This window comes from Micromonospora parva, from assembly GCF_000718515.1.
Lineage (GTDB): Bacteria > Actinomycetota > Actinomycetes > Mycobacteriales > Micromonosporaceae > Micromonospora > Micromonospora parva.
Window position 1 is genome coordinate 1 of record NZ_JNZS01000012.1, and the last position, 113,969, is coordinate 113,969.

General features: G+C 70.4%; 104 protein-coding genes, 1 tRNA gene and 1 pseudogene (1 of these 106 running past the window's edge). 58 read left to right on the plus strand and 48 right to left on the minus strand.

Annotated features, from left to right (window positions below):
• A partial coding sequence (locus IF22_RS34465; RefSeq protein WP_209444573.1) for a cellulose binding domain-containing protein occupies positions 1–349 on the plus strand: 349 nt, incomplete at its 5' end.
• A gap of 54 nt (positions 350–403) precedes the next feature.
• On the opposite strand, the gene IF22_RS0118265 is transcribed toward IF22_RS34465, so the two are convergent.
• The 7 genes from IF22_RS0118265 to IF22_RS0118295 form a co-directional block, all read right to left on the minus strand.
• Entirely contained in the window at positions 404–724 is a 321-nt protein-coding gene (locus tag IF22_RS0118265) for a DMT family transporter (RefSeq protein ID WP_030333555.1), read from the minus strand.
• Positions 725–1,237: 513 nt separating this feature from the next.
• On the minus strand, positions 1,238–2,524 hold the full coding sequence (locus IF22_RS0118270; protein WP_030333557.1) for an RNA polymerase sigma factor: 1,287 nt from the start codon (positions 2,522–2,524) through the stop codon (positions 1,238–1,240).
• A 3-nt stretch (positions 2,525–2,527) separates the two neighbouring features.
• Positions 2,528–2,929 carry a YciI family protein gene (locus IF22_RS0118275; protein ID WP_030333559.1) on the minus strand — a complete coding sequence of 134 codons (402 nt, stop codon included), beginning with the start codon at positions 2,927–2,929 and terminating at the stop codon, positions 2,528–2,530.
• Positions 2,930–3,036: 107 nt separating this feature from the next.
• The gene (locus tag IF22_RS0118280) at positions 3,037–5,172 is read right to left on the minus strand and encodes an alpha-galactosidase (RefSeq protein ID WP_030333561.1); all 2,136 of its coding nucleotides are present in this window, start codon (positions 5,170–5,172) and stop codon (positions 3,037–3,039) included.
• A complete protein-coding gene (locus IF22_RS0118285; RefSeq protein ID WP_030333563.1) occupies positions 5,169–6,083 on the minus strand; it encodes a carbohydrate ABC transporter permease in 915 nt (304 codons plus the stop codon). Before IF22_RS0118285 ends, IF22_RS0118280 begins: the two co-directional genes overlap by 4 nt.
• Complete coding sequence (locus IF22_RS0118290; protein WP_030333565.1) at positions 6,080–7,036, minus strand: carbohydrate ABC transporter permease; 957 nt, start codon at positions 7,034–7,036, stop codon at positions 6,080–6,082. The genes IF22_RS0118285 and IF22_RS0118290 overlap by 4 nt, the downstream gene beginning before the upstream one ends.
• A gap of 21 nt (positions 7,037–7,057) precedes the next feature.
• Positions 7,058–8,386 carry an ABC transporter substrate-binding protein gene (locus IF22_RS0118295; RefSeq protein WP_030333567.1) on the minus strand — a complete coding sequence of 443 codons (1,329 nt, stop codon included), beginning with the start codon at positions 8,384–8,386 and terminating at the stop codon, positions 7,058–7,060.
• A 283-nt stretch (positions 8,387–8,669) separates the two neighbouring features.
• Here IF22_RS0118295 and IF22_RS0118300 point away from each other — a divergent pair, with 283 nt between their 5' ends.
• Together IF22_RS0118300 and IF22_RS0118305 are read left to right on the plus strand one after the other, a co-directional pair.
• Entirely contained in the window at positions 8,670–10,661 is a 1,992-nt protein-coding gene (locus tag IF22_RS0118300) for a beta-galactosidase (protein WP_030333569.1), read from the plus strand.
• Positions 10,662–10,698: 37 nt separating this feature from the next.
• Positions 10,699–11,475: a DeoR/GlpR family DNA-binding transcription regulator gene (locus IF22_RS0118305; protein ID WP_030333571.1), complete on the plus strand. Its 777-nt coding sequence runs from the start codon at positions 10,699–10,701 to the stop codon at positions 11,473–11,475.
• Between the two features lie 143 nt (positions 11,476–11,618).
• Here IF22_RS0118305 and IF22_RS35940 read toward each other — a convergent pair.
• Together IF22_RS35940 and IF22_RS0118310 are read right to left on the minus strand one after the other, a co-directional pair.
• Positions 11,619–11,840: pseudogene (locus IF22_RS35940) on the minus strand (hypothetical protein); the annotation flags it as partial.
• An 86-nt stretch (positions 11,841–11,926) separates the two neighbouring features.
• The gene (locus IF22_RS0118310; protein ID WP_030333573.1) at positions 11,927–12,199 is read right to left on the minus strand and encodes a DivIVA domain-containing protein; all 273 of its coding nucleotides are present in this window, start codon (positions 12,197–12,199) and stop codon (positions 11,927–11,929) included.
• A 336-nt stretch (positions 12,200–12,535) separates the two neighbouring features.
• Here IF22_RS0118310 and IF22_RS0118315 point away from each other — a divergent pair, with 336 nt between their 5' ends.
• From IF22_RS0118315 to IF22_RS0118325, 3 genes are all read left to right on the plus strand, one after another.
• Complete coding sequence (locus IF22_RS0118315) at positions 12,536–13,405, plus strand: helix-turn-helix domain-containing protein (protein ID WP_030333575.1); 870 nt, start codon at positions 12,536–12,538, stop codon at positions 13,403–13,405.
• Positions 13,402–13,614, plus strand: a complete 213-nt coding sequence (locus IF22_RS0118320; protein ID WP_030333577.1) for a DUF397 domain-containing protein — start codon at positions 13,402–13,404, stop codon at positions 13,612–13,614. Before IF22_RS0118315 ends, IF22_RS0118320 begins: the two co-directional genes overlap by 4 nt.
• 210 nt (positions 13,615–13,824) lie before the next feature.
• Positions 13,825–14,772: a sporulation protein gene (locus IF22_RS0118325; RefSeq protein ID WP_030333579.1), complete on the plus strand. Its 948-nt coding sequence runs from the start codon at positions 13,825–13,827 to the stop codon at positions 14,770–14,772.
• 68 nt (positions 14,773–14,840) lie between these two features.
• Here IF22_RS0118325 and IF22_RS0118330 read toward each other — a convergent pair whose 3' ends face one another.
• Together IF22_RS0118330 and IF22_RS35945 are read right to left on the minus strand one after the other, a co-directional pair.
• Positions 14,841–15,212: a hypothetical protein gene (locus IF22_RS0118330; RefSeq protein ID WP_030333580.1), complete on the minus strand. Its 372-nt coding sequence runs from the start codon at positions 15,210–15,212 to the stop codon at positions 14,841–14,843.
• A 179-nt stretch (positions 15,213–15,391) separates the two neighbouring features.
• Positions 15,392–17,434, minus strand: coding sequence for a glycerophosphodiester phosphodiesterase family protein (locus tag IF22_RS35945; protein WP_081883890.1), 2,043 nt, complete (start codon positions 17,432–17,434; stop codon positions 15,392–15,394).
• Positions 17,435–17,625: 191 nt separating this feature from the next.
• Between IF22_RS35945 and IF22_RS0118345 the strand changes: the two genes are divergently transcribed.
• Complete coding sequence (locus IF22_RS0118345) at positions 17,626–18,045, plus strand: hypothetical protein (RefSeq protein ID WP_030333582.1); 420 nt, start codon at positions 17,626–17,628, stop codon at positions 18,043–18,045.
• An 86-nt stretch (positions 18,046–18,131) separates the two neighbouring features.
• On the opposite strand, the gene IF22_RS0118350 is transcribed toward IF22_RS0118345, so the two are convergent.
• Positions 18,132–20,438 (minus strand): HelD family protein, encoded by a 2,307-nt coding sequence (locus IF22_RS0118350; protein WP_030333583.1) that lies wholly within the window; start codon positions 20,436–20,438, stop codon positions 18,132–18,134.
• A gap of 147 nt (positions 20,439–20,585) precedes the next feature.
• Here IF22_RS0118350 and IF22_RS0118355 point away from each other — a divergent pair, with 147 nt between their 5' ends.
• Entirely contained in the window at positions 20,586–21,212 is a 627-nt protein-coding gene (locus tag IF22_RS0118355; protein WP_030333585.1) for an SGNH/GDSL hydrolase family protein, read from the plus strand.
• Between the two features lie 66 nt (positions 21,213–21,278).
• Here the strand turns inward: IF22_RS0118355 and IF22_RS0118360 are convergent, their stop codons facing one another.
• On the minus strand, positions 21,279–22,406 hold the full coding sequence (locus IF22_RS0118360) for a LolA family protein (protein ID WP_030333587.1): 1,128 nt from the start codon (positions 22,404–22,406) through the stop codon (positions 21,279–21,281).
• Positions 22,407–22,501: 95 nt separating this feature from the next.
• Here IF22_RS0118360 and IF22_RS0118365 point away from each other — a divergent pair, with 95 nt between their 5' ends.
• Complete coding sequence (locus IF22_RS0118365; protein ID WP_030333589.1) at positions 22,502–23,158, plus strand: response regulator transcription factor; 657 nt, start codon at positions 22,502–22,504, stop codon at positions 23,156–23,158.
• Positions 23,159–23,232: 74 nt separating this feature from the next.
• Complete coding sequence (locus IF22_RS0118370; RefSeq protein WP_030333591.1) at positions 23,233–24,603, plus strand: sensor histidine kinase; 1,371 nt, start codon at positions 23,233–23,235, stop codon at positions 24,601–24,603.
• 303 nt (positions 24,604–24,906) lie between these two features.
• On the opposite strand, the gene IF22_RS0118375 is transcribed toward IF22_RS0118370, so the two are convergent.
• Together IF22_RS0118375 and IF22_RS0118380 are read right to left on the minus strand one after the other, a co-directional pair.
• Positions 24,907–26,490, minus strand: coding sequence for a tetratricopeptide repeat protein (locus IF22_RS0118375; RefSeq protein ID WP_030333594.1), 1,584 nt, complete (start codon positions 26,488–26,490; stop codon positions 24,907–24,909).
• A 57-nt stretch (positions 26,491–26,547) separates the two neighbouring features.
• Positions 26,548–27,009 (minus strand): MarR family winged helix-turn-helix transcriptional regulator, encoded by a 462-nt coding sequence (locus IF22_RS0118380; RefSeq protein ID WP_030333595.1) that lies wholly within the window; start codon positions 27,007–27,009, stop codon positions 26,548–26,550.
• A 49-nt stretch (positions 27,010–27,058) separates the two neighbouring features.
• On the opposite strand from IF22_RS0118380, the gene IF22_RS0118385 reads away from it, so the two are divergent.
• Together IF22_RS0118385 and IF22_RS0118390 are read left to right on the plus strand one after the other, a co-directional pair.
• Entirely contained in the window at positions 27,059–27,580 is a 522-nt protein-coding gene (locus tag IF22_RS0118385; protein WP_030333597.1) for a VOC family protein, read from the plus strand.
• Positions 27,581–27,604: 24 nt separating this feature from the next.
• Complete coding sequence (locus tag IF22_RS0118390) at positions 27,605–28,492, plus strand: hypothetical protein (RefSeq protein ID WP_030333599.1); 888 nt, start codon at positions 27,605–27,607, stop codon at positions 28,490–28,492.
• 188 nt (positions 28,493–28,680) lie between these two features.
• On the opposite strand, the gene IF22_RS0118395 is transcribed toward IF22_RS0118390, so the two are convergent.
• Positions 28,681–28,860 carry a DUF4236 domain-containing protein gene (locus IF22_RS0118395; RefSeq protein ID WP_030333600.1) on the minus strand — a complete coding sequence of 60 codons (180 nt, stop codon included), beginning with the start codon at positions 28,858–28,860 and terminating at the stop codon, positions 28,681–28,683.
• 247 nt (positions 28,861–29,107) lie between these two features.
• Between IF22_RS0118395 and IF22_RS36470 the strand changes: the two genes are divergently transcribed.
• From IF22_RS36470 to IF22_RS0118425, 7 genes are all read left to right on the plus strand, one after another.
• Positions 29,108–29,185: a putative leader peptide gene (locus IF22_RS36470; RefSeq protein ID WP_357592331.1), complete on the plus strand. Its 78-nt coding sequence runs from the start codon at positions 29,108–29,110 to the stop codon at positions 29,183–29,185.
• Between the two features lie 135 nt (positions 29,186–29,320).
• The gene (locus tag IF22_RS0118400; protein ID WP_030333603.1) at positions 29,321–30,352 is read left to right on the plus strand and encodes an ABC transporter substrate-binding protein; all 1,032 of its coding nucleotides are present in this window, start codon (positions 29,321–29,323) and stop codon (positions 30,350–30,352) included.
• On the plus strand, positions 30,349–31,278 hold the full coding sequence (locus IF22_RS0118405; protein WP_036411787.1) for an ABC transporter ATP-binding protein: 930 nt from the start codon (positions 30,349–30,351) through the stop codon (positions 31,276–31,278). The genes IF22_RS0118400 and IF22_RS0118405 overlap by 4 nt, the downstream gene beginning before the upstream one ends.
• The gene (locus tag IF22_RS0118410) at positions 31,271–32,143 is read left to right on the plus strand and encodes an ABC transporter permease (RefSeq protein ID WP_030333607.1); all 873 of its coding nucleotides are present in this window, start codon (positions 31,271–31,273) and stop codon (positions 32,141–32,143) included. The genes IF22_RS0118405 and IF22_RS0118410 overlap by 8 nt, the downstream gene beginning before the upstream one ends.
• A gap of 11 nt (positions 32,144–32,154) precedes the next feature.
• Positions 32,155–33,489 carry an LLM class flavin-dependent oxidoreductase gene (locus IF22_RS0118415; RefSeq protein WP_030333609.1) on the plus strand — a complete coding sequence of 445 codons (1,335 nt, stop codon included), beginning with the start codon at positions 32,155–32,157 and terminating at the stop codon, positions 33,487–33,489.
• Complete coding sequence (locus tag IF22_RS0118420) at positions 33,486–34,049, plus strand: flavin reductase family protein (protein WP_030333611.1); 564 nt, start codon at positions 33,486–33,488, stop codon at positions 34,047–34,049. The genes IF22_RS0118415 and IF22_RS0118420 overlap by 4 nt, the downstream gene beginning before the upstream one ends.
• Positions 34,046–34,663, plus strand: a complete 618-nt coding sequence (locus tag IF22_RS0118425; protein ID WP_030333612.1) for a malonic semialdehyde reductase — start codon at positions 34,046–34,048, stop codon at positions 34,661–34,663. Before IF22_RS0118420 ends, IF22_RS0118425 begins: the two co-directional genes overlap by 4 nt.
• Positions 34,664–34,727: 64 nt before the next feature.
• On the opposite strand, the gene IF22_RS33805 is transcribed toward IF22_RS0118425, so the two are convergent.
• Complete coding sequence (locus tag IF22_RS33805; protein WP_156057629.1) at positions 34,728–36,482, minus strand: exo-alpha-sialidase; 1,755 nt, start codon at positions 36,480–36,482, stop codon at positions 34,728–34,730.
• Positions 36,483–36,803: 321 nt separating this feature from the next.
• On the opposite strand from IF22_RS33805, the gene IF22_RS0118435 reads away from it, so the two are divergent.
• The 3 genes from IF22_RS0118435 (at position 36,804) to IF22_RS0118445 (ending at position 42,907) form a co-directional block, all read left to right on the plus strand.
• On the plus strand, positions 36,804–39,143 hold the full coding sequence (locus IF22_RS0118435) for a beta-galactosidase (RefSeq protein ID WP_167337310.1): 2,340 nt from the start codon (positions 36,804–36,806) through the stop codon (positions 39,141–39,143).
• An 84-nt stretch (positions 39,144–39,227) separates the two neighbouring features.
• Positions 39,228–40,007 (plus strand): DeoR/GlpR family DNA-binding transcription regulator, encoded by a 780-nt coding sequence (locus IF22_RS0118440; RefSeq protein WP_030333617.1) that lies wholly within the window; start codon positions 39,228–39,230, stop codon positions 40,005–40,007.
• Positions 40,008–40,138: 131 nt separating this feature from the next.
• Positions 40,139–42,907: a TIM-barrel domain-containing protein gene (locus IF22_RS0118445; protein ID WP_036411789.1), complete on the plus strand. Its 2,769-nt coding sequence runs from the start codon at positions 40,139–40,141 to the stop codon at positions 42,905–42,907.
• Positions 42,908–42,976: 69 nt separating this feature from the next.
• Here the strand turns inward: IF22_RS0118445 and IF22_RS0118450 are convergent, their stop codons facing one another.
• From IF22_RS0118450 to IF22_RS0118460, 3 genes are read right to left on the minus strand one after another with little or no spacing between them, the layout of a single operon-like run.
• Positions 42,977–45,172: an RICIN domain-containing protein gene (locus IF22_RS0118450; protein ID WP_156057632.1), complete on the minus strand. Its 2,196-nt coding sequence runs from the start codon at positions 45,170–45,172 to the stop codon at positions 42,977–42,979.
• On the minus strand, positions 45,154–47,505 hold the full coding sequence (locus IF22_RS33810) for a family 20 glycosylhydrolase (RefSeq protein ID WP_167337311.1): 2,352 nt from the start codon (positions 47,503–47,505) through the stop codon (positions 45,154–45,156). Before IF22_RS33810 ends, IF22_RS0118450 begins: the two co-directional genes overlap by 19 nt.
• A 20-nt stretch (positions 47,506–47,525) precedes the next feature.
• Positions 47,526–48,599 (minus strand): right-handed parallel beta-helix repeat-containing protein, encoded by a 1,074-nt coding sequence (locus IF22_RS0118460; protein WP_030333625.1) that lies wholly within the window; start codon positions 48,597–48,599, stop codon positions 47,526–47,528.
• Positions 48,600–48,975: 376 nt separating this feature from the next.
• Between IF22_RS0118460 and IF22_RS0118465 the strand changes: the two genes are divergently transcribed.
• Genes IF22_RS0118465 through IF22_RS0118475 form a run of 3 tightly spaced genes read left to right on the plus strand, consistent with a single transcriptional unit; the run spans position 48,976 to position 51,727 of the window.
• The gene (locus IF22_RS0118465; RefSeq protein WP_156057635.1) at positions 48,976–50,004 is read left to right on the plus strand and encodes a 1-phosphofructokinase family hexose kinase; all 1,029 of its coding nucleotides are present in this window, start codon (positions 48,976–48,978) and stop codon (positions 50,002–50,004) included.
• Positions 49,980–50,876 (plus strand): SIS domain-containing protein, encoded by an 897-nt coding sequence (locus IF22_RS0118470; protein ID WP_030333630.1) that lies wholly within the window; start codon positions 49,980–49,982, stop codon positions 50,874–50,876. The genes IF22_RS0118465 and IF22_RS0118470 overlap by 25 nt, the downstream gene beginning before the upstream one ends.
• A gap of 8 nt (positions 50,877–50,884) precedes the next feature.
• Positions 50,885–51,727 (plus strand): class II fructose-bisphosphate aldolase, encoded by an 843-nt coding sequence (locus tag IF22_RS0118475; protein ID WP_030333632.1) that lies wholly within the window; start codon positions 50,885–50,887, stop codon positions 51,725–51,727.
• Positions 51,728–51,745: 18 nt separating this feature from the next.
• On the opposite strand, the gene IF22_RS0118480 is transcribed toward IF22_RS0118475, so the two are convergent.
• Complete coding sequence (locus IF22_RS0118480) at positions 51,746–52,933, minus strand: ROK family transcriptional regulator (protein ID WP_030333985.1); 1,188 nt, start codon at positions 52,931–52,933, stop codon at positions 51,746–51,748.
• Positions 52,934–53,027: 94 nt separating this feature from the next.
• Complete coding sequence (locus tag IF22_RS33815) at positions 53,028–55,454, minus strand: family 20 glycosylhydrolase (protein WP_030333633.1); 2,427 nt, start codon at positions 55,452–55,454, stop codon at positions 53,028–53,030.
• A gap of 325 nt (positions 55,455–55,779) precedes the next feature.
• On the opposite strand from IF22_RS33815, the gene IF22_RS0118495 reads away from it, so the two are divergent.
• Genes IF22_RS0118495 through IF22_RS33820 form a run of 6 tightly spaced genes read left to right on the plus strand, consistent with a single transcriptional unit; the run spans position 55,780 to position 60,497 of the window.
• Positions 55,780–56,595 carry an ABC transporter permease gene (locus IF22_RS0118495; protein WP_209444574.1) on the plus strand — a complete coding sequence of 272 codons (816 nt, stop codon included), beginning with the start codon at positions 55,780–55,782 and terminating at the stop codon, positions 56,593–56,595.
• Positions 56,592–57,374 carry an ABC transporter ATP-binding protein gene (locus IF22_RS0118500; RefSeq protein WP_030333637.1) on the plus strand — a complete coding sequence of 261 codons (783 nt, stop codon included), beginning with the start codon at positions 56,592–56,594 and terminating at the stop codon, positions 57,372–57,374. The genes IF22_RS0118495 and IF22_RS0118500 overlap by 4 nt, the downstream gene beginning before the upstream one ends.
• On the plus strand, positions 57,371–58,372 hold the full coding sequence (locus tag IF22_RS0118505) for an aliphatic sulfonate ABC transporter substrate-binding protein (protein ID WP_030333639.1): 1,002 nt from the start codon (positions 57,371–57,373) through the stop codon (positions 58,370–58,372). Before IF22_RS0118500 ends, IF22_RS0118505 begins: the two co-directional genes overlap by 4 nt.
• A gap of 22 nt (positions 58,373–58,394) precedes the next feature.
• Entirely contained in the window at positions 58,395–59,807 is a 1,413-nt protein-coding gene (locus IF22_RS0118510; protein ID WP_209444575.1) for a sulfatase family protein, read from the plus strand.
• Positions 59,804–60,172 (plus strand): YidH family protein, encoded by a 369-nt coding sequence (locus IF22_RS0118515; RefSeq protein WP_030333644.1) that lies wholly within the window; start codon positions 59,804–59,806, stop codon positions 60,170–60,172. The genes IF22_RS0118510 and IF22_RS0118515 overlap by 4 nt, the downstream gene beginning before the upstream one ends.
• 1 nt (position 60,173) lies before the next feature.
• Complete coding sequence (locus IF22_RS33820) at positions 60,174–60,497, plus strand: DUF202 domain-containing protein (RefSeq protein ID WP_051708608.1); 324 nt, start codon at positions 60,174–60,176, stop codon at positions 60,495–60,497.
• Between the two features lie 58 nt (positions 60,498–60,555).
• Here IF22_RS33820 and IF22_RS0118525 read toward each other — a convergent pair whose 3' ends face one another.
• From IF22_RS0118525 to IF22_RS0118540, 4 genes are all read right to left on the minus strand, one after another.
• Positions 60,556–63,246, minus strand: a complete 2,691-nt coding sequence (locus IF22_RS0118525) for a discoidin domain-containing protein (RefSeq protein ID WP_030333648.1) — start codon at positions 63,244–63,246, stop codon at positions 60,556–60,558.
• 18 nt (positions 63,247–63,264) lie between these two features.
• The gene (locus tag IF22_RS0118530; protein WP_030333650.1) at positions 63,265–65,544 is read right to left on the minus strand and encodes a family 20 glycosylhydrolase; all 2,280 of its coding nucleotides are present in this window, start codon (positions 65,542–65,544) and stop codon (positions 63,265–63,267) included.
• Positions 65,545–65,575: 31 nt separating this feature from the next.
• The gene (locus tag IF22_RS33825) at positions 65,576–68,362 is read right to left on the minus strand and encodes an alpha-L-fucosidase (protein WP_051708609.1); all 2,787 of its coding nucleotides are present in this window, start codon (positions 68,360–68,362) and stop codon (positions 65,576–65,578) included.
• A 65-nt stretch (positions 68,363–68,427) separates the two neighbouring features.
• Positions 68,428–71,220 carry a glycosyl hydrolase family 95 catalytic domain-containing protein gene (locus tag IF22_RS0118540; RefSeq protein ID WP_030333652.1) on the minus strand — a complete coding sequence of 931 codons (2,793 nt, stop codon included), beginning with the start codon at positions 71,218–71,220 and terminating at the stop codon, positions 68,428–68,430.
• 392 nt (positions 71,221–71,612) lie between these two features.
• On the opposite strand from IF22_RS0118540, the gene IF22_RS0118545 reads away from it, so the two are divergent.
• Entirely contained in the window at positions 71,613–72,284 is a 672-nt protein-coding gene (locus IF22_RS0118545; protein ID WP_030333654.1) for a FadR/GntR family transcriptional regulator, read from the plus strand.
• A 134-nt stretch (positions 72,285–72,418) separates the two neighbouring features.
• Here IF22_RS0118545 and IF22_RS0118550 read toward each other — a convergent pair whose 3' ends face one another.
• A complete protein-coding gene (locus IF22_RS0118550; RefSeq protein ID WP_030333656.1) occupies positions 72,419–73,150 on the minus strand; it encodes a FadR/GntR family transcriptional regulator in 732 nt (243 codons plus the stop codon).
• 138 nt (positions 73,151–73,288) lie between these two features.
• On the opposite strand from IF22_RS0118550, the gene IF22_RS0118555 reads away from it, so the two are divergent.
• The 8 genes from IF22_RS0118555 (at position 73,289) to IF22_RS0118590 (ending at position 82,559) form a co-directional block, all read left to right on the plus strand.
• The gene (locus tag IF22_RS0118555; RefSeq protein ID WP_030333658.1) at positions 73,289–74,914 is read left to right on the plus strand and encodes an ABC transporter substrate-binding protein; all 1,626 of its coding nucleotides are present in this window, start codon (positions 73,289–73,291) and stop codon (positions 74,912–74,914) included.
• Between the two features lie 105 nt (positions 74,915–75,019).
• Positions 75,020–75,976, plus strand: coding sequence for an ABC transporter permease (locus IF22_RS0118560; RefSeq protein WP_030333660.1), 957 nt, complete (start codon positions 75,020–75,022; stop codon positions 75,974–75,976).
• Positions 75,976–77,934 carry a dipeptide/oligopeptide/nickel ABC transporter permease/ATP-binding protein gene (locus IF22_RS0118565; RefSeq protein WP_030333662.1) on the plus strand — a complete coding sequence of 653 codons (1,959 nt, stop codon included), beginning with the start codon at positions 75,976–75,978 and terminating at the stop codon, positions 77,932–77,934. Before IF22_RS0118560 ends, IF22_RS0118565 begins: the two co-directional genes overlap by 1 nt.
• The gene (locus IF22_RS0118570) at positions 77,931–78,998 is read left to right on the plus strand and encodes an oligopeptide/dipeptide ABC transporter ATP-binding protein (RefSeq protein WP_030333665.1); all 1,068 of its coding nucleotides are present in this window, start codon (positions 77,931–77,933) and stop codon (positions 78,996–78,998) included. Before IF22_RS0118565 ends, IF22_RS0118570 begins: the two co-directional genes overlap by 4 nt.
• Positions 78,995–79,933, plus strand: a complete 939-nt coding sequence (locus IF22_RS0118575; RefSeq protein WP_030333667.1) for a dihydrodipicolinate synthase family protein — start codon at positions 78,995–78,997, stop codon at positions 79,931–79,933. The genes IF22_RS0118570 and IF22_RS0118575 overlap by 4 nt, the downstream gene beginning before the upstream one ends.
• A 2-nt stretch (positions 79,934–79,935) precedes the next feature.
• Positions 79,936–80,871, plus strand: coding sequence for an ROK family protein (locus tag IF22_RS0118580; protein WP_030333669.1), 936 nt, complete (start codon positions 79,936–79,938; stop codon positions 80,869–80,871).
• Positions 80,868–81,566, plus strand: coding sequence for an N-acetylmannosamine-6-phosphate 2-epimerase (locus tag IF22_RS0118585; RefSeq protein WP_030333671.1), 699 nt, complete (start codon positions 80,868–80,870; stop codon positions 81,564–81,566). Before IF22_RS0118580 ends, IF22_RS0118585 begins: the two co-directional genes overlap by 4 nt.
• A gap of 27 nt (positions 81,567–81,593) precedes the next feature.
• Entirely contained in the window at positions 81,594–82,559 is a 966-nt protein-coding gene (locus tag IF22_RS0118590) for an acetylxylan esterase (RefSeq protein WP_030333673.1), read from the plus strand.
• 21 nt (positions 82,560–82,580) lie between these two features.
• Here IF22_RS0118590 and IF22_RS0118595 read toward each other — a convergent pair whose 3' ends face one another.
• Positions 82,581–83,036: an RrF2 family transcriptional regulator gene (locus tag IF22_RS0118595; RefSeq protein ID WP_030333674.1), complete on the minus strand. Its 456-nt coding sequence runs from the start codon at positions 83,034–83,036 to the stop codon at positions 82,581–82,583.
• Between the two features lie 7 nt (positions 83,037–83,043).
• The gene (locus IF22_RS0118600) at positions 83,044–84,036 is read right to left on the minus strand and encodes a helix-turn-helix transcriptional regulator (protein WP_030333676.1); all 993 of its coding nucleotides are present in this window, start codon (positions 84,034–84,036) and stop codon (positions 83,044–83,046) included.
• Positions 84,037–84,239: 203 nt separating this feature from the next.
• Between IF22_RS0118600 and IF22_RS0118605 the strand changes: the two genes are divergently transcribed.
• The gene (locus tag IF22_RS0118605; protein ID WP_030333678.1) at positions 84,240–85,016 is read left to right on the plus strand and encodes a glucose 1-dehydrogenase; all 777 of its coding nucleotides are present in this window, start codon (positions 84,240–84,242) and stop codon (positions 85,014–85,016) included.
• 115 nt (positions 85,017–85,131) lie between these two features.
• On the opposite strand, the gene IF22_RS0118610 is transcribed toward IF22_RS0118605, so the two are convergent.
• On the minus strand, positions 85,132–85,563 hold the full coding sequence (locus tag IF22_RS0118610) for an SsgA family sporulation/cell division regulator (protein ID WP_007457244.1): 432 nt from the start codon (positions 85,561–85,563) through the stop codon (positions 85,132–85,134).
• 294 nt (positions 85,564–85,857) lie between these two features.
• On the opposite strand from IF22_RS0118610, the gene IF22_RS0118615 reads away from it, so the two are divergent.
• The 3 genes from IF22_RS0118615 (at position 85,858) to IF22_RS0118625 (ending at position 87,045) form a co-directional block, all read left to right on the plus strand.
• Positions 85,858–86,481 (plus strand): PGPGW domain-containing protein, encoded by a 624-nt coding sequence (locus IF22_RS0118615; protein ID WP_400447582.1) that lies wholly within the window; start codon positions 85,858–85,860, stop codon positions 86,479–86,481.
• A 50-nt stretch (positions 86,482–86,531) separates the two neighbouring features.
• A tRNA-Val gene (locus IF22_RS0118620) sits at positions 86,532–86,603 on the plus strand.
• A gap of 106 nt (positions 86,604–86,709) precedes the next feature.
• On the plus strand, positions 86,710–87,045 hold the full coding sequence (locus IF22_RS0118625; RefSeq protein WP_030333683.1) for a hypothetical protein: 336 nt from the start codon (positions 86,710–86,712) through the stop codon (positions 87,043–87,045).
• Between the two features lie 397 nt (positions 87,046–87,442).
• On the opposite strand, the gene IF22_RS0118630 is transcribed toward IF22_RS0118625, so the two are convergent.
• Positions 87,443–87,898, minus strand: a complete 456-nt coding sequence (locus IF22_RS0118630; protein ID WP_156057638.1) for a hypothetical protein — start codon at positions 87,896–87,898, stop codon at positions 87,443–87,445.
• A 590-nt stretch (positions 87,899–88,488) separates the two neighbouring features.
• Between IF22_RS0118630 and IF22_RS33160 the strand changes: the two genes are divergently transcribed.
• The gene (locus tag IF22_RS33160; protein WP_051708610.1) at positions 88,489–88,806 is read left to right on the plus strand and encodes a hypothetical protein; all 318 of its coding nucleotides are present in this window, start codon (positions 88,489–88,491) and stop codon (positions 88,804–88,806) included.
• Positions 88,807–88,889: 83 nt separating this feature from the next.
• Positions 88,890–89,498, plus strand: coding sequence for an NUDIX hydrolase (locus IF22_RS0118640; protein ID WP_051708611.1), 609 nt, complete (start codon positions 88,890–88,892; stop codon positions 89,496–89,498).
• Positions 89,499–89,501: 3 nt separating this feature from the next.
• Here IF22_RS0118640 and IF22_RS0118645 read toward each other — a convergent pair whose 3' ends face one another.
• Positions 89,502–90,911: an NsdA family TPR-like regulatory protein gene (locus IF22_RS0118645; protein WP_030333690.1), complete on the minus strand. Its 1,410-nt coding sequence runs from the start codon at positions 90,909–90,911 to the stop codon at positions 89,502–89,504.
• A 148-nt stretch (positions 90,912–91,059) separates the two neighbouring features.
• Between IF22_RS0118645 and IF22_RS0118650 the strand changes: the two genes are divergently transcribed.
• The gene (locus tag IF22_RS0118650) at positions 91,060–91,398 is read left to right on the plus strand and encodes a hypothetical protein (RefSeq protein WP_030333692.1); all 339 of its coding nucleotides are present in this window, start codon (positions 91,060–91,062) and stop codon (positions 91,396–91,398) included.
• Positions 91,399–91,401: 3 nt separating this feature from the next.
• A complete protein-coding gene (locus IF22_RS0118655) occupies positions 91,402–91,674 on the plus strand; it encodes a hypothetical protein (RefSeq protein ID WP_030333694.1) in 273 nt (90 codons plus the stop codon).
• A gap of 334 nt (positions 91,675–92,008) precedes the next feature.
• On the opposite strand, the gene IF22_RS36475 is transcribed toward IF22_RS0118655, so the two are convergent.
• The 7 genes from IF22_RS36475 to IF22_RS34490 all read right to left on the minus strand — a co-directional run bounded on the left by IF22_RS36475 (position 92,009) and on the right by IF22_RS34490 (position 96,826).
• Positions 92,009–93,322, minus strand: coding sequence for a prenyltransferase/squalene oxidase repeat-containing protein (locus IF22_RS36475; protein WP_156057641.1), 1,314 nt, complete (start codon positions 93,320–93,322; stop codon positions 92,009–92,011).
• A 530-nt stretch (positions 93,323–93,852) separates the two neighbouring features.
• Positions 93,853–94,002, minus strand: a complete 150-nt coding sequence (locus IF22_RS35050; RefSeq protein ID WP_156057643.1) for a hypothetical protein — start codon at positions 94,000–94,002, stop codon at positions 93,853–93,855.
• A 320-nt stretch (positions 94,003–94,322) separates the two neighbouring features.
• Positions 94,323–94,580, minus strand: a complete 258-nt coding sequence (locus IF22_RS0118665; protein ID WP_030333696.1) for a hypothetical protein — start codon at positions 94,578–94,580, stop codon at positions 94,323–94,325.
• Positions 94,581–94,602: 22 nt separating this feature from the next.
• A complete protein-coding gene (locus IF22_RS0118670) occupies positions 94,603–95,217 on the minus strand; it encodes an EndoU domain-containing protein (RefSeq protein ID WP_030333697.1) in 615 nt (204 codons plus the stop codon).
• A gap of 22 nt (positions 95,218–95,239) precedes the next feature.
• Entirely contained in the window at positions 95,240–95,965 is a 726-nt protein-coding gene (locus tag IF22_RS0118675) for a WXG100 family type VII secretion target (protein ID WP_030333699.1), read from the minus strand.
• 19 nt (positions 95,966–95,984) lie between these two features.
• The gene (locus tag IF22_RS0118680) at positions 95,985–96,299 is read right to left on the minus strand and encodes a hypothetical protein (RefSeq protein ID WP_030333701.1); all 315 of its coding nucleotides are present in this window, start codon (positions 96,297–96,299) and stop codon (positions 95,985–95,987) included.
• On the minus strand, positions 96,299–96,826 hold the full coding sequence (locus tag IF22_RS34490) for a YbaB/EbfC family nucleoid-associated protein (protein ID WP_081883898.1): 528 nt from the start codon (positions 96,824–96,826) through the stop codon (positions 96,299–96,301). The genes IF22_RS0118680 and IF22_RS34490 overlap by 1 nt, the downstream gene beginning before the upstream one ends.
• Positions 96,827–96,908: 82 nt before the next feature.
• Here IF22_RS34490 and IF22_RS0118690 point away from each other — a divergent pair, with 82 nt between their 5' ends.
• Positions 96,909–97,358 carry a hypothetical protein gene (locus IF22_RS0118690; RefSeq protein ID WP_156057646.1) on the plus strand — a complete coding sequence of 150 codons (450 nt, stop codon included), beginning with the start codon at positions 96,909–96,911 and terminating at the stop codon, positions 97,356–97,358.
• Positions 97,359–97,437: 79 nt separating this feature from the next.
• On the opposite strand, the gene IF22_RS35055 is transcribed toward IF22_RS0118690, so the two are convergent.
• Positions 97,438–98,724, minus strand: coding sequence for a helix-turn-helix domain-containing protein (locus tag IF22_RS35055; protein WP_156057649.1), 1,287 nt, complete (start codon positions 98,722–98,724; stop codon positions 97,438–97,440).
• 332 nt (positions 98,725–99,056) lie between these two features.
• On the opposite strand from IF22_RS35055, the gene IF22_RS0118700 reads away from it, so the two are divergent.
• A complete protein-coding gene (locus tag IF22_RS0118700; RefSeq protein ID WP_030333708.1) occupies positions 99,057–100,256 on the plus strand; it encodes a low temperature requirement protein A in 1,200 nt (399 codons plus the stop codon).
• A gap of 66 nt (positions 100,257–100,322) precedes the next feature.
• Here IF22_RS0118700 and IF22_RS0118705 read toward each other — a convergent pair whose 3' ends face one another.
• From IF22_RS0118705 to IF22_RS0118715, 3 genes are all read right to left on the minus strand, one after another.
• Positions 100,323–100,622, minus strand: a complete 300-nt coding sequence (locus IF22_RS0118705; RefSeq protein WP_030333710.1) for a putative quinol monooxygenase — start codon at positions 100,620–100,622, stop codon at positions 100,323–100,325.
• A 178-nt stretch (positions 100,623–100,800) separates the two neighbouring features.
• A complete protein-coding gene (locus IF22_RS0118710) occupies positions 100,801–101,520 on the minus strand; it encodes a VOC family protein (RefSeq protein WP_030333712.1) in 720 nt (239 codons plus the stop codon).
• Between the two features lie 119 nt (positions 101,521–101,639).
• Positions 101,640–102,845: a DUF418 domain-containing protein gene (locus IF22_RS0118715; protein WP_156057652.1), complete on the minus strand. Its 1,206-nt coding sequence runs from the start codon at positions 102,843–102,845 to the stop codon at positions 101,640–101,642.
• Between the two features lie 161 nt (positions 102,846–103,006).
• On the opposite strand from IF22_RS0118715, the gene IF22_RS33170 reads away from it, so the two are divergent.
• From IF22_RS33170 to IF22_RS34500, 5 genes are all read left to right on the plus strand, one after another.
• Entirely contained in the window at positions 103,007–103,543 is a 537-nt protein-coding gene (locus IF22_RS33170) for a GNAT family N-acetyltransferase (protein WP_030333716.1), read from the plus strand.
• Positions 103,544–103,722: 179 nt separating this feature from the next.
• The gene (locus tag IF22_RS35060; protein WP_156057655.1) at positions 103,723–104,655 is read left to right on the plus strand and encodes a hypothetical protein; all 933 of its coding nucleotides are present in this window, start codon (positions 103,723–103,725) and stop codon (positions 104,653–104,655) included.
• The gene (locus IF22_RS0118730; protein ID WP_156057658.1) at positions 104,628–104,936 is read left to right on the plus strand and encodes a hypothetical protein; all 309 of its coding nucleotides are present in this window, start codon (positions 104,628–104,630) and stop codon (positions 104,934–104,936) included. Before IF22_RS35060 ends, IF22_RS0118730 begins: the two co-directional genes overlap by 28 nt.
• A gap of 272 nt (positions 104,937–105,208) precedes the next feature.
• Positions 105,209–105,334, plus strand: coding sequence for an alcohol dehydrogenase catalytic domain-containing protein (locus tag IF22_RS36315; protein ID WP_342446908.1), 126 nt, complete (start codon positions 105,209–105,211; stop codon positions 105,332–105,334).
• On the plus strand, positions 105,316–105,450 hold the full coding sequence (locus tag IF22_RS34500; RefSeq protein WP_081883901.1) for a zinc-binding dehydrogenase: 135 nt from the start codon (positions 105,316–105,318) through the stop codon (positions 105,448–105,450). Before IF22_RS36315 ends, IF22_RS34500 begins: the two co-directional genes overlap by 19 nt.
• A gap of 13 nt (positions 105,451–105,463) precedes the next feature.
• Here the strand turns inward: IF22_RS34500 and IF22_RS0118740 are convergent, their stop codons facing one another.
• The 5 genes from IF22_RS0118740 to IF22_RS0118760 all read right to left on the minus strand — a co-directional run bounded on the left by IF22_RS0118740 (position 105,464) and on the right by IF22_RS0118760 (position 111,453).
• A complete protein-coding gene (locus IF22_RS0118740) occupies positions 105,464–106,075 on the minus strand; it encodes a GNAT family N-acetyltransferase (protein WP_030333723.1) in 612 nt (203 codons plus the stop codon).
• Between the two features lie 172 nt (positions 106,076–106,247).
• Positions 106,248–108,716: an ABC transporter permease gene (locus IF22_RS0118745; protein ID WP_030333724.1), complete on the minus strand. Its 2,469-nt coding sequence runs from the start codon at positions 108,714–108,716 to the stop codon at positions 106,248–106,250.
• Positions 108,713–109,474, minus strand: a complete 762-nt coding sequence (locus tag IF22_RS0118750) for an ABC transporter ATP-binding protein (RefSeq protein ID WP_030333726.1) — start codon at positions 109,472–109,474, stop codon at positions 108,713–108,715. The genes IF22_RS0118745 and IF22_RS0118750 overlap by 4 nt, the downstream gene beginning before the upstream one ends.
• Before the next feature lie 111 nt (positions 109,475–109,585).
• Positions 109,586–110,242, minus strand: coding sequence for a response regulator transcription factor (locus IF22_RS0118755; RefSeq protein ID WP_030333728.1), 657 nt, complete (start codon positions 110,240–110,242; stop codon positions 109,586–109,588).
• Positions 110,230–111,453 carry a sensor histidine kinase gene (locus tag IF22_RS0118760; protein WP_030333730.1) on the minus strand — a complete coding sequence of 408 codons (1,224 nt, stop codon included), beginning with the start codon at positions 111,451–111,453 and terminating at the stop codon, positions 110,230–110,232. The genes IF22_RS0118755 and IF22_RS0118760 overlap by 13 nt, the downstream gene beginning before the upstream one ends.
• Positions 111,454–111,621: 168 nt before the next feature.
• On the opposite strand from IF22_RS0118760, the gene IF22_RS0118765 reads away from it, so the two are divergent.
• The 3 genes from IF22_RS0118765 to IF22_RS0118775 form a co-directional block, all read left to right on the plus strand.
• Positions 111,622–111,852, plus strand: a complete 231-nt coding sequence (locus IF22_RS0118765; RefSeq protein WP_030333731.1) for a hypothetical protein — start codon at positions 111,622–111,624, stop codon at positions 111,850–111,852.
• A 447-nt stretch (positions 111,853–112,299) separates the two neighbouring features.
• Entirely contained in the window at positions 112,300–113,274 is a 975-nt protein-coding gene (locus tag IF22_RS33830) for an SdrD B-like domain-containing protein (RefSeq protein ID WP_030333732.1), read from the plus strand.
• Between the two features lie 434 nt (positions 113,275–113,708).
• A protein-coding gene (locus IF22_RS0118775) for an AfsR/SARP family transcriptional regulator (RefSeq protein ID WP_167337313.1) crosses the window boundary here: on the plus strand, positions 113,709–113,969 show its beginning. Its footprint extends 2,604 nt past the window's final position; only the first 261 of its 2,865 coding nucleotides appear in the window; the start codon lies at positions 113,709–113,711; its stop codon lies off the right edge, out of view.

The following is a 113,969-nucleotide window of genomic DNA, read 5'->3' on the forward strand; positions in this document are numbered from 1 at the left end:
CACCACGCCCCCGCCGACCACGCCCCCGCCCACCACGCCGCCGCCGGCCGGTGGGTGCACGGCGACGTACACGGTGACCAACCAGTGGCAGGGCGGCTTCCAGGCTGAGGTACGGGTGACCGCCGGCGCGAGGGCGATCACCGGCTGGACCGCCGGGTGGACCTTCGCGAACGGCCAGAGCGTCACCCAGTCCTGGAACGTGGCCCTCACCAGCAGCGGCACCACCGTGACCGCCCGCAATGCCGAGTACAACGGGCGGCTGACCGCCGGGGCCAGTGCCAGCTTCGGCTTCCTCGGTAGTTGGACCGGCACCAACAGCGCGCCGACGCTGAGCTGCACGGCGAGCTGATCGTCGGACCGGTGGTCGGGTCCGCGTCGGTCCCGACCACCGGAACCTGTCCGGTCAGTGCTCCCCGGCCAGGTTCACGATGACCACTCCGGCGATGATCAGCGCGATGCCGGTGAGCTTGGCGAGCCCCACCGACTCACCCAGGAACACCGCCCCGATCGCCACGATGGCCGCGGTGCCCAGACCCGACCAGAGGGCGTACGCCACGCCCACCGGGATTTCCTTGACGGCCTGGGCGAGCAGGACGAAGGCCACCGCGTAACCGCCGAGGCAGGCCACCGTCGGCCACACGCGGGTGAACCCGGCGGTGCTCTTGATCAGGCTGGTCGCCAGCACCTCGGCGAGGATCGCGATCCCCAGCAGCACGTACGCCATGCGTCCCTTGGTCCTCCGTGGTCGACGAACCCATCGCTGCCCAGGCTAGTGCCGGCGACGTCCACGTCCGGCCGCCCCGTCGGCGTGACGCCCGCCCGTCCTGTCGGCGTGAAGTCCGGCCGCGCTTCGGCGCGACGACCGGCCGCGCTTCGGCGCGACGACCGGCCGCGCTTCGGCGCGACAACCGGCCGCCCCGTCGGGGCGACGTCCGCGCGGCCCCCACATCTGCCACAGCACCCCTTTGGAGCTGATGCCGCAAACGAATCGGATGCGCTGGGCGCCCGACGCCGTCCCGATGGATGAATCGTTTACGGCATCAGCTCCAAAGGCTGCCGCACCCCGCACCCGCTCCGCACCCGCTCCGCACCCGCTCCGCACCCGCTCCGCACCCGCTCCGCACCCGCTCCGCACCCGTGCTCGTTCTCGCTCGTGCTCGTGCTCGTGCTCGTGCTCGTGCCCGTGCCGTGCTCGTTCGACGAGCGTTCGGCGGGCCGGCCCGCTGAGGCCGATCGGCTACACCTCGACCTCGACAGCAGTCGGCGGGCCGTCCTCGGACTCGGCGGCCAGTCGGGCCGCCCGCATGGTCAGGTAGAGCTGTTCGGGGCGGCTGCTCGTACGGGCGGCGGCGGTCCGGTAGTCGGCGATCGCCCGGGCCCGGTCACCGGCCATCTCGTGCAGGTGGGCGCGGGCGGCGGCCAGCCGGTGGTGTCCGGCCAACTGCGGGTCGTGGGTCAGCGCGTCGAGGGCGGCCAGGCCGGCGGCGGGACCGTGCACCATGGCCGTCGCCACGGCCCGGTTGAGCGCCACCACGGGGCTGCCGGCGAGGCGTTCCAGCACCTCGTAGAGCGCCAGGATCTGCGGCCAGTCGGTCTGCTCCGTGCTTGGCGCCTCGTCGTGCACGGCGGCGATGGCGGCCTGCACCTGGTACGGGCCGACCGGCCCACGTGGCAGGGCCCGGGTGACCAGTGTGATGCCCTCGGCGATCGCCGCGGCGTCCCAGCGGCTGCGGTCCTGATCGGCCAGTGAGATCAGCTCACCCGAGGGGCCGGTCCGTGCCGGCCCGCGAGCCTCGGTGAGCAGCATCAACGCCAGCAGCCCGGCCGATTCGCTGTCGTTGGGCAGCAGCGTGTGCAGTGCGCGGGTCAGCCGGATCGCCTCCGCCGCGAGGTCGATCCGGCGCAGGTGCGGGCCGCTGGTGCTGGTGTGCCCCTCGGTGAAGATCAGGTAGAGCACCTGCCGGACGGTGACCAACCGGTCCGCCCGTTCCGCCGGCTCGGGCATCCGGAACGGCAGCCCGGATGCCCGGATGCGCTGCTTGGCCCGGCTGATCCGCTGCGCCATCGTCGCCTCGGGCACCAGGAACGCGCGGGCGATCTCGGCGGTGCTCAACCCACCGACAGCGCGCAGGGTCAGCGCCACCGCCGACGTCGGCGCGAGCGCCGGGTGGCAGCAGAGGAAGAGCAGGACCAACGTGTCGTCCCGCTCGGCGGCCAACTCCTCGTCCGGTGCCGGCGCGTACTGCCGGTCGTCCGGGGCCTGCCGGGCGACCAGGTCCTCCCGGCGGCGTCGGGCCTGCTCACCGCGGACCAGCTCGATCATCCGGCGGTAACCGACCTGGATCAGCCAGCCACGGGGGTTCACCGGTAGGCCCTCGGACGGCCACTGGGTGGCGGCGGCCAGCAGCGCCTCCTGCACCGCGTCCTCGGCGGTGGCGAAGTCACCGAAGCGGCGGCTGAGCACGCCGAGGACCTGCGGCGCCAACTCGCGCAGCAGGTCCTCGACGCGGGGCTCGGTGTTCAGCCCTCACAGCTCCGCTGGCGGAGCGGACATCACCGGGTGCACCTCGATCGGCATGTTCAGCGGCCGACCGCCGGGGCCGGGTGCGGTGGAGATGTACGCGGCCACCTCCACGGCCCGCTGCGGGCTCTCGCAGTCGACGATCCAGAAGCCGGCCAGGAACTCCTTCGTCTCGGCGAACGGCCCCTCGGTGACGACCGGCGTCCCGCCCTGACCAGCCCGGACGATCCGGGCCTGCTGCGGGCCACCGAGGCCCTGGCCGTCGACCCACTCCCCGGCGGCGGTGAGCTTGTCGTTGACCTCGCCCATGAAGGCGATGTGCGCCCGCACCTCGTCCTGGGTCCAGGTGTCGATGCTCGGGAAGTCGGCCCCGGCGGCGCTGAACTGCATCAGCAGCATGTACTTCATGGTTGGCTCCTCACGCCCGCGCACCCTCGTCGGTGCTCTCACCCTGAGGTAGAAGCAGGCTCTGCCGTTCTCGACACCCCGGCCACAACTTTTTCCAGAGAATCCTGTCAGCCAACCGCGTCGACCTCCAGCACCAGGCTCTGCTCCGGGTGCAGGGCGGGCAGCTGCACACCCACCCGGGTCAGCGCCGCCCCGCTGAGGGTCACACCCTCCGCCAACCACCCGGGCGCGGACAGGTCGAAGGTCGCCGGGGCTGGTACGTCCGACACCTGCCGCACCCGGTACCGCCGGCCGGGGTCGAGGCCGGGTAGCCGTACCGCGCCGGGAACCTGCGCCACCGAGGTGGTCAGCCGGGCCACCGCGTACACCGCTCGGGTCTGCTCGTGATCGACCACGCCGTGCGCCCAGACGGCCGGGTCCTGGTGGTCGACCCGGACCAACCGGCCAGAGTGCAGCAGCGGGCGCAGCCGCTTGTGCAGTGCCACCCAGGCGGCCAGCTCGGCCTGCTCGGCGATGCTGATCGACGCGATGTCCCACTCGATGCCGTGGTGGCCGAAGAGCGCGGTCGCCGCCCGGAAGCCCAGGTCGTGGACGCGGCGGGTGGTGTGCGAGCGTTCCGGGCCGATGTGGGTGCCGATCAGCTCCGGTGGCAGCAGCAACCCCGTCCAGCGCTGGATGCTGAGCCGCTCCAGGGCGTCGTTGCAGTCGCTGGCCCAGACCCGGTCGGTGCGCGCGAGGATGGCCAGGTCCACCCGGGCCCCACCGGACGAGCAGCTTTCGATCTCCACGCCCGGGTGGCGACCACGCAACTCGTCGAGGAGCCGGTAGACCGCCAGGGTCTGCCCGTGCACCCCGGGGCGGCCGTGGTGCCCGGCCTCGGTGAGGTCCCGGTTCTGGTCCCACTTGAGGTACCGGATGCCGGGGTGGTCGGTGAGCAGCGCGTCGAGGCGTTCCCGCACGTAGTCGTACGCCTCGGGGCGGCCCAGGTCGAGCACCTGCTGGTGACGCCAGGCCGGCGGCAGCCGCCCCGGCACGGCGAGCAACCAGTCGGGGTGCGCGCGGAACAGGTCCGAGTCGGGGTTGACCATCTCCGGCTCGACCCAGAGGCCGAACTGGAGACCCTGGCCGGTGACGTGGTCGATCAGCGGTTGCAGGCCGTCCGGCCAGACACCCTCGTCGACGTACCAGTCGCCGAGCCCGGCGGTGTCGTCGCGCCGGCCGCGGAACCAGCCGTCGTCGAGCACGAACCGCTCCACGCCGATCTGCGCGGCCCGGTCGGCGAGTGCCCGCAGGCGGTCCAGGTCGTGGTCGAAGTAGACCGCCTCCCAGACGTTGAGGGTCACCGGGCGGGGGGAACGCGGGTGCCCGGGGCGGGCCCGCAGGTGGGTGTGCAGCACGTCGCTGAGCCCGTCCAGCCCGGCGTCGGACCAGACCGCGTAGAGCAGGGGAGTCTCGTACGACTCGCCGGGGCCGAGCCGGATCTCCCCGGCGGTCAGCAGCTCACCGCCACCGAGCGTCGACTCGCCGGTGGGCCGACGCTCGGCGAACGTGACGTGGTCGCCGCTCCATGCGGTGTGCACCGCCCAGACCTCGCCGTGGCCGAAGTCGAAGCCGCTGGTGCCGGCCACCAGCAGCAGTGTGGCGTCATGCCCGGTACGACCACGCCGGCTCTCGCGAACCCAGGCGCCGTGTTGCCACGGGTGCCGCTGCGGGGACCGTTCCCGGCACCACCGGCCGGTCAGGTCGAGCAGTTCGGTGGCGACCGCCGGCACCGGCAGCACCGGTGTCAGCTCCCGCAGTTCGTACCCGCTGTCGCCGTCGTTGCGCAGCCGGTGCCGGACGGTCAGCAGGCCGTACGGGTCGAGCGTGATCTCGATGGTCACGGTCAGCCCGGCGGCCGGGTCCGAGGCCCGCACTGTCACCCGCGCCGCGCCGGGCCCGCGGTCGCGCACGTCCAACCCGTCGAGGCGGAAGGAGGTGGACCAGTCCCGTCCGTCGCGGTGCCCGGCCAGCCCCGGGCGGCCACTCCAACCCGCGCTGGCCTCCGGCAGCACTGACAGCACCGTCGGTTCGTCGAAGCTGCTCGGCACCACCGGCGGTGCTGTCGCGTCGGTGAGCTGGCGCAGGCCGTCGTCGTCGAGGTCGCCGACGTCGCCGCCCCAGTGCACGACCCGGGGCAGTCCCGGGCCGCGCGCGTCGAGCACCAGGCTGGTCCGCGCGCGGCGCAGGTGCAGGATCGTCATCCTTTGGAGGCTCCCAAGGTCAGGCCCCGGACGAAGTGCCGCTGGAGCATAAAGAAGATCACCAGGGTGGGGATCGCGACGAGCACGCTGCCCGCCGAGACCAGGTTGTTGTCGGTGAAGAACTCGCCGCGCAGGTTGTTCAGTGAGCTGGTCACCGGGAACTTGTCGCCGGTGCGCATGAGGACGGTGGCCCAGAAGAACTCGTTGTAGATCCAGGTCACCTCCAGCGTCGCCAGCGCGGCCAGGGCCGGCCGACACAGCGGCATGGTGACCTGCCAGTACTGCCGCCAGATGCTCGCCCCATCGACCATCGCCGCCTCGTACAGGTCACGGGGCAGCGCCTTCATGTAGTTGCTGAGCACGAAGACGCAGAAGCCGCACTGGAAGGCCACGTTGATCAGGATGAGGCCCCAGTAGCTGTCGTAGAGCAGCTCGGAGTCGCTCATGAACTCCGGCAGCGGCACCTCGGTGAACAGCCGGAACAGTGGGATGAGCAGCGCCTGCTGGGGCAGCAGGTTGGCCGCGGTGAAGACCCCCAGCAGGACGAGGTTGAGCTTCCAACTGAACCGGGCGATGACGAACGCCACGCAGGAGGCGAGGAAGAGGGTCAGCAGCACCGCCGGCACGGTGATGAACACCGAGTTGAGGAAGTGCTGCCCGAACTCCGCCGTCCGCCAGGCGGTGACGTAGTTGTCGAAGGTCCAGCCGCCGAACGAGACGTAGCCGTTGCGTGCGGTGTAGTCGTACGAGCGCAGCGAGGTCAGCACCGCCCAGGCGATCGGGAAGAGCCAGGCCAACGAGACGACGATGAGGAAGCCGTGCAGCAGCATCCGCATCGGGGTCAGCGCGCGGCGGCGCGTCGGCGCGTCGGGCTCACCCTCGGTACGCCGGGTGACGGTCGCGGTGCTCATTCCCGGTTCTCCCTCATCACGGTCGCCAGGTAGATGGTGATGAAGACCAGCGAGACGACCAGCATGATCGTCGCCAGGGCCGAGCCGAAACCGATCCGGCTCGCCTCACCCACCACGTTCTGGGTGACCAGCGCGGAGATCAGCTCCAGTCCGTTGCGGCCCTTGTTGACCACCCAGACCAGGTCGAACGCGCGCAGCGACTCGATCACGGTCACCACCAGCACGATGATGTTGATCGGCCGCAGCACCGGGAACACGACCCGGAAGAACGTCCGGCTCTCCGAGGCGCCGTCGACGGCTGCGGCCTCCCGCAGCGACGGATCGACACCCTTCAGGCCGGCCAGGTAGAGCAGCATGATGTACCCGACGTGCCGCCACCCGGAGGCGACCATGACCGCCCAGATGTTGACGTTCGAGTCGCCGTACCAGTCGATGCTGCTACCGAAGGCGGCGTTGATCAGGCCCTGGTCCCGGGAGTAGAGCAGCTGCCAGACGAAGCCGATGAGCGCCAGTGAGAGCACCACCGGCAGGTAGAGCGCGGTCTGGTAGAAGCGGCTGCCGCGCAGTTCCTTGTCCAACAGCACGGCCAGGAACATGCCGAACGGGGTGGCGACCACGAACAGCGTCGCCAGCCAGAGCAGGTTGTTCTGGATCGCCGGCACGAACGGCGGGTAGATGTTCACCACGTCGCTGTAGTTTCGCGCGCCGACGAACTCGATCTCGTTGAGCGGGCCGATGCCGTCCCAGTTGGTGCCGGAGAGCAGCACGGTGGCCGCCGCCGGCAGCCAGACGAACCCGGTGACGAGCAGCAGCGGGACGAGCACCATCAGCGTGATGACCACGCGGTCGGTGCGGGACAGGAGCCGTAGCCGCCGGCGACGGCCACCCGTGGAGGTGGTCGTGGCCGGCGGCGGCACGGCGCGATCCGCTTGGATCAGGGGCAGGTCGGACACGATGTCCTTCCCCTTCCGCCGTCAGTCAGTGAAGATCGACTTTTTCTGGTTCTCGATGGACGAGGTGAGCCCGTCGATGTCCTTGGGGTTCTTGATGAACTGCTGGATCGCCGGGATCATCACCGTGGAGGCGAAGTCCGGCCGGGTGTCCCGGTCGAGGAACTGGGCGATCTCGGTGGCCGACCCGACCAGTTCGGCGGCCTTCTTCTGCAACGCCGTGTAGCCGCCGACGTCCGCGCCACTGTTGGCGACCAGGACGGCGGGGTCGTTCTTGAGGTTGATGTCCGCGGCGGCCTTGCCACCGAAGTACTCCAGCAGCTTGCGCGCGTTGTCCTCGTTCTTGGGCTTGCGGGCCATCATGTAGCCGTCGATCGGGGCGTCCAGCGCCTTGGCGCCGATGGCCGGGTCGATCTCGGGGAAGGTGAAGAAGTCGAGGTCGTCCTGCTCGTCGTTGCTGAACTGCTGACCGACGAAGAGGCCGAGCAGGTACATGCCGCTCTTCTTCTGCTGCAACGACTGCGCGGCCTCCTGCCAGGTGCGGCCGAGGCTGTCGGGCTGGTGCAGGGGGAGCAGGCCGGCCCAGGTGTCGAAGACCTTCTTGACCTTGTCGGAGGTCCAGGCCTCCTTGCCGGCCATCAGGTCGATGTGGAACTGGTAACCGTTGATGCGCAGGTTGAGGATGTCGAAGGTGCCCATCGCCGGCCAGCCGTCCTTGTCGGCGAAGGCGATGGGGATGAGGCCGTCCCGCTTCATCTGCGCGCCGAGCGCGGTGAACTGGTCCAGCGTGGTGGGCACCTGGTAGCCGTGCTGCTGCCACACGGACTTGCGGTAGAACACCGCCCACGGGTAATACGTCGCCGGTACGAAGTACTGTTTGCCGTCGTCGCCGGTCGATGCCTTCTTGAAGGCGTCGGAGAAGCCGGAAAGCTTGCCCCACACGTCGCTGATGTCGCTGGCCAGGCCCTTCTGGGCGAAGAAGCGCATCCGGTAGCCGGCGAACCAGGTGAAGACGTCGTCCGGTTTGCCCTGCAGGTAATTGTTGATGTTTTCCTGGAACGTGTTGTGGTCGACGGTGTTCACCGCGACCTGCACCCCGGACGAGGTCTTGAAGCCGTCGGTGACCTTGACGAGGACCTCTTTCGGCTTCGGATCCGACTGGTTCGAGCCGAGCGACACGTCAGTGCTGGACCCGCCGGAGCCGGAGTCGTCGCCGCAGCCGGCGAGCAGTCCGGTGCCGAGCAGCGCGCCCGTGCCGGCCGCCGCGGCCAGCAACGACCGCCGGTTGATGCCGGCGACTGAGGGCGGTACGAGCCGAGCCAGGTACTCGGCTTGGGTTTGGGGACGGGACATCTGTGCCTCCTGCGGATGAAGAGGTGCTACGCCCAAGGGTCATCAGGGTGGTGAAGGCAGGTCCGGCGTCGTGATCACACATTGAGATCCACCGAGAATCCACATTGGCGAACACGAACGGCCATTGGGGCCTCAAGCTACCCTGCGGTCGTGTGCTGTCAAGAGGGCTGTTCGCCTCTGATAACCCAGTCGTGACACGGCCGTTACCTGGTAAACGTTGGAAAGAATCTCGATGTTGGAACCTGTTGACTTCCGTGGACCGGCGGGTGCACCCTCAGCTGTCATGCGGCGATGGCAGGGTGACAGCATCTATTTCGGTGGCGACTACAACCCCGAGCAGTGGCCCGAGGAAACGTGGTCGGAGGACATCGACCTGATGCGCCGGGCCGGGGTCAACCTGGTCTCCGTCGGCATCTTCTCCTGGGCCCTGCTGGAGCCCAGCGCGGGGCGCTTCGAGTTCGGCTGGCTGGACCGGGTGCTGGACCTGCTGCACGACGGCGGCATTCAGGTCGACCTGGCCACCGCCACGGCCAGCCCACCGCCGTGGTTGGCGCGCGCGCACCCGGAGACGCTGCCCCGCCGGGCCGACGGCGCGATCCTCTGGCCCGGTGGACGACAGGCGTACTGCCCCAGCTCCCCGGTGTTCCGTGAGCGCTCCCTGGAGCTGGTGCGCGCTGTCGCCGGCCGGTACGCCGAGCATCCCGCGGTGGTGATGTGGCACGTCTCCAACGAACTGGGCTGCCACAACGTGCACTGCTACTGCGACGTCAGCGCCGAGGCGTTCCGCGGCTGGCTGCGCGAACGCTACGGCGACCTGGACCGGCTCAACGACGCCTGGGGCACCGCGTTCTGGAGCCAGCGCTACGGCGACTGGGCCGAGATCAACCCACCGCGCACCGCGCCGACCTTCGCCAACCCCACCCAGCAGTTGGACTTCCTGCGGTTCTCGTCCGACGAGCAGCGCGCCCAACTCCGCGCCGAGCGCGAGGTGCTGCGGACGTTGGTCCGGCAGCCGATCACCACCAACTTCATGATCGGCCTGGGCGACAGGCACATGGACTACCACTCCTGGGCGTCCGACGTGGACCTCGTCTCCAACGATCACTACCTGACCGCCGCCGACCCGCAGGCGCACCTCGGGCTGGCGTTCGCCGCCGACCACACCCGGGGTGTTGCCGGCGGCGACCCGTGGTTGTTGATGGAGCACTCCACCAGCGCTGTCAACTGGCAGCCGCGCAACGTCGCCAAGCTGCCCGGGCAGCTGCGCCGCAACAGCCTCGCGCACGTCGCCCGCGGCGCCGACGGGGTGCTCTTCTTCCAGTGGCGCGCCTCCCGGGCCGGCGCGGAGAAGTTCCACTCCGCGCTGGTGCCGCACGCCGGGCCGGACACGAAGGTGTTCCGCGAGGTCTGCCGGCTCGGCGCGGACCTCAAGGCCCTCGCGGAGGTACGCGGCAGTCGGGTGGACGCGGACGTGGCGATCCTGTTCGACTGGGAGGCGTGGTGGGGCGTCGAGTTGGACTCGCACCCCAGCGTCGACGTCACCTACACCGACCGGCTGAACGCCCTGTACGGCTCGCTCTGGCGTGCCGGCGTGACCGCCGACGTCGTCCACCCGTCGGCCGACCTCAGTGGCTACCGGCTGGTCCTGGTGCCGACCCTCTACCTGGTCAGCGACGCCGACGCCGACGCGCTGCACCGGTACGTCGAGGCCGGCGGCACCGCCGCGGTCACCTACTTCAGCGGCATCGTGGACGCCAACGACCACATCCGGCTGGGCGGCTACCCGGGCGCGTTCCGCGAACTGCTCGGCATCCGGACCGAGGAGTTCTTCCCGCTGCGTGAGGGCGAGCGGGTCCGACTCGACGACGGCAGCGCCGCCGACGTGTGGACCGAGTGGCTGCACGCCGAGGGCGCGGAGGTGCTCGCCTCGTACACCGATGGGCCGTTGCCCGGCGTGCCGGCGCTGACCCGGCACCAGGTGGGCGACGGCGCCGCCTGGTACGTCGGCACCCGGCTGGACGAGCCGGCCACGGACCGCCTGGTGGCCCGGCTGCTCACCGAGGCCGGCGTCCGCCCGGCGGTGTCGGCGCCGCCCGGGGTGGAGGTGGTCCGCCGCCGCGACGGCGACCGGAGCTGGCTCTTCGCGATCAACCACACCGACACGGAGGTACACCTGCCGGCGCACGGCGTCGAGCTGCTCAGTGGCACACCGTGTGCCGGTGAGCTGACGGTGCCGGCCGGTGAGGTGGCTGTCATCCGTGAGGATCGGCAGTGATCCGTACGACCGGCACGGCGCGAAGGAGGTTCCCCACATGCTCGCCCAGCAGCGGCAGACCGCCATCCTCGATCTGATCCGCCAACGTGGCGGGGTGCGGGTGAGTCAGCTGGTCAGCCGGTTCGGTGTGTCCGACATGACGATCCGTCGTGACCTGGAGGTGTTGGCCGAGCGCGGCCTGGTCGACAAGGTGCACGGCGGGGCGACCCTGGCCGGGCCGGGCTCCGCCGAGGAACCCGGCTTCGCCGCGAAGTCGATCCGCCAGCAGGCGGAGAAGCGGGCCATCGCCGAGCGGGCCGCGACAATGGTGGAGCCGGGGATGGCCATCGCGCTCTCCGCCGGCACCACCACCGCCGCGCTGGCCACGCTCCTGTCCGACGTACGCGGGCTGACCGTGGTGACCAACTCGATCCCGGTGGCCGACGCGCTGTACCAGAACCCGCGCGCCGACCAGACCGTCGTGTTGACCGGCGGCATCCGTACCCCGTCGGACGCGTTGACCGGGCCGGTGGCCGAGGCGGCGATCAGCGCGCTCAACGTCGACCTGCTGTTCCTCGGGGTGCACGGCCTGAGCCCACGCACCGGCTTCACCACGCCCAACCTGCTGGAGGCCGGGGTCAACCGGTGCCTCATCGGCGCGGCCCGCCGGCTCGTGGTGCTCGCCGACCACACCAAGTGGGAGACGATCGGCATCGCCACCATCGCTCCCCTGGAAGCCGCCGACGTGCTGATCACCGACGTCGGGCTGCCCGCCGAGGCCCGCACCACGATCGGCGAACAGGTCGGCGAGCTGGTCATCGTCAACGCGGCCTGAAGCCCTCGCGCCGCGCTCTCGCCCCACGCCGTCGATCTTGCGCTTTCGGACGTCGATATGCCTGTATTGCCCTTTAAGTCGCCACAGAAAACGCAAGATCGCGGAAAGCGGGGTGGGGCCCGAGCGCCTCGCTGGCTGTCGTTGGGCAGGCAGGCTCCAGCGTGGTCGGCCTGCCGCGCGCAGCGGCGGCGATCGGGCATGAGCCGGTCGCAGAAGACCCAATGTCGTACGTGCTGCGCGTCCTCGGCCGACACCGTGATGCCGCCGACGTCGACCTGCGGCGTGGAGGCCAGCGACCGGGCGATGGTCCGCGCCAGGTCCGCTGCCTCGGCCAGGTCGGTGACCGCCACCGGCAGGTGGATCACATGCCGAGGCTCCTCCGTGTACGCCTCGAGAGCGAACCGCGGCAACGGCGTGAAGAGCCCGCTGTACTGATGCTCCCATCCCGGGCTCACGGCTGACGCCGCTCGGACCAGGTGCTCTGCCAGTCGCGCAGCGCTCGCTTCACCCGGGCGTTCTCCTCGCTGAGTCGAGCCACATCATGGTGCAGCGTCGCCAGGTCGAGCGCGACGCGGTGCAGGAACCGTCGTACCTCTGCGGGGTCCACGCCTCGTCGGCCGAAACCGACGACGGTGAACTGCCGGTCGCGGACCTGGCTCGGGTGCAGCCGAGCCAGCCGAGCGCCGCCGTGGGGCGTGCCGTCGTAGAGCGTCCCTCGGGTCATTCGTCACCTCGCGCGTCGTCGACCGATGGGCGGGTCAGGGTCGCGAAGGCGCCCTGGGCCGTGGTAGTTATTCGTTCAAGTCGGTTCGGAGCCGGGATTCGCACATCCCGACGCTCTAGTTGAGACCCGACGAGAGCCGGTATGCGCCTGCCACTCGCGAAGCCGTCTCTCGTCACCTTCTCGGCTGTTGGCACAGCCGCGGTTGCCGTGTTTGCACCGGGCGTCCCCGGGGGCCGGCGATCACCCTCACCCGAAGGCCACGTTTCCAGTGGCGCCGGAATTGGTGCAACGACACCAACAAAATTCGTCTTGAGGGTCCGCGAGGAGAGGTGCACCATGCCCGCCAGGCGTGAATCGTTCGTGCAGACGCTGCGTGCTCAGTGGCTCGGTCAGCAGATGCGGCAGCTGAGGGAGCAGCGCGGCATCACGCTCAAGCAGGCCGCGGAGTTCCTGGAGCGCGACTTTTCGTCCATTGCCCGCTGGGAGCGCGCCGAGTGGCCGTTCCGGCGTGGAGTCGTCGTGTCGCTGCTCGACCTCTACGGCGAGCACGACGGGCGCGAGCGGAATCGCTTCATCCAGCTTGCCGAGGATGCGTGGCGAACGGATCGATGGGACGACGACTATGACGAGCTGGTCGATGCCTCATTCATCGATTTCCCGTGGCTGGAGAGTAGGGCCGAGCGCATCTACTCGTGGGATGCCTTTCTCGTGCCGGGCCTCATGCAGACGCCGGCTTACGCGGAGGCAGTGATCCGCAACGCGGAAGGGGAAGGCGCGACAGAATTCTCGGTCGGCAAGTGGCTACAGCTCCGGATCGACCGTCAACGTGTGCTGACGCGAGACCCGGCTGTCCGGGTGGCGGCGATCATCGATGAAGCCGTACTGCGCCGCCCCGTCGGTGGCACTGCCGTGATGCGCGGCCAACTCCACCACCTGGGCGACCTGATTGGAAAACCGAACATTGACATTCGCGTGCTGCCATCACGGGTGGGGCTGCACGCCGGTCTCGATGGCTCGTTCGTACTCTTCGGGATGCCCAAGCCATACCCGGAGGTCGCCTATGCCGAGACGCTGGGCGGGCGCCGCTTCATGGAATCTCCCACGTCGAAGCGCTACGCGCTTGCGTACGATCGGCTTCGTGGTGTCGCGTTGGGTCGGCGCGAGGCGGCCGAGCTGATCGCGGAGATCAAGGAGGGACTGCCATGAGTGAAGCCTTACCCGCGGTGGCCTGGCACGTCAGCAGCCGGAGCAACAGCAACGGTGGTAGCTGCGTCGAGGCGGGGACGGTTCTGGACGGTTCCGGTCGAGTGGCGGTGCGGGACAGCAAGGATCGCGCGGCGGCGACCCTCGTCTACCCGGCGGGCGGGTGGATGGCGTTCGTCGACGGGGTGAAGGACGGCGATTTCGCGCCCTGATGCGTGATCGAGGTCGACCGCCTGAATCGTTTGCGGCATCAGCTCCACAGGCTCGCCACCAGTCAATTGGCTCGGCCTGCTCCCGAAACGCCACGCCGGCGGAGCGTCGCGCGGCGCTTCACAGCCATCTCACAGGGGTGCTGGATAGGGTGCCGGTCGAGTCAACGTCCGACTCCAGCGTGGAGCGGTCGGCGTCGCACAGGAGTTCCGATGGTCTTCAAGAAGATGTTGAGCGCGTTCGGTGTGGGCGGTCCCAGCGTGGACACCGTGCTGACCAACCCCAACACCCGGCCCGGCCTGACCCTCGACGGGCAGGTGAACCTCGTCGGTGGCGACGCTGAGGCAGCCATCGAGCAGGTGGTGATCGGCCTGGTCACCCGGGTCGAGGTCGAAGGACACGACACCGAGTACGCGGGCACGATGGAGTTCCACCGCATGGCGGTCAGCGGGTCGTTCGTCCTCGCCCCGAAGCAGCAACTCTCGCTCCCGTTCCAGATGCCGGTGCCGTGGGAGACCCCGATCACCGACGTGTACGGGCAGCGCCTGCGCGGCATGACGATGGGTCTGCGCACCGAGCTGGCCATCGCCCGTGCTGTCGACAAGGGCGACCTGGACCACGTGGCGGTGCACCCGCTGCCGGTGCACGAGCGGATCCTGGAGGCGTTCCAGCGCCTCGGTTTCCGGTTCAAGAGCGCCGACCTGGAGCGCGGTCACATCCGGGGCGTGCAGCAGACCCTGCCGTTCTACCAGGAGATCGAGTTCTTCGCCTCCCCGCAGTACGCGAGCACGATCAACGAGGTCGAGCTGACCTTCGTGACCAGCCAGCGCGGTGTGGAGGTCATCCTGGAGTGCGACAAGCGCGGCGGGTTCCTCAGCGCCGGGCACGACGCGTTCGGCCGCTACCAGGTGTCGCACACCGACGTCGACCGGGTGGACTGGGCGCAGGTCGTCGACGGTTGGCTGCGCGAGACCACGTCCCGCTACGGCAGCCTGCGCTCGCAGTACGGCCCGAGTCACGGGCACGGTCACAGCCGCGGGCACGGCATGGGCGGCATGGTCGCCGGTGCGGCGCTCGGTGTCGCCGGCGGCATGATCGCCGGCGAGATGATCGAGGACGCGTTCGAGGGGGACTTCGGCGACTTCGGTGGCGACGAGTAGCCGTTCGACACGCGACGACGGTGGCCTCCGGGAGATCCTCCCGGAGGCCACCGTGCACTGTGAACCGGTCAGTGCCGGGCCTTGCGCTCCTCGCTGCTGCGCCAGTTGCTGCCGGCCTTGGCCAGACCACGGCTACCGAGGTAGCCCAGCGTCAGCAGGGTGATCAGGAACCAGGCATTGTCGGCCCGGAAGATGTCCACTCCCGCGGAGTTCTGACCGACGACCTGCGACGCGCCCAGTACGGCGGCCACCGCGATCAGGTAGATCCAGAACTCGGTGGTCTTGAACGCCTGCTTGGTCTCCGTACCAGGTGCCTGCATGTCGTTCCGACGCCCGTCGTGCATGACCGGCATCTGCTGCGTCTCTCGCATCGCAGCGGGATTCTGCGGGTCGTTCATGGGCCGGTTCATCGGCCGGGTGGAAGCAGCCTGCGTGCTCATCTGGTCCTCCTCAGGATGCGATGAGTCGTACCTGCATTCCCTCGCCCCGCTACCGCGTGTCGGCCACGGCACGGTTCGCTTTCGTGGCGGGGACAACCCCCGACTACCCGAGGCCCCGGAGCAGGTAACACCGATCGCCGGCCGGAAAAATCCGGCCGGCGATCGGGTGGTTCGGCGGGTCAGCGCAGGCCGTTGCGAATGGCCACGCGTACCAGAAGGTCCGGGTCGTCGGTGATGATGCCGTCGACGCCGAGGTCGATGACCCGCTGCATCACCGTCGCGTCATCGACGGTGTACGGGATCACCTTCAGGCCGTCGCGCGTCTGCAGCGTACGAACGTCCGGTCCGTGGAAGTATGCCGGGTTCTCCCGCAGGTACCAGTCGGCGGACGCGACGGTGCCCTGCTTCGGGTCGTGCACCTGCCAGTTGGCGGACACCGTGCCAGCGCCGGCGGCCCGGGTCAGCTTGCCGAGGTCCTGGTACTTCCACCAGTCCAGCCCACCGGTCCACGGGCTCTTCACCGCCGGGTTGCCGTAGACCGCCTGCAGCGAGCACTCGTCGGCGAGGGTCGTGCACTCGGCCGGGCCGTACTGCCAGACCAGGGCGACGGTGCCGATCCGCCGGTCGAGCTGCCGTGCGTAGGTGATGGTGCGCCAGTCGAACGACTGGATGGTGGCCCGCTTGGTGAAGCCGGCCCGCTGGATCGCGTCGACGAGCTTGCGGGTGAAGCTGCGGTACGGCTCGGTGTCGTTCACCACCGGGCTGATCTTCGTTTCGATGTTCATGCCGATGTCGGTGCGGCCACTGGCCTTCACCAGGGCGAAGACCTCGTCCAGGGTCGGGATCCGGGCACCGGGCGCGGGCACCTGGGCGGGCAGCTCGGGCAGCGTCTTCGTGCCGCAGTCGACGGTCTTGAGCTGCGCCAGGGTCAGCTCGTGCACCGGCTTGCCCACGTACGGGAACATCCGGTCACCGGGGCGCACCGGCTTGGTGTCGACGCAGTGCGACCCGTTGACGGTGCGATCGTGCAGCACCACGAGCTTGCCGTCGGCGGTCACGCCGGTGTCCAGCTCCAGCGTGGAGATGGCCCGGTTGGAGAGCGCGTTCGAGAACGCCGGCAGGGTGTTCTCCGGCCGGGTGGCCCGACCGCCCCGGTGCGCCTGGATGTCGAACGGCGCGGCGTACGCCTTCGGCAGCCGGTAACCGCGCTGCGCCAGCACGCCGCGCAGCCGGTCCGGGTAGTCGGTGATGATGCCGTCCACGCCGTCGTCGATCAGCTTGGTCATGGTCGGCACGTCGTCGACCGTCCACGGGATCACCTTGATCCCGTACCGGTGCGCCCGGTCGACCATCTCCTTCGTGACGTACGGCTGGTAGCCCGGGTCGGTGACGGTGCCGTTCTGCGGCATGCCGTGCACCGGCGAGAAGGCACTGGCGCCGAAGCTGCGGATCGCCGTGATCGGGTCGCCACCGAAGTCGTCGATGTCCAGCCCACCCAGCCAGGGCGAGGCACCCGGCTGGCCGGTCTGCAGGAAGTCGTAGTTGGTCAGGGCCACCAGCGGCAGCTTCGGCTCGACCTGACGCATGCGCATCAGCGCACCCCAGTCGAAGCTCTGGATGGTCACCTGCTTGAGCAGCCCGGCGGCGCGGACCTCGGCAGCGGTGACCCGGACGAACTGCTCGCGGGGGGCGGTCTCGGTCGGCGCGCCCGCCTCGACCTTGGTTTCGACGTTGAGCTTCACGTCCTTCGCGCGGTACCGGTTGACCAGCGCGAAGACCTCACGCAGCAGCGGCATCCGGGCACCCGGGACGGCGAGCTGGCCGGGCTTGTCCGACAGCGTCTTCGAGCCGCAGTCGAGCGAGCGTACCTGGGCCACGGTGAGCGTGTTGATGTACTTCCCGACGTACGGAAACTCCGGGTCGCCGGGCGTCACCGGGCTGGTGTCCACGCACTTGGCGCCACTGATCTTCCGGTCGTGGGTGACGACGGCCTGGCCGTCCTCCGTGATCTGCACGTCCAGTTCGAGGGTGCTCACCCCGAGTTGGAGGGCGTTGCCGAAGGAGGCGAGGGTGTTCTCCACCCGCAGCCCGAGGCCGCCCCGGTGGGCCTGCACGTCGAATGTCCGGTCCGGTCGCGGCTTCGCCTGGGCGGGCACCGCGAGCCCGGTCGTCACCGTCGCGGCCACCAGGGCCGCGACGGCGGTACGGCGTACTGTGCGCACGCTGTCATCCCCTCCTGCCGGCGGGCACCTCCCACCGGTCGCGGGACAGCATGGACATCTCGGGCTGCGGGCAGGCGGCCAGCGGGCGGCGCGACGGTGAACCGCCGTGGACGACCTCCCGGTCACACCGGGTTTGGTCGGCCGGCCCTCGGGCACGCAGTCAGTTCCACAGCTTCTGCGAGGTGATGGACGTGCGTGAGGACGACATGCGGCAGGACGCCGCCCGCGAGGCCGAGGACCGGATCGCCGGCGGCGTGTACGGCAAGGGCGCCCTCGACGAGGTGACGGTGCCCCGCACCGATGTGGAGAGTCAGATCCAACGCGATGACCCGTTCGACCCCGCGAAGGAACGGATCGACCCACAGGTGCTGCGCGACGGTGGCCCGGTCGGCGGGCAGGGCGCGGTGACCACCACCGGTGGCACCGCCGGGCCGGCGAGCGTACGCCGGGTGGCGCGACAGCCGGAACGACACCCGGGCACTGTCGCCCCGACGACGACCGGCGACGCCACCACCGGCGGCCTCAGCACGCCGAGCGGCGGTGGCACCAGCGACCAGTCCACGTCCGCAACGGGCCCGGCAAAGTCCATCAGGGACAAATCCAACGACTAACCCCACCCACCCGCCCCCTTGGCGGCGTGATCATGAGGTTGACGTGGCTGACAGAGATCACAGTCCACGTCAACCTCATGATCGACTCAGAGAGTGGGGGTGGGGGTTGGGCGGAGGACTCCTAGGCGTTGGGTGGCGCGGGTCAGGGCCACGTACAGGTCGCTGCGTCCGCGCGGTGACTCGGCCACCATCCGGTCCGGGTCGACCACCAGCACCGAGTCGAACTCCAACCCCTTGGCCTGTGCGACGGTCAGCACCACCACCCGGCTCTCCAGCTCCGGATGCTCGCCGACGGCGGCCTCCGGCAGGGCCGCGGTGACCGCCGCGCCCAACTCGCCCACCCGGCCGGCCGGCACCAGCACCCCGAGCCGACCCTCGGTCAGCCCGGCGGCCTCCCGGGTCACCTCGGCCACCAACTCCGCAGCCAACCGCCCGTCGGGCACCGCCCGGTCCCACGGGGGTACGCCGCTCTCCCGCACCGAGCGCGGTGGCCGCAGCGCCGGGTCGATCTCGGCCAGTACGTCGGCGGCCACCGCCATGATCTCGGTGGGGGTGCGGTAGCTGACCGTCAACTCGGTGAGCCGCCACCGCTGCTCGACGTACGGGGCGAGAGCGTCCGCCCAGGACGGTGTGCCGCTGAGCGCGCCGGTCTGGGCGACGTCCCCGACGATCGTCATCGACCGGCTCGGGCAGCGGCGCATCAGCAGTCGCCAGGCCATCGGCGACAACTCCTGCGCCTCGTCCACGATCACGTGGCCGAACGCCCAGGTGCGGTCGGCGGCGGCCCGTTGCGCGGTGGTCAGCCGGTCGGTCTCCTCCTGCCGTTCCAGCAGCCGGTCCGCGTCGATCAGGTCGGTGACGCCGAGGATCTCACCGCCCTCGGCCTCGTCCTCGACGTCGATCGAGCGGGAACCCCTGGCGATCTCGAGCACGCCCTCGGCGTACTCCCGTTCCATCATCCGGATGCGGTCCCGCCGGGCGGCGGCGGCACGTTCGTCCTCGCCGAGCAGTTCGGCCGCCTCGTCGAGCAGCGGAACGTCGGCGGGGGTCCAGCCACCGCGCTCGCGCCGCAGCAGCGCCCGTTCGTCAGCGGTGAGCATCGGCGCGGCGGCGGCGATCCGATCCGGGTCGGCGTACAGGTCGGCGAGCAGCCGCTGCGGTGTGAGCACCGGCCACAGCTGGTCGAGGGCGGCCCGGATCTCCGGTTCCTCGCGCAGTTCCCGCCGGATCTCGGCCCGGTCCGCCTCGTCGAGGAGGTTGTCCCCGCCGAGCGGGTCGGCGCCGATCCGTTCGGCCACCTGCTCGGCGAGCGCGTGCACGATCTCCACGTCGAACAGCGCGCGGGCCAGGTTGTGCGGTCGGTCGGTGCGGCGGACCCGGTCGCGGGCGGCGCGCACGATCTCCGGGTCGAGGGTCAGCGTCTCCCGCTCGACCTCGATCTCCAGTGGCTCGTCCGGCACCCACTGCCGGTCCCGCACGGCCAGCGCCAACACCTCGGCCAGCACCGCCCGGCCCTTGAGCGCCGCGGTCTCGGCCGGCTCGGACCGTTGGGCGCTCACCCCGGGAAAGAGATCACCCTGGGTACGCAGCAACACACCGGTCTCGGCCAGCGTCGGCAGCACCTGGGAGATGTACCGCAGGAAGGTCGCGTTCGGGCCGACCAGCAGCACGCCCCGGCTGGAGAGTTCGCGGCGGTGCGTGTAGAGCAGGTACGCCGCCCGGTGCAACGCGACAGCGGTCTTGCCGGTGCCGGGGCCACCCTGGACCACCATGACGCCCGGGAGTTCCGCGCGGATGATCTCGTCCTGTTCGGCCTGGATGGTCTCGACGATGTCGCGCATCCGGCCGGTGCGGCCGGCGTTGAGCGCGGCGAGCAGCGACGCCTCACCGGTCAACTCCTCGTGGGCGCCGGGGGAGGCGCTGTCGATGTCGAGCACCTCGTCGTTGAGCCCGGTCACCTTGCGCTGGCGGGTACGCAGGTGCCGGCGACGGCGTACGCCCTGCGGGTTGGCGGCGGTGGCGAGGTAGAACGGTCGAGCGGCGGGGGCGCGCCAGTCCATCAGCAGCGGGTCGTAGTCACCGGTGGTGTCGAAGATGCCGATCCGGCCGATGTAGCGGCGGGAGTCGTCGTCGCCGTCGAGACGGCCGAAGCAGAGCCCGTTCTCCACGGCGGAGAACTGTTCGACCTGATCGGCGTACATCGCTACCGAGCTGTCGCGCTGCGAGCGGTCCTGGAGGGTTCCGCCGGTGTTGTGCAGCTCGGCGGTGAGTCGGTGGGCGGCCTGCTCACGCAGCTCGTCCAGCCGGTGGTAGAGCATCGAGACGTACTCCTGCTCGCGACCGATCTCGTCGTCGAGCGGCAATTCGCCGGAACCGCCGGAGTGCCTTGACAAGCCGTCTCCCTAAAGATTAGAATCCTTTGCAGGAACGGCTTTTAGCCGTTCTTTTTTGTGCCCTTCGAACTGTTGAAGATAGCGCGTTCCGCCGGTTCTCACCAAGCCGGGCGGTCCGGCGCGCCGGTGATCGCGAGGTGGCGGCGGATGATCCTGCGGACCGGCCAACGGGTGGTCTTCATCGGGGACAGCATCACCGATTGTGGTCGACGCGACACCGCCGCGCCGTACGGCAACGGATACGTGAGCCTGGTGCGCGCCCTGGTCGACGCCCGGCACCCCGAGCTGGAGGTGGAGTGGGTCAACCGGGGTGTGAGCGGCGACACCGTGCGCGACCTGGCCGCCCGCTGGGACGCCGACGCCATCGCCGAGCGCCCCGACTGGCTCGCGGTGCTGATCGGGATCAACGACATCTGGCGGCGCTACGGTGACCGCCGGGATGAGGCCGTTGACATCGACGAGTATGAGCGCACCCTGCGTGACCTGCTGCGTCGGGCGGTCACCGGCACCGGCTGCCGACTGATCCTCGGCGACCCGTTCCTCATCGAGGCGGACCGCACCGATCCGCAACGCGCCGACACCGACCGGTACGCGGCGGTCGTGGCCGCGCTCGCCGCCGAGTTCGACGCGGTGCACGTGCCCAACCAGGCGGCGTTCGACCGGGTGCTGGCGGTGAGTCCCGCGACGCGCTGGGCCGACGACCGGGTCCACCCGTACCTGCCCGGCCACGCGGTCCTCGCCGACGCTTACCTCAGCGCCCTCGGCGTCTGCTGACCCGCCCGCGCGCACGGTGAAGCGCCGGGCCGACCGTCAGGTCGACCCGGCGCGAACACGCGGAGATCAGCCGCGGGCGGCCTGGTAGAGCCGCTCCGGCGTCACCGCTCCGGCGAGTACCCGGCCGTCGTCGGTGAGCAGCACGGTGAACAGTCTGGTGCTGAAGAGTCGACCGCTGCCCCAGTCACCACTGACGGCGGGCAGCCCGCCGAGCAGCTTCGACACGTCCACGTCGGGTGCGGCGCCGGCCGGGGGAGTGGCGGGTTTCCCAGCGGCGGGCCCGCCGTCGAGCGCACCGTCCAGGCGGGCGACCAGCACGGTGGTCCAGCCGTCGCCGACCGCACGGACCTGCGGGTCCGCCGCTGGCTTCACGTGACCGGGCTTGCCCGCCGGCCGTTCGGCCTTCTCCTCGGTGACCGTCACCCCGGGCGGCGGGTTGAAGGTGAACTGGTCGGCGTCAGGGCGGCGGTAGTCGACCTGGGTGAAGGCCACCTCGAACGCCGGTTGGTCACTGCCCTTCGCGAGCACCTCGAAGCGCAGCGGCACGTGCTGCTTGGCGTCGATGGCGATCCGCAGCTGGTGCACCAGCGAGTCCTGGTCACGCGGCTGGAGCACCAGCTCGTACGAGTCCCGGCCGGCAACGGTGGCCGAGCGGCCGACGCTGACCTCGGTGCTCGGGTCGATCGCGCCCAACGCCAGGTCGGCGGCCTGCTGCGGGGTGGCCGGCAGGCTCGCTGCCGGTTCCGGAGCGGGCTTGAACGCCCCGGCCTTGTCGCCCAACGCGCGGTGCGTGGCGGTGTTGGTGCGGCTCTGCCAGGTCCACAGATCCCGGCCGTTGCGGATCACGTCCTGCTCGCCGAGGGTGTCCAGCAGCGCGACCCGCTGCTTGTCCGGCCCGGAGTACCAGACCCGCAGGGTGTGTGTGCCGGTCAGCATGGTGGTCAGCTCGTTGCCGGGGAGCAGCCCGACCAGTGGTGGCAGGCCGAGGTCGGCGCGCTGCACGACGGTCCCGGACAACCCCTCCAACCGGGATGTCTGCAGGTCGACGAGGAGCTGGGCGGCGGTGCGGGGCGGCAGACTCGGCTCGGCCTCGGCGGCGAACGTGCCGATCGCCGCGCCACCGCCGATGACGGCGACGGCCGCGGTGGCCGGGACCAGCCAGCGCAGGACGGGACGGCTTCTCAGGACGGACATGGTGGCACCTCCTGCGCCCATCCTGCCCCCTCACTGCTGTGAACGCGCTGAGGACACCGAACGGGGTTGATTGACCCGGGTGGCACCCTTGAGTGGTGCGCGTGCTGGTGGTGGAGGACGAGGCCCGGTTGGCGGCTGCCCTGCAACGCGGCCTGCAGGCCGAGGGGTTCGCGGTGGATGTGGCGGGGACCGGCCCGGCCGGCCTGGACGCGGCCCGGCACGGCGGGTACGACGCGATGATCCTCGACGTGATGCTGCCCGGCCTCTCCGGGTACGAGCTGGTCCGGCGGCTGCGTGCGGAGGAGCACTGGTTGCCGGTGCTGATGCTCTCCGCCAAGGACGGCGAGTACGACCAGGCCGACGGCCTCGACTGCGGCGCCGACGACTATCTGACCAAGCCCTTCTCGTACGTGGTGCTGCTGGCCCGGCTGCGGGCGTTGCTGCGTCGGGGCGCACCGGAGCGTCCGACCGTGCTGGCGGTCGGCGACCTGCGGCTGGACCCGGCCCGGCGGCGGGTGACCCGGGCGGACGCCGAGGTGACGCTGACCGCGCGGGAGTTCGCGCTGCTGGACTACCTGATGCGCCGGCCGGGTCAGGTGATCTCCAAGATCGAGTTGTTGGACCACGTCTGGGACGCGAGCCTGGAGACCGCGCCGAACGCCGTCGAGGTGTACGTCGGCTATCTGCGCCGCAAGCTCGGCCGGGACCGGCTGGAGACGGTCCGGGGTGCCGGCTACCGGTTGGCCACGTGACGTCGGACGGCCCGGCACCCACCGGTCGGGCCCGGCCCGGCTGGATGCCGATCCTCGGGCTGCGGGGGCGGCTCATGGCGATCGGCGTGTTCGGCCTCACCATCGGGTTGGCGGTGGGCGGGGTGGTGCTGCTCGGCGCGCTCGGCTTCGTGCTCCAGCGCACCGTCGACACCGAGGCATTCCGCACCGCCGATGCCGTTGCCCTGCTCGCCGCCGAGGACGCGCTGCCCGACCCACTGCCGGTGGCCGGCGGGCAGGTCCGTGTGCAGGTCGTCGACGCGCAGGGGCGGATCAGGGCGGCCTCGATCGACGCCGACCGGCTGGTGCCGATGGTCCGCCCGGAGCGACTGGACCGGACGGGTCGGCAGCGGCTGGAGGTGCCGGCCGAGCGGGTCGGGCTGGTCGGCCCGGTCCGCGTGGTCGCCGTACCAGCCGGCACCGCGGCCGACCCGCTCACCGTGCTGGTCGCCCGCTCGATGGCCGACGTGCGGCACAGCATCCACGTGGTCCGGACCATCCTGCTGGTGGCGTTTCCGCTGCTGGTGGCCGTGCTGGCCGGGGTGGCGTGGCGGGTGGTGGGCGCGACCCTGCGGCCGGTCGAGCAGTTGCGTCGAGGCGCCGAGGAGATCACCGGGAGGGCCGGTGCGGGCCGGCTGCCGGTGCCGGCGTCGGCCGACGAGATCCACCGCCTGGCGGTCACCCTCAACGGCATGCTGGACCGGTTGGAATCCGCCCGCGTCCGGCAGCGGGCCTTCGTCTCCGACGCCGCACACGAGCTGCGCAGCCCGTTGACCAACATCCGGACGGAACTGGAGGTGGCCCAGCGCCTCGCCGACCGGACGGACTGGACGGCGGTGACCGCCAATCTGCTCGCCGACACCGACCGGCTGAGCCGCCTGGTCGACGATCTCCTGCTGCTGGCCCGCCTGGACGAGACGCCGCCGACGCGGGGGACCGGCCCGGTGGAGCTGGGCGCGTTGCTGACGGACGTCGCCGCCCGCTACCCGTCGCCGCCGGTGCGGGTGACGCCGCCGGCGGGCCCGCTCTGGACGATCGGCGCGGTCGAGGAGTTGCGTCGGGTGCTGGCCAACCTGGTGGACAACGCGGTACGCCACGCGTCCGGCAGTGTCGTGCTCGCCGCCGAGGCAACGTCGACGGAGGGCTCCGCGGTCCGGCCTGGCGTCGGGGCGTACCACCTGGTGACGGTGACCGACGACGGCCTGGGGATCGCGTTGGCGGACCGGGAGCGGGTCTTCGACCGGTTCACCCGGCTGGATGACGGACGGGCCCGCGACGACGGGGGCGCCGGCCTGGGGCTGGCCATCGTCCGGGAGCTGGTGCGACGCGCGGGCGGCAGCATCATCCTGACCGACGCGCCGGAGCAGCGAGGCCTGCGGGTGTGCCTGCTCCTGCCAGCGCTGCCAGCCGAGGACGGTCAAAAGTAGACGGTCCGTGACGGCGGCCTCCCCCAACCGCCCACTGATGCCCCTTTGCTCTGCACCCGCGGACGCGACAGCCACGCAACGTGATGGTCGCCGACGCGTGTTGTAGCGGCGGTCGCGACGTTTCAGCTGCTCGTCCGAGATGGTGCGTATAGGTAAGCAGAGCAAAGCCTGGGCCGGAGTTGTGGGCGGGGCGTCGGGTGTGACGGGGTGTCACGGCGGGTTCGTCAACGGGTAGCTCACGCTGAGTGAGGTCTGCGGGGCGTAGCCGGCGGTGCAGTGGCGGGCAGGGTAGTGGCTTGCGGGTCAGCGGCGGCGGGTGCAGACCTGCTTGGACCGGGCCACGGTGTCGGTGGACCAGGCGACAGCGACAGTGAAGCAGAAGTCGTTGGTGCGGTTGAGCGCGTAGATGACGAAGCTGGTCGTGCCCGCCGGCAAGGTGGCGAAGATGTTGTGGGCCTGGCCGGTGCGACCGCCCGCGATGACCACCGGGCCCTCACTGCCGGCCGGGTACGTCCAGTTCAGCGCGATGCTGTCCCGGTTGTCGCGCAGGGTCACCGCGGTGGGTGGGGTGCCGGGCGACGCCGCGGCGGCAGCCGACGTGGGTGCCGAGCCGCCCGGGGCGGGCGCGGTGCTGGCCGGCGCGCCCGCGGTGGGGGAGGCGCTGGCCGGCGGCGGGGTCGGCTCGTCGTCGCCGTCGACCCGGGCCACCCCGGCGATCACCGCTGCCGCACCGAGGAGCACCACGACCACGCCGGCCACCAGCACCGGCACCAGCCGGTTGCGCTGCTCCGGCGGCGCCCGGTGCACGGGCACCGGCAGCAGCCGCGACGGCGTGTACGGCTCCACCTGTGTCGAGGCGTCGGACGACGGGTACGCCTCGGTGGGGGCGGCGGGACGGTGCAGCCGGTACACCCCGGGCTGCTCCTGCGCGCCGCCGGCCAGCCCGACCACCGACGGGGGCACCGGAGGGTCGGCGGGGTGGGGCGGGGGGCCGTCCACCGGTTCGGTCGGCCACCTGCCGCCCGTCGACCCGACCGCCTCGTCGGAGGGCAGCCGGGGGTTCGGAACCGCCCCGGCGTGGTGGGGTGCGGCTGCCGACGGGTGGTGGCCCCAGTCGGTCGGCCCGTCGTCGTGCGGTGCAACGCGGGCGGCCGGTACGACGGGCGTGTCGCGGGCCGTGGGTGGGTTGTCGGCGCAGACGTGATCGGGATTCGCCGCCGCCCGGGCCAGCGCCGCCACCTGGGTGGCCAGCGGGTCGTCGGCGGGCAGGTGCTGCCGGCACAACTCACGGGCGAGCGCCAGGTTGTCGTGCGCCTCGGCGAACTGCCCACAGTCGCGCTGCATCGCCCCGAGCCGCGCCAGCATCTTGATGCCGCTGGGGTGCCCGTCGCCGTACACCTCGCGGTGCAGCTCCCAGGCGTCCTGGAGGCGGTCGCGGGCCACCGTGCACTGGCCTCGCGCGTACTCCACGGTGGCCAGGTCGGCGTGCGCGGCGAGCACCCGCAGCGACTCCGGGCCGTCCTGCGCGGTCAGCTCGATGATGACTTCCTGGTAGAGCCGCGCCGCCCGGGAGTGGCTGCCGACCCGGTGCAGCACCGCGGCCAGGGTGGCCGCCGCGGCCACCGTGCGTGGGTCGGCGCGACCGTGCAGGCGGGTGGTGGCCGCGTACGCGAAGGCGGCCCACCCCCGGGCCGAGTGTGGCTCACCGAGGGCGATCAGCACCCGGGCCTGGAGGCTGGCCGCCTCGGCCAGCTCGGGGGTGGCGTTGGCCGGGCGGGGGTCGGCGTCGGTGAGCGCGTCGGAGAGCAGCTGCTGTGCGCCGGCAAGATCGCCGGAGGACACGAGGTGGTGCGCCTGATCAGTCAGTTCACCGAAGCCGGAAGACACGCCCCATCGTGCTCATCCGACGACGGTAAGTACAAGACCCGCGCCGGTGTCGATTGGTCAGGATCCGGTCAGGTGCTCGGCCAGGGTCTCGCTGATCCGGCGCAGCTGGTCGACCTGGGCGGGGCTCAACGCGTCGAACAGGTGTCGGCGTACCCCTTCGACGTGGCCGGGCGCGGCGGCCGCGAGGGTGGCGAAACCCTCGTCGGTGAGCAGCGCGATCTGCCCGCGTCGGTCGGTGGGGCAGTCCTCGCGGCGCACCCAGCCGGCGGCCTCCAGCCGGGCCACGGCGTGCGAGAGCCGGCTGCGCGAGGACCCCGCGGCCTGGGCCAGCTGGCTCATCCGCAGTTGGCGACCGGGGGCCTCGGAGAGCTGGACCAGGATCTCGTAGTACGCGTGCGGCATGCCCGCGTCGCGTTGCAGCTCGCGGTCGAGAGTGTCCATCAGCACCCGGGAAGCGGTCAGGTACGCGCGCCAGGTGCGTTGCTCGTCGGGGTCCAGCCAGCGGGTCATGACCGCCATCATACCCCCGATGGTTGAATGCTCAACTAAATCGCGCTAGCCTCGGGTCATGGGTATTCATCGGCTCAACCACGCGGTCCTCTACGTCAGTGACCTCGCCCGCAGCGTCGCGTTCTACAGCGACGTGCTGGGCTTCCGCCCGGTGGCGATGACCCCGGACGGCTTCCGGGGCGCCACCTTCCTCCAGGCCCCCGACTCCACCAACGACCACGACCTCGGCCTCTTCGAGATCGGCGCGGGCGCCGGGCGGTCGACCGCTGGTCGGTCCACCGTCGGCCTCTACCACCTCGCCTGGGAGGTGGACACGCTCGACGAGCTGGCCGCCACCGCCGAGCGGCTCGTCGCGGCCGGCGCGCTGGTCGGCACCTCCGACCACGGCACGACCAAGAGCCTCTACGGCAGGGACCCCGACGGTCTGGAGTTCGAGGTGGTCTGGCTGATCCCGGCCAACCTGCTCGACGACACCGCGCTGGCCGCCCGCAAGCAGATCGGTCGGCTCGACCTGGACGCCGAGCGGCAGCGCTACGGCGGGCAGACCCGGGGCGGGGTGGGGATCTCCGTCCCGGCCTGACCGCCCATACGGTAGAACGGACCGATGCCGACCGACCGGACCACTGATTTCCTCCGCGAGCTGCTGGTCCGCCAGTTGACGACCTGGCTGGCCGCGGCCCTGCACCGCTCCCGGCGGGCCACCGTCGCCCTCGCGGGCGTCGACGCGGGCAGCGCGGAGGCGGCACTGCGCCTGGTCGCCGCACACGGCGACCAGGTGCGCGGCCGGCAGGTGACGGTGCTGGTGCTGGCCGACGCCGCCGACGCCGACCTGCCGGCCCGGCTCGGCCCCATCGAGGCGGAGCTGCCCGCCGAGGTCACCGTGCACCTGCTGCCCGGCGACGCGTACCGGCTGCCGGTCGCCGTGAAGGCCGCCGGGGCTGCCGGCGCGCCACTGTTCTCCTTCGTGGACCTGGCCGGCGCGGTGACGCCGAAGGTGCTCGCCGCCGCGACGAACGGCCGGACCGGAGAGCTACTGCTGCACACCACCGACAGTGCCCGAGACGTGCTCGTCTCCGCAGGGTTTCCCCTGGTCGCCGAGGTGGCACCGGTGCTGCCCGGCGGCGAGGCCGCCGGTGTGATCGCGTTCGGCAGCCGCTCCGACCGGAGTCTGGAGGCGATCCGCGACGCGCTCTGGGCGGTCGGCGCGGACCACGGCGTGCGCTACCGCGACCCCCTCGACCCGACCGGCACCACTGTCGACGTGCTCGGCGATCCGGATCTCGAACCGCTGGCTCAGCAGTTGCTGGCCGAGCTGCGCGCGGGCGGGCCACGGCCGGTCACCGAGCTGCGCCGGCACACCCTCACCGCGACCCTCTATCGGGCCGCCGACGCCAACCAGGCGCTCGCCGACCTGCTCGACGCCGGTGACGTGCGCCGCGACCGCGAGTCCGGCCGCCTGGCCGGCGACGAGATCATCAGCCTGACCCGCTGATCCCCAGATCCCCACCCCCACGCGATCTTGCACTTTTTGTCTCGGCATAACGGGTATTCCACGCGAAACGCCAACAGAAACTGCAAGATCGGCGGGGGAGGAGGGCGGGGGCGGGGCGGGCTTGGGGGTTGTGGACGCCGAGCGGGGTGCCGGTGAATCACCGGCACCCCGCTCGACTCCCGGGAGGTTTACGACCGGGACTTGTCCTGCTTCCAGGACAGCGGACCCGGCAGGTCGACGCGGTGCGCACGCGCCTTGGAGTTCCAGGACCAGCGACCGATCTTGATGCTCCACGAGGAGAAGCCGTTCTCGGTGAAGTTCAGGATGATCGGACCGTACTTCTTGCGCTTGCGAAACATGAGGCCCATCGGAGGTCTCCCCTCGTCACCGTTCCCTGCCGTGTCGAGATCGAACATGCCCGAACCGACAACTTTTGAAACCCTCTCGGTGTCCGTCCTGGACGGTGCCCGTCCGACACCGGTATCCCTATCAAACAGATAGGTGTTGCGGAACGGTAAACGCTGCCAGAATGGCTCCGTAACATCGGCGGCGATAGAAGTCTCATCTTCTGGAAGGCCGTTGACCGCTCGATCCGACGCCCGGCAGCATGGGGTCATGTCGCAGCGGGATGAGCTTCTCCTCACCGCTCGTGTGCACATCGACCTGGTCCGGCACGCGAGCGCGCTCTGTTGAGCTGACCGGTTCAGCCGGCTCGGCTCCAGCGCCGCACTCCCACCGCCCGCCCGCTCAACGCGGAGCAGCGTGCGTGCCCGTACGCCCCCATCCGGGCGTCCCCACTCCCATCGTGGACAGATCAGGAGACTCCTCATGTCCCCACCCCGTCATGCCGTTCGGCGTACCCTCGCCACCGCTGCCGCGCTGGTCGTGCTCGCCGCCACCGCCGGATGCGGCGGTGCCGCCACCGCCAGCGGCGACCAGGTCAGCGAGCTGCGCTACCAGGGCTCCGTCGGCCAGGTCACCCTCCCCGAACTCGCCGCCGACCTCGGCTATCTCGGCGACGTCACGCTCACCTGGATCGGCAACGTCACCGGCGGTCCGCAGGACATCCAGGCCACCGCCACCGGGCAGAGCGACTTCGGCGGCGCGTTCAACGGCGCCATCGTCAAGCTCGCCGCCGCCAACGCCCCGATCACCGCGGTGGTCAGCTACTACGGTTCGGACGCACAGACCTTCCAGGGCTACTACGTGCTCGACGGCAGCCCGATCCGCGGGCCCCGCGACCTGATCGGCAAGAAGGTCGGCATGAACACCCTCGGCGCGCACGCCGAGGCCGTGCTCAAGACCTGGCTCGCTCGCGGCGGTCTCACCCCCGCCGAGATCAGGCAGGTCGAGCTGGTCGCGCTGCCACCGGTCAACACCGAGCAGTCGCTGCGACAGCAACAGATCGACGTCGCGGTGCTCGGTGGGGTGATCCGGGACAAGGCGGTCGCCAGTGGCGGCATCCGCACCATCGTCACCGACTACGAACTGCTCGGCGCGTTCAGCGGCGGCACCTACGTCTTCCGCGACGACTTCATCAAGCGCAACCCGGAGACCGTCAGGGCGTTCGTCACCGGGGTCGGCAAGGCCATCGAGTGGGCGCGCACCCAACCCCGGGAGACCGTTGTCGCCCGGATGCGGGACATCATCGGCAAGCGGGGTCGCAACGAGGACCCGTCGCTGGTCGCGTACTGGAAGAGCAGCGGCGTCGCCGGCCGGGGCGGGGTGATCGACGAGCAGGAGTTCGGCACCTGGATCGACTGGCTCGCCGCCGAGGGCGAGCTCAGGGGCGACCGTCCGAAGCCCGCCGACCTCTACACCAACCGGTTCAACCCCTTCGTGGACGGTGGCAGCGCGTGAACACCGACAAGATCCTCTTTGACCGGGTGAGCAAGACCTTCGGCGTCCGCGGCGGCCGGCGTGGCGCGGCCGGCGCGGTCACCGCACTCGACGAGGTCACCCTCGGGGTACGCCCCGGCGAGTTCCTGGTCGTCGTCGGCCCCAGCGGCTGCGGCAAGTCCACCCTGCTCGACCTGCTCGGCGGGCTCACCGAACCCACTGGTGGGCGGGTGCTCGTCGACGGCCGGCCGGTCACCGGCCCCGGCCTGGACCGGGGCATCGTCTTCCAGCAGTACGCGCTGCTGCCCTGGCGCACCGCCGCCGGCAACGTCGCGTTCGGTCTCGAAGCCAAGGGGGTGCCCCGGGGCGAACGGGCCGCCCTGATCGAGCATCACCTCGACCTGGTGGGCCTGCGCGGGTTCGCCGACCGCTACCCGCACGAGCTGTCCGGCGGGATGAAGCAGCGGGTGGCCATCGCCCGCAGCCTCGCGTACGACCCGGACGTGCTGCTGATGGACGAGCCGTTCGCCGCCCTGGACGCGCAGACCCGCGACTCGTTGCAGGACGAGCTGGTGCGGATCTGGGCCCGCACCGGCAAGACCGTCGTGTTCATCACCCACGGCATCGACGAGGCCGTCTACCTGGGACAGCGGGTGGCGGTGCTGACGTCCCGGCCCGGTCGGCTCAAACAGGTCATCGACATCGACCTCGGCGACCGGGACGCGGCCGAGGACGTCCGCTCCACCGACGCGTTCCGCCACCACCGGCACCAGATCTGGACCCTGCTGCGCGACGAGGTGCGCGCCGCCCAGGCCGCCGAAGGCGCCACCGGCAGCCGCACCGCCCACCCCGGAGCAGGTGGTGGTCGTACTTCCGTCGTCGCCGGAGCCGACGCGCGGCGCGCGGCGCCGGCGGCGGCCCACACCGAGGAGGCCCGCGTTGGTTGACATCGCCGAACGTCCCACCCGGCTGGCGGCCCCGACGACCGCGCCCGACGCGGTGGCCGCCCCCGGATCCGGTGCCCGCGGCCCCGCCGGCCGGCTGCTCGGCCTCGGCGGCAGGGTGCTGCACCGCGGTGTCGCGATCGTCGCGCTGGCCGCGATCTGGGAGAGCGCGCCGCGGCTCGGGCTGGTGGACCGGGTCTTCCTGCCCCCGCTGTCGGAGGTGCTGGTGGCCTGGTGGGAGTTGCTGCGCAGCGGGCAGCTCGCCGAGCACGTGGGCGCGAGCCTGACCCGGTCGCTGGCCGGGCTCGGCCTGGCGGTGCTCACCGCCATCCCGCTCGGGTTGCTGATCGGCTGGTACCGGCCGCTCGCCGAGCTGCTCAGCCCGCTGCTGGAGGTGTTCCGCAACACCGCGGCGCTGGCCCTGCTGCCGGTGTTCGTGCTCATCCTCGGCCTGGGGGAGACCTCCAAGATCGCCCTGGTGCTGTACGCGTGCTCCTGGCCGATCCTGCTCAACACCATCGCCGGGGTGAAGGGCGTCGACCCGCTGCTGATCCGGTCGGCCCGCTCGATGGGGCTCAACCACCTGCGGCTGTTCCAGAAGGTGATCCTGCCGGCCGCGGTGCCGACCATCTTCACCGGCGTCCGACTGGCCGGGGCGTACTCGATCCTGGTGCTGGTCGCGGCCGAGATGGTCGGCGCGAAGGCGGGGCTCGGCTACCTCATCAACTACGCGCAGTACAACTTCGCGATCGCCGACATGTACTCGGGGATCATCACGATCTCCGCCATCGGTCTGGTCGTCAACCAACTCCTCGTCGCCCTCGAACGTCGCTTCTCCACCTGGCGCGTCGACGTCACTGCCGGATAGGACGGACACCAATGACCCGCACCCTGCACCTCAACGCGTTCCTGATGGGCGTCGGCCACCACGAGGCGGCCTGGCGGCACCCCCGCACCGACCCGCGTCGGGTCACCGACGTGCGGCACTTCCAGGAGCTGGCCCGGATCGCCGAACGCGGCACCCTCGACTCGCTCTTCCTCGCCGACGGTCTCTCGGTCGGGCCGAACCCCCGCCACAACATCCAGGCCGTCTTCGAGCCGCTGACCCTGCTCGCGTCGCTCGCCGCGGTGACCGAACACATCGGCCTCATCGCCACGGTCTCCACCACCTACAACGAGCCGTTCCACACCGCCCGCAAGTTCGCCTCGCTGGATCACCTCAGCGGCGGCCGGGCCGGCTGGAACATCGTCACCTCCGCCCAGGAGCGGGAGGCGGTCAACTTCAACCGGGACAGCCACCCCGCGCACGCCGACCGGTACCGGCGGGCCGCCGAGTTCGTCGACGTGGCGATCAAGCTCTGGGACAGCTGGGAGGACGACGCGCTGGTCTTCGACACCACGGCCGGGGTGTTCGCCGACACCGACCGGGTGCACGAGGTGGCGCACCGGGGGCCGGAGTTCCAGGTCCGTGGCCCGCTCAACATCCCCCGCCCGCCGCAGGGCCGGCCGCTGCTGGTGCAGGCCGGGTCGTCGCCGGACGGCATCGCCTTCGCCGCCCGCTACGCCGAGGCGGTCTTCACCGCCCAGCAGACCCTCGCCGACGGGCAGGGTTTCTACGCCGAGCTGCGCCGGCAGGTCACCGCCGCCGGCCGGGACCCGGACCTGGTGAAGATCCTGCCCGGCATCGCGCCGGTGATCGGCGGCACCGAGGCCGAGGCGCGGGCGCTCGCCGCCGAGCTGGAGGAGCTGATCGTCCCCGAGTACGCCCTCGCGCAGCTCTCCGGGATGCTCGGCATCGACCTGACCGGCCTGCCGCTGGACGGGCCGCTGCCGGAGCTGCCGGACTCCGGCACCGTGCAGGCCCACCAGAGCCGCTACCAACTCGTCACCGACCTGGCCCGCCGGGAGAAGCTCACCGTCCGGCAGCTGATCGGCCGGCTCGGTGGCGGTCGGGGTCACCGGGTCGTCGCCGGCACACCGGAGCAGATCGCCGACCAGATCGAGCTGTGGTTCACCCGGGGCGCCGCCGACGGGTTCAACATCATGCCGCCGCACCTGCCCGGCGGGCTCGCCGACTTCGTCGACCACGTGGTGCCGGTGCTGCGCTCCCGAGGGCTGTTCCGCACCGAGTACACCGGTCGGACGCTGCGCGAGCACTACGGGCTGCCCCGACCGGCCAGCGCGTACGCCGCGTCCGCCCTGGTGTCGGCGTGACCACCGTGGAGCGACCCTCGGCGGGCACCGTCGAGCTGCGACCGGTCAACGGGGACCTGTTCCGCGCGCTGCTGCGCCGGCAGGCCACCAGCGTCACGGTGGTCACCGCCGTCGCCCGCGGCACCGAGCCGGCCTGCCTGGGTGGGATCGGCGCGCCGATCCGGGCGGGGTTCACCGCCACCTCGTTCACGTCGGTGTCGCTGGACCCGCCGCTCGTCTCGTTCTGCCTCGGGACGGCGTCGTCGAGTTGGCCGGTGGTGGCCCGCGCCGAGCACGTCGCCGTGCACCTGCTCGCGGCCGGGCAGCGGGAGGCCGCCACGGTCTTCGCCACCAGCGGCATCGACCGGTTCGCCGCGTACCCGCACTGGACGTCGGGACCGTTCGGGGTTCCGCTGCTCGGCGGCGTGCTGGCCCGGCTGCTCTGCCGGGTGGTGCACCGGGTTCCGGCCGGCGACCACTCGCTGGTGATCGCCGAGCCGCTGGCGCTCGGCGACGGCGGCGACGGCGCGCCGCTGGTGCACCACCGGGGTGGCTACACCACCGCCGGTTCGCCGACGTGACGGCACCGACCGCACCGGACCTGCTCGCGCTGGACCGGGCCGCCCAGGACCTGCTGTTCCGGGCGGCCCGCACGGCGAACACGTTCACCGACGAGCCGGTCACCGACGCCCAGGTCGCGGCGATCCACGACCTGATCCGGTACGGGCCGACCGCGTACAACGGCCAGCCGCTGCGGGTGCTGCTGCTGCGCTCGCCGGATTCCCGGGCCCGGCTGCTGCCGCACCTGTCCAGTGGCAACCGGGTCGCGACGGCCCGCGCCCCGCTGACCGCGATCCTCGCCGCCGACGTGGAGTTCCACCGGCGGCTGCCCGAGCTGTACCCGCACCGCCCGCAGGCCCGGGACTGGCTGGCGGACCGGGCGGCCCGGGTGGAGCAGGCCCGGTTCAACGCCACCCTGCAGATCGGTTATCTGATCGTCGGTGTCCGCGCGGCGGGGCTCGCCGCCGGCCCGATGGCGGGCTTCGACGTCGCGGGCGTGCAGCGGGAGTTCTTCCCCGACGGTCGGCACGAGGTGTTGCTGCTGCTCAACCTCGGGCACCCCAGTGTCGGGGACTCGCCCGACCGCCTGCCCCGGCTGGACACCGGGGAGGTGATCCGCACCCTCGACGACTGAGCGGAAGAACCACCCGCCCCCGGTGCCGGCGCCACGCCGGCACCGGGGGCGGGTGGTTCGTGGGTCAGGACCCCTTGACCCAGTCCACGGTGAAGCGGGCGAAGAAGATCCCGCCGGTGTTGCCCACCTCGTACAGGTTGCCGACCGTGCCGTCGTTCAGCACCGCCATCGTGGAGTAGCCCGCCCCGCCCGGCTTGACCAGCGCTCGGGCGGGCCAGCTGGCGCCGTCGTCGGTGGAAAGCCGGACGGTGAGGTCGTTGCGCGCGGCCGGGGCCGCGTTGTTGCTGAACAGGGCGGTGCGGGTACGCACCGGTGCGCCGTTCGCGCCCACCTCCGACGGGCGCAGGTAGGAGATCTCGTCGGCGTTGCAGAGCGGGTCGGTCAGCAGGGCGCTGGCGGTGGCCGGGCCGAACGTCACAGCGCCGTCGGTGGACGTGGAGTAGAACCGGCTACGGGTGCTGTTGTGCCGCATGTTCTGCACGATCGCCCCGGTGCCGCGCTCGACCGCCTTGCTCTCGTTGATGTTCCCGCCGGCGGGTCCGCCGCGTCGCCACGTCACGCCGTTGTCGTCGCTGTAGACGTTGGCGGTCTGGGTGAGACCCGCCCCGTCCCGGTAGACGAACGGCTGGATCAGGCGGCCCGTGCTGGTCTGGATGCCGTGCCCGGAGGAGAAGAACGCCTGCTGCCAGCTCGCGACCTTGATCGTCGGGTTCAGCTCGACCGGGGCGCTCCAGGTGGCGCCGTTGTCCCGGCTGGTGATGTATTGCAGGTGCAGGCTGTTCGGGTCGTTGGCCGTGTTGAGGCCGGACGAGCCGGACCAGAAGCTGATGCCCGGCCGGGGGGAGTACGTGAAGAAGCAGTAGACGGTGCCGGTCCGGCGGTCCACCAGCAGGCTCGGGTCGCCCGCTCCCTCGCTGGTGGTGGCGGGCGCGTGGATGACGCGCGGCTGGTCGAAGGTCCGGCCGCCGTCGGTGCTGCGGGTCATCGCGATCTGGATGTTGTTGGTGCCGCCGCCGAGGTCGTACGAGCCGTTGATCCGGGCGTCGGCGACGGCGATGACGGTGCCGTTGTTGGTGACGGCCATGCCCGGGATGCGGACCGAGGCCGAGGTGCCGTCGTAGCGGCCGTTCGGGCCGTTGAGGTTGCGGATGACGCTCTGGGTGGTCAGCACCGCAGTGGTGTTCATCTGCGGGGTGCCGGCGCTCAGGCCGCACCCGGCGGTGCCCCGCAGTGTGGTGTCGAAACCGGGGGCGGTGACCCGCAGGGTGTACGCGGTGCCGGCGCCGACGGTCCAGTAGTGCAGGTAGTTGCCGCCGGCGGCGATGGTGCGGGTCCACGGGGACCCGGTGCGACCGGGCCAGGTGACGGTGAAGTCCCGGGCCGTCGTGGTGCGGTTCTCCAGCGCGAGCTGGAGTCGCCCGGCGGTGCAGTCGTAGCTGGTGAGCGCGGACATGCCGGTGCCGCAGTGGAAGATGCCGGCGGAGGTGTCGTCCAGGCCGGTCGGGGTGGTGGTCCGCAGGGTGTACGCGGTGCCGGCCGGGAGGGTCCAGTACAGCTCGCTGCTGCTGCTGCCGGCGGCGACTGTCCGGGTCCAGGGGGAGTTGGTGCGGCCCGGCCAGGTGACGGTGAAGGTCTGCGCGGTGGTGCTGCCGTTGGTGAGCCGGAGGTTGAGCCGGCCGGTCGTGCAGTCGGCGCTGGCGGTCGCGCTCACGCCGGCGGGGGCGGCGTGGGCTGGCGTGGCGGGCAGGATCGCGGCCACGCCGAGGACGGCGGCCACGACCGCGATCACTCGGCGCGGTAGTGCTCGGACAGGAGACACAGGACTCCTTCGGGGGACGGGGGTGTGGGCGGGGGAAGACAAGGCATAAGACGTCGGATATCTGATGTCGGGACGCTAGCCGGACGCCGCACCGGTCGTCAATAGATCGACGTGGGGCGGCGGGCGCCGACCTGTTCGTCCGTCGTGGACGGTGCGGTCAGGACGTTCCGCTGATCGAAGATGCCGGATAGGGCTCGGATATTTACATCATGTTGCGTCGTCTGGCAGGCTCGACTGCATCGACCACCTTCGTCATCTCGGCGATCGGGCCCGTCCCCGGCCCGCGACCGCCGCCGGCGACGCCTGTCCGAAGGAGACCCCATGGAACGGCGCCAACTCCTCACCATCGGCGTGCTCAGTCCGTTCGCGGCGATGCTGGCGTCGGGCGGCCCGGCCAGCGCCGCGGCGGCGCAGACCTTCGGGTTCTCCGCCGACGGCAGCAACTTCCTGCTCGACGGCCAGCCGTTCCAGATCCGCAGCGGCGAGATGCACCCGGCCCGCATCCCGGTGCAGTACTGGCGGCACCGGATCCAGATGGCCAAGGCGATGGGCATGAACACGATCGCCATCTACGTGATGTGGAACCACATCGAGGAGCGGCAGGGCGTCTTCGACTTCAGCACCGATCGGCGGGACATCGCCGGCTTCATCCGGCTGTGTCAGGCCGAGGGCATGTACGTGCTGCTGCGACCCGGCCCGTACGTCTGCGCCGAGTGGGACCTCGGCGGGCTACCGCCGTACCTGCTGCGCAACCCGACCATCAAACTGCGGGTCCGCACCGCCGCCGACCCGAACTACATGGCTGCCGTCACGCGCTACATCAACGCGCTGGCCGCGCTGGTCAAGCCGCTCATGGTGGCCAACGGCGGGCCGATCCTGATGGTCCAGATCGAGAACGAGTACGGGTCGTACGGCAGCGACACGACGTACCTGGAGGAGCTGCGGCAGCTGTGGCTGCGCGCCGGGATCAACGGGCCGTTCTACACCGAGGACGGCCTGGGTCAGGTGCAGGGCAACCGCACCGTGGTCACCGGCGGCGCGGTCGCGCTCAGCGGGGGTGACGCCGCGGCCATCGCCGCCGCCCGCCAGTCCTTCCCGACAGTTCCGGCGATGTCCGGTGAGCTGTACACCGGCTGGTTGACCCACTGGGCCGACGGTGGCTTCGCCGGATCGAACACCGACATCTCCACCCAGTTGCGGGGTCTGATGGCCGGCCGCCTGTCGTTCAACCTCTACATGATCCACGGTGGGACGAACTTCGGGTACTGGGCCGGCGCGAACGCCGCCAACGACGGCTCCGGCTACCAGGCGGACATCACCACCTACGACTACGGCGCGCCGATCACCGAACAGGGCGGCCCGTCGCGGCTGTACCCGGCCTACCGGGAGATCATCGGCACCGCCCTCGGGGTGACGCTGCCGGCCGTCCCGGCGCCGATCCCCACCATCGTGCGGACCGGCGCCCAGGCGGTGCTGCCGGCCCCGTACGCCTCGCTGTGGGACAACCTGCCGGCCGCGTTGCCGACCCAGACGAACCCGCAACCGATGGAGATGTACGGCCAGAACTCCGGCTTCATGCTCTACCGCCGGGTCCTTCCCGGCTACACCCGGGCCACGCTTGACGTCAGGTCGGTGCGCGACTACGCGACGGTGTTCCTCGACGGCGTCTACCAGGGCGCCATGTCCCGGAGCAACCTGCCGGCGACCTACACGACGCCGCTCGGCGTGACGGTGCGCGACGCGCCGCTGGCGCTGAAGACCTCGGCGAGCGGCAGCCCCACGCTCGACATCCTGGTCGAGGGCATGGGCCGCAACAACTTCGGCCAGGCGCTGGTCGACCGCAAGGGCATCACCGAGCGGGTGTCGCTTGTCGACGCGGGCACCCTGACCGGCACGTTGACCAACTGGCAGACCCACCTGCTGCCCGTCGACGAGACGTTCGTGGCCGGTCTGCGTCCGGTGATCACCAACGCCGCGCGGCCCGGCATCTTCTTCAAGGCCACCGTCAACCTCACCCAGACCGGCGACGCGTACCTGGACATGTCCCGGTGGACCAAGGGCGTGGTCTGGGTCAACGGGCGCAACCTGGGCCGCTACTGGAAGGTGGGGCCGCAGCAGCGGCTCTACTGCCCGGCGCCGTGGCTGCGGGTCGGCGCCAACGAGATTGTGGTCTTCGACCTGCACCAGACGCAGGCCCAGCCGATCCCCTTCGAGGCCACCCTGAGCGGCCAGTCGGGCGCCGTTCGCCACACGGTGGTCAACCGGGCCAGCGGCAAGGCCCTCGACGTGCCGGACCTGTCCGGGGCCACCGGCGTGCAGTTGATCCAGTGGACCCCCAACGGCGGCGCCAACCAGGCGTGGTTGATGGCCGGCGCGGTGGGTGGCGTCACCACGATGACCAGCGTCAGTTCGGGTCTGCTGGCTGACGTCGAGGCCAGCTCCACGGCGGAGGGGGCGCGGGTCATCCAGTGGACCGCGACCGGCGGTGGTAACCAGCAGTGGCGGGTCGTCGCGGCGTCCGGCGACTTCGTGAAGCTGGTCAACGTGCAGACCGGCAAGGTCCTGGCCGTGGCCGGTGGGGCGAGCACCAACGGGGCCGTGATCGTGCAGCAGGCCGACACCGGCAGCGCCTCCCAGCACTGGCGACTCACCCCGGCGTGACGCCCCTCGGCCACGTGCGGTACGGGCTTTGCATCACAGATGCAAAGATGGCCGCATGGGTGGGCGGAGCGACCGGAGTGAGACGTGAACCAGCGCGAGCGGTGGCACCGGCTCCTGGAGATGGTCGCCGTCGAGGGCCAACTCGACATCGAGGCCACCGCCCGCGAGCTGAGCGTGAGCACGGCGACCATCCGTCGTGACTTCGACGAGTTGGCCACCCAGCAGTTGGTGACCCGTACCCGCGGCGGCGTGGTCGTCACCAACGTCTCCTACGACCTGCCGCTGCGCTACAAGGCGGTGCGGCAGGCATCGGAGAAGCAGCGGATCGCCGCGGCCGCCCTCGCGCTGATCCCACCGGGCAGCACCGTCGGGCTCAACGGTGGCACCACGACGACCGAGGTGGCCCGGGCGCTCGCGCTGCGTACCGACGCGAGCGGGCAGCTGTCGGCGGCCACTGTGGTGACCAACGCGCTGAACATCGCCCACGAGCTCATCGTGCGTCCGCACATCCGGGTGGTGCTCACCGGTGGGACGGCCCGCCCCCAGTCCTACGAGCTGGTCGGTCGTATCGCGGAGACGATGCTCGCGTCCGTGGCGCTGGACGTCGTCGTGCTGGGGGTGGACGCGATCGACCACCAGCACGGCGCCAGCGCCCACAACGACGGCGAGGCCGCGGTCAACCACGTCATGGTGACCAGCGCGGCGCGGACGATCGTCGTCGCGGACGCCTCGAAGCTGGGCCGCCGGAGCTTCAACCGGATCTGCCCGTTGGGCGACATCGACACTCTGGTCACCGACCGGGCGGCGGACCCGCAGCAGGTGAGCCTCGTCGAGCAGGCCGGTGTCACGGTGCTCCAGGTCTGACGGGGCTCCTGGCAAAGATGTAACTCGATGCAAAATCGCGGCCTACTTATTGCATCTTGAGTCAAGCAGGTGCAGCATTCCATCTCATCGGTCTTCGTGAATGTTGCCCCTCACCACACCGGGAGAAAACGATGATCTGGTCATCGCTGCCCGCGCACACCCGCCGCGCCGCCATCGTGGTCCTCATCCTGCTCGCCGCGATGCTGCACGCCGTACCCGCCCGCGCGGGCACACCGGGAAGCGCGACCGGCCTCACCCGGGCCGGGAACACGTACACCATCGCCACCAGCACGGCCGCCCGCATCCGGCTCACACTGGCCCGCGCGGACATCTTCCGCGTCTGGGTCGCGCCCAACGGCACCTTCACCGAACCGGCGGCGAACGAGATCACCGTGCGGACCGACTTCGGTGCGGTCGCCAGCACCGCGACCGACGAGGGCACCGCCTTCCGCATCGCCACCTCGGCGGTGGTCATCCGGATCACCAAGAGCCCTCTGACGATGCAGGTCCAGCGCCCCGACGGGCGGCTCATCTGGCGGGAGGCGCAACCGCTCGACTGGACCGCCGGCCGCACCACCCAACGGCTGGCCCGCGCCACCGACGAGCAGTTCTACGGCACCGGCCTGCGCCTGGGGGAGTGGGCGTTGCGCGACAAGACGGTGCCGATCGCCGTGGACAACCAGTGGCGGGAGAACACCAACGCCAGTCCGGCCCCCTTCTACCTGTCCACCAACGGCTACGGCGTCCTGCGCAACACGTGGGCACCCGGCTCGTACGGCTTCACCGCACCGGTGACCACCACCCACAACGAGGAACGGTTCGACGCCTACTACTTCGTGGGCGACTCGCTCAAGGGGGTGCTCGGCGCGTACACCGACGTGACCGGCAAGCCGTTCCTGAGCCCGATGTGGGGCCTCGAACTCGGCAACGCCGACTGCTTCAACGCGTCCAACCCCGCCTACCAGGGCGACCACAACCGGGCCGGGCACCAGCGGACCCCCGACGTGCTGTCGTACGCGCGGGAGGCCCGCGCCAAGGACATGCCGTCCGGCTGGTTCCTGCCCAACGACGGGTACGGCTGCGGCTACACGGATCTGCCCGCCACCGTCGCCGGGGCCAAGGCGCTCGGTTTCCAGACCGGCCTGTGGACCTCCAGCGGTCTGTCGTCGATCGACTACGAGGTCGGCACCGCCGGCACCCGTGGCGTGAAGACCGACGTCGCCTGGGTCGGCGGCGGCTACCAGAACGCGTTCCGTGGTGTTCAGCAGGCGGTGGACGGCATCGAGCGCAACTCCGACGCGCGTCGCTACGTCTGGACGGTCGACGGGTGGGCCGGCACCCAGCGCAACGCAGTGGTCTGGACCGGTGACACGTACGGGCGGTGGGACGACATGCGGTGGACGGTGCCGGCGGTCGCGGGCGCCGGGCTGTCCGGCTTCAACTACGCCACCGGTGACGTCGACGGGATCTTCGGGGGCAGCCCGAACACCTACGTGCGGGACCTGCAGTGGAAGTCGTTCACGCCGGCGTTCATGACGATGTCCGGTTGGGGGGTGACCAACCCGGCGGCCGGCTACCAGGACAAGCAGCCCTGGCGGTACGCCGAGCCGTACCTGTCGATCAACCGCCGGTACCTCCAGCTCAAGATGCGGCTGATGCCGTACCACTACACGATGAGCCGGGTGGCCAGCGTGACCGGCGTACCGGCGACCCGGGCCCTGGTGCTCGAATATCCCAACGACCCGGTCGCCCGGGGCAACGCCACGTCGGGGCAGTTCATGGCGGGCGACGCGTTCCTGGTGGCGCCGGTGGTCTCCGACACCGAGCTGCGCGACGGCATCTACCTGCCGGCCGGCACCTGGACCGACTACTGGACCGGCCGGGTCTACCAGGGCCCGCTCACACTGAACGGGTACGCCGCGCCGCTCGACCGGCTGCCCCTGTTCGTCAAGGGCGGTTCCATCGTGCCGATGTGGCCGCAGATGAACCACACGGGTGAGAAGCCGGTCTCCACGCTCACCTACGACCTGTATCCGCGCGGTTCGTCGAGCTTCACCCTCTACGAGGACGACGGTATCACCCGCGCCTACCAGAGCGGCGCCTACGCCACCCAGCAGGTCAGCATGACGGCACCGACGTCCGGCACCGGGACGGTCACCGTGGACGTGGGCGCCTCCGTCGGCACGTACGCCGGCAAGCCGTCGTCGCGCTCCTACGAGTTCACCGCGCACCTGGCGGCCGCTCCCCGCGCCGTCACCGTCGCCGGCCAGACCCTGCCGTCGCTCGCCACCCGCGCCGCGTACGACTCGGCGAGCAGCGGCTGGTTCTACGCCGACGGCGTGCTGCGGATCAAGGCCGGGTCGCGGAGCGCGGCGTTCCAGACCCGGATCGACGGCGCGGTGCTGCCGGTCGCCGACACCAGCACGACACCGTCGCCGATCCCGCGCGACAACTGGCGACTCGTGTACGCCGACAGCGAGGAGACCAGCGCGGAGAACGGCGCGGCCACGAACGCCTTCGACGGCAGCACGTCCACGTTCTGGCACAGCGCCTGGTCGACAACTGCCGCGCCCCTGCCGCACGAGATCCAGCTCGACCTGGGCGCCACGTACCAGGTCGACGGGCTGCGGTACCTGCCCCGGCAGGACGGGGGAGTCAACGGCCGGATCGGCCGCTACGAGGTGTACGTGTCGGACAGCCCGAGCAACTGGGGCACGCCGGTGGCCTCGGGAACCCTCGCCGACACGGCGACGCAGAAGGTGGTGCCGTTCACCGCCGCGCGCAGCGGCCGGTACCTGCGCCTGCGGGCACTGAGCGAGGCCGGTGACCGGGGGCCGTGGACCACGGTGGCCGACCTGACCGTCACCGGCAGAGCTGTGGCGTCGGCGTCGGGGAGTTGACGCGTACACCTGTGGAAGCGAGACGCCGCGGGCTGCTGGAGCAGCCCGCGGCGTCCTGCGACGACGGTCCTAGGAGAGGGACCACTGTTGGCGGGTCGCGCCGGTGGCGGTGCGCTGGACGACGTCCGCCCCGTTGTCGGTGATCGTCCCGTCGAGGTCGAGCACCCGGCCGCTGTTGCGGTTCGTGATGGTGACGTGGGTGCCGACGCGCGTGATCCGCCACTGCTGGTTGGCCGCACCCGTGTACGTCCACTGGATCACGTCGGCGCCGTCCGCCGTCGAGCTGCCGGCCACGTCCAGGGCGCGGCCACTGCGGCGGTTGACGATGCGGTGGTACCCGTTGCCGAGCGGAACGATCGACCACTTCTGATGCACACCACCGTTGTCGGCCCACTGCACGGCGTCGCCGCCGTCACCCGGTGCGGCGACCGCGACCTCGATGACCTTCCCGCTGGCCCGGTTCGTGAGCGTGTAGCTCGCGGTCGGGTCGAACGAGCCGTTCAGGGCGTCGAGTTCCTTCAGGCTGAACCGGACGGTCATGATGTACGGGTAGCTGGTGTCGGCCGGGTCGAAGTATCCGTAGGACGTGAGCACGAACGTCCCGTCGGGCAGCACCACGTTGCCGGCGTAACCGGTGTCGCCGCTCTTGACCGAGGGCGTGAAGTCCTCCAGCAACCGCACCCGGTACTGCCCCTCCCGGGAGTTGACCAGGTCGTCGTACGTGCCGACCCAGGCCACCCAGTCGCCGGCCACCCACGCGCCGGTGTTGCTCACGCTGTTGCGGATGATGTCGCGGAAGGTGATGACGAGCCGACCGGACGCCGGGTCGTACGTGGCGGCGTGCCGTTCGCCCATCAGGGCGCCCTGCATCTCGCGCGGTTCGGTCCAGGTGTTCCCCTCGTCGTTCGAGAACGCGACCATGGCGTTGGTGCGCTTGTGCTGTGCCCGGGCGAGCATCGCGAGCTGGCGACCGTCCGGCGAGCGGATGATCTCGATCTCGCAGAGGCCGGCGTACTTCTCGATGGTGTTGTGCGCGGCGAGCAGCCGGGTCGGCGTGCTCCAGACGGCGTTGCCGGCGGCGTCGAAGGTCAGGTACGTCTTCCAGTTGTTGTAGCCACCGTCGTGGAAGACGCCCAGGTACCGGAAGTCCCACGACCCGTCGGCCTTCTTCAGCCGGACCAGCGTGGCGTGCGCGACGTACCCGGCGAAGCCGGCGTCGGCGAAGTGGTGGGTGAACTCCGACCAGGACCGGCCGCTGTCGTCGGAGTACGCGGTCTTGAACCCGCCCGGACTCGCTGGAAGGCCGCTGACCAGCAGGAGTCGGGTCGCCCCGTTCGGCTTGACCACCTTGTAGAGGGTGGGTGTCTCCTTGCTGGTGGCCCAGCTCGCCGGGGTGGGGAGTCGACCGCTCCAGGTGCGCCCACCGTCGTCGCTGCGCTTCAGGATGATCTGGCCGGTGCCGTGGCCCATGGGGTAGACGGCGAACATCGTGCGGCCGTCGTCGAGCAGGACGGTGTCGGGGTGCCCGAGGTACTGCCCGGCCTGGCGGTCGGTGAGCACCTGACGGCGCGCGTCGTCCTTGAGGTCCAGGAACGGGATCGTGTAGTCGATGCGCATGCTCAGGTCGCTGATCTCGCCCGCCGTCAGCGGGGTTCCGTACACCCGCACGTAGTCCAGGTCACCGCTGTAGTGCCACTGAGCTCCCTGGGCGTCGACGTTGCGGCCGATCCACATGCCGTTCAGGTCCCGGACGTTCGCGAAGAACCGGGTGGAGGGGTGCGTGGCGCGAAGCACCCCGTCGACGTGCAGGCGGGTGCCCTCGGTGCCGACGGTCAGGATGGCGGTGTGCCAGACGCCGTCGTTGTAGGGACCGCCGGTGGCGGTCATCTGGGTGGCGTACGCCCCGTTCTCGCGGTTCTCGAAGTACACCGAGCCGCCGTTGAGGGAGAACGACAGGTTGCTGGAGTCGTCGGCGGTGTGCGAGGCGCTGAAGAAGCTCTTCGCGACGGCGGTGCTGGTGGACCGGAACCGGACGGCGATCGCCCCCTGGGTCAGGTTCGCCACCCTCGACAGGTCGGCCGATTTGTCGAGGAAGGTGCTGCTGCCGTTGAACGCCTGGTTGACCGGGTAGTTCACCGTCGCGGTGGGCGCGGCGTGCCCGGCGGTCGCCGGCACCAACAGGCTGAGCAGGAGCAGCAGGGCGACGGTCGCGGCGGTGCCCGCCCGGGCCGCCGTCCACCGGCCGTTCATCGGGTGATGGTCCATTGCTGTTCGGTACCTCCGCGGTAGGTGGACTGGACGACGGCGGCGCCGTCGGTGGTGGCGGCGTTGGCGACGGTGAGCGCCTTGCCGGAACTCCGGTTGATGATCTTGTAATTGGTGCCGACCGGAATGACGCTCCACAGCTGGTTCGCACCGCCGTGGTACGTCCACTGCACGACGTTCGCCCCGTCGGCGGTGGAGGAGCCGGGCACGTCCAGCACCTTGCCGCTGCTGCGGTTGACGATGCGGTGGTAGCCGCCGCCGGCCTCGACGAGCGTCCAGCGCTGATGTGCCGCGCCGTTGCCCGACCACTGGATGGCGTTCGCGCCGTCCCCGCTGCCCGCCGGCACCTCCAGCACCTTGGCGCTGTTGCGGTTGACCACGCGGTGTTCGGTTGCCGGGTCGAACACCGCGGCCGGGGTCGCCGCCCGGGACACCTCGACCTTGTCCGCCGTGACCGCCGTACCTGACGAACTGGCGTTCCTGCTGTTCAGCACCCGCACCTTGAGGACGTGGGGGCCCTGCGCGAGCTGCCCGCTGGTGAAGACCATCGCCTGGTCCACCCGGGTCGGGGAGTACAGGTCGACGACAGTCTCCGGGCCGCCGTCGATCGAGACGCCCGCCCGGCCGTGGTTCGCCGCCCTGGCGGCGAAGAGCTTGATCTTGTTGCCGGTGAACCGCACCTGGTACGCGCTGTCGAGGGTGCTGCTGTAGTGGTCGTCGCGCTGGAACTGCCTGCTGCCGTTGGCCCCGTAGGACCACGTCCCCGAGTAGCTGAACTGGTTGTCACCGGTCCCCGTGGTGTTGTCGTTGACCTGGACCACGCTCGGCACGCCCGGGGCGTCGCCGATCGCGTCCACCCGGGCGAAGTACGCCTCCACGGTGCTCGACCGGGGGCCGCCCCACAGTCGCTCGGCCAGCACCTCGGTCGGCCGCTTCGCGTACTGGTCGAACCACTCGTCGGTCTGGTGCTCCATCGCGTCCGACCAGCGGGCCATCTGGTAGCCGTTGACCTTCGCGTTCTGGTCCGGCGCCCAGCTCTCGTAGACGTTCTTGGTGTTGACGTAGAGGTTCAGCCCGGGCGTCACGTACAGGGTGCTCTCCGGCACGCCGACGACCGTGTAGCCCAGGTTGTAGAAGTAGTTCAGCGACCCGGTGTACGGGGTGAGGACGATGTTGGTGGCCGGCTTGATGCTGGTCTGCTGGCCGTTCGTCTCCCACCAGTTCCACAACTGCGCCGTCTTGCCGTACGAGCGCACCTTGTCGTTCATCAGGTTCATGAACTCGGTGAAGACGTCACCGGGGTACGGGAAGCCGCGCGCCTGCGCGTAGCTGACCAGCTCGGGGCAGGAGTTCTTGGCGGCGTCGGTCTGGTACTCGTCGCCGCCGATGTGGAAGTAGGGGCCGTCGAACAGTGGGACGAACTCCGACAGCAGGTTCATCACGAACGTCCGGGCGTTCTCCTTGGTGAGGTTCAGCGTCCAGCCGCCCCTCTCACCGCCCGGCCAGGGCGCGTAGTCCATCGACGAGCAGGAGAACCTCATCGTCGGGTCGTAGGTCGTCATCGCCGTGGCGTGGCCCGGCAGGTCGATCTCGGGAACGATCGTGATGTGGTAGCGCTTGGCGACGTCCTGCAACCGGCGCAGGTCGGCCTTGCTGTAGGACTGCGCCGAGGCCAGCCCGGGGTACCGGTCGCTGCGCAGCCGGAAGCCGTTCCACTCGGTGAGGTGCAGGCGCAGCGTGTTCAGGCGTAGCCACGCCATCCGGCGGAGCAGGTTCTCGAGGTGGTCCATCTCGTAGAAGTGCCGGCCGACATCGAGCATCACTCCCCGGTCCCGGTACTGCGGGTAGTCCCGGATGGTGCCCGCCGGCACTGTCGTCCTCGTCGCGCTCTGTTTGATCATTTGCAGCAGGGTCTGGGTGCCGTAGTACACGCCGGCCGCCGCGTTCGCGCGGATCACGATGGTCGAGCCGGCGGTCAGCAGGTAGCCCTGATCCCCGATGCCGGCGTCGGTGCTCGCCAGGGTGAGCAGGATGTCGCCGGTCCCGGGCGTCGCCGACGAGACAACCGGTACGTCGGCGCCGCTGATCGCGCCGAGGTCGACGCGCAGCGCCGTCGCGGCTGGTGACAACTGGGCGGCGTGTGCCGGGTCGAGCAGGATCCGGGACGACGGGGCCAGCGTCCAGACGCCGGTCCCTCCGGTCCACTCCCGGACGCTCGGCGCGACCTGGGGCGTCGGGTTGGCCGCCCGCGCCGCCGACGGGACAGCGAGCCCGACGCCGACCAGCAGGGAGGCGAGGAGGAGAGGGAGAAGCCGCTTGTGGGAGGAGAACACGGTCACGTACCTCCGGTCGTTCAGAGCGGAAGGAGATCCTTGACGTTGCCCTGCAACAGGGGCGCGGTGCCGCTGTTGGACTGTGTGCCGACCAGGTGCACAGGCGCGGCGCCGGAGCAGGTGACGGCGAGGTTGGAGAGCGTGCACCCGGAGAGCAGCCACCGGGTACCGAGTAGGTTCGTGGCGCGGATGTCGCTGTACCAGAGGGTGTTGCCGGTGAAGGTCGGTGGCAGGACGCCGTCGACGACGACGCCGGTGCCCGGGTTGCGCTCGACCCCGCCGATGGGGAAGGACAGGGCGGTGCTCCAGCGCACCGGGACGCCACCGTTGCAGTGGTTGACGGTGTTGCCGGTCAGGCTGCCGTGCCCCCAGTTGTCGCTGGCGAGCGCCCCGTACGGGCTGGTCTGGGCGAACGAGTAGTAGGCGCCGTAGCAGCCGACGACGACGTTGCCGTTGATCGTCCAGTTCCCCGACGAGTTCCAGATCGCGAGTCGGCACGAGGTGAAGCTGTTCGCGGTCAACTGTGAGTACTCACTGCGGTCGGCCAGCGAGACACCGAAGTAGCAGCGGTGGAAGGCGTTGCCGCTGACCTTGAGCCGGTAGCCGAAGTAGTCGTCGGCGGCCGATCCGGTGATCGCCAGTCCGGCGCCGCGCCAGTTCGTGAAGTCGCAGTCCAGGATCCGTACGCCGGTACTGCGGCTGATCCGGACGGCGACGTGCGCGAACTGTGGCGCGGTGCCGACCGGGCTGGACTGGCGTCCGAGGAAGTGGACGCCGCTGATGGTGACGCCGCTGCGGCCCACGATGGACAGCGCGCCGCTCTGGTCGGTGGGGACGGTGACGGTCGCGCCGTTGCCGACGATGAGGCAGCGGTCGGGCAGGGCGACCGGAGCGGTGAGGGTGTACGTGGCGCCGGGCGCGAGCTGCACCTGAGGCGTACGGGCGAGGACGGTGTTCCAGTCGTCGGCGACGCCGAGCACCGGGAGGGACGTCGAGGCGATGGCGGCGTCGGCGCGGCCGGGCGGGACGACGGCGGCGAGGGCACCGGCGGCGCCCGCCAGCGCGACCGCGCGGCGGGGGAGGCGTGTGGTCATTGATGTCCTTCGGACAGCGGGGGAATGTCCTACGTCAGATGTCGGACGAACTTACGAGTGATATCGACCCTCGTCAAGAGAGCCGTTGCCCCGCCCTCGGCCGCCGCTCGGCCTCCGGCTCGGTGGCAGCCCGTGCAAGTTGATGCAAAATTCCTGCCAGGTCGGGACCCCGCGCGCCGGGGCTGCTCGAACGCCGCGACGCTCCCCCGATGCGGTGCCCGCAGGGGCGGTGACGGTGTCGGAGCGCTCAGGACCGACCTTGACGCCGCCGGGGTCAGATCCCTAGGGTCTGCAACATCCTGATTGATTCTGGCATCTGAATGTCACGAAAGATCATGCGTGCTCGTGTGGCTGGCATCTTCTGGAAGAGGCGGACATGAAACGAGATCTGAACGGCGGTCCGCCAGACTCCCGGGCGCGCGGCGACCTGATCATCTCGGTGGCGCTCAATCCGGCCCTCGACGTCACCTACACCGTGCCCGACCTGGTGCCGGACACCTCCCACCGGGTGACGGACGTGGTGTCCCGTGCCGGAGGCAAGGGCCTGAACGTCGCCCGGGTCCTGCGGCAGCTGGGCGTCGAGACGATGGTCCTCGGCCTGGCCGGTGGGGCAGCCGGCGAACGGATCGAGGCCGAGCTGGCGACGGCCGGCGTACCGGCGCGATTCACCCGCCTCGACACGGAGACCCGCCGGACGGTGACCGTCCTCGGGCGAGGCACGGCGACCGTCCTCAACGAACCGGGCCCGCGCGTCACCGTCGCCCAGTGGGAGTCGTTCCGAGAGCAGTTCGCCGAGCGGGTCCGGGCGGCACGGGTGGTGGTGCTCTCCGGCAGCCGGCCACCGGGTGTCCCCGAGACCGCGTACCGCGATCTCGTCACCATCGCCCGGGCCGGCGGGGTCCAGACCATCGTGGACACCGACGGCGCCGCGCTGCGGCACGCGCTGGCCGCCGCGCCGACGCTGGTGAAACCCAACGTCCACGAGGCGGCGGAACTGCTCGGCCGCCCGGTGCGCACCCGCGACGACGCCGTGCGGGTGGCGCACCGGCTCGTCCGGCTCGGCGCTGTCGCCGGAGTCGTGTCCCGTGGCGCGGACGGCTTCGTGGCGGTCAACGGCGGGGCCGCCTACAGCGCCCACGCGCCCGAACGGATGGCCGGCAACCCGACCGGTGCCGGTGACGCCCTCGCGGCCGTGCTCGCGTACGGACTGCTCACCCGCATGCCCTGGCTGGACGTCCTCGCCCGAGGCGCTGCCGTCTCGGCGGCCGCCGTCGCCTGCCGGTGGGCCGGCGAGTACGACGCCGTCGTGGCTTCCCGGCTGTTGCCCGGAACCACCGTCGAACAACTGGAAGAGCCCCGCACCGACAGAGAGCAGGAATCGTGTCGCACGTCGCCGCCGAGATAACCTCCCAGCCCGAGACGTGGCGTCGCGCCGTGGATCTGGTCGCCCGACCGGGCGTGGCGCAGGCACTGCCCCAGCCGGGCGAACGCGTCGCCGTGGTGGGCTGCGGCACCTCGTACTTCATGGCCCAGAGTTTCGCGGCGCTGCGCGAGTCGGCGGGCCAGGGGGAGACCGACGCCTTCGCCGCCTCGGAATTCCCCGCCGGGCGACGCTATGACCGGGTCGTCGCCATCACCCGTTCCGGCACCACCACCGAGGTGATCCGACTCCTTGAGCAACTGCCGCCCGGCAGCCGCTCGACAGTGCTCACCACCGACGCCGACCGGCCGGTGACCCGGCTGGTGAGCGACTGCGTCGTCCTCGACTTCGCCGACGAGCAGTCGGTGGTGCAGACCCGCTTCGCCACGACCGCGCTCGCCCTCTGGCGTGCCGGCCTCGGTGCGGACCTGACCGAGACGATCGACCAGGCGCGGGCCCAGCTCGGCACCCCACTGGACCCGGCCGTGGTCGGTCGGGACCAGTTCACCTTCCTCGGCACCGGCTGGACGGTGGGCGTGGCGCACGAGGCCGCCCTGAAACTGCGCGAGGCGGCACAGATGTGGGCCGAGTCGTACCCGGCGATGGAGTTCCGGCACGGTCCGATCAGCGTGGTGGACCACCGGTCCGTGGTCTGGATCTTCGGGCCGGTGGCACCGGGCCTCCTCGAGGACCTGGCACCCACCGGCGCGATCGTGGTGCACGAGGACATCGACGCCATGGCTCACCTCACGACCGCGCAGCGGCTCGCGGTCGAGCTGGCGGTGCGTCGCGGTCTGCATCCGGATCAGCCCCGGCTGCTCACCCGGTCCGTCGTCCTCACCGCTCCGGTCGCCTGAGGCCGCTGATGACCCTCGTTCCCACCGCCGACCTGGTGGCGGCGGCCCAGGCTGCCGGTACCGGCGTGCTCGCGTTCAACGTGATCACGATCGAGTACGCCCAGGCCATCGCCACCGCGGCGGAGCGGGCCGGCCGACCGGCGATCCTGCAGATCAGTCAGAACGCCGCGCGCTACCACTCCGGTGTGTCGGCCATCGCCGCGGCGACGGCCGAGGTCGCCTGGCTGTCCAGCGCCACCCTGTCGCTGCACCTGGACCACGTCGACGACACAACCCTGCTGGAGCGGGCGCCCGACACCGGCTTCAGCTCGGTGATGGTCGACGCGTCAGCGCTGCCGTACGCCGCCAACGTGGCGGCCACCCGCAAGGCGACCGAGTGGGCGCACGACCACCGGTTGTGGGTGGAGGCCGAACTCGGCTACGTCGGCGGTAAACCGGACGCCCCGGCCAGCGCGCACACCGCCGGGGTCCGCACCGACCCGGCCGAGGCCGCCCGCTACGTCGCCGAGACCGGCGTCGACGCGCTGGCGGTCGCGGTGGGCAGCTCGCACGCGATGGCCGACCGGACCGCCTCGCTGGATCTCGACCTGGTGGCCGCGATCCGCGAGGCCGTACCGGTGCCGTTGGTCCTGCACGGCTCCTCCGGGGTGCCGCTGGAGCAGATCCGCGCCGCTGTCGGTCAGGGCATGGTGAAGATCAATGTTGGTACCGCCCTCAACGTGGCGTTCACCGACGCGGTCCGTGGCGTCCTGCCGCACTCTCGCGACCCGCGCCGATATCTCGCCGCCGGCCGGGACGCGGTGACCGAGACTGTCCAGCGGCTGCTCACGCTGCTGCCCGAGGCGTCGTAGCCGCTGCCCCTCGGGGGACTACCCGGGGAAGGCCGGCGAGGGCTCGGACAGGTTGAGCCGCAGCGCGGCCGCGACGGCGCCCAGGGCACCGCCCTCGTCGCCGAACTGGGCCGGCACGACGTCCAGGCGGCGGGTGTGCCGGGGCATCGCCAGCTCGGCGATCGCCGCGCGGACCGGCTCGAGCACCACCTCGCCGGCGTGGGCCAGGGTGCCGCCGATGGCCACCTTGCCCGGATCCAACTGCACCACCATCCCGGACAGAACGCGACCGAGCATCGTCGCGGCGTGCCGCACCACGTCCCGCGCTGTCGGCTCGCCGGCGAGTGCCCGGGCCACCAGGTCGGCCGGGTCCGCGACTGTCACACCACGGCGGGCGCACTGCTCGATGAGCGCCGACGGACGGATCAGCAGTTCCAGGCAACCGCGACCACCGCACGGACAGGGGTCTCCGTCGGGGTCGACGCTGACGTGGCCGATCTCGCCGGCCGCGCCGTTCGCACCCCGGGCGAGTCGGCCGTCGACGATGAGCCCGCCACCGACGCCGTCACTCCACCGGACGTAGATGGCGTCCCGCACGTCACGGGTCGCTCCCCAGGTGCCCTCGGCCAGCGCGGCGAACCGCGAGTTGTTGTCGGTGACGACGGCGACGCCGTAGCGGTCCTGGATGCGCGTGCTGACCTGCTTCGCGGCCACCGACGGGCTGCGGCCGCCCGCGGGGCGCTCCCGGCCGGCCACCAGGCCGGGCAGCCCGAGGCCGATCGCCTCCAGCGCGCGCAGGTCGATGTCGTGTTCCTGCACGAGGTCGTCGATCAGCTTGATCGCGGCGTTGGCGCGCCGGGCCGGCCCCGCCGCCAGCGTGATGGGGCGGCTGCCCCGGGCCAGGATGTCGTGCCCCAGGGTGGCGACGATGACCGTGATCGTCACCCGACCGAGGTCGATGCCGATGATCCGGCCGGCGGACGGGTTGAGGCTGACGGTCGTGGACGGCCGTCCACGACCCCGCTGGCCGGACAGCGCCGGTTCCCGCTCGACGACCACGCCGCGGGCGATGAGGTCGCCGATGATGTCGAACAGGGTGGTGCGGGACAGCCCGGTCAGCCGGATGAGGTCGGCCCGACTGAGCGGGCCGGCGCTGCGGAGCTGGGCCAGCAGCGCCTCCGTGTGCGCCAGCCGCACACGTTGCATGGCATCCGGACGTTCGATCACGGCACCATCATGACCGACGCCTGCTCCCGGGTGTCGTCGCGGCAACCTACGGCGCGGTGGCCGGCGCCGCCACCGGGGCGGCGCCGGCCCGCGGTCAGCTGGCGCGGACGGTGACGGTCAGCGCCGCCTGGACCGGGGCCAGCCCGGCCGAGCGCACCGACAACGTCCCGGTGTACGTCCCCGCCGAACCGAACGTGCGCCGGGACACGACGGTGAACGCGCTGTTGATCTGCATCGCCGGGATGCTCGGCTCGCGCGTCGCGGTCGGCGTCAACGCCTCCACCCGTCCGTCACTCCAGGTCACGGTGGCCACCAGGTCGGTGCTGCGCAGCCCGGGGGCGGTGACCGTCCAGGTGGCGCCGACCGGTGCGCCGACGACGACGGCGGCGGACCGGCCGATCGCCTGTTTGCGCCATGCCACGTCGGCGGTGGGGAAGAAGTTGACGCCCTCGACTGTCAACCGCCCGCCGGCCACCGACAGCCGGGTGGTGAAGTCGGCGTAGTCGCGCTGCGTCTGCGGCGTCCACCCCACCTCGGCGGTGGCGATCAGGCGCGGGAAGCTGTAGTACTGCGCCTGGCCGATCCGGCGGATGAACTCGCCCCACAGGGCCGACTCGACCCCGAGCACGCTGGTCTCGGCGATGTTCGGGATGAAGGTGCCCGGGTCCCAGTTGTAGTGCCGGTCCAGTCCGCACGGTCCGCCGCAGGCCCACGAGCCGCCGAGCGGTTGGCGGGAATCCTGCTTCTGCGGCACGTACGTGTGGGCGGCGGGGGAGAGGACGACCCGGGCGCCACGGCCGGTCACCGCGTTGCTCACCGCCGTGCGGTCACCGTTCCAGTACTGCACCACGGCGTTGTCGCGGGGCAGCGCCGTGCCGGCGTACTCGTTCCAGCCGACCACCGTCTTGCCGAGCGACGCGACGGTAGCGGTGAAGGCGTCGACCATCGCGGTGTAGTTCGCGTGGCTGGTCACGTGCGCCTCGTCGCCGCCAATGTGCAGGTACGGCCCCGGCGTCATGGCGGCGATCTGGGTCAGCACCTGCGTGACGAACTCGTACGTCGTCGCGCTGGCCGAGTCGAGCGTCGAGTAGCCGACGTTGCCGGTGCCGTTGGCCGGTGCGGTCTGCTGGCCGGGTGCCGGCTTGGGCTGGGCGCCGGCCGTGTTGAGCTGGGGGATGGCGTGCAGTGCCGCGTTGGTGTGCCCCGGCATGTCGATCTCCGGGATGACCGTCATGCCGTTCAGGCCGGCGTAGCGCACGATCTCGGCGTAGTCGGCCCTGGTGTAGAAGCCGGTGACGCCCAGTTCGGTGCCCATCAGTTGACCGCTGTCGTTGTAGGTCATGGCGGTGCGCCCGCTGACCGAGGTGAGCCGGCCGTAGTCGATGCCCGCCGGGTTGCTGGTCGGGTTGTCGATGGCGATCCGCCAGCCCTGGTCGTCGGTCAGGTGCAGGTGCAGACGATTGATCTTGTATTGCGCCGCGCTGTCGATGTACGCCTTGACCTCGTTCATCGGGTAGAAGCTGCGGGCGACGTCGAGCATCATCGCGCGGTGGGCGAAGCGCGGGTAGTCGGAGATCGTCACCGCCGGCACCGTCCACGCGGTGTTCACGACGGTGTCGGACTCCACCCACTGCGGCAGGAGTTGGCGCAGCGTCTGCACCCCGTTGAGCGCGCCGTTGGCCGTGTCGGCGCTGATCCGGACCGTGCCGGTGGTGACGACGAGCCGGTATCCCTCGGCGGCGTGCCCGACCGGACCCTTGCCGGCCCCCACCTCGACGACGATGGGCGCGGGCGCGGTGCTCTGGGTGACCACCGGCAGGGCGTACCCGGTGGCGGGGCGGAGCAGCCCGGCGAGGTAGATGGCGGGCGCGGTGGCCTGCGATCCGACCGCGACGACCGGCGTGTTCGGGTTCAACGTGTACGGCGTGCCGCCGTTCTCGGTGAGCGACACCGGTTTGGGCAGCAGGCCCAGTGAGGGTGCCGGCGGGGGCGCGGTGCTGTCCCAGATCTCGAACTCGGAGATCGAGTAGCCGTAGGCCGCCCACCGTTGGTGCCCCTGCATCCGTACGTAGGACACCGGCTGGGCCGAGTTCACGGCGATGACGTCCGTGCGGGGGCAGGTGTCGCGCTGCAGGCGGGTGACGGTGGTCCAGGCGGTGCCGTCGGTGGAGGTTTGCAGGGAGAAGTCACGGGCGCACGCGTTGGGCCAGGTCAGCACCACGTGGTCGACCCGGGCGGCGGACGCCAGCCGGACCTGGACCCAGTTGTCGTCCTGGTACTTCGACGACCAGCGGGTGTTGCGGTCGCCGTCGTTGACGCGCGTGGCGACGAAGTCGGCGCGGTCGAGTTCGACGCTCGACGCGGTGGCGGTGCCGGTGCGGGCCAGGTTCACCGGCGCGGCCATGGCCGGGCTGGCGGCCGTGAGCGGCGCGAGCAGCGACGCGGCGATCACCAGGGCGAGCTTCGCCGCGGTCAGGCGGCGTCTGGGTCCGGTGGTGTGGGGGGAGCGCGGAATCGACATGGGACTCCTCTGTCCGTCGCCCGGCTCGCCGGGGGACTGGTTGCTCGGGTACGCCGCAGTCTGCTGACGCCGTCCAATTTAGTCAATGCCCCGGACAATAAAACGGCGGCCGGTCCGGTCGTGGCCGGGCGTTGTCAGGTGGCCCGGTCACCCCTAGGCTGCCGGCCAGACATCTGACATCTTATGAACCGCCGCACCGCTCCCAGCTCGGGCTTTTTAGTCCGAAGGGTTGACATGAATAGTGCCGTCGCCAAAGATTCGCTTACCTTCAGCGCCGCCGACCGGAGAGGAGCCCCATGTCCGAGCTGGGCTACGGAGCACCACCGTGGCGATAGACGTGCAACCGTCCCCACCCCGAGGTCCGGAAACCACCACCGCGACGTCGCCGCCGCGCCGCGCCGTACCGCTGCTGGTGTGGAACGTGCTCGCCGTCGTACTGGGCGTCGGCATCTGGACCGTGCTGGCCCGGATCGGGGTCTCGGGCCTTCCCGGGCCGCAGGAGGTCGCCGTCCGCGCCGGTGAGCTGACCATGGACGGCACCCTGCTCGACGACAGCCTGGCCAGCCTGCGCCGGGTGCTCATCGGCTTCGCGCTCGGCAGCGCCCTGGCCATCCCGGTCGGCTTCCTCATGGGCTGGTACCGGACCGCGCGCGGCCTGATCGAGCCCTACGTGCAGTTCTTCCGCACCATCCCGCCGCTGGCCGTCATCCCGCTGGCCATCCTGCTCATGGGCATCGGGGAGACCCCGAAGATCTTCGTCATCTTCCTCGCCGCGTTCCTGTCCTGCGTCGTGTCGACGTTCCAGGGTGTGGTGAGCGTCGACAGCACCATGATCAACGCCGCCCGGGTGCTCGGCGCCAACGACGCCGTGGTGTTCCGCCGGGTCGTCGTCCCCGCGTCCACCCCGTTCATCCTGGTCGGCATGCGCGTCGGCCTCGGCGCGGCGTGGGCGACGCTGGTCGCCGCCGAGTTGATCGCCGCCCAGGAGGGCCTCGGCTACCGGATGCAGCAGGCACAGATCTACTACGACCTGCCGAGCATCTTCGTCGGCCTGATCACCATCGGCGTGCTCGGCCTGCTCATGGATCGGCTCCTGCTCGCCGCCGAGAAGCGCCTCACCGGATGGCAGGAACGCCGATGACCGAGAAGATCTCCTTCCGCGCCACCACCCGCACGTTCGAGGTGGGCGGCAAACCGTTCCACGCGCTGCGCGAGGTCGACCTGGACATCGCCGACCGCGAGTTCGTCACAGTGGTCGGCCCGTCCGGCTGCGGCAAGTCGACCCTGATGAACATCGCCGCCGGCCTGGTCGAGCCCACCAGCGGTGAGGTGCTCGTCGACTCACGACCGGTGCGGGGGCCCAGCCCGGAACGCGGCGTCATCTTCCAGCAGTACGCGCTGTTCCCCTGGCTGACGGTCCGCGAGAACGTCGAGTTCGGTCTCCGGATCGCCAAGGTCGGGCGGGCGCAACGGCGAGCACGGGCGCAGCACTTCATCGACCTGGTGGGTCTCGGCGACTTCGCCGACGCGCTGCCCCGGATGCTCTCCGGTGGCATGCGGCAGCGGTGCGCCATCGCCCGCGCGTACGCCGTCGACCCCGGCGTCCTGCTCATGGACGAACCCTTCGGCGCCCTCGACGCCCTCACCCGGGTGCAGATGCAGGACCAGTTGCTGGACACCTGGGGCACCGAGCGACGCACCGTCATGTTCATCACCCACGACGTCGACGAGGCCGTCTACCTCGCCAACCGGGTCGTCGTCATGGCCGCCCGGCCCGGCCGGGTGCAGGAGGTCATCGACGTCGACCTGCCGTACCCGCGAACCGAAGCGGTCCGTCTCTCCCCGGAATTCTCCCGGATCCGCAATCGGGTCTGGCGCGCCGTCTACCACCAAACCCCCCAGGAAGGTGCATCCCGATGAGCCCTCTCTCCCGTCGCGCCCTGCTGACCGGCATCGTCGGTCTCGGCGCCACTGCGGCCCTCGCCGCCTGCGGCGACGACGACAAGTCCGGATCCAGCGGCTCCGGCACCGAAGAGGTGAAGCTCGGCTACATCGCCGACTTCACCGGCGCGAGCCTGATGGCGATCGCCGACGACAAGAAGCTGTGGGACAAGCACGGGCTCAAGCCGGACCTGAAGGTCTTCACCAACGGCCCCCTGCAGGTGCAGGCGCTCGGCGCCGGAGACCTCGACTTCGGCTACCTGGGCCCGGGTGCGATGTGGCTGCCGGCCTCCGGCAAGGCCCGGGTCATCGCCATCAACTCGCTCGGCTTCGCCGACCGGGTCATCGCCAAGCCGGGCATCACCTCCGTCGCCGCGCTCAAGGGCAAGAAGGTCGGCGTGCCGGAGGGCACCTCCGGCGACATGATCGTGCGGCTGGCCCTGCGGCGCGCCGGGCTCTCCATCGACGACGTCCAGAAGGTCACGATGGACGCCAGCACGGTGGTCACCGCGTTCGGGTCCGGCCAGATCGACGCGGCCGGCATCTGGTACCCGCTGATCGGCACCATCAAGAAGCGGGTGCCGGACCTGGTCGAGCTGGCCAAGAACGAGGACTTCTACCCGGACATCAGCTTTCCGTCCGCCTACGTCGGGCGCAACGACGTGGTCACCGGCAAGCCGGAGCTGGTCAAGAAGGTGCTCGCGGTGCTGCGCGCCGCCAACGACGAGCGGGCTGCCGACGTGGACCGTGCCGTCGAGGTGACCGCGAAGTTCCTCAAGTCGGCGCCGGTCGACCAGCTGCGCGCCGAAGCCACCAACGCCCGGTTCCTGCCCTCGGCCGAACTCGCCGCCAAGTCCACCGACGGCACCGTCGCGGGCTGGCTCACCGGCCTCAACGGCCTGTTCAAGGACCTGGGCAAGCTGCCGGACGTGGTCGACCCGAGCGCCTACTACGACGCCGCCGCGTACGCGTCCTGAACCGGTGAGAAAGGACCAACCCGTGCGGCCCAACATCGTCTTCATCATGGCCGACGACCACGCCGCGCACGCTGTGGGCGCCTACGGAAGCAAGATCAACGAGACGCCGCACATCGACCGCATCGCGGCCGGCGGCGCCCTGCTGGAGAACTGCTTCTGCACCAACTCGCTCTGCGCGCCCAGCCGGGCCACCATCCTCACCGGCACCTACAACCACGTCAACGGCGTGCAGACGTTGTCGACCGAGTTCGACAACCGGCAGCTCGTCTTCCCGGAGCTGCTGCGCCGTGCCGGCTACCAGACCGCGCTGGTCGGCAAGTGGCACCTCGGGCACGGCCCGGAGCACGACCCCCGGGGTTTCGACTACTGGGAGGTCGTGCCCGGTCAGGGTCGCTACCGCGACCCCGTGTTCATCGGCATGGACGGCACCGAGCAGGTCCGCCCCGGCTACTGCACGAACATCATCACCGACCTGGCCGTCGACTGGCTCGACCAGCGCGACCAGCAGCGCCCCTTCTGCCTGCTCGTGCACCACAAGGCCCCGCACCGCAACTGGGAGCCCGACGACAAACACCGCGACATGTACGTCGACGACGTGGCCGTACCGGGCTCGTTCGACGACGACCACTCGGGGCACGCCGCCGCCGCCCGGGCCGCCCGGATGCGGGTGGACCGGGACCTGACCGCCAACGACATCAAGGAGATGCTGCCGCCGCACCTGGACCCGGACGAGGCCGCGCTCTGGACCTACCAGCGGTACATCAAGGACTACCTGCGCTGCGTCGCCAGCGTCGACGACAACGTGGGCCGCCTGCTCGACTACCTCGACGAGCACGGGCTGACCGACGACACCATCGTCGTCTACACCTCCGACCAGGGCTTCTTCCTCGGCGACCACGGCTGGTACGACAAGCGGTTCATGTACGAGGAGTCGCTGCGGATGCCGTTTCTGATCCGCTACCCGGCGGAGATCCCGGCCGGCTCCACCACCGGCGCGCTCGCCATGAACGTCGACTTCGCCCAGACGTTCCTCGACTACGCCGGCGTGCCGGCCGACGGCCGCATGCAGGGGCGCTCACTGCGACCGCTGCTGCGCGGCGAGGCCGTCGACGACTGGCGGCAGTCCGTGTACTACCGCTACTGGGAGCACGACGACGACGAGCACCACGTGTGGGCGCACTACGGCGTACGCACCCACGACCACAAGCTGGTCTACTACTACGCCGACGGGCTGGGGCTGCCCGGCACCTCCGCGACGGCACAGGAGCCGGAGTGGGAGCTGTTCGACCTGCGGGCCGACCCGTGGGAGATGCGCAGCGTCTACGACGACCCGGCGTACGCGCGGATCCGGACGGCACTCACCGACGAGCTCGCCCGGGTCCAGCGGGAGTGTGGCGACACCCCGTGGCAGCCGCAGGCGGCGGTCACCGGGTGACGGAGGAACCGACGGGACGAGCCGACCGCCGCTGGCCACGGCGGGTGTACGGGGTGGGCACGGAGCCGGACCCGCGCTTCACCCTCGCCAACGAGCGCACGTTCCTCGCGTGGCTGCGGACCGCGCTGGGTCTCATGGTGGCCGCCGCGGCGGTCAGGGCCTTCGGTGCGGACGGCGCGCAGTGGGCGGCGGTCGTGCTGGCGGTGCTCGCCGTCGGGGTGGCCGTCGAGGCGTTTCCCCGGTGGAGCCGCAACGAACGGGCGCTGCGGCTCCAGCTGCCGCTGCCGTCCACCCCCGTCGTCGCCGTGTCGGCGGCGGGGGTGGTCGTGGCCGGCGTGACGATCGTCGTCGTGGTGCTGATCTGAGGTGACGGAGCCGCCGCGTCTCGCCGACCGGGGGGCGCAGGCCGAACGCACCCTGCTCGCGTGGCTGCGCACCGCGCTGGCGACCGCCGCCGTGCTGCTGGCCGTCGGCCGGGAGCTGGTGCCCCGTCATCCGATCGCCGCGGGGCTCGTGCTGGCCTGCGCGCCGCTCGCCGCCGCGGTGGCCGTGCTGGCGCGACGCCGGTATCGCACCGTACGGCTGCCCACGCACCTGGGCCACCCGGAGGGCGCCGCCCTGCTGGCCGTCGGCACCGTGCTGGTGGTGGCGGGGGGCGTGGCGGTCCTCGCCCATGTCCTCGCCAGGTGAGGTGGGATGCGGCCGTCCCGGGGCGGCGATAGGGGCGCCCCGGGACGGCCGGTACCGGTCAGGCCGTCGATCCGTACAGATTGATCTCGGCGGCGGAGGCGTACCCGGCCCCGTTCGTGGCGCGGGTGGTGCGCAGGCGTACCTGCCGGGCCGTGGTGGGCGTGAAGACCGCTGTCTTCACTGTGCTGCCGGCGCCGAAGGTGCCGGCGGTGACCTGGGTCCAGGTGGTGCCGTCGGTGCTGGTCAGGATCTGGTAGTCGGCGATGGTGCCGTTGGTGCCGCCGTCCTGGCGGGGTAGGTAGTCGAGCCTGTCGATGCGATGGTTGCCGCCGAGGTCGATGGTGATCTGGTGCGGCATGGCGGCGACCCCGCCGACGTAGCGGGTGTGCCAGATGGTGGCCGGGTTGCCGTCGATGGCGTTGGCGGCGACGCCGTTCTCGCCGACGGTCTCGACGCTGTCCGCCGTCGCTGTCCACCGGGTGCGGGGCAGTTGCGGGCTGCTGCCGCCGCCGATCGGCTCGTCGGTCGGGGTGGCCTGGAAGACGGCGACCTCGAACGGCGCGAGGGTGATGCTCACCGGTGCGGCCGGACCCGACACGAAGCCGCCGCGCCGCCCGTCACGCTCGGTGAACCGGTACCGCTGGTGGGTGCCACCGGGCAGCTCGAAGACCGTCTGCGGGTTGACGGTGAAGCTCTGCGCGGACGCCGACGGGTTGCGCAGCATCAGCATCCCCTTCGACGCGCCGGCCGAGGAGTTCCAGGCGGCAGTGCCGTAGACCGCCCCGGCGGCCGGGTCACCGCCGACCCAGTGCACGTCGCTGAGCAACCCCTGGTTGGCCCGTGCCCACCGGGCGTTGGCCGCCACGGTGTCCCAGAACCAGGCCGCGCCCGGCCGGTTCGCGTCGACCAGTGTGTTGCGGACGTACAGCTCCTGGAGGCTGAGCCCGAGCGCGAAATAGGCGCGGATGTCCTGCGACACCTCGGCCTGGACACTGGGCTTGGTCAGGTCGTAGTCGGCGGTGAACTGGGGTGTCCGGTCGGAGAAGATGATGCCGTGGTTCATCAGGCTCAGGATCGGAAACAGCGGGTTCTGTCTGGTGTTGTTGCGGAACGTCTCCGAGTCGCGGTAGTTGACGTAGCGCTGCTGCGCGCTGCCCGCGCCGACCAGGCCCGCGTCGTGCCCGTCACGCCAGATCGAGTCGGTGAACCACAACCAGTACGGCGACCCCCAGGTGCCGACCGTGGCGTTGACGAACACGTCCTTCTGGTGCGCGCGCAGGTCGCCGGTCAACCCGAGCAGGGCCTCGTAGTCGGCGATGTAGTTCGCGTTCGGGCCGGACTGGTAGAGCCCGCCGCCGATGCCGTCCAGCTTGAAGCCGCGTACCCCCTGGTTGTCCATCATGTCGAAGGCGACCGACCGGAACCGGTCGTAGTAGCGGTCGCCGCCGAGCTTGAACTGGCCGCCGCTGTGGGTTTCCAACCGCTGGTCGGCGGGTTTGCTCGCGTTGATGGCCTGGCGGGTGGCGGCGCTGGTGCCGTACCCGCCGAAGGGTGACATCCACACCGACATCGAGGCCCCGTACTGCGCGGCGGCGGCCTTCTGCGGCGCGAAGCCGGTGGGGAACTGGGTCGGGTCGAACGACCACACGTTCAGGTTCGTCTCGTCGACCCGGGGCGTACGCAGATAGTCCCAGCCGTCGTCGACCCAGAAGCTGTCGATGGTGGCCCCCCGGTTGCGCAGCTGGGTGCCGAACAGGTTGATGGCCCGGGTCAGCTCGGCGCTGTCGATGACCTCGCCGGGTGGTTTGAGGTCCAGCCAGCTCTGGTAGTGCAGGAACGTCCGCCGGTCGTGGGCCCGCTCGCGTTGCAGGTAGTACTGGAACGAGCGGCGTAGCTGCCCGGCCGGGGAGACACCGGTGGAGGCGGTGTAGACCCAGGACGTGCCGGCGGTGAGGTCACCGGCGCGGGGCACCGCGATGTCGACGGCGGACCCGTTCACAGTGGCCTTCGCCATCGGGTTCTCGATGCCGACGAACACCGTCTCGCTGCCGGCCGCGCCGTGCACCACCGGGCTGCCGTCGTCGCTGCCCAGCACCCGGGCGTTGGTGAGACCCAGTTCGACCAGGCGCACCGACGTCACGTCGAACGTGCCGGCCACCGAGCGCACGGTGAAGCTGTGCTGCACCGAGTTGGCCCCGCCGCGCAGCCGTACCTGCCACTGCACGTCGAGCGTCCGGGTGCCGCCGCCGTACCGGAAGGTGGTGGTCACCGCCTTGCCGGCGAAGCGTTCCGCCAGCCGTGCCGACCCGGCGTTCGCCGCCAGGTCGCTGACCACCGGACCGGCGGAGACGCTCGTGTTCGCCGCCGTGATGGTGCTGCCGTCGGCCAGGGTGAGGGTGAAGAGCCCGCGCAAGCTCATCGGGACTGTGGCGTTCGCGGCCCGGTTGTCGAACCGGGTCAGCGACACCGTGCTGCCCTGCACGCTCCACGTGCTCGACAGCGCCGCGTTGGCCAGTGTGAAGCTGCCGCCGGAGAGCGACGCCGTCGCCGCGCCCGGCTGGACACCGGGGAAGACCAGGCCGGCGGCGTCGGTGTAGGTCGGGTCCGCCGGGACCGCCGCGCCGGCCGGGGCCGGCTGGCCCCCGACCGTCGCGACGGCACCGGCGACCAGAGTCAGGACGATGGTGGGCACGACGAGCCGCCGTGGCCGTGGTGGGGATGGGGGTGGCAGTGGCGTGTCGTGCGGCATCGTGCCTCCATCGGTGGGTCAGGCGGTGGGGGTGCTCCAGCGCTGGTTGGCGCCGTTGGTGCACGGCCAGAGGATGAGGCGGGTGCCGTTGGCGGTCCCGCCGCCGTTGGCGTCGAGGCACTTGCCGCCGGTGCGGTAGCTGCTGGTGGCGGCGTCGTAGGTCCAGCGCTGGTACGTGGCGGTGGAACAGGTGCGGATCACGATCGCGGTGCCGTCGGTGAGGCTTCCGTTCGCCGGCTCCAGGCACTTGCCCAGTGCGGTGAGGGTGCCGTCGTTGCGGTGGGTCCACGTCTGGTTGGGCCCGCTGTTGCAGTCCCAGAGGTTCACCGCGGTGCCGTCGGTGGTGTTGCTGCCGGGGATGTCGACGCAGCGGCCACTGGCGGTGCCGGTGATGGCGCCCTTCTTCGGCCCGTAGACCTCGAACTCCCAGAGCGAGTAGCCGAAGGTGGTGGCCCGTTGCGTGCCCTGCATGCGCACGTACCGGGCGGTGGTGTTGAGGGCGTGTTCGTCCACCCCGCCGTCCCCGGCGGTGACGGTCACCGCCGTGGTCCAGGTGGTGCCGTTGGTGGAGGTCTGGATCTGGTACGCCCGCGCGTAGGCGGCCTCCCAGCGCAGTGCGACGCGGGACAGTTCCTGGCTGCTGCCGAGGTCGACCTGGATCCAGCTCGGGTCGGTGTAGGCCGACGACCAGCGGGTGCTGATGTCGCCGTCCACCGCCGCCGACGCCGGGAAGCTGGCCGTCTCGGTCGACGACGCGGTCACCGGGCGGTTGGTCGCCAGGTTGCCGGTCGCCACCGCCGGGCCGCCGGGAGCCCGACCGATGCGGTCGATGATCGGGGTGAAGGCGGTGTACGTGGCGACCGGCTTCGGTGAACCCCAGGTCTGCTGGGCGATGACGCGCAGGATGGTCCGGATGCCGGCGGCGATCTGGTCCTCGGTCTCCGCGTCCGGGTAGTCACACCAGATGTGCAGCACCGTGCCGAGGTTGCGGGACGGAGCGTTGACGGTGTTGTTGCCCTGGAAGCGCTCCGGGGTCCAGGTCTCGTACGCCCACGTCACGTTCGGCTTGCTGATGGCGGGGACGTAGTAGGTGGGATCCCACGCCTGGTTGGAGATGGTGTGCCCGCGGTCCAGCAGGGCCTGCGGGGTGATGCCGTAGTTGTACCAGACCTCGACGTGGATGTTGGACGCCGGCCGGATGGTGCCGTCGGTGCCGATGCCGTCGTTCCACATGCGGGTGGTCTTGCCGCCGGCGCGGACGATGTCGTTGGCCCAGTTGATGAAGCCGTAGTAGGTGTCCTTGGCGGTGGCGTTCGCCCCGTAGGTCGCGCGGGCGTACGTCAGCAGCTGCGGGTAGGCAGCGTAGTTGCCGACGTACTCGTCCGCGCCGATGTGCCAGTACCGGCCGGGGAACAGCGGCAGGAACTCGGTGATGAGGTCCCGGGTGAGGGTGTACGCGCCCGGCTTGGACAGGTCGAGGTAGTAGGGGTTGCGGTTGCCGTTGGTGTCGGCGAGTTGCAGGTCCGGGTGGTCGGCCAGGATGGCGTTCATGTGTCCCGGCATGTCGATCTCGGGAATGACCTCGATGTGGTACTGCGCGGCCAGGGCGATGAGGTCGCGGATCTGCTGTTTGGTGTAGTACTGCTCCGACACCACCTCCGGGTGGGTGGTGCTCTCCAACCGGAACCCGAACGTGTCGGACAGGTGCAGGTGCAGCCGGTTCATCTTCAGGTAGGCGAGTTCCTTGACGTGCCGGCGCAGCCAGTCGACAGTGAAGTACTTGCGACCGACGTCGACCATCATGCCGCGTTCGGCCTTGGTCGGGGCATCGGTGGTCGTGCCGGCCGGCACCGTGCTGGACTGCTTGAGCAGTTGCAGCACCGTCCGGGTCCCGTAGAAGGCGCCGGCGTCGGTCGAGCCCTGGATGGCGATGCTCGACCCGACGGTCATCGTGTAGCCCTCGGCGGGTTGGCTGCCGCCCAGGGTCAGCCGGATGTCGCCGGTGGCCGCGGTTCCGGTGGTGACCGCGACGGTGCGGCCGGTCAGGTCCCGCAGGTCGGCGGCGAAGGTGGCCGCGTCGTCGTTGAGCTGGGCGGTGTAGGCGGGGTCGACAACGATGCGGGTGGCAGCCCCGAAGGTGTAGCTGCCGGTGCCCGCCGTCCACTGCTTCAGTGCCGGGATCACCTGGAGGTCACCCGGTACGGCCGAGGCAGGGGTGACCGCCGTGACCGGCACGGTCAGCAGTGCGGCGGCCAGTGCTCCCACCGCTCCGGTGACGCTGATACGTCGAAGACGCATGAACCGTTCCTCTCGGGAAAAGGGTTGGGAATCAGCAGGACGCCGGGTTGGCGGTGCTGTCGGTCGCGTACGCGGTGAGCGTCGCGATCTGCGGTACGCCGCGCGCGGCGGTGACCCGCAGCCGCAGCCGGTCACTCGTCACGGCGGTGGACAGCGCAACGATCCGCTTGTAGCCGACCGTCGCGGCGGCGGCGACCTGTTGCCAGCCCCCGTTGATCCAGGCGTCCACGGCGAACGCCTCGACGCGCTGGCCGTTGCCGACCGACTCCTGCACCGGGACCCGGTCGAACGTGCGGGCCCGGCAGGCGGTCAGCTCGACCGCGCCGGTGAGGGCGCCGCCCGAGGGCGACCAGGACGTGCCCAGGGCCGCGTCGGTGAGGGCGGCGTGGGTGCCGGTCGCACCCGCCTTGGCGAACAGCTCCCGGCCGTACCGGGCGCGTTGCGCGGTGCCGAACCCGTCGAGGGCGCTGACGTCCGGCGCGTCGATCACGCCGGCCCGGTTCGGCGGGACGTTGAGCAGCAGGTTGGCGTTGCGGCCCACCGCGTTCTCGTAGAGCTGCATCAGGGCGGCCGGCTGCTTGACCGAGCCGTTCTGGCCGGAGTGCCAGAACCAGCCGGGCCGGATCGACACGTCCGCCTCGGCCGGGTACCACGACAGGTAGGTGATCGAGCCGAGGTTGCGGCCGATCAGCGCGCTGGAACCCAGGTCACTGGACGCGGCGCCGGTGAGCATGTCGTCGTCCCGGTTGAGCGCACCGGGATCGGTGCCCCGGAACGGCAGCGCGCTCCACTCGTCGGCCCGGAACGCCCCGGACTCGGAACCGACCCAGCGCACGTCCGGCCCGTTGATCGCGATCGTGGCGTTCGGTTGCAGGGCCCGGATCAGGCGGTACCAGTCACCGACCTGGTACGGCTGCGGGTACGCGGTGTACGGGTTGGCGCCGTCGAACCACACCTCGGCCATCGGCCCGTACTCGGTGAGCAGCTCGTAGAGCTGGTTGAGGAAGTAGGCGTTGTAGTCGTCGGCCTGGTACGCGTACGTCTGAGTCGGGGTGCGGGTGTCCCCGGCGACGAGCGTCGGGATGGTGACGCTCCGTTTGGCGCTGCCGTTGCCGAACCGGTCGCCACCGCGTCGGCCCGGGATCTCCGCGCCGTCGGCGGGGGAGAGGTAGAAGCCGACGGCGAGACCTGCCGCGCGGGCGGCGTCGACGGTGGCCCGCAGGATGTCGCTCTGGCTGGTACGACCCCACCAGGGGCTGCTGCGCACCGAGTGGGTGCTGTAGCGCGACGGGTAGAGCAGGAACCCGTCGTGGTGCTTGACGGTGAGGATGACCTGCTTGAACCCGTTGCGCTTGAGCACGTCTATCCACTGGGCGGGGTTGACTGTCGTCGGGTTGAACTGGGCCGGGTCCTCGTTCCCGCTGCCCCACTCGACGTCGGTGAAGGTGTTCATGCCGTAGTGCAGGAACGCCGTCAGTTCCCGTTGCTGCCAGGCCAGTTGGGCGGCCGACGGGGTGACCTGGGCGGCCTTCTGCCGGATCCGGTCGAGGGTGTCGCACCGCTCGACGGTGATGACGGTGGCCGGGGTGACCGGGCCGCTGCTGCCCGGGTCGCCCGCGCAGCCGGGCGGCGGCGGGGTGCCCCCGCAGACCGGCGCGTCGAGCTGGAAGTCGACCGGACCGGCGGCGCCGGTCATCGTCGCGAGGGCGATGGCGTCCACAGCGCCGTGCCAGCCACGGTTGCGGGTTCCGGCGTCGTTGCCGAAGGTCAGCAGGCCCTGCGACGCGTTGGCCGCGGCCACCGGCGTGGTGACGGTGCTGCCCACCTGGCAGCCGTTGACGTACGCGACGAGCCGGGCCGCGGTGTCGCTCACGTACTCGTAGGCCAACGCCACGTGGGTGTCCTGCGTGTCGGCCAGGTTCGGCCCGCTCTGCCGGGTGTCGTGGTACGGCGCGTCCGGTCCGTACATACCGAACTCGGTGGTGGTCTGCGAGCCGCTGGCGTAGCGGTAGTAGCCCCCGCCGGCGAGGCTGAGCACCGTGTCGAAGCTCAGCGTGGCGGCGCTCTGGCGGCGTACCACCGCCTCGGCCAACAGGCTCCGGTTGACGTACTTCGTGCTGGTCACCGGGATTCGTGAGGAGAACCCGACGCCGGTGCCACCCCCGGTGAGCGTGACGGCCGAACCGCTGATCGTCTCGCTGCCGGCCAGTCGGGTGAGCTGCCCGTCGACCAGCTCACCCGTCGACGGCGTGTAACCGGTGGTGGAGGTGAAGGTGCCGCTGAAGCCGACGTCGAGAAGCGGTTGGTAGTCGGCGGCGGCGACGCGCCACTGCTGGTTGGTGGCCGTGCCGCAGGGCCAGAGGATGACGGCGGTGTTGTTGGTGGTGCCGCCGCCGTTGGCGTCGAGGCAGGTGCCGGTGGCCTGGTTGCGCAGGGTTCTCGCGGTGGTGTCGTAGGTCCATCGTTGGTTGGTGGCGGTGCCGCAGGTGGTGATGGTCGCTGCGGCACCGTTGGTGGTGTTGGCGGTGGCGAGGCACTTGCCACGGTTGCGGATGGTGTTGTCGGCCTGTCGGGTCCAGATCTGGTTGGTGGCGCCGGTGCAGTCCCAGAGGATGAGGGCGGTGCCGTCGGCGGTGGCACCGCCGGGCACGTCGACGCAGCGCCCACTGGCCACCCCCGTGATCGTGCCGTCCCCCGGAGCCGCGGCGGCCGGTGCCGCCGGTGGGGTGAGTTGGACCAGGCAGGTGGCGAGCACTGCCAGAGCGGCCAGGGCGGCACCGCTCGCGCGCGCGGGATGGCGGCGCAGGGTACGGGTCATGGTGGTGTCCTCTCCGGGAACGGGCAGGGAGGGGCGGTGCGGGTGGGTGGCGGCTGGGCCCGGCGCTACATCAGCCACTGCTGGTTGGTGGCGGTGGTGCAGGGCCAGAGGATGACGGCGGTGTTGTTGGTGGTGCCGCCGCCGTTGGCGTCGAGGCAGGTGCCGGTGGCCTGGTTGCGCAGCGTTCTCGCGGTGGGGTCGTACGTCCATCGTTGGCTGGTGGCGGTGCCGCAGGTGGTGATGGTTGCTGCGGCACCGTTGGTGGTGCTCGCGGCGGCGAGGCACTTGCCACGGTTACGGATGGTGTTGTCGGCCTCGCGGGTCCAGACCTGGTTGGCCGCTCCGGAGCAGTCCCACAGGATGAGTGCGGTCCCGTCGGCGGTGGCCGCACCCGGCACGTCGACGCAGCGTCCACTCGCCACACCGGCGATCGTGCCGGTCGCGGCCGTGGAGACGGCCTGGTAGCGGTGCCCGGCCACGGCTGTGAACGTCACCTGGCTGCCCGATCGGGTCACCGGCACGGTCTGGTTGGTGGTCAGGTCGACCAGCGACGCGGTCGCCAGCATCGGGTTACGAACCGTCAGGGTGCCGCCGCTGCCGGCGGTCAGCGTGATCCGCGTGGCCAGCCGGTTGCGCCACTCGGTGTCCACAGTGACGTTGCCGCGTGCCCGCAGACCGCTGACCGAGCCGGTGGGCCAGGCCGCCGGCACGGCGGGCAGGACGTCGACGACGCCGTTCTGGCTCTGCAACAGCATCTCCGCCATTCCGGCGGTGGCCCCGAAGTTGCCGTCGATCTGGAACGGCGGGTGGGTGTCGAACAGGTTGGCGAGCGTGCTGCTCTTGAGCTGCTCGCTGAGCATCTTGTGGGCGTGGTCGCCGTCGAGCAGCCGAGCCCAGAAATTGATCTTCCAGGCCTTGCTCCAGCCGGTGCCACCGTCACCGCGTGCGGTGAGGGACACCTTGGCGGCGTTGGCCAGGGCCGGGGTGGTCAGCGGTGAGATCTGCCGGCCCGGGTGCAGGGCGTACAGGTGCGAGACGTGCCGGTGGTCGTTCGTGGGGCTGTCCCAGTCCGCCTTCCATTCCTGCAACTGGCCCCAGGATCCGACCCGCAGGCCGGGGTCGAGTTTGCTCAGCGTGGTCTGCCACTGGGCGCGCAGGGTGGTGTCGACGCCGAGCGTGCTGCTCGCCTCGATGGTGTTGGTGAGCAGGTCCCAGACGATCTGCTCGCTCATCGCCGCGCCGGCCGAGAAATCACCCTGCTCGGGCGAGTAGCTGGGCGTCACGACCAGTTTGCCGTCGCGCGGGTCGACGCGCAGGTTGGCCCGCCAGAACTCGGCGGCCTCCTTCATCGCCGGGTACGCCTGATCGCGCAGGAACGTGGTGTCGCGGGTGAAGCGGTAGTGCTCGTAGAGGTGCTGGCACAACCACGCGGCAGCCTCCGGGAACCAGAAGGCGGTGGCCCAGTCCTGCACGCCGGTGAAGCCGTACGGGTTGGTGCTGAGGTGGGTGACCCAGCCGGTCGTGCCGTAGATGTTCTGCGCGGTGGCCCGGCCGGGTGCCCGCAGCGCGTCGATGAAGTCGAACAGTGGCGTGGCGGTCTCGGTGAGGTTCGTGGTCTCCGCCGGCCAGTAGTTCATCTGGACGTTGATGTTGGTGTGGTAGTCGGCCTGCCAGGGCGGGTTGTTGGAGTTGTTCCAGATGCCCTGGAGGTTGGCCGGCAGCGAGCCACCGCGCGACGACGCGATGAGCAGGTACCGGCCGAAGGAGAAGTACAGCGACTCCAGTGCCCGGTCCTGGGCCCGTCCGGCGGCGCCGGTGTACGCCGAGCGCAACTCGTCGGTCGGGATGTTCGGCATCTGCCCGCCCACGTTGAGCCGGACGCGGTCGAAGAGGTTCTTGTAGTCGGCGAGATGGGCCGCGCGCAGCGCCGCCCAGGTGGAGGCCGCCGCGCCGTCGACCGCCTGGGTGACCCGGGTGTGCGGGTCGGCGCCGCGGTAGGTGGGGTAGGTGTCGGCGTACGACGTCGCGGCGGACAGCACGATGAACGCCGAGTCGGCGCCGGTGACGGTGATCCGGTCGGTGCCGTCGGTCCGGGTGCCGCCGGTGGTCACCACCCGGTACTGGGTCTCGTGGATCAGCCCGTTGCCGGGCAGTGCGCCCCGGGTGGTGATCCGGCCGTTGGCCACCGTCACGGTGCTGCCGGAATGGGCCGAGACGGGACGCAGGACGAAGGAGACCTTCCCGGTCTGGCTGGCCGAGAGCCGGGAGGCGATCACGTTGCGCGGGTAGCTGGCGAAGTACTCCCGCTGGTAGGTCACCCCGCCGTGGGAGTACGCGACGCGGGCGGTGCCCTCGGCGAGGTCCAGCTCGCGTCGGTAGTCGCTCACGGTGGCCGGGGTGCCGGTCATGTCGAGGTACATGTCGGCGAGGTTCTGGTAGGAGCCGAACCCGGTCGCCGGTTGCCCGAGCGCGGTGGCGACCGCGCCGGGCGCCATCCGTCCGTCCCGGTCGATCTGGGCCTGCACGCCGGCCAGGGCTCCGGGCCGTGGTGACGTCCAGTTGCCGTGGTGGTATCCGGTGGCGCCGGGTCCACCCGTCCACAGGCTCTTCTCGTTGAGCTGAAGGCGTTCGGTCTGGACGCCCCCGAAGATCATGGCGCCGAGCGCGCCGTTGCCCACCGGCAGCGCGTTGCTCTCCCAGTTGGCGGCGGGTTCGTCGTACCAGAGCGCGAGGGCGGGGTCGCTGGCGGCGGCCCCGGCTGGAGCCGCGCTGACGGACACGGACGTCAGGCACGCGGCCACGAGAAGGGATGCGGCTGCGGCCCGCAGGACCGTCCGGAAACTGCCGGTCTCGAACATAGGGCCTCCTCTATGTGAGAGGAGTTAACATGGGATGTTTATTTTTGTCAATGGATCGGATTCGTCCACATGATGTGCTGACTTGCGGAGAGGCGGCGACCTTGACGGGCAGCCCGTCAGGTCATCTCGATCTGTTGCCGGATGGACGAACACCTGGTACACATCAGATGTCGGAGGTCGTAGACTCGGAAACACCCGATGTTTGCGGAAGGCGGCTGGTCCTGTGGGTTGACCTGACCGGCCCCGGGGCGGGGGCCGGCGTCACGGCTTTCGACTGGCCGATCTGCCTGCTCGCCGGCAGCTGCGGGCGGGGGCACCGCCGCGCGCGTCCGCCAGCTCAGGGTGTAATCCTCCCGGTCACGGCAACGGCTCACCCCTACCCGGAGGCAGCGATGGCGCTCACCGACGAGGCGATCGGCAAGATCAAGAACATGATCACCTCGGGCGAACTCGGCCCCGGCGATCGACTGCCCAAGGAGGCGGACCTGGCCCGCCGGCTCGGCCTGTCCCGCAACTCCCTACGGGAAGCGGTGAAGGCGCTGTCCATCATCCGTGTCCTGGACGTCCGCCAGGGCGACGGCACCTATGTCACCAGCCTCGCCCCACAGTTGCTGCTCGACATGCTCGGCTTCGTCGTGGATTTCCACCGCGACGACACCGTGCTGGAGTTCCTGGAGGTCCGGCGGATCCTCGAGCCCGCCGCCACGGCGTTGGCAGCGCAACGGATGGGTGCCGAGGCGATCGCCAACCTTCAGGCCGTCCTCGACGACGTCGGCGACACCAGCGACGTGGAGACGCTGGTCGCCAACGACCTGGAATTCCACCGCCAGATCGCCGTCGGCGCCGGAAACGCCGTGCTGTGCTCGCTGCTCGACGGGCTCTCCGGCTCCACCACCCGGGCCCGCATCTGGCGTGGTGTCACCCAGGAGGGCGCCGTCACCCGAACCCGTGAGCAGCACCAGGCGATCGTCGACGCGATCACGGCCGGGCAGGCCGATCTGGCGCGCTCCTGGGCCACAGTGCACGTCGCCGGTGTCGAGGAGTGGCTCCGCCGGGCACTGTGACCGATCCCGCTCGGTGCCCCGGCGCTGCGGTGACGGTTCGTCGAACGTCTCAGGGCGGCGACGGTCTCCTGTGTACGAGACACAGGGGACGGTGCGCCGCCGCTGGACCGCGGATGGACGGCGGGTGCCCGACGTCAGGCCCGCACGACGCGGGCGATGCTGGCCCGGATGGGCGCGTAGTGCTCGGCGATGGCAGCCTGCAGACGCGCCACGTCCCCGGCGGCGACCGCCTGCACGATCGCCCGGTGCCGCTGGGCGGTGATCAACCGGTCCTCCGGCTCGGTGCGCAGCGTCGGAGCGACGATGGCCTGCACCTGCCAGAACGCCTCGGTCAGCTGGAGGATCAGGTCGTTGCCGAGGGGTTCCAGCAGCTTCACGTGGAAGGCTCGGTCGACGTCGAGGAAGTCCATGCCCTGGGCGGCCAGGCTCTCCATCTCGTCGGCGAGCGCGGAGAGGGCGGCCTGGTGCTCGCTGTCGAGGACGGCGATGACCTGGGCCGCCAGCCCCTGTTCGAGGGTCTGCCGGACGTCGACGACCTGCCCCAGCACGTGATGGTCCTCCTCGCCGCTGAGCAGGCCGCGGAAGGTTAGGCCCTCCACGAGCGCGGCGAGGGACATGCGGCCGACGAAGGTGCCGTGCCCGTGCCGCACCTCGACGATGTCGAGGGCGGAGAGAATCTTGACGGCCTCGCGGACGCTTGAGCGGCTCGCGCCCACCGCCTCGCACAGCTCCGCCTCGGTGGGCAGGATGTCCCCCGGCTTGAGGCGGTTGCGCAGGATGTACTCCTTGATCTTGGCCCCCACCTCCTGCCGGCGGGGACCGGGGCGCTCCGCACCGCGTAGCGGGGATGCGTCAATGGTCGTCATCTGCCACTTGCCCTTCGTTCACGGATCTGACACGCTCACCCTATCGGCATCAGATGTCTGACGTCAGACCCCATTATCTTCGAATCCCTCAGCGCGAGCAGCACCGCGAGCGCATGAAGAGCCTATGGAGGCAGCTACGTGAGCACCACCATTGAGCCAAAGGAGAGTCGGCGCTGCCCCCCGCGCCGGCTCCGTTCGTTGGCAGTCGCGTCCACCGCGGCAACCCTCGCTCTCGGACTCGTCGCCTGCAGCGGCGGCCCGGCCTCGACCAACGCCGTCGAGGGAAGCGGGGGGAAGAAGTCCATCGAGACCACCCTCGCGTTCACCCTCTCTAGCGGGTTCGACCCGGGGAACGCCTCGTCGGCGGTGGCGACGGCGGTCAACCAGCACATCTTCGAGGGCCTGATCGATCTTGACCCGGTTACCCGGGAACCTTACCGCGCGCTCGCCAAGGAAGACCCGGTGGCCAGCGCCGACGGGCTCACCTACACGGTGGCGGTGCGCGACGGCGCCAAGTTCTCCGACGGCACCCCCGTCACCGCCGAGGACGTCGCCTGGTCCTTCACCCGCGTGCTGAAGCCGGCCGACCCCAAGGCCCCGCCGCTGATGCAGGGGTTCGTGTCGTTCATCGACTCGGTGACCGCCAAGGACGCGACGACGGCCGAGTTCAAGCTCAAGTACCCGTTCGCCCTGTTCGCCGAGCGGATCGCCGTCATCAAGGTGCTGCCGAAGGCGAAGACCGCCGACCCGGCCGCGTCGAAGGCGTTCGACACGGCGCCGATCGGCTCCGGCCCGTTCAAGCTGGACAGCGCGTCCAAGGAATCGGGCGTCAAGCTCAGCACGAACCCGAACTACAACGGCCCGCGTCCGGCCAAGGTCGAGACGATGACCTGGAACACCACCTCCGAGGCCTCCGCCCGGGTGTCGGACCTGCAGGGCGGTCGTGTCCAGGCCATCGAGTCGGTGCCGTACCTGAACGTCGACTCGCTCAAGGACAAGTACACCGTCGATGTGAAGCAGGCCTTCAACCAGGTCTTCCTCATGTTCAACTCGTCGGCGGCGCCGTTCAGCGACAAGCGTGTGCGCCAGGCGCTGCACTACGCGATCAACAAGGACGAGGTCATCAAGACCGCCCTCAACGGCTACGGCACCCCGGCCACGAGCTACCTGGACGAGGGCAACAAGGACTACCAGAAGGCCGCCACCGTCTACGACTACAACCTGGAGAAGGCCAAGAGCCTGCTTCAGGAGGCCGGTGTCACGAACCTGTCGTTCCAGCTCGACACCACCGACAACTCGGTAGTGAAGGACGTCGCGCCGCTGGTCATCGAGCAGTGGAAGAAGATCGGCGTCACCGCCAGCCTGAACACGGTGCCGTCCTCGGCCATCTACGGTGACATCGTTCCGAAGGACACCTTCCGGGTGCTGATGGCCACCGGTGACCCCAGCGTCTTCGGCGTCGACACCGACCTGCTGATGCGCTGGTTCTACTACGGCGAGACCTGGCCGGGGCAGCGTTACCGGTGGAGCGCCGCGGACCGCAAGGCCATGGCCGAGCTGCTCGACAAGGCGGCGCAGACCTCCGACGAGGCGGCCCGCAAGGCGCTGTGGAAGCAGGCCCTGGACAAGGTGGCCGACGAGGCCCCGCTGTACCCGATCCTGCACACCAAGGTCGTCACCGCGTACGACCCGGCGAAGCTCTCCGACTTCTCGGGCGCGGCGACCACCGGTCTGTACTTCCTGGGCTCCAGCCGAAAGGGCTGAGCTCCGCCTCGGGGGCCCGGACCCCGACCCCTCCGCGTCCCGCCCAGCCCCTGTCCCTCGGGCTGGGCGGGACGTCCCGGCGGCCCTCGACGAGAGAAAGACACCATGCTGAGCGTTCTGAGCCTGGTCACGCGACGACTCCTGACCCTGATACCGCTGGTGCTGGGCATCACGATCTTCGTATTCGTGATCATGCAGTTCTCCCCGATCGATCCCGCGCTGTCCGTCCTCGGTGACCAGGCGACCCCCGCGCAGGTGGCCGCGTTCAAGGCCGCCAACGGGCTCGACGACCCGCTGCCCCTGCGCTACCTGCACTTCCTGGGCGACCTGCTCCGGGGCGATCTCGGCGTGACCTTCCCGCCGTCCGTCCCGGTCGCCGACAAGATCGCCCTCGCGCTGCCCCTGACGATCCAGCTGACGGCCCTCGGAATCGTCGGTGCGCTGGTCATCGCGTTGGCCCTCGGCATCCCCGCCGCGCTGTACCGCGACCGCTGGCCCGACCAGGTCATCCGGTTCGTCTCGATGGCCGGCATCGCCATGCCGTCGTTCTGGCTCGCCCTCCTGCTCATCCAGGAGCTGTCGGTCCGCCGCCCCGTCTTCCCGACCGGCGGGTACGTCAACCCCGGCGACTCGCTCTCCCTCTGGTTGCAGTCCCTCGCCATGCCCGCGCTGGCGCTCGCCGTGCCGGTCGGCTGCTCACTGGCCAGAATCGTGCGCACGTCCATGGTCGAGGAACTCGACAAGGACTACGTGCGTACCGCCATCGGCGCCGGGCTGCCGCCCCGCGTGGTGATCGGACGCAACGTGCTGCGCAACGCGCTCGTCAATCCGCTCACCGTGCTGGGCCTGCGGATCGGCTACCTGCTGGGCGGCACCGTCGTGATCGAGGCGATCTTCTCGTTGCCCGGCATGGGCACCCAGATCATGAGCGCGGTGCAGCAGAACGACACAGCCCTCGCGCAGGGCACCGTGCTGACCATCGCCATCTGCTTCGTCCTCGTGAACCTGGTGGTCGACATCCTCTACCTCTTCGCCAACCCTCGACTGCGCGGAGCCCACTGATGCGTCGCACACTCACCGCCCGGCTGTCGACCCCCGGCATCGCCTTCAAACGGCTCAGCGTCACGGCCCGGATCGCACTGAGCTTCGTCCTGCTCATCGTCGTCGTGGGCATCTTCGCGCCGCTGATCCTGCGGCACGACCCCGCGCAGGCCGGGCTCGGTCCCGCGCTCACCGGGCCGAACGGTGACTACTGGTTCGGCCTGGACAAGCTCGGACGCGACGTGTTCTCGCGGCTGGTCGCCGGCACCCGACGGTCGTTGATCGTGGGCTTCGGCAGCGCCGGTATCGCCCTGGTGGTCGGCGCCATCCTGGGCGCGCTGGCCGGAACCAGCCGGCCCGCCGTCGACGAGGTGGTGATGCGCTGCCTCGACGTCGTCATGGCCTTCCCCGCCATCGTGCTCTCCGCCCTGCTGATCATCTCGTTCGGCAAGAACAGCCTCGTGGTCCTCGTGGTCGCGATCGGCTTCGTCTTCGTGCCGTCGATCGCGCGGATCGTGCGCGCCAACGTGCTCTCGCAGTACCGCGAGGACTACGTCGCGGCCGAACGGATCATCGGCGCGCGGCGACCGCACATCCTCTGGCGGCACATCCTGCGCAACTGCGCCGCCCCGATCCTCGTCTTCGTCACCGTCATGGTCGCCGACGCCATCGTGTTCGAGGCGTCGCTCTCCTTCATCGGTGGCGGGCTGGCACCCCAGGAGGCGGCGTCCTCGTGGGGCTCGGTGATCGCCTTCGGCAAGGAGATGGTCCAGATCGGTGGCTGGTGGGCCACGTTCTTCCCCGGCCTGCTGATCCTGCTCACCGTGCTCGCCCTGAACGTGCTCTCCGAGGGGATGTCCGACGCCTGGGCCGCCCCGGCGGCGCGGCGCGCCACCACCACGAAGAAGGGCGACGCGCAGGAGGAGGCGCAGCCCGGCTCCGGTGAGGTGGTGCAACTGCCCGGCCTGGCCGAGGCGGCGCAGCGGCTGCGCGAGCGGGCCCGCCCGCTCCCGCAGGGCGAGCCCGTCCTGGAGGTCCGCAACCTGTCGATCGGGTTCGAGGGGCGCCACCGCGGCGTCGACATCGTCGACGACCTGACCTTCGACGTGCGCCCCGGCGAGGTCCTCGGCCTGGTGGGGGAGTCCGGCTCCGGCAAGTCGCTGACCTCCCTCGCCGTGATGGGCCTGCTGCCGCAGGGCGCCCGGGTACGCGGCGAGGTCCGCTTCGCGGGCACCGACCTGCTGACGGTGAGCACCAAACGACGCCGTGCCCTGATGGGGCGCGAGATCGCGATGGTCTACCAGGACGCCCTCTCGGCGTTGAACCCGTCACTGCGCATCGGCCCCCAGCTCGCGCAGATGATCAGCCGTGGCGGCACCCGGTCGGCCCAGGAGCTGATGGAACTGGTCGGTCTGGACGCGCAGCGCACCCTGTCCGCGTACCCGCACGAACTCTCCGGTGGGCAGCGGCAGCGTGTCGTGATCGCGATGGCGCTGTCCCGGGACCCGCGGCTCATCATCGCCGACGAGCCGACCACCGCGCTCGACGTCACGGTCCAGGCGCAGGTCATGGAGCTGCTGCTGCGGCTGCGCGGCCAGCTCGGCTTCGCGCTGATCCTGGTCAGCCACGACCTCGCGCTGGTCAGCGACGTCGCGGACCGGGTCGTGGTGATGTACGGCGGGCAGATCGTCGAGAGCGGCGTCACCGCCGACGTGGTCGGCGCGCCGGCGCACCACTACGCGCGTGGACTTCTCGGTTCCGTGCTGTCCCTGGAGGCCGGCGCGGACCGGCTCACCCAGATCCGCGGTGTGGTGCCGTCGCCAGCCGACTTCCCGGCGGGGTGCCGGTTCGCCGACCGCTGCCCGATGGCCAGCGAGGTCTGCCGGGAACAGACGCCCCGGCTGGAGGGCGACGCCGCCCACCGGTACGCCTGCCACCACCCCGCCGTCACCGTCAGGGAAGAGGAGCTGACCCGATGAGCGCGTCCCACCAGTCGATCGTCGAACTGCGTGACGTGCACGTGGTCCACCGCACCCGAGGGGGTGGCCTGTTCGGCCGCGAGCGGGTGTACGCCCTCACCGGCGCGGACCTGAGCGTGCGTGCCGGCGAGACGATCGGCGTCGTCGGCGAGTCCGGCTGCGGCAAGTCCACGATGGCCAAGGTTCTGGTGGGCCTGCAACGGCCGACGAGCGGCACTGTCGCCTTCGCCGGCAAGGACGTGTGGTCGATGAGCGCGGCGGAACGCCGACTGCACATCGGCGCCGGCGTCGGCATGATCTTCCAGGATCCGGCCACGTCGCTGAACCGGCGGATGCCGGTCCGCGACATCCTGCGCGACCCGCTCGACGTGCACCGTCGCGGCACCCGCACCACCCGCGAGGAGCGGGTCAGGGAACTGATGGCGCTGGTGGGGCTGCCCCGGTCGGTCGCCGACGTGCTGCCCAGCCAGCTCTCCGGTGGCCAACGCCAGCGGGTGTCCATCGCGCGTGCCCTGGCCCTGGAGCCGGGGCTGGTCATCGCCGACGAGCCGACCAGCGCCCTCGACGTGTCGGTCCGGGCGCAGATCCTCAACCTGCTCCTGGACCTCAAGGAGCGGCTGAACCTGGCCATGGTCTTCGTCTCGCACGACATCCAGACGGTCAAGCGGATCAGTGACCGGGTGGTCACCATGTACCTCGGCCGGATCGTGGAGCAGACACCCGCCGCCGGGCTCCCCGAGGTCGCCCAGCACCCGTACACCCGGGCGCTCTTCTCCGCCACGCCGGGGCTGCTCTCGCCGCTCGACCCGATCCCGCTCGTCGGCCCCGTCCCGCTCGCGACCCGCCCGCCCACCGGCTGCCCGTTCCGCACCCGCTGTTGGAAGGCCACTGACGGCTGCGCCATCGAGATGCCACCACCCACGACGGGCGACGGTGGCGCCGGTTACCACGAGTTCCGGTGCTACCACCCCGTTCCCGCGGGATCCAGCAACGCCGAACTGGTCGAGCTCGCCCGAGCGTCGACCGGTCGCACCACCCCCCTACATGTCGAGGAGTCAGCGTGACCACCCCTGCCCCGCGGTTCGCCGGAGTCGTGCCGCCGGTCGTCACCCCCCTGACCGAGGATGGCGCTGTCGACGTCGCCTCGCTTGAGCGACTCGTCGAGCGGATGCTCGCCGCCGGCGTCGACGGCATCTTCGCCCTCGGCAGCTCCGGCGAGACGGTGTTCCTCACCGACAGTCAGCGGGACCAGGCTCTGGAAACCGTGGTGAAGACCGTCGGCGGGACCGTACCCGTCATCGCCGGGTGCATCGAGCCGACCACCCGCCGGGTGCTCGACCGGGCCGACGCGTCGACGCGGCTGGGTGTCGACGGGCTGGTGGCCACCGCCCCCTTCTACGCCATCGTCGGCCCGCACGAGGTCGAGCGGCACTTCCGGTCGCTCGCCGCGTCGGTCGAGCTGCCGCTGCTGGCGTACGACATTCCGGTCTGCGTGCACACCAAGCTGTCGCCGGGTCTGCTGAGCCGGCTCGCCGTGGAGGGCGTCCTCGCGGGCGTCAAGGATTCCAGCGGCGACGACGTCTCCTTCCGCCAGCTGGTGCTGTCCATCGCGGAACACGCGCCGGACGCCGGCTTCAGCCTGTTGACCGGCCACGAGGTGGTGGTCGACGCGATGATGCTCGCCGGTGCCTCCGGTTCCGTCCCCGGCCTGGGCAACGTGGACCCGGAGGGTTACGTGCGACTGCACCGGGCCTGCGTGGCCGCCGACTGGGACACCGCCCGCGCGGAGCAGGACCGACTGACCCGGTTGTTCCGGATCGTCGACGCTGCCGACCCGGCGACGGCGGCGGGGGCGACCCGGGGCGTGGGCGCGTTCAAGACCGCCCTGGCCCTGCTCGGCGTCATCGACAGCAACGCCGTGTCGCTTCCGCTGCGACCGCTCGACGCGGACGAGACGGCGCGGGTGCGGGGCCACCTGGAACTGGCGGGACTGCTCTAACCATGTCCGAGGTACGCACGCCCCCGGTTGTCGCCGCGCTCGACATCGGGGGCACCAAGACGGCCGCCGCCCTGGTGACCCGCCAGGGTGAGGTCGTCGACCGGATCACCGTCCCCACCCCCGGCCGGGCCGGGGCGACCGCCATCATCGACACCGCGGCCGACCTCGTCGCTCGGCTGCGGGCGAGGGCGATGGGAACCCGCGTCAGTGCCCTCGGCGTCGGCAGCGCCGGGGTGATCGACCACCGGACGGGTCGGGTGCTGTCGGCCACCGACGCCCTGGCCGGGTGGGCCGGCACCGACCTGAGCGGCCGGCTGCGGGCCCTGCTCGACCTGCCCGTCACCGCCATCAACGACGTGCACGCGCACGCCCTCGGCGAGGCGCGGCACGGCGCGGCGGCCGGCCACCAGACGCTGCTCCTGATCGCGGTCGGCACCGGTATCGGTGCCTCGTTCGTCGTCGACGGCAGCGCGCTGACCGGTGCCCACTCCGCCGCCGGCCACGCCGGCCACCAACCCTCGCCGTACGCCGGGCGGTTGCGGTGCACCTGCGGCGGGCAGGGGCACCTGGAGGCGATCGCCTCCGGGCCCGGCCTGGCCGAGGAGTACGCGCGGCGGACCGGCCAGCCGGTCGGTGACCTGCGCGCGGTGGCCGTACGCGCGGCAGACGGCGACCCGATCGCCCGGGAGGTGGTCCTGCTGGGCGGGGCCGCCGTCGGCTCGGCGGTCGGCGGGCTGGTCAACATGCTCGACCCCGCTGTCGTCGTCATCGGCGGCGGTGTCGCCGGCCTCGGCGACGCCTGGTGGCAGGCGCTGCGCGACGCCGTACGGCGGGAGACGTTGCCCGTCCTGGACGACGTGCCCGTCCTGGCCTCGACCCTCGGATCGGACGCCCCACTTCTCGGCGCCGCCGCACTCGCCTGGGAGGGCACCGCATGAACACGCTGATCGCGCAGCTCCGGCACCGCCTCGTCGTCTCCTGCCAGGCGTACCCGGGCGAGCCGATGCGCAGCCCGGACACGATGCGCCGGGTGGCCCTCGCCGCCGCCCACGGGGGCGCCGCCGGCATCCGCGCCCAGGGCCTGGCGGACATCTCGGCCATCCGGGGGGCGGTCGACCTGCCACTGATAGGGCTGTGGAAGGACGGGGACGACGACGTCTTCATCACCCCCACGCTGGAGCACGCGCTGTCGGTGGCGCGGGCCGGCGCGCACATCGTCGCCCTCGACGGCACCGCGCGACCCCGGCCGGACGGCCGCACCCTCGCCGACACCATCGCCGCCGTCCACCAGCTGACCGGGGCTCTGGTGATGGCCGACTGTTCCACCCTCGCCGAGGGGATCGACGCCGCGGCGGCGGGTGCCGACCTGGTCGGCACCACCCTGTCCGGCTACACCGCGTACACCAGCAAGCAGCCCGGCCCGGACCTGGACCTGGTGGCCCGGCTCGCCAGCTCGGTCGACGTGCCGGTGGTCGCGGAGGGCCGGATCCACACACCGGCCCACGCGGCCCAGGCGCTGCGGGCCGGGGCGTGGACGGTGGTGGTGGGTACGGCGATCACCCATCCCAGCACCATCACCGGGTGGTTCGCGGCGGCGATGGCGAGCGTCGCACCCACCCCCACGAACATCTGACAATCCTGCTGCCGTGGAGGCGAAGCTGTGGCTCTGAGCGATCTCACCGTCGCCGACTGCTGGGCGTACCGACCCGACCTGACGGTTCCGGACGACCTGGACGCGTTCTGGAAGCGGACGCTCGGTGCCGCCGAGGCCGGGGCGGCGACGTACGAGCCCGTCGACACCGGGCTCACCCAGATCCGCACCTTCTCGGTCACCGTCCCCGGCTTCGGCGACGAGCCGGTGCACGGCTGGCTGCACCTGCCGGCGACCGCCACCGGGCCGCTGGCGTGCGTGGTCGAATACCTCGGGTACGGCCGGGGCCGGGGCCTGCCGCACGAGAAGCTCTTCTGGGCCTCGGCGGGCTTCGCGCACCTCATCATGGACACCCGGGGGCAGGGCTGGAGTGCCGCGCCCGGCAGCACCGCCGACTCGCACCGGTACCCGGCGGGCACCGTTCCGGGGTTCCTCACCCGTGGGGTCACCAGCCCGGAGGACTTCTACTACCGCAGGCTGATCACCGACGCGGTCCGGTTCGCCCAGGCCGCCCAGGAGCATCCCGCCGTCGACCCCGACCGGGTCGTCGTCACCGGCATCAGCCAGGGAGGGGGCCTGTCGCTGGCGGTGGCCGCGTTGTTCCCGGGCGTGGCGGCGGTCATGCCCGACGTGCCGTTCCTGTGTGACTTCCCGCGCGCCGTCCGGGTCGCCACCGAGGGCCCCTACGGCGAGGTCGCCGAGTATCTCGCGCTGCACCGCGACCAGAGCAGCCAGGTGTTCCGCACGTTGTCGTACGTCGACGCCGCGGTGCTCGCACCCGGCGCGACAGCGCCCGCGCTGTTCTCCGTCGCGATGATGGACCGGATCTGCCCACCCTCGACCTGCTTCGCCGCCTACCACCGCTACGGGGGCGACAAGGACGTGCGCGTGTACGAGTTCAACGACCACGAGGGTGGCGAGGCGCACCAGCAGCTCGAACAGCTCGCCTGGCTGCACAAGCTCTTCGGCCGCTGAGGCGGTGGCCGGCGGCTGGCGTCAGCGCGGCTCCCACGCGTCGGGCAGCGCGGTGAGCTTGCGGACGTGCGCGGGCAGTCGACCGCTGACGATCTCGGCGAGGCTCACCTCGTCGACGACCCGCCGCACCGCCGCCCGGACGGCCACCCACAGGCCGGGCAGGTTCTCCGCGGAGCCTTCGTAGCGGGTTTCCTCGGGACGCAGCCCGCGTACCCCGGCCAGGGGACCCTCAACTGCGCGCAGCACCGCGCCGACCGTCACCTCGCGGGGCGGGCGGGCGAGCGTGTAGCCGCCCTCGGCGCCGCGTTGGGCGCGGACGATGCCGGCCCGGCGCAGATCAGCCAGGACCGCCTCCAGGAACTTGCGGGGCATGTCCTGCTCCGCGGCGATGGCCTGGGTGGACAGCAGCGAGGGGTACGCGGTGGCGAGGCTCAACGCCGCCCGTACCGCGTAGTCGCCGCGCGCGGAGATCTGCACCCTGTCATCATGCCCGGCCGGTGACGCCCGGCCCTCCGGCGGGCGGCAGTGGTCTCATCGGGTGCTCACCGTTGGCGGAGTCACCGGCGCTGCCGAGGCGGAATCTGCCCCCGTTGGCGGCCGTCGACTCGGCCGGCGGTCGCTGTCGGATCACCCGATTGGCCGCCGGTTGGTCCCGTGCGGCCCGGAACGCGCCGGGGCTGACGCCGATTTCGCGGGTGAAGAAGCGGCCGAAGTTGGTGGGTTCGGAGAAGCCGAGCCGCCGGCCGATCTCGGCGATCGGCAGATCCGTGGTGGCGAGTAACCGGCCGGCCTGCAACGCGACCCGCTCGTCGATGACCTGCTTGGCGCTGCGCCCGGTGACGGCCAGGCAGGCCCGGGTCAGGGTCCGCACGGAGCAGCCCAGCTCGGCCGCGTAGTCCTCGACCCGCCGGGTGTGCGCATAGCCGTGCTCCACCTCGCGGCGGAACCGGTGGAACGTCTCGTCCTCGGGCCGCGACGACGGCCGGTCGGCGTGCGGCAGGGCCAGCCGCAGCAGCAGCACGGCCAGCTGGTGCCGGAGCAGCACGCGGGCGGTGGGACCGTCGGGGTGCCGCCGACAGTCCACCGCCAACTGGCTCACCTCGCTGATCACCGCGTCCTCGTCCTCACCGGCCAACTGCCGCCAGGTCGCGGTGGCGCTCAGGTCGACGTCGAAGTCGCGTACCGCCTCGGGATCCCAGGCGACCACCGTGGCGTCGAACTGGGGGCCTGCGCAGCGCAGCACCTGGCCGGGGCGGACCCGCAGCAGCGTGCCGGGCCGGCACAGCAGCAGGTGAAAGTCGAGCTCGGCGTCGCCGTGCCCCCGGGTGGTGAGAATCAACAGCTCCCGCTCGACGATCACCGGCCGACGCCAGCCCGGGTCGCCGGCAAGGTCGGCCAGCGCGAACGTGGCTATCTCGTCGGGCACGCGAGACGCCGTTCCGATCGATGGCGCGGGGGAGGGATCGGTGGAGACCATCGCCTGCGACGGTAGCCCGAACCGCAGGTCACCGCATCCCGGTCACCGTTCGGAGCGGAATCCGCGGTGCGCCCCGGGCTTGTTTCGGTCCTGGCGGCCAAGCTACGTTACCCGACGGTAGCGCCGCCGGTCCGCGGTCCACCCGGCACTCGCCGGTCACCCCGGCCGGCCGGCGGCCCCCGCCGACTCGCGATGGGATGGGCATGACGCAGCTGTTCTCGGTCGAAGGTAAGACGGTCCTGGTCACCGGCGGGTCGCGGGGGATCGGGCTGATGATCGCCCAGGGCTTCGTCCGGGCCGGCGCACACGTGATCATCTCGTCGCGTAAGGCGGACGTCTGCGAGGCGGTCGCCACCACCCTCTCCGCCGAGGGGCGCTGCGAGGCCATCCCCGCCGACCTCAGCGACGACGCCGGCGCCGAGACACTGGCCGCCGCCGTGCGCGAGCGCTTCGGTCGGCTCGACGTGCTGGTCAACAACGCGGGCGCGACCTGGGGCGCACCGCTGGAGGACTACCCCGAGGCCGCGTTCGACAAGCTCTGGGCGGTCAACGTCAAGGCCGTCTTCCGGCTCACCACCGCGCTGCTGCCGGCGCTGCGCGCCGCCGCCAGCGCCGACGACCCGGCCCGCGTGATCAACATCGGGTCGATCGACGGCATCCGGGTGCCGATGATGGAGGTGTACGCGTACTCGGCCACCAAGGCGGCCGTGCACATGCTCACCCGCAGCCTCGCCCACCAGCTCGCCGGTGAGCAGATCACCGTCAACGCGATAGCGCCCGGCCCGTTCGAGAGCAAGATGATGGCGTTCGCGCTCGACGACCCGGCGAGCCGGGCCGCCATCGAGCAGCAGGTGCCACTGGGCCGCATCGGACGCCCCGAGGACATGGCCGGCACGGCCATCTACCTCTCGTCACGCGCCGGCGCGTACCTCACCGGCGCGGTCATCCCCGTCGACGGCGGCATCACCACGCACGGCTGAGCACCGGCCGACCCGGGGCGCGCTGTCCGCGTACCCGATGGGCGTGTGCCGGGGCCGCGCGGACTCGGCAGATCCGCGCGGCCCCGGTGTGGCCGGTGTTGCAGTTTTCGGTTGGTCAGCGACCGGCGAGCAGCCGGTTCACCGCCGTGTCGACGTCCAGGTGCTCGGCCTCACGGCCGCGCGGGACGACGACGTAGGTCCGTCGAAGGAAACGCACCAGGACGCTGCGCGGCACCTCGAAGAGGGCGTTGCCGTCCGGTGACGAGAGGGCCAGCGCGACGAAATCGCCGCGCGGTGTGGCCCAGGGCCAGACCCGCACATCCCCGATGCCGGCCGGCTCGTCCAGGCCGGTGACCAGAAGTTCGCGAGCGAACGACCAACTCACCGCCTCGCCCCCGGCCGATTCGGCATGGAACAGGACATGGACCGCATACGGGTCAGCAGGGTCGTAACGCAGACTGGCACGCACCGGCAAGGCGGTGGCGTCAGGTGCGACGAGCCTTAGCGACGTCTCGACCTCTACGGTCGTCGGTCGGATGACACTCATGGACGTTCTCCCCCCGGCACCGCTGCGGAACGCGCGTGTCCCGCTTTTCCCATACTCAGGTGCTACTCCTGGCTACGCTCCGCCATACGCTGACTTCACCCAGTGGTGGGAAGGGGGACGGAAAGGCCGCGTGAATGTGAGCATTCATGTAGGATTTCCGGTTCTGCCCAGTGCGTGATCCCGCCCGGCATCGGGTGGCTCAGTCGTCGACTTACTCCGGTAACGTCCAGTCGGCCGTTGCAGTGACGGGCCCGAGCGACACTGGGGGGTGAAATGGTGACGAAGCAATCCTCATTGGATGCGGCGGCGGCGCCCGGCCCGCCGAAAGTCGCGGTCCGAGCAGCCGAAAAGCGGGGGTACGGAGTGCCGATGAAGCAGCCCGAACGGGCCGGTCGGCCGGCGTCCGACGCCGGTCGTTCCGGTGGCGATGACGCCGGTGCCGGTCGTCGTGGTGGCGCCGGTGCGGATCGCGGCAGCGATGCCGGTGGCGGCGTCGTCGCCGTGCAGGACCCACCGCGCCGCCCCCGCTGGCGCGAGCGGATCTCACTGACCCTCGACCTCATCCGCGCCAACCCCACCGGCCGGATCGCCCTCAAGATCTTCATCGCGATCGCCGGGGCGCTGGTGGTGACCATCGGCATCGCCCTCATCCCGCTCCCCGGGCCGGGCTGGCTGCTGGTCATCGCCGGCCTGGGCATCTGGGCCGTCGAATACCACTGGGCCCGCCGGCTGCTCGGCTTCACCCGCCGCCACGTCCACGGCTGGACGCGCTGGGTGACCAGACAGTCGCTGTTGGTGCGAATTGTGCTCGGCTCCGTCGGCCTGGTCTTCGTGGCCACGGTGGTCTGGCTGTCCCTCAAGTACAGCCTCGGCATCGACGTGGTCGCCGAAGCGATGCGGTACCTCGCGACGCACTGACCCCGGATTTCCGGTCCGGTTCCACGATCGGGTAGAGTCACAGGCGCTGAGGGCGATTAGCTCAGTGGGAGAGCGCTTCGTTCACACCGAAGAGGTCGCTGGTTCGATACCAGCATCGCCCACTCTCAGTTCTGGCAGTTCAGAGGCCGCTTCCCGGGTTCGGGAGGTGGCCTTTTTGCTGCCTGTACAGCAGCCGGGGTGTGTGGCGCTGCCGGGAGGGCGGTGAACGTGACTGAAGTGTTGAGGGTCCAGGACCTCCGCCGGGTGTGCGGCGTGCTGCTGGACATGGTGGAGGAGCGGTTCGGCGCGGAGATCGATCTGTCCCGTGTCGATGTCGACCTCTACTGGAACGTCGACCTGGGGACCGCGTTCGACCTGAAAGACGTTCCGGAGTCAGGGCTCGACGTCGGGCAGATCAGTGACGACGTGGCAGAGCTACATGCACTGCTGCGCCGTCCGGCAGGCGACGTGCCGGTGCTCTGGCACGACCTGCAACACCTCGCCGGTGTTTTGAGGCTGCTGGCCTACCTTGACCTGCCAGCCGTCAACGCTGGCGAGAGCTGAAGGAGCACCAGCGTCACCGCTGCCCGGCCTGACCGACTGGTGTGTCAGACGCCGCGAGAATCGCCGAGTCGCTTGAGTGTCGCGGGTCGCGGCGAGGTGACGTTCGCTGGCTTGTCTGGTGCGTCGCCACAGCTTCGCCGGAGAAGTAGTTTCAGATGGCCTGGTGCTCGTGGTCGCAGCAGTCCAGACACAACGGCTGCCCGAGCCGCGGATCGTCGTCATTGTGGCTCCACATGTCCGCCAGGTGATGTGCGACATACGGTCTAAGGCCTAGCGGCAGGTCGGCAGAGCGTGAGCGCCGGATCTACCGATTTGAGTGTGTGTCACTGTCGGTCGCTCTCGGCCGGCCTCATGGCGGAGGGATGACCAGACGCGCTGGCGCCCAGGCCCGTGCCATTCAATCCAGGCAGCGGACGTGGACGGCGATGTGCTGTGGCTGAGCGCCGGTGTCTCGGTGTAGGACTTCAAGCTCGACACGGTGCCGGTCCATTGAGTCAGGCTCGTTCGCTTCGCCGGCCAGGCAGGTTGGATACGTGCCGTCGTGGTGCAGTGTCCCGCGCACGTCCTGCCAGCTTTCGGCGATAACCGAGTAGATCGTGTCGCCATCGAGAGGACTCTGCAGCGCTCCGTCTTCCTCAAACGCGATGGACCTTGTCTCGTCGTTCGACCAGGTGACCGTCCCAACGAGCAGCTCCGGCTTGGCAGTGTGCGGATCGTCGGCAAGCCTGGCCGTCCCGAAGCCGCCGATCAGCCCTACGGCGACCAGCGCTAAAGAGAACGCAACCATGGTGAGGCGGCGCTCTGGTGGGGTGTGGACCGCACCTTGCATCGTGTCAGGGGATGGCACTGGCATGGGCGCAAGGTACGCGATCGGCGCTTTCAGGGCTGGCCCAGAAATCCTCCTGCCGCCATCCGCGCTGACGTCGCCGATCAGTTGGCGGACGACTGTCGCACGTCAGCCGACGGAGGACACTGCCGGCTGTCGGCGGTGTGGGAGGACTTTCTGTACGTCTATCAAGGCGGCCCTGAACGGGCCGCACGCGCCGCCGCCTGGGCGCGCGTCCGTCGCTCCGCTGGCGCTCCGACTCCGGCTACGCAACACGCCCGGCGGCTGGCGCGGAAGCGGGAAGCCCAGGGGCCGCCGCAGAACGACAGGCCGTTGATCGGTGTAGTGGTGGGCCGGCAGCCGGCCGGGCCGCGCGGCCACGAGTCCGCGCGGCGTAGGGGAGCGCACGCCGGCCGCGTCGGCGAGCTGGCGGCGGTCGCGGGGTAGCGGTTACTGGGCCTCCGGCGGGGGCGCTCGGGCTCCGAGATGGTTGCAACCCGTCGGCGCGTTGCGGTCCGCGGGCGGTTGCGCAGGCCATCCCGTCTGCCATCGACCCGGGCAAGCCGAGCAGACCACTCATCCTCATTACGGCCTGGTGGACTCGCTCTGTGGGGCCGGTGGCGCTGCTCGTGCTGTCCATACTGGTGACAGGCTTCTTCCTGTTCCAAGCGCCTGTTTGGTGCTGCGCCGTCAACCGGGACGGGACCCTCTGCCGGAACAACTCGGCTGGCCTCCTGCTCGGATGCAGCAAGCGGCAGCACAAGTGGCAGAAGCTCAGGATGACCATCGTCCCGAACGCCTGGCGTCAAATGAACCGCGGGCTTTGGGCGTCACCCAGGGAAGGACTGACAACCCTGGGCGCGATCGTGGGGATGCTTTCGGCGGTCGCGGCCACAGCGATCAGCGTTGCTGGACAGTTTGCTGGCAAGGCGTGACCAGCTACCTCGCGAAAGGGTGCAGGACAGGGCATCGCTCGACACGATGCGTCGGCGGCGTACGGCTCTTTGCCTAACCGGGCATGCGGTGCGTGGTGAGGTTCGGCGCGGATACTGGCGGGGTGAAGGAGCAGGAGCAGACGACGGAGTTGACCCGGTGGACCATCCACGGCGAGCGGGTCGTGGACGACACCCGGCGGGCGCAATTGAGCATCGCCGAGGTGGAGTTGCCCGACGGGGTGCGCTTTGAGCAGTACGTGATCCGGGCTCCCCGGTCGGCCATGGTCGCCGTGCTCGACGATCAGCAGCGCCTGCTGTTGATGCGGCGGCACCGGTTCGTGTTCGACCGGTGGGTGTGGGAGTTGCCCGGCGGCTACGTCGACGACGAGGAGCAGCCGGCGCGGTGCGCGGTGCGGGAGGTTGAGGAGGAGACCGGCTGGCGGCCTCAAGGGGTGGAGCCGTTGCTGGCCTTCCAACCGTGGGTCGGCACTGCTGACGCCGAGAACCTCCTGTTCCTGGCTCGTAAGGCTGAGCACATCGGCGCACCTGTGGACGTAAACGAGGCGGAGCAGGTCGCGTGGATTCCGCTGGACGAGGCGTACGGGTTGGTGTCTCGGGGTGAGATCGTTGGTGCCGGCACGGTGATCGCGGTGCTGGAGCTGGTCGCGCGTAAGGCCCGGGGAGAGCTGTGACGGTCAGCGCCGCCGACCGAGCGTGGCGTCGATACGGCCGGTGAAGTGCCGGACGGCGGGTAGCCGCCGGTGCGGAGCGAGTTGAGTTTGCAGGTCCCGGAGGTAGCGGACGGCTCTGGCGGACCGTAGCTGGGTGGTCAGGGTCAGGGCTTCCGCGCCGACGGCGCAGGCCCGGTCAGGTTCGCCCTGTTGGGCGTGCACGCTGGCGAGCAGGGCGAGGTTGAAGGCTCGGCCGCGTACATATCGGTTGTCCATTCGCAGGGACCGAACAGCGAAGCGTTCGGCGTGGGTGTTGCATCCGAGGGCGTGGAAGCAGTGGCCGAACTTGGCCGACAGGTACGCCTCGTCGAAGTAGCTGAGCCACTGCGGTTCGGTGCTGCGGTCGGCTCGGTCGAGGGCTTGTTCTGCCTGGTGCAGGGCGGCGGCGCAGGCCCGTTCGTCGTTGGCTCTGGCCAGGGCGTGGGCTTCCATGACGTGGGCTTCGGCGGTCAGGACTGGAACCCCGGCGCGGCGGGCGGTCTGGCCGGCGGCGCGGGCGAGGTCAAGACCGGTGGTGGTGTGGCCGAGGTAGGTGGCCTGGTGGCTCATCGCGGCGAGGATTTCCGCGCCGAGGCCGTCGTCTCCGGCGGCGTGGGCGAAGTCCAGGGCGAGGGTGAGGTACCGCTGGGCGATGCCGTGCTCGGCGGTGTCGTACGCCTGCCATCCGGCGAGTTGAGCCAGTTCGGCGGCGGCGCTGAGCAGCCGCTGACCGGTGCCATGGTCGTAGCGGCCGTCGGTGAGCAGCGGGGTCACCTCCTGATGGAGGCAACGGACGACGGTGTCGCGAGCATGGCCGCCGCCGTACTGGTTGTCCAACTGGCGGTAGGTCGCGGTCATCGCGCGGATGGTGTCAATTTCGGGTTGACCGACGGTGTTGCGGCCGGATTGGATGATCGGGGCCGGGTCCGGGGCGGTGAACCAGCGCAGCGCCGGCAGGGTGTAGCCGGCGGAACTGAAGGCCACCTGCCGGAGTACTTCTCGACGGTTCACGTCACCTCGCCAAAGCTCTGCGGCACTGCGTACGTCCTCCTGCCAGGTCCGGTGAACCGGCTCGCTGGCGGTGCGCCGGTCGGGGCCGGTGGGTGGTGCGGTCTGTCGGGGTGCCAGGCCCATCGTGGTGCGCGCCTGGTCGGGCATCCGGCAGCCGTCGGCGATCCGCTCCAGGACGTCTATCGAGGTGACCTTGCGTCCGGCCATGATCCGGCTGACATAGCCCTGTTCCAGCCCGACGGCGGCCCCGATCCGGCCTTGACTCGCCCCGGTGAGACTGGTGATCCAGCGGAACAGTCCGCCGATGTCGCGGGCGGCCAGGGCGGTCAGTACCTCGCCGTGCGACCACGCATCCTCCGGTATTCGCAGCGGATCGAGCCTCACGGCAGCTCCCAGCGTCGCGTTCCGACTACTCAACGTGTTTCAGATCGACAGCCTAGGGCGACTATTCGCACTGGTCGAGCCGTCCCATGTCACCGTGACATGACCGCTGGCCATGGAACGGCCCACCGCCGGCCGGGATGGTCGGCGCATGTCCTTCAATGTCGACAACCCGCCCGAAGAGCCGCCCGCGAAATGCCAGCACCGTCTGCTGTGGCGGTCGGCCCGCGCTCTCTGGGAGGCTCACCGGCCCGACAGCGCCGGCTTCTGCGTGGCCACCGGCTGCTGGCACACGAACCAACGCGACCCCTGCCAGCTGGCCCAACTCGCCCAGGAAGGGATGCGCACCGCGTGCGGCGAAGCCACCCCCGCGTCGCCACCCTGGATCGCCGTTACCCGCGAGCGCCTGGCGGCCGGGGACATCGACCCCGTGGACGCCGTCGCCGAGGCCCTCTGGCACCACCGCCACGGCCGCAGGGCAGGGCGGTGACCGATGGGAGCCATCTACACCTCGACAGCCTTTAGGGAGTACGCGAAGGCGCAGGTGGCCCATGCGGACATCCTGCTGACCAAGCACGCCGAGTCGGCCCTGAGTCTGTGCCGCTGCGGCCGACTCCACCCCTGCGACGAACACCGCCACTGGCTGGAGATACGCACCCACTTCAGACAGTTCCTCGTCGACGAGCAGTACAGCAGCGAAGTACAGCAACCCTGCACACCGAACCCGACCCGAAGCGACCCCAGCACGCCGTACGACCTCGGATGACACCCGATCGGACCGGCTCGCCGAGAGTTCACACCGAAGAGGTCGCTGGTTCGATACCAGCATCGCCCACGCAGGTCAAAGGTCACTTCCCAATCTTGGGAGGTGGCCTTACTGCTCGTGCACAGCAGCCCGGCTACGGGGGTGAGCGATGCGCTGAAACGTTTGATCGTGTCTCTCGACGCCGAGCGCAGGCGCGCCCGATGGCCTAGGGGCCAGCCTGTCGGCGCACTTCGGCAGATGGGGCGCTGACAATTGCGGTGGAATACCGCCCGGCTCGAATATGCGCATTGCGCCAGTTAATTGCGCATGATTACCTGCTCGCACCAGCCGAAGGTCACCTGTTGGGCGGCTTCCGGGCAGCCTCTTGCGCTACTAGAAGCAGCACGGGCAGCAGAAGTGTAAGTATGGCGTTGGGCCAAGTCAGAAGGCCGCTAATGGCCAGAATTGCCGCCACTGCGGCAGCAGCGGCTAGGAGGACGCTGGCCCAGCGGCGCCGAACGAAGAGCCTAGCTCGTTGCGTGTGGGGGGCCCTAACTAGGGAACTCAGCGACTTCGTGTCGCCGGATGCTCGCCGTACAGCCACCGCATGGTCCAACCAGACGAGAGTGTCTCCCGACCTCAGCAACGAAGCACTCCGGAGATCGAGGAGAGCACTGAGGCAATGCCAGGTCGGCCAGAGGGCTGGGGCCGGCGACTCCTGCCGGCTAACCCATTCGCCGCTCGGCAACTGTGTCCCTAGTATTGTCTTGTAGCACTTCCGCAGTGCTTGCCCGGGTGGATGCGGGTGCAATAGCAGGGCTGTGGCGGCCAACGCCAGGCCGTGATGATGCATCGTCTCCCGCCATTGATGCTTTCGGTGATTAGCGGCCGTGATGTTGTAGGTCTCCATAAATGCGTGGATCTCGGTGCCTGGGGCGTCCGTGATTTTCGACGTAAGCCAGTCAAACGCAGACAGGACACTTGTCTGCATCAGATCCGACCCGCACGCAGCTAGGGCTTGGAGTGCCAGCGACGTGTGCACGACCGACGAGTCGGCACCTGGCCTTTCGCCCCATCCTCCTGTGGGCGCTTGGTGCTTAATGAGCCAGCGAGCGCCAGCCTCTAGCATTGGATCGTCCGGGCATAGTGATGCGACTGCCTGCATCGACTGGGCCGTTGTCGTTGTACGAGAAGGGCAATCTTTCAATGAGCCCCACCCCCCACCACGATTCTGGTGCTGAGCGAGAAAGCGGAGGGCGGCAGAACAGTCTGGGGTGAACGAGGAGAACCCGAAGGTGCCGCTGCCGAACAGGCGGACGGCAATCGCCGTCGCCTCTACCGTGGGCTGACCGTCGGTTGTATTGGTGGCCCAACCTCCATGAAGTGTTAGATCGTCGGATCTGATCTGTCGTTGCCGAAGAAATGCCCAGCTCGCCTCGGGCGCTGGCGGCTTCATGCCCACACGACGGAACGCCAGTAGCGCGACAGCCGTCGCGACCGGACCGGGCGGCTGGTTGCTAAGATCGTGATACCAGCCACCACTTTGATCGTTTATGGCGCTATATGAGCGTGCCAGAAGATCAATTGCCGCCTTAATCTGACGATCTACGACATCGACGGATACGGGCAAAAGAAGTTCAGAAATTCCACGAGTGTCAGAGCTGCCCATGTATGACAGCGTGACGACCCCGTGCAACCGCCACAAGCCCACCGACAGTGCCACGCTCGGCTGGACACATTGGTGGCTTGACTGCCGCCCATGGGCAGAGGCTGGGTCCGCACGCTTACGCTCGCTGGGGCACAGGGCTGACCATGATCAAAATATCTCCCAGTGCGGGCGCGGAGGGGATGCTTCCCACCATGTGCGATCCACCAGTCAGGGACTAACTCGACCGGGAATCGCGCCAGGCCTGACGCAACAGGTGTCAGCCCCGCAGTCTGAGTGCTGTCCACGGTGGCGCGGCCTGGCAGACTGCTCGCAGGGTGGCTAGCGCCAGGGGCCACGGGTCCCCATTCCAGCGCCACCACCAGTGCATCCACTCTGGTAAACCCTTCGTCGGTGGACCCGAGATGTCAGCTGCGGTCCCCTGGTTGCCAGTCGGGCAACGCATGCTCACGCCGATTGGTGGATGGGGCAGGCAGCGTCGTGAGTATCGGCGGTCTCACCGGATGGATGGAGGCCTGCTGGTGCAACTTGATTCACTTGTCGTGCACTGCTTCGCGGGTCTTGCCGTAGACGTATGTGCGAATGCGCCTGCCGTCCGGTTTGGTGACCCAGACGTACGCGGCGAAGCCGTTGCGGTAGGGGAAGATCGAGCCTTCGCCGTTGGCCCGGGTGCGTCCGGGCATCAGGCGGCTTCCTGACGCTCGAGCTGCTCGCGGATGTAGTCGTCGACCCACTCCGGGAGGGCGCGGCGGTACTTGCCATCGGGGGAGTTCCAGCGGGGGCGGAGGTCCTGGTTCGTGCGGCGGCCCCGGTGAGCCAGGCTTCGTGGGCAGGTTCTTGCCGACCGATGCGTCTGCTCTCGCGTTGCTGACTTGCGGCGGTGTCGGTGCCGATGGGGCAGTCCGAGGTGCCAGCAGGCGTCGATGAGGCGCGCGAGGTGATCTGGGACGCCCGCTGGTCGACACGGTGCAGGGTTCGAGGGGCCCGATCTACGCTTCGGCCGTCAGTCCGAGGTCCGGATCTGCTCCAGGCGCGTCAGAGGCTCCTGGAGGTACTCCATGAGCTCCCGCAGCGCGTCCTTCTCCGCCGTGGTGATCACAACGCCCTCCTCCCACACGGCGCCGACGAGCGTCGTGATCGCCAGGTCCCAGGCCCCGGCGCCGGCGGCGTCCCGGACGATCGGCAGGTACTTCGGGCTGATCTTGGGTGCGAGCTGGTCGATGATCCGGAGGGTGCGCCGGATGTAATCGTTGACTTCCATGGGTCTCCCGTGGGTGCGGTGGTTAGGGCAGCGGGTTGGTGGTGACGCCCTCGCCGCTGACGGGGTGGCCGCCGGAGATGCTGCCGTCCTTGTCCAGGGTAACTTTGCAGGTGATGCCGTCGCGAGTGCCGATGACGACCCAGCCGTCGCCGCCGGGACGCGCCTGAGGGCGGCTGTCGGGGTTGGCGGCGATGCTCTTGAACCAGCCCTCGACCTGCTCCCTGGTGGTGCCGGGCGGGAAGCGCGTCTTGCCGGGCTCGGTGGAGGAGGGCTTGTGGTCGCCATTGCCCTTGCCGTCGCCGTCCCAGATCTTGTCCATCGCCCCGTCGCCCATCTGACCGAAGCGGTCCATGTCGTACAGGGCGTCGGCGAACTCGGGGTCGTCCCAGGGGTTGGTCCTCTTGGGTACCTCGGGCTCGGATGTGTCGGCGTCCTTCGGGCGGCCTTCCCCGGCGCGCTTGAGGCCGTGCTGCTGGGCCGCTCCCACGCGCTTGGGCATCATAGCCGGGTTGAACTTTTTAGGCTTGGCGCCATCGTCGCCACCGCCGTGCGGTGGGGTGGGGCCCGGGGGCCGCTTGTGGATACCCGCCACAGCGAACAGGACCACCACGACGGCGGTGGTCCGCAGAGCCGCCATGAGTTGTCGCATCGAGGGCCGCCTAGACGTCGAGGAGTGCGCGAAGGGCGGAGAGGCTGCTGATCAGGCCCATCAGCCAGCCGAAGATGCGGCCGGTCCAGCGGACGACGGCGACCGCGAGCTGGGAGGCGACCAGCGGTGTGGCGAAGCCGACAGAGAAGACCACCTCGGCCAGCCACACCACGACCTTGGCGATGCAGTCGGCGATGAAGGCGCGCACCACCTCCCGCACCGTCTGCACCAGGACCCCCGCGCCACGGGTCGCGGCACCCATGCCGGCGGCCGTGCCCGCGAAGATCCCGGCGACGTCGATGTTGATGGTCAGGATGTCGCGGTAGGCGTCGGCGGCCGTGCCCTGCCATCCGTCGAGGTCGCCGACCAGCCGCGCCTTGAGGTCCTCGGCGATGGAGAACAACTCACTGGCCATGTTGTCCCAGGTCAAGGCGTGCGTCTCGATGGTCTCGGGGTCGCCGGCCAGCCAGTCGAGTGCCTGCTTCAGTGGCTCGACCTGCTCGATGGCCCACTCGATGCCCATCGACAGGAGCGTGCTGAACGGGTCGATGACGATGGACGCCCCGTCGAGAGCGGCGCCCAAGCCCGCCACTGAGCCGTCGATCCAGCTGCCGGAGTCGATGGCGGCCTTGATGCCCATGTAGTCGTCGGCGAGCGGCAGGCCGGTCCAGCCGTCGCGGTGCGCGGCGCTTGTCGAAGCGATGTCGGAGGTCGTGGCGACCAGTGGGTTGCTCATGAGAGGGCGCCGGGCCGGCTCAGGTCGCGGAGTGGAAGGAGTTGAAGCCGTCGGTGTTCGACTCCTCGGCCCGCTCGTAGGCGTCGGCGTTTCTCTTGATTCCCGCGGCGAGCAGCGCGATGTTCTCGGCGAGCATCCCCACGCCCTTGTCCTGGTCCCGGTGGCGTCCCTCCAGGATGGGCGGTAAGAACTGGCAGAGCTGCCCGTACGCCTCGTCGGCCTGGAAGATGGTGGCGCTCGCTGACTTGACGGCGGCGAAGCGGTCGTGAATGGCCAACATGGCCGTGGCGTGCGCGCGCAGGGCCTCGACGTCGACCTCGAACCCCCCGTGCATTAGTAACGCCCCTCCTCGTCCTCGGTGTCGGCGGTCCGGAATCCGGCCAGCAGGGCCCGGCCGGTCGCCGAGTCGGCGCCGACCGTCTCCCGCACGACTTCGGCGGCGGCCTCGGCGAGCTTGACCCGCGCGTTGCGATAGGCGCCCATGATCGCCTGCTGCGTCTGCTCCAGGCTCACGCGCTGCACCCGCGCGGAGAGCCGGACGTCGGCCATCGCCCCCGTGGAGTCGACGGTGACCTCGACGATCCCGTGGGCGTCGCTGGCCGTGACCCGCAGCGCGCGCAAGCCGGCACTGGCGGCCTGCGTGTCGGCGGCCCGGCGCACGGCATTGGCCTGCCATGCCTCCAGGCGTTCCCTCGCATCCTCGGCGTCCAACAGCGGATTAGCCATCGCGCCTCCGTTTCCGTTGCCGAGCAGGGGCATTCGAGGCGTCAGTGTAACCACGGCCCGCCACACCAGGTTGCCCAGCGAATGCGGCATGATCTGGTTCGGCGTTGTGCGGGATTGATTGATTGGCGCCACCATCAGCGGCGATCAACTTTTCTGTTCCGTAGAAGTGGACGGCGGGACGGCTCTCAACCAATCCCGTCCCGGAGGAGTGGAAGTCATGATGCTGCGCAAGGTGTTCGGAGCGCTGGTGGCGTTGCTGACCTTCGGCACGGTGCTGGTCGTCACGGCGGCCCCGTCGCAGGCGGCGGTGGCCTGCTCGGGCACTGTCACCTACAGCTACGCCTACCCGCCGAGCAAGCCCGTTGCCGAACTGGTCATCTACTACAACAGCACCAACGGCGGCACGAACAGCGCCTGCATGTACCACCGCGGCGCGGCGTACGGCTCCTCGGCGCGGACCTCCGTGCAGATCGCCCGGTGCGCGGAGACCTCCGGCAGCGGCTCGTGCACCGCCACCGCGGTCTCCACCAAGGACAACGCCGACTACCTGTACTACGCCGGGCCGCGCGGAGTGACCGGCACGGCGAACAACTGCGTCGACGCGTACGGCGAGATGGACTGGGCCGGCACCACCTACTGGATCCACTCCGGTCGCCAGGGCTGTTGAGTTCGGTGACGCCTGACCGGTGGTCCGGTGGGATCCGTCCCGCCGGGCCACCGGTGGTGGCCGTCGGCGTACGCCCCCATCAGGGGTAGAGGCAGGCGGTACGGCGGGCCGCGAGCCGCTGGTCGGCGGCGAGGGGCAGGGCCTCGGCGGTGCTGGAGCCGTCGGGACGGGCCGCCCGCACGTCGAGTACGTCGGTCGGCGCGCCGCCGCCGAGACAGGCGACAGCGGCCACCGGGATCTCGGCAGTGGGTCCGGGTTGCACGGACGGGCGGTCGAGCTTCCAGACGAGGTCGAACGGCGGGGCGGCCGTCCCGGTCATTCCGATCTGGTGCCAGCGGCGCTCGGCCGGCAGCGCGGGGTCGTCCGCGTAGTAGGCGGCAAAGCCGACGATCTCCACGTGCGTGCCGGTCGCGCTCAGCCGCCACCCACCCGGGCCGGTCAGATCGGGGGCGATCGCGAGGGCGATCGCGGTCGGCCCGGGTCGGTCGCCCTTGCAGCGGGACGGTTCCAGGCCCGTGGGCGGGTTGCCGTGCACCACCCCGGAGGCGATCAGCCCACCGTCGGCGAGGCTGAACCAGCGGATGTCGGGGGTTTGGGAGGTGGAGTCGGTGATCCGCTCGCCCAGGCAGTAGCCGGTGAGCCCGACCACGCAGCCGGGCGGAATGGTGTAGAGGATGCCCTGGTCGCGGCGGGGCTCGCTCCGGACGTGCACACCACCGCCGTACGTGACGGCGGTGAAGGCGGCGTCCGTGGTGGTCGCCGGGCAGGCTGTGGTGGTCGTCGTGCCGGCGGCCGCCGTCGCCCCGCTGGCCGGCCACCTCAGCTGGGTCATCGGCACCACGGCGGCGGTACCGGCGAGGCCGGCGACCGCCACCGCCGCCAGCGCCAGTCGCCGTCGGAGCTTCCGGTGCCGCGGGGGGCTCGCGGGCCGATCATGGGCCGGTCCGCCGGTTGGCTCATCCGTGGCCGGGACGAGTGGCTCTCCGGCAGTCACAGCGGATGGTGACTCTGCGAGGGGTGTGGCGAGCGGTTCGGCCGGCGTCGGGTCGGGTGTTTCTGCCCTTGCCGGGTCGGCTGGTGCGCTGGCCAAACTGGCGGGCCGCAGTTCCTCGTCCAGTTCGAGCCAACGCTGCCTCCACTGGGCGGTGTCCCCGCCGCAGGCCCCGACGTACGCGAGCAGCACGTCGAGGCTGGGTTGCCGGATTCCGCTGGCAGCGGCGGAGAGGGTCGAGGCGCTGTAGCCGGCGACCTCGGCCAATCGCCGGTAGGTGGGGTTGCCGGCTTCGACACGTAACTTCCGTAGCTCATGGGCGAAGGACGACAACGGTCCAGCCGTCGGATCTACGGGCCGCTCGTGCCGAGCCATGCCGCTCCCTTGTCCCGGTAGCGCCCTGGAGCGGGGGGTGCCGCAGCACAGAGCTCATGTTTCCTGGTAAGTCATCCAAAGTAGAGAAATTATATTGATCTCCTGGGACGGCAGACGACGGCTACCAGTGTGCGGGGGCGGCGGGGGACCGGCGGTGCGCGCTCCACCGTTGAACGTCGCCGGGTGCGGCCCGACAGGCAGGTCCCGCTCCCGGCGAGCTGCAACATCCTCCATCGCGGATGCGTCTTTTGTCCGTGATCGCTCCGGCAACGTGGTACGACTGCTTCAGCGACTATCCGACGAAGCGAGCGGGCCGGGTGACGAGTAACAGAGTGGCCAATCTGCTGCGCAGGCGGGAGAGTCCGCAGCGGCCGACCTTCCTCGAACTGTTCTTCGATCTCGTTTACGTCTTCGCGCTCACCCGGATTGTGCACGAGCTGGTGTTGGACTACACCAGAGGTCACGTCGCAGAGCGGTTGACCACCTCCCTCTCGGAGAACGGCGAGACTCTGCTGCTGCTGTTGGCCCTCTGGTGGATCTGGACCCAGACGGCATGGGTGACCAGCAGATTCGATCCGTTCCAGCCGCCGATCCAGTTCGTTGTCGTCGCGACGATGTACGGCAGCCTGCTCATGGCGGTCGCGATTGCCGGGGCGCTCTCCGACACCGGCATGCTGTTCGCGAGCACCTACGTCGCGATTCAGGTGGGCCGCACCCTCTTCTTCGTGGGCATCGTGCGCGGTCACAATCTGCGCCGCGTCAATATGTTGGCGCTCATCTGGTTCAGTGTGTCGGCCGTACCGTGGCTCGCCGGAGCCTTCGCCCCCGAGGTGACGCGCAATTCGCTGTGGACGGTGGCCCTGGCAATCGACTACCTGGGGGCCAGGCTCGGCTGGCCGATACCGGGGCTGGGCCGCTCGCGGGTGTCCCCGTGGGCCGTCGCGGGCGAGCACCTGGCCGAGCGCTACTGGCAGCTTGTCATTGTCGCGCTTGGCGAGACGATCCTGACCTCCGGGTCGAGTCTTCTCCGCGGTCCGATCGTGGCTGAACGAATGATGGCCCTTACCTTGTCGTTCCTCACCACGGTGTTGCTGTGGCGGATCTACTTCTACCGAGCCGGCCAGATCCTGGGCGAGGCCATCGCGGCATCCGCCGACCCGGGCCGGCTCGGTCGGTTGGCCGAGTTCGCGCACCTGCTCATGGTGTCCGGCATCCTCGCCACCTCAGCCGGCTCCGAACTCGTCCTCATCGACCCATCCGGAGACGCCAAACCCGCCTGGGTCGGAGCCATCCTCGGAGGGCCCGCGCTCTACCTCGCCGGACGCTCAGTATTCGAGTACGTGGCCTTCGCCCGAGTGTCCTGGCCACGGCCGATCGGGATCCTCGTCCTCGCGGCCATGGCACCGATCATGGTCGGCCTACCGCCCCTCGGGGTCGCCGCGGCAGCGGCCGCCGCCCTGCTCGGCATTGCCGTCTCCGACACGACCCGAGCCCACGGACGTCCACTGGAGGAGGCCTCGCCGCCACGCTGACGCGTATCCGTCACCCATTGAACGAGGTCGACTCGCCGGGCAACCTGCGAGACGGCGATCACGGGCTTACACGCCCAGGCCTCCCACCACTGTTACCTCTTGGCTGGTGAACTCGCCCGTGAGCATCGGCATGGCCTTGCCGATCGCCGCCCTGGTCTCGGGAAGCTGCAACGAGGCGTCGTGCTTCTCCTTGCTCTGCCACACCTCACTCACCCAGATCGTGTCGTCGTCGGTGTCCGAGACGCTCACGACGTACAGGTCGCATCCGACCGTGCGCAGGCCATCAGCGCCGCTCAGCAGGATGTCCACGACGTCATCCCGGTGGCCCGGCTTGGCCTTCATCGATCCGATGTAGCCGTACGACACAGCAACTCCTTAAGCGGCGGCGAGCTGATCGGGTTCATGCGACGAGCGCAGAAAGCGCCTCGCAACGGAAGCGATTTCTGCGGCCTCGAGCATACTGATCTATCGCTGACAAGGCGCGGCGATCGTGAGCGTGCCCCGATCGACTGCCGAGAGATGATGGAGGCGTTCGCGTGGTGAGTCAGCGCAGTGCTGTTGCGAGTTCGGTGGCGTTGTCGAACGCGGCTGCCGCCCTCTCTGACTCGTCGTCGGTGAGCGTGACGGACTGGGCGCGGGCCAGCAGTTCGGCCGCGGTGTCCGGGTCGTGCAGCACCATCGCGAGTTCGGCGCGGTAGACCAGGACCTCTACCTGCTCGACCGGGTCGTCGTCGGCCTGCGGGCGGGCCAACGCGCTGTCGAGGATCCGAACGGCCTGGCTGATGCTTCCCCTGGAGTCGGCCTGTACGACGGCATTCGCCAGGGCTTTGGCCAGCCGCCCGGCAGACGTGGCGTCCGGCATGGGGGCGGCGGTGGGGTCCCGGAACACGCGGATCCAGTTGCCGCCCGGGTCGATGACGCTGAATCCGCCCAACCCGTCGGCATTCTTTCGCGCCCTGGGCCGGGTCATCCGCGGTGTCCCGGACACCAGTACCCTGCCGTACGCGGCGCGCATGCCGGCTGCGAATGCTCGGTGCAGTCCCTCGATGTCCGGGGTGATTACGAGACAGGAGCCGTAGGACTGCTCCGGGTCGAATCCGGCGATCTCGAAGAACTGCAGGTCGATGTCCTCGCGCTGCACCCCCACGCACGGGTTGGGCTTGCGTTGTTTGTACGTGGTGTGGAAACCGAGAACTCCGTAGAAGGTTTCGATGTCGTCGATGGATGCGCACGGCAGCAGGGGAACGGTCCGCTCGTTGGCCATGCCTCCTTCCTAGGCGTCGCGGGGTGTCCGTCGCACATGGAAATAGCTGACCATCGCCTCCGGCCATCCGTTCGGCTGATGACCCCGAACGCAACGACGGTGGCGAGCTGGACACGCCGTCAGACCGGGTCGGCGGCGCGGAGCTGTGGCCACCGCTGCTCGGTCCAGGCCCGCAACAGCCACTCCATCGGTCCGTACCGGAACCGTGCCATCCACGCCGCGCTGGCGGCGAGCTGCGCACCATAGATGGCGACCGCGATGACGAGGACGACCGCGGGTGCGACGGTGCCGGCGAGGCCCAGTCCGACGCCGGTGAAGACCAGCACACAGAGCAGCGATTGACCCAGGTAGTTCGACAGGGACATCCGTCCGGCCGGTGCGAGTACGGCGACCACCCGCCGGCCCCGGTTGGTCTGGAAGAAGCGGAGAAGGGTGGCGGCGTACGCGGCGGCGAGCAGCGGCGCGGTGAGTACGCCCGCCGTCAGTCCGGTCAGGTTGGCGGTGCCGCCGCCGGAGGCGAAGATCACCGCACCCGCCAGGCCGATCGGATAGCCCACTTGCTGCACCCGGCGCAGGAACTGCCGGTTTCCGACGACGTCGGTGAGCAGCCGGCGCCGCCCGGCCGCGTAACCGAAGAGGAAGGCCGAGAGCGCGAGCGGCCCCTGCACGAGGAGCGTGCCGAACATCGCCGGCAGTTGCCGTACGTGCTCGGTGATCACCGACCCGATTCCGCCCTGTAGTGCCTCGGTGGATCGCTGCCCCGCCGCCAGTGCCGTCGCCGGATCGGTGACCAGCTGGGTTCCGCCGACGGCGGCGAGCGCGAGGACGAAACCGATCCCGCCGGTCAGCAGTACGGCGGCGCGCAGCGCGGTCCCGACGCGGACTCCCCGCATGGCGAGCAGGATCAGGCCGAGCAATGCGTACGTGGTCAGGATGTCGCCCTGGAACAGCAGCACCGCGTGCAGGATGCCGAGCACGAAGAGCCCGGCCAACCGTCGCCGGAACCGGGGGGCGAAGTCGATGCCGCGCCGCGCGGCGGAGTCGAGTTGGAGCGTGAAGCTGTAGCCGAACAGGAAGGAGAAGAGCAGGTACGCCTTCATCGTGAAGAGCAGCTCGACCAACCACAGGACCGCCTGGTCGCCCCACGAGTCGTGCGCGGGATCCGGCACCAGATGGAAGGGATAGCCGGAGGCGAAGAAGGCGATGTTGACAATCAGGATGAGGAGCAACGCCACGGCGCGCAACGCGTCGACGGCAGCGATCCGGGAGAACGGCCCGGGCGGCCCTTCATTAACGACTGACGGGTCTTTGATGGAGAACTTCACGCGGCTACCCCCGTATCGAACAGTAAATCGAATTCGATGGCTCCCTCCGACCCTACGAAGCGGCAAATCCCGGTGACAGCCGGTGAGCGGGAACGTCGCCGGTGGGGTAGGCCCTACCCCCGCCCCATCAGTGCCGGATGCTACGAAGGGACGTGCCTGACATGACCAGATCCCTTGATGCCACGTCCCTGGAAACTCCACGGTTGCTGTTGCGCCGCTGGCGAAGCAACGACCTGGACGGCTTCGCCGCGGTAAACGCAGAGCCCGAGGTAATGCGCTACATCCATGACGGCCGCACCCTGGACCGGGCCGCGACCGCAGAGCGCCTGGCCATCTATCAGCGGCACTGGGATGAGCACGGCTTTGGCCTGTACGCGGTGGAGATCAAGGAAACCGGAGAACTGGCCGGCTTCACCGGGCTGGCGGTGCCGACCTTCCTGCCCGAGATCTTGCCGGCCGTGGAGATCGGCTGGCGGCTCGGCCGCGCGCACTGGGGCCGGGGTCTGGCCACCGAGGCGGCCCAGTCCGTGGTCGCCCACGCTCGTGCCGAGCTCGGACTGCGGCGGCTGGTCAGCATCCACGTTGTCGGCAACGAGGCGTCGGCGCGGGTGATGGTCAAGCTGGGCATGACGCTGGAACGCGAGGCCGTGCAGCTGGACACCGGCCGCCAGGTCCGGGTCTACGCGATGGATCTTTAGGCGGTACACACAGCGACCGTCCAACAGCTCGTTGACGAGCGGAGGCGGTCACACCCCGCACGAGTCACCAGCTCGCCAGATTCGACGATGGCTTGTCGGGCCGCTAGACCGTTGGCTCTTCTGCTGTTCAGCGGTGGCTGACGACGTCACCAGCGGCTTTTCACACCTAAGGTGGTCCGATGCCCCAACGCTCGGTACCCGCTGAAAAGGTTGACTGGTCGTCGGTGAGCCATGCCTACGGCCCTGCCGTCGAGATCCCGGCCCTCCTCCGTGCTGTCAGGTCAGACATCCAGGAGGTCCGCCAAGGTGCATACGGCGATCTCGTCGACCTGCTCGTGCATCAGGGCTCCCGGTTCGAGGCCAGTGCTGCGGTGGCTCCTTACCTGATCGATATTGTCGCTGATCCGGCGGCCCCGGACCGCTTTGCTGCCTGCCAGGTGTTGGCGGCGATCGCGGTGGGCGATGAGAGTTCATGGCTCAGCGATCGTCCTGATCCAACAGACATGAGGGCTGAGGCCCAACGCCGCGCGTCATTGAGCCGAGAGGAGTTGGAGGCGGAGCATCGAGATTGGATGGCAGCGGCACCGAATGAAGAGGAGCGCAGCGCACGGGAACGGCGAGCCGAATGGGGCGACGTCGAGGCAGACCGTGACGAGCAGCGGTGGACGATAGAGGCGTACGACGCGGTGCGGGTCGGGGTGCCTGTCTACGTGGCAGCGCTGGAAGCCTCGGAAGCTGCGGTCCGGCTGTACGCCGCTCACCTGCTCGCCTGGTTTCCTGAGGAAGAGGGCTTGGTCGGCCCAGTGTTGGCCGGTCTCATCCGGCGGGAGCCGGATCCGGTCGTCGCGGCAGCTGCCTGTGTCGCGGCGAGCCTCGGGTGTCCTCACGGCGGCGAAGCATTAATCGACGCGCTGTCTAATCGGCGAGGCAGCGTAAACCGTGCCGAGCGCTGGTCGGCGGTGTTGGGCCTGTCGAGAATCTTGAGTCATCCGGATCGATCCTGGTCAGAGAACTCTATGAATGCCTCTTCGGGGCCACTGAACCCGTACCCTATTGGCCGTTCCTCGAAGGTGACATGGCCGGCATGGCGGCCCTCACGATCGCAGAATTAACTCCCGGAGTCGCCGGGGATCGGATCGACGTGCTGGCCGAAAGGGCCGCCTCCGCTGATCACACCGCAGATGCCTTCACCCTGCTCACCGCTCTGTTGGACGCAGCCTTCCCCGGCGGGCCGATACCCGACGGTGTGGGATTCACGGACCTCACCCCAACCCGGCAGAGAGCCCTCTGGACGGTGTTGAGCAGCGGCGTCATGTCAGCCGCGCCCAGGCTGCTCAGCCGCTACAACCTGCCTGACAGCGAGCAACAACTTCGGACCTGGTGCCGAGCGTGAGGTCCATGGGTAACCGTTCCACCAACGGCTGAGTGACCAACTGGGTGACCGTCGGGCGCGCAACCAGGTCGCCGCAGGTCATGCGGAGAGGCGGTGTACGTTCCGCTTGAACGGCCGGTGCCAGTAGGTCAATTCCGAGCCCGACGCCGACTTCTCGACCGCCGGCAGCCTCGTCGTCGACCAGCCGCTTGTCCCGCCGTGCTAACCCAGGAGGCGTAGGCTGCTTGCCCGGAACGCTTCGGGTACCGCGGCTGGCCTACCGTCCCCAAGGGTTGCGGACCCTCGGCTCGGACATCGCCGGATGGGTCGAGGCGGTGGGTTCCGCCGTCACTCGGTTCCGACCTGGTGACGAGGTGTACGGCGACAATCTCATGCTTCGGTGGCCGATCTCTGCGTAGCGGGTGACCTCGGCATCCACATCGACCGGGCCTTCACCCTCGACGAGACGCCCGAGGCGTTGGCCTACGTGGGCGAGGGACGCGCCCTCGGAAAGGTCGTCGTGAGCGTCACCTGACAGGAGTCCCGCCTCAGCAAGAGGCACGACACGCCTCCCACATCGCGCGGGTCATCTCGTACTCGACCTCCGCTCCCGACAGCGGGTCGTCACCGAACGGTCGGTAGGTGCGCACGTACCTCATGCCGATGGCTTCCATCACGCCGCGAGAGCCGGTGTTCACGGCCATGGTCTGCGCGATCACCCGGCTCTGCCCGACGGTGTCGAAGGCGTGCCGCAGCAGGGCGCGGGATGCCTCACTGGCCAAGCCTTTCCGCCAGTACCGACGCACAAGGCGGTAACCCAGGTCTGTGACTGTCGGGTCGTCAGGTTGGTCGGGGCCGTGCGCCGGCGGAAGCATCATGAGCCCGATGAACTCGCCCTCGTCCTCGCGTGCCGGCGGCGTCGAGCCGCGCGCGCCGCCATCGGAGCCGAACGCCATCCAGAAGCCCAAGCCGTCCACCGTGCCTGCCAAGGCCATCCTCTGCCCGTGGGCTGCGACCACCTCGTCCCTGGATCGCGCCCGGCCGCCGTTGATGTAGCGGAGGACCTCCGGATCGGAGTCAAGCTGGAGTTCCAGATCGAGGTGCCGGTCGGCAAGTGGGACCAGCAGCAGACGGGCGGTGTTTAAGGTCGGTTGGGGCATGAGGCAGAGGATCACACGATCGTGCCAGTTGCGGGATCCGATTTTTCGGAGGTCACAGCGCTCATCTGCCGCGCCTCGAATCCAGTGACAAACTCTGCGACACCAGGGTGACAGTGCCGCCTCAGCGATGTCTGCGGAGGCGGCACTGTCACCGACATTTGAGCCGCGAGGCCTACTCCTTCACACCGATGTTGTCGATCGGAGGGGCGCTGAGCAGCCGTCGGACGGGCCACACAGTGGTTGCCAACGCCAGCAGCGTCGTGCCGCCGAGCACCGCCACCCCACCGAGCGGCGGGACGTACGGGATCGGGCTGCCGGTCAGTCCGTTGACGATCGCGCTCAGGGTCAGCGCCGCTATCGTCGCGCCGATCAGCACCGCGGTGCCGAGCAACCCGGCCTGTTCGGCCTGGACCATCGCGCGAATCTGCCGGCGGGTGACCCCGACCAGTTGCAGCAACGCCAACTCGCGGCGGCGGGCAAGCGCGGCCATCACCATCGTGGTGGCCGCCGCCAGCGCCGCGTACCCCACCATCACGCCGATCAGCAGCCGGTTCAGCCAGGCGCCGAGAGCCAGATCGGTGCTGATCAGGCGGGTACGGGTGGCGGCGTCGAGAACCTCGGTGCCCGGGTTCCCAGCCGACCACGTGGCCAGCGCGGTGTCGGCCTCCGGGCCGGCGCTGACCAGGACCTCGTCGGTGGTGTTCGCGGCCGTGTGCCCGGCGACCGTATCGGCAGCCAGTGTGACGTCGCCGAAGCCGAGGCCACGGCCGTAGATCGCGATGACGTCCAACGTGACCGGGGTGCCGTCGCCCAGCCAGAGTTCCGCCCTGTCGCCGACGTCCCAGCCGGACGAGGACGCCTGCGTCGCGGACACGGCGACGGTGCCCGCGCGCAGGTCGGCCAGGTTGCCCGCGCGCACGGCGAGGTTCATCGTCGACGTGACGCCCGCCGGGTCGACCGACTGCGCGCCGACCGGCTCGATGCCGCCCAACGCCCGCACCACCACCTGGGTACGGCGCACACCGGTGGCCGCCCGTACCCCGGTCAACTCGCGGATCTCCCGCGCCGTGTCCGCCGGCAGCCCACCCGGGGCGACAACGACCCGTTCGGCGAGGGTTCCCGCGCTGCTCTGCGTGGTGGTCTGCCGTTCCAGGTTGGTCTGCAGGAACCAGACCGAGCCGCCGAACCCCACCGACAGCACGAGGGCGGTCAGGACCGTCGCCATGCCCTGCGCGTTGGCCCGCAGGTTGGCCGCGGCCAGGTAGCCGCTGACCCGCCACACCCGCGGCAAAAACGGTGTGAGCAGCCGTGCCGCGTACGCGTTGATCCTCGGTGCGAGCAGCGCCACGGCGATGACGAACAGGTACAACATGCCGGCCGCGCCGGCCAGTGCCCCGGTCGACCCGCCCGCACCGAGGGTGAACGCCCCGGAGGTGCCGGCCGCCGCCAGCGTCAGCACGCCGGCGATCAGCCGCACCCGGCCGCTCCGCCGGGGCTCGACGGCGATTTCGCCGAGCGCCTCGATCGGCTTGATCCCGGTGACCCGGCGGGCGGCGACCAACGCGGCCAGCACCGCCACGAGGACCGCCGTACCGACAGCGGCCGGCACCGCGAACAGACCGCCGGCCATCGGGAAGCTGGCCGGCACGAACCCCCGCTCGACCAGCTCGCCGTGCACCCAGCGGGCCGCCAGCAGGCCCGCCGGGCCGCCGACCGCAGAGCCGACCAGGGCGAGCAGCGCCGCCTCGGCGATCAGCATGCGGCGCACCTGCCCCGGCGTGGCCGCGACCGCGCGCAGCAACGCCAGGTCACGTCGACGGTGCCGGACGGACAGCCCGATGGTGCCGGCCACCACGAAGATGATCAGCAGGACGACGTACCCCCCGAAAGCCGATCCGGCCGTGACCAGCAACGTCTGAGCGGCCTGGTTCTCCGACTGCTCGACGTTGCCGCGGTCGTTCCCGGCGTACGTCGTGGCGCCGGCCGCCGACGCGACCTCGCGCACCGCGCCGACGTCGGCACCGGGCACCATCCGCACGCTGATCGCATCCACCCGGCCGGGGTGGGCGGACAACCGGGCGGCCTGCGCGTCGGTGAAGAACACCGCCGCCGTACCGGTCTCGGTGGTTCCGCTCACCAGGTACGACCGCCCGACCCCGCCGACGACCAGGTCGATGCGGTCGCCGGGTGCCACGCCGAACCGGGTGTCGACCAGCACCTCGTCGTCGGCCCGTGGCGCGGCACCCGCGGCGATCCGACGACCGGTGAAGGCGTACGTGTCCCAGCCGTGGCCCAGGGCGGCGGGGGAGCCGATCACCACCGCGTCGTCGCCAGCGACGGCCGCAACACCCGGCACCTGGCGGATCCGGTCCACCACCGCCGCGTCCACAGTGCCGCCCTCGGGCAGCGCGACGGTGCTCGTGGTGGTGTCGCCGAACTCCTTGAACGTGTGGCTGACGGTGCGGTTGGCGACGACCACGTCGGCCGCCGCCCAGAGCCGTGGCTCCGCGCGGAAACGCAGCCCGGACTCGACGAGGGTGCCCATCGCCACCAGGATCAGCACACCGGCGACCAGGGCCAGCAGGGTGGCGGCGGCGGGGCCGGCGCGGTGCCGCAGCAGGCGGGCGGCGAGCCCGGTCATCGGAGGACCCGCCGATCCAGCGACGCCAGGTGCTCGGCGATACCGGCGGCGCCGAGCTGCGGAAGGTCGGCGACGATCGCACCGTCGGCCAACACGAGCACGCGGTCCGCGTACGACGCGGCGATCGGGTCGTGGGTCACCATCACCACTGTCAGCCCGTGCTCGTCCACGACCGCGCGCAGCAGCGTCAGCACCTCCGCCGCGCTGCGGGAGTCGAGAGCGCCGGTCGGCTCATCGCAGAAGATGACCTCGGGGCGGGTGGCCAGCGCGCGGGCGATCGCCACCCGCTGCTGCTGGCCGCCGGAGAGCGCGGCCGGCCGGTGGTGCAGTCGGTCGGTGAGGCCGACCCGCTCGACCACCTGGGTCAGCCAGGCCCGGTCCGGACGGACGCCGGCCAGGCGCAGAGGCAGCACGATGTTCTCCTCGACGGTGAGCGCGCCGATCAGGTTGAACGCCTGGAAGACGAACCCGATCCGGGTACGACGCAGCTCGGTCAGGCGGGTCTCGGACAGCCCGGACAGGTCGGTGCCTCCGATCACCACCCGGCCGGAGGTGGGCCGGTCGAGCCCGGCCGCGGTCTGCAGCAGCGTGCTCTTCCCGGAGCCCGAGGGCCCCATCACCGCCGTGAAGGTGCCCCTGTCGAAACGGACGTCGAGGCCCGCGAGCGCAGTCACCTGGTTACGGCCGGCGTCGTACACGCGGGTGAGGTGTTCGACGCGTACCGCCGCTTCGGTTGTCTGTCCCGGATAGTCCGGCATTCTGGTGGCCTCTCTCCGTGTCATCGGCAAGAACTGCGCGCACCAGAAACGCTATTGACGTGGGAGAACGGCAACCATCCCGTGAGCTGCCAGGTCCGGGTACAGCAGGCGCTACCGCCGATCGCCGTCCAGGTAGCGCAGCACGGCGGTCACCCGGCGGTCGGCACTGTCGTCCGGTGGCAGCTGAAGCTTCGAGAAGATGCTGCGGATGTGCTTGTGCACCGCGCCGTCGGTGACGAACAGCCGCTCGGCGATCGCGCTGTTGCCAAGCCCTTCGGCCATCAGCCCCAGCACCTCACGCTCACGTGGCGACAGCTCGCTCAGCGCCGTGTCCGTCCGGCGGTTGCGGGCGAGCAACTGCGCCACCACCTCCGGGTCGATCACGCTGCCGCCGCCCGCGACCCGGTGCAGCGCGGCGAGGAACTCCTCGACCCGACCCACCCGCTCCTTCAACAGGTAACCGAGCCCGACGGCGCCGACCGAGAACAGGTCGGTGGCGAACGCCTGCTCCACGTACGCCGACAGGACCAGCACCGCGAGGCCGGGGCGCCGCCGCCGGGCCTCCACCGCCGCCACGATGCCCTCGTCGGTGTGGGTCGGGGGCATCCGTACGTCGACGATCGCGACGTCCGGCGCATGTTCGTCCACGGCGACCAGGAATTCGCCCGGAGTGCCGGCCGTGGCGACCACGTCCAGGTCCTCCGCCCGCAGCAGCAGCGCCAAACCCTCACGCAGCAGCGGGTCGTCCTCGGCGATCACGATCCGCATGGCAGCTCCACGTCCATTCTCGTCGGCCCTCCCGGTGGGCTCGTCAGCGTCATCCGGCCGTCGTACGCCTCGACCCGCCGCCGGATACCGGTGAGCCCTGAGCCACGTGTCTCGTCCGCGTCGCCGTGCCCGTCGTCCTCGATGCTCACCAGCAGCCGGCCGTGCTCGCGGCGCACGGCCACGTCCACCCGGCTCGCACCGCTGTGCCGGACGACGTTGGTCAGCGCCTCGGCCACCACGAAGTAGGCGGTGGCCTCGACCGAGGCCGCGCACCGCACGGCCACGTCCACCTCCAGTCGACAGGGCACCGCGCAGCTGCCGGCCAGGCCCGCCAGCGCGCCGGCGAGACCCCGGTCGTCCAGCACCGGCGGCAGGATCCCGCGCACCACCGTACGCAGCTCGCCGAGTGCCTGTTCGGCGGCGTCCTGCGCCTGCCCGAGGATCTCGTCGGCGCGGTCCGGATTGCGGCGCACGGCCCGCCGCGCGGCACCCAGCAACACGTTGACCGCCACCAACCGGTTCTGCGTGCCGTCGTGCAGCGACCGCTCGATCCGGCGCAGTTCGACAGCGTGGGCGTCCAGCGCCGCAGCGCGGGTGGCGGTCAGCTCGGCCACCCGCAACGACAGGTCGACACCTGGCGGTGGAGGCAGCAGCCACCGGCCCGGCCACGCCTGGAGACGGGCCAGGGCCGGGCTGAACCAGATCGCGGCGGCCAGCCAACCCACCCCGAGCACCCCGACCCAGAGCGCGTCGGCCAGGCCGTCGACGCGCCACCAGACGATCCCCGGCGCGGCGTCGGGGGGAACCAGCCGGTACCACAGCGGGAAGGTGGCGTCCTGCACCGCATAGAGCGGCAGCGCGACGCCGACCAGCCCGGCCACCACGCCGATGAGTGAGTACAGCCCGACCCAGCCGAGCTCCCGGCGCACGAACGGATCGTGCACCGCCGTCCGCAACCCGTCCGGCACCGGACCGGGGGTGGGGATCCGGTCGCCCCAGCGGGACAACCGGGCGCGCTCACGGTCGGCCACCGACCGCACCACCCGCAACGCACCGGGTACCGCCAGCAGCCCCACCCCGCCCACGCAGGCCACCGCCACGATCACCGACCAGAGCAGCGCGCCCAGCGCCAGCGTGGCGGTGCCCAGCCCTCCGACGAGGTGTTCCACGGCGTTGACCGAGGCGCGAACCCGCCCCCGCACGTACGCCATCGACCCACCTCCCCCGCCAACATAGGCCACCGCAGGCCTCGCCCAGCAACGTCCGGCGCGGAAGGTACAGCCTGCTGTACCACTGTCGTCGAGCTGGCGGGATCGTCTCCGCCGCGCCGCCTACCTAGCGTTGACGGCGTCGAGGAACATTCGCCGAAGGAGGCAGTCATGACCGATCCGTACCGCATCACCGAGGCCCCGGTCGCCGCGACGAAGAAGCCCGGCGGCCTGCTACGCCCGCTGCTGTGGCTGGTGCTCTTCGTCAGCGCGGCGGCCAACGTGGTGCTGTCAACCGCGGCGGACAACCAGTGGATCAGCTCCGGGTTCGGGCTGGTGGCGCTGCTCTGCGCGGTCGCGCTGATCGTCCACCACCGCCGTAACCGGGTGCGCGAGTCGTAGGGGCCCGACCGTCACGCCCGATCACCCTTGCCGGTCGGCGTTCCACCACTCACGGGCCAGTGCCGACCAGTGCTTCCCCCATGCGGTGAGCGCGAACCGTACGAGCTCGGGGAGGAGGAGTCAACGGCGGTCAGGAGCAGGCGATCCTCGCGGTGTACGTCCGAGGGCTGGACGGCATGTGTGTTGGTTGCCGGGCACAGCGGCTCGCAACGCGAACGAATTCTGCGGCCTCGAGATACTGATCTGCCGGTGACCAGGCGCGGCGATGGTGAGCGTAAATGGAGCGGTCGGCGGTCGTCGGCGTCCGCACACGATGAGCGTTCACTCGATCATCAAGCTAACCGTGATCGGACACCGTCCGGTCACGCTCTCAGTCTTGGGACGGCGGAGTGACTCGTCCAGCCACTAGCATCGCGCTGATTCCCGCCCCCCATTACGGAGACCTCCATGCGCAAACTTGCCGCCGCCCTCGTGGGCGTGCTCGTGGCCGCACTTCCGGCAACGGCCGCCCTGGCCGCCGCCCCCAAGCCGGATATCGCGGTGACCTCCGCCGCCGACAAGGCCAGCTACGCCGAGGGTGAGACCTTCACCATCACGGTCACGGTGAAGAACAAGAGCTCCGTCGACGCCAAGCACGTGCACTACACCGGCGGCGACAGCGAGGGCGTCGACGATGTCGCCTATGGTGAGCTGTCGAGCGGCTTCGACCTCGCCGCCGGTGCCACCAAGACCGTAAAGCTCACCGGCAAGACCAACCGCGTGGCGTGGCAGGTCGGCCGGGGATACGTCGCCTTCGAGCTTCGCGCCGACAATGGCGAGGCCAACGCCGCCGACAACATCACCAGCGTGCGGCTGCTGGTGCCGGGCGCCTTTGACGATCTCGGCGGATACGTCTTCCAGGGTGAGTCCTATGACGCCGAGTGGACGCCCCAGACCGCCGGCGTGCCGGGTGTGAAGGTCGTCGCCACCACTGCCGACGGCAAGACGAGGTACGCCGAGGCCATCACGGACGCCAAGGGCCTGTTCCGTCTCGCCCACCTCCCAGCCGGCGACGTCCTGCTGACCTTCACCGCCCCGGCGGGCTGGAAGGTCATGGCCGGCGAGAACGGCGAGTACGACCACACCTTGGCGCAGGTCAGCGCCGACGACAGCGACGAGCCGCGCATCTTCGTGCCGGCGAAGAAGGTTCCCGTGAGCTCTCCGAGCGCCTCGCCGTCGCCGTCCTCGCCGTCGCCGTCTTCCTCGCCGTCTTCGTCTTCGCCGCCGTTGTCGCCGTCGTCGTCGCCGACGAGCGCCGGTCCGGGTCTGCCGGTCACCGGCGACAAGACCATGCTGCTCGTCGGCGCGGCTGCGGTCGCCCTCGCGGTCGGCATCGCGCTGGTGCTCGTCGCACGACGCCGTCGCGTACGCCTGCAGGCCTGATCGACCGACGTCGCTTCGGCGGCCGGACACCGCGGGCGGTAGCTGCCGCCGCTGTGTCGAGCAGAGCGAAGGGTGCCGAGGCTCCAGCACCCGCTGGAGCCTCGGCGCCGCCGCTCCGACCGCGACGACGCCCTCAACGCGCGCTCCGTCGGGTGTTCACGCGGTTGGGACATGAGAAGACCGATGTGAATCCTCTGTGAAATGCCGGTGATCGGTCGGCGGCATGTGTCGACGGCCCGACGACGTCTATACAATGCACCTCATCTATATCGAGCTGTAACCATGGCTGAGGTGAATCTGCTGCGTATTCAGGTAGCGCTCATCGGCATTTCCCGGTTGGCGGGCGGGCCAGCCACAGGTGCGACGGCCCCGACCGTAACTGCTCTCGGTGACCTGGGCGCGTGCCGTTGAGCGGCCATGTGGCTGGTGGTCGGTTGGACGTCTCCATACTGGGTCCCATTCAGCTGTGCCGGGACGGCGTCCCGGTCCCGCTGGGTCCACAGCTCACCACGCTGTTCGCCATCCTGCTGTTGGAGCTCGGTAAGCCGGTGCCGAGCCGGCGACTGGCGACACTGCTCACCGGCGACGACGCGTCGGACGCCGCGCGGGCCACTCTCCGCAGCCATGTCGCCCACCTGCGGCGGGCCCTCGAACCCGGTGAGCGCGGGCGGCGTGGCAACTGGCTCATCGCCACG

Excerpts from the sequence above, each read along its gene's own strand:
- IF22_RS0118525 (WP_030333648.1), bottom strand. The coding sequence starts at position 63,246 with ATGCCGCACGACACGCCACTGCCACCCCCATCCCCACCACGGCCACGG.
- IF22_RS0118275 (WP_030333559.1), bottom strand. The coding sequence starts at position 2,929 with ATGAAGTACATGCTGCTGATGCAGTTCAGCGCCGCCGGGGCCGACTTC.
- IF22_RS0118310 (WP_030333573.1), bottom strand. The coding sequence starts at position 12,199 with ATGACCCGAGGGACGCTCTACGACGGCACGCCCCACGGCGGCGCTCGG.
- IF22_RS36470 (WP_357592331.1), top strand. The coding sequence starts at position 29,108 with ATGTCGCAGCGGGATGAGCTTCTCCTCACCGCTCGTGTGCACATCGAC.
- IF22_RS0118565 (WP_030333662.1), top strand. The coding sequence starts at position 75,976 with ATGCGTCGCACACTCACCGCCCGGCTGTCGACCCCCGGCATCGCCTTC.
- IF22_RS0118665 (WP_030333696.1), bottom strand. The coding sequence starts at position 94,580 with ATGGAAGTCAACGATTACATCCGGCGCACCCTCCGGATCATCGACCAG.
- IF22_RS0118655 (WP_030333694.1), top strand. The coding sequence starts at position 91,402 with ATGGGAGCCATCTACACCTCGACAGCCTTTAGGGAGTACGCGAAGGCG.
- IF22_RS33170 (WP_030333716.1), top strand. The coding sequence starts at position 103,007 with ATGACCAGATCCCTTGATGCCACGTCCCTGGAAACTCCACGGTTGCTG.
- IF22_RS0118545 (WP_030333654.1), top strand. The coding sequence starts at position 71,613 with ATGGCGCTCACCGACGAGGCGATCGGCAAGATCAAGAACATGATCACC.
- IF22_RS33825 (WP_051708609.1), bottom strand. The coding sequence starts at position 68,362 with ATGACCCGTACCCTGCGCCGCCATCCCGCGCGCGCGAGCGGTGCCGCC.
- IF22_RS0118360 (WP_030333587.1), bottom strand. The coding sequence starts at position 22,406 with ATGTCCGTCCTGAGAAGCCGTCCCGTCCTGCGCTGGCTGGTCCCGGCC.
- IF22_RS0118280 (WP_030333561.1), bottom strand. The coding sequence starts at position 5,172 with ATGACGATCCTGCACCTGCGCCGCGCGCGGACCAGCCTGGTGCTCGAC.
- IF22_RS0118550 (WP_030333656.1), bottom strand. The coding sequence starts at position 73,150 with ATGACGACCATTGACGCATCCCCGCTACGCGGTGCGGAGCGCCCCGGT.
- IF22_RS0118730 (WP_156057658.1), top strand. The coding sequence starts at position 104,628 with ATGGCGGCCCTCACGATCGCAGAATTAACTCCCGGAGTCGCCGGGGAT.
- IF22_RS0118395 (WP_030333600.1), bottom strand. The coding sequence starts at position 28,860 with ATGGGCCTCATGTTTCGCAAGCGCAAGAAGTACGGTCCGATCATCCTG.
- IF22_RS0118385 (WP_030333597.1), top strand. The coding sequence starts at position 27,059 with ATGGGTATTCATCGGCTCAACCACGCGGTCCTCTACGTCAGTGACCTC.
- IF22_RS0118460 (WP_030333625.1), bottom strand. The coding sequence starts at position 48,599 with ATGACCACACGCCTCCCCCGCCGCGCGGTCGCGCTGGCGGGCGCCGCC.
- IF22_RS0118740 (WP_030333723.1), bottom strand. The coding sequence starts at position 106,075 with ATGCCCCAACCGACCTTAAACACCGCCCGTCTGCTGCTGGTCCCACTT.
- IF22_RS33830 (WP_030333732.1), top strand. The coding sequence starts at position 112,300 with ATGCGCAAACTTGCCGCCGCCCTCGTGGGCGTGCTCGTGGCCGCACTT.
- IF22_RS0118465 (WP_156057635.1), top strand. The coding sequence starts at position 48,976 with ATGAAACGAGATCTGAACGGCGGTCCGCCAGACTCCCGGGCGCGCGGC.
- IF22_RS0118750 (WP_030333726.1), bottom strand. The coding sequence starts at position 109,474 with ATGCCGGACTATCCGGGACAGACAACCGAAGCGGCGGTACGCGTCGAA.
- IF22_RS35050 (WP_156057643.1), bottom strand. The coding sequence starts at position 94,002 with ATGCCCGGACGCACCCGGGCCAACGGCGAAGGCTCGATCTTCCCCTAC.
- IF22_RS0118505 (WP_030333639.1), top strand. The coding sequence starts at position 57,371 with ATGAGCCCTCTCTCCCGTCGCGCCCTGCTGACCGGCATCGTCGGTCTC.
- IF22_RS0118610 (WP_007457244.1), bottom strand. The coding sequence starts at position 85,563 with ATGAGTGTCATCCGACCGACGACCGTAGAGGTCGAGACGTCGCTAAGG.
- IF22_RS0118710 (WP_030333712.1), bottom strand. The coding sequence starts at position 101,520 with ATGGCCAACGAGCGGACCGTTCCCCTGCTGCCGTGCGCATCCATCGAC.
- IF22_RS0118560 (WP_030333660.1), top strand. The coding sequence starts at position 75,020 with ATGCTGAGCGTTCTGAGCCTGGTCACGCGACGACTCCTGACCCTGATA.
- IF22_RS0118445 (WP_036411789.1), top strand. The coding sequence starts at position 40,139 with ATGATCTGGTCATCGCTGCCCGCGCACACCCGCCGCGCCGCCATCGTG.
- IF22_RS0118320 (WP_030333577.1), top strand. The coding sequence starts at position 13,402 with ATGAGTGAAGCCTTACCCGCGGTGGCCTGGCACGTCAGCAGCCGGAGC.
- IF22_RS0118295 (WP_030333567.1), bottom strand. The coding sequence starts at position 8,386 with ATGTCCCGTCCCCAAACCCAAGCCGAGTACCTGGCTCGGCTCGTACCG.
- IF22_RS0118500 (WP_030333637.1), top strand. The coding sequence starts at position 56,592 with ATGACCGAGAAGATCTCCTTCCGCGCCACCACCCGCACGTTCGAGGTG.
- IF22_RS0118475 (WP_030333632.1), top strand. The coding sequence starts at position 50,885 with ATGACCCTCGTTCCCACCGCCGACCTGGTGGCGGCGGCCCAGGCTGCC.
- IF22_RS0118570 (WP_030333665.1), top strand. The coding sequence starts at position 77,931 with ATGAGCGCGTCCCACCAGTCGATCGTCGAACTGCGTGACGTGCACGTG.
- IF22_RS0118755 (WP_030333728.1), bottom strand. The coding sequence starts at position 110,242 with ATGCGGATCGTGATCGCCGAGGACGACCCGCTGCTGCGTGAGGGTTTG.
- IF22_RS36475 (WP_156057641.1), bottom strand. The coding sequence starts at position 93,322 with ATGGGCAGCTCTGACACTCGTGGAATTTCTGAACTTCTTTTGCCCGTA.
- IF22_RS0118300 (WP_030333569.1), top strand. The coding sequence starts at position 8,670 with ATGCGGCGATGGCAGGGTGACAGCATCTATTTCGGTGGCGACTACAAC.
- IF22_RS0118435 (WP_167337310.1), top strand. The coding sequence starts at position 36,804 with ATGGAACGGCGCCAACTCCTCACCATCGGCGTGCTCAGTCCGTTCGCG.
- IF22_RS0118540 (WP_030333652.1), bottom strand. The coding sequence starts at position 71,220 with ATGTTCGAGACCGGCAGTTTCCGGACGGTCCTGCGGGCCGCAGCCGCA.
- IF22_RS0118760 (WP_030333730.1), bottom strand. The coding sequence starts at position 111,453 with ATGGCGTACGTGCGGGGGCGGGTTCGCGCCTCGGTCAACGCCGTGGAA.
- IF22_RS0118605 (WP_030333678.1), top strand. The coding sequence starts at position 84,240 with ATGACGCAGCTGTTCTCGGTCGAAGGTAAGACGGTCCTGGTCACCGGC.
- IF22_RS0118355 (WP_030333585.1), top strand. The coding sequence starts at position 20,586 with ATGATCCTGCGGACCGGCCAACGGGTGGTCTTCATCGGGGACAGCATC.
- IF22_RS0118675 (WP_030333699.1), bottom strand. The coding sequence starts at position 95,965 with ATGAGCAACCCACTGGTCGCCACGACCTCCGACATCGCTTCGACAAGC.
- IF22_RS0118745 (WP_030333724.1), bottom strand. The coding sequence starts at position 108,716 with ATGACCGGGCTCGCCGCCCGCCTGCTGCGGCACCGCGCCGGCCCCGCC.
- IF22_RS0118650 (WP_030333692.1), top strand. The coding sequence starts at position 91,060 with ATGTCCTTCAATGTCGACAACCCGCCCGAAGAGCCGCCCGCGAAATGC.
- IF22_RS0118640 (WP_051708611.1), top strand. The coding sequence starts at position 88,890 with ATGCGGTGCGTGGTGAGGTTCGGCGCGGATACTGGCGGGGTGAAGGAG.
- IF22_RS0118585 (WP_030333671.1), top strand. The coding sequence starts at position 80,868 with ATGAACACGCTGATCGCGCAGCTCCGGCACCGCCTCGTCGTCTCCTGC.
- IF22_RS0118370 (WP_030333591.1), top strand. The coding sequence starts at position 23,233 with ATGGCGATCGGCGTGTTCGGCCTCACCATCGGGTTGGCGGTGGGCGGG.
- IF22_RS0118450 (WP_156057632.1), bottom strand. The coding sequence starts at position 45,172 with ATGGACCATCACCCGATGAACGGCCGGTGGACGGCGGCCCGGGCGGGC.
- IF22_RS0118400 (WP_030333603.1), top strand. The coding sequence starts at position 29,321 with ATGTCCCCACCCCGTCATGCCGTTCGGCGTACCCTCGCCACCGCTGCC.
- IF22_RS35060 (WP_156057655.1), top strand. The coding sequence starts at position 103,723 with ATGCCCCAACGCTCGGTACCCGCTGAAAAGGTTGACTGGTCGTCGGTG.
- IF22_RS0118305 (WP_030333571.1), top strand. The coding sequence starts at position 10,699 with ATGCTCGCCCAGCAGCGGCAGACCGCCATCCTCGATCTGATCCGCCAA.
- IF22_RS0118325 (WP_030333579.1), top strand. The coding sequence starts at position 13,825 with ATGGTCTTCAAGAAGATGTTGAGCGCGTTCGGTGTGGGCGGTCCCAGC.
- IF22_RS0118690 (WP_156057646.1), top strand. The coding sequence starts at position 96,909 with ATGATGCTGCGCAAGGTGTTCGGAGCGCTGGTGGCGTTGCTGACCTTC.
- IF22_RS0118315 (WP_030333575.1), top strand. The coding sequence starts at position 12,536 with ATGCCCGCCAGGCGTGAATCGTTCGTGCAGACGCTGCGTGCTCAGTGG.
- IF22_RS0118680 (WP_030333701.1), bottom strand. The coding sequence starts at position 96,299 with ATGCACGGGGGGTTCGAGGTCGACGTCGAGGCCCTGCGCGCGCACGCC.
- IF22_RS0118390 (WP_030333599.1), top strand. The coding sequence starts at position 27,605 with ATGCCGACCGACCGGACCACTGATTTCCTCCGCGAGCTGCTGGTCCGC.
- IF22_RS0118600 (WP_030333676.1), bottom strand. The coding sequence starts at position 84,036 with ATGGTCTCCACCGATCCCTCCCCCGCGCCATCGATCGGAACGGCGTCT.
- IF22_RS0118415 (WP_030333609.1), top strand. The coding sequence starts at position 32,155 with ATGACCCGCACCCTGCACCTCAACGCGTTCCTGATGGGCGTCGGCCAC.
- IF22_RS0118580 (WP_030333669.1), top strand. The coding sequence starts at position 79,936 with ATGTCCGAGGTACGCACGCCCCCGGTTGTCGCCGCGCTCGACATCGGG.
- IF22_RS33815 (WP_030333633.1), bottom strand. The coding sequence starts at position 55,454 with ATGTCGATTCCGCGCTCCCCCCACACCACCGGACCCAGACGCCGCCTG.
- IF22_RS0118530 (WP_030333650.1), bottom strand. The coding sequence starts at position 65,544 with ATGCGTCTTCGACGTATCAGCGTCACCGGAGCGGTGGGAGCACTGGCC.
- IF22_RS0118330 (WP_030333580.1), bottom strand. The coding sequence starts at position 15,212 with ATGAGCACGCAGGCTGCTTCCACCCGGCCGATGAACCGGCCCATGAAC.
- IF22_RS35055 (WP_156057649.1), bottom strand. The coding sequence starts at position 98,724 with ATGGCTCGGCACGAGCGGCCCGTAGATCCGACGGCTGGACCGTTGTCG.
- IF22_RS0118285 (WP_030333563.1), bottom strand. The coding sequence starts at position 6,083 with ATGAGCACCGCGACCGTCACCCGGCGTACCGAGGGTGAGCCCGACGCG.
- IF22_RS0118670 (WP_030333697.1), bottom strand. The coding sequence starts at position 95,217 with ATGGCGGCTCTGCGGACCACCGCCGTCGTGGTGGTCCTGTTCGCTGTG.
- IF22_RS34490 (WP_081883898.1), bottom strand. The coding sequence starts at position 96,826 with ATGGTGGCGCCAATCAATCAATCCCGCACAACGCCGAACCAGATCATG.
- IF22_RS0118630 (WP_156057638.1), bottom strand. The coding sequence starts at position 87,898 with ATGCCAGTGCCATCCCCTGACACGATGCAAGGTGCGGTCCACACCCCA.
- IF22_RS0118265 (WP_030333555.1), bottom strand. The coding sequence starts at position 724 with ATGGCGTACGTGCTGCTGGGGATCGCGATCCTCGCCGAGGTGCTGGCG.
- IF22_RS0118765 (WP_030333731.1), top strand. The coding sequence starts at position 111,622 with ATGACCGATCCGTACCGCATCACCGAGGCCCCGGTCGCCGCGACGAAG.
- IF22_RS0118380 (WP_030333595.1), bottom strand. The coding sequence starts at position 27,009 with ATGGCGGTCATGACCCGCTGGCTGGACCCCGACGAGCAACGCACCTGG.